95 protein-coding genes, 1 tRNA gene and 2 pseudogenes (2 of these 98 cut by a window edge) are annotated in these 115343 nt (G+C 68.3%); 34 read left to right on the top strand and 64 right to left on the bottom strand.

The genetic code is table 11. The features are described 5' to 3' along the window. Window positions 1-127, top strand: partial view of a DUF5703 family protein gene (locus tag BJY20_RS15590; protein ID WP_343062946.1) — the 3' portion only. The gene continues 80 nt to the left of window position 1, outside the view; 127 of the gene's 207 nt are visible here — the last part of the coding sequence; its start codon lies off the left edge, out of view; it ends in the stop codon at window positions 125-127. 2 nt (window positions 128-129) lie between these two features. Here BJY20_RS15590 and BJY20_RS15585 read toward each other — a convergent pair whose 3' ends face one another. Further along, complete coding sequence (locus BJY20_RS15585; protein ID WP_185992364.1) at window positions 130-1479, bottom strand: M20/M25/M40 family metallo-hydrolase; 1350 nt, start codon at window positions 1477-1479, stop codon at window positions 130-132. Window positions 1480-1522: 43 nt separating this feature from the next. Then, window positions 1523-2305, bottom strand: a complete 783-nt coding sequence (locus BJY20_RS15580; protein ID WP_185992363.1) for an alpha/beta hydrolase family protein — start codon at window positions 2303-2305, stop codon at window positions 1523-1525. 179 nt (window positions 2306-2484) lie between these two features. On the opposite strand from BJY20_RS15580, the gene BJY20_RS15575 reads away from it, so the two are divergent. Beyond that, complete coding sequence (locus BJY20_RS15575) at window positions 2485-2877, top strand: hypothetical protein (protein WP_185992362.1); 393 nt, start codon at window positions 2485-2487, stop codon at window positions 2875-2877. Between the two features lie 216 nt (window positions 2878-3093). Here BJY20_RS15575 and BJY20_RS15570 read toward each other — a convergent pair whose 3' ends face one another. Further along, complete coding sequence (locus tag BJY20_RS15570; RefSeq protein WP_185992361.1) at window positions 3094-4644, bottom strand: class I adenylate-forming enzyme family protein; 1551 nt, start codon at window positions 4642-4644, stop codon at window positions 3094-3096. A gap of 285 nt (window positions 4645-4929) precedes the next feature. Continuing rightward, a complete protein-coding gene (locus tag BJY20_RS15565; RefSeq protein ID WP_185992360.1) occupies window positions 4930-6072 on the bottom strand; it encodes an MFS transporter in 1143 nt (380 codons plus the stop codon). A 179-nt stretch (window positions 6073-6251) separates the two neighbouring features. On the opposite strand from BJY20_RS15565, the gene BJY20_RS15560 reads away from it, so the two are divergent. Then, the gene (locus tag BJY20_RS15560; RefSeq protein ID WP_343062945.1) at window positions 6252-6953 is read left to right on the top strand and encodes a DUF6629 family protein; all 702 of its coding nucleotides are present in this window, start codon (window positions 6252-6254) and stop codon (window positions 6951-6953) included. Window positions 6954-7645: 692 nt separating this feature from the next. Then, window positions 7646-9064, top strand: coding sequence for an RNA-binding domain-containing protein (locus BJY20_RS15555; RefSeq protein ID WP_185992358.1), 1419 nt, complete (start codon window positions 7646-7648; stop codon window positions 9062-9064). Between the two features lie 428 nt (window positions 9065-9492). Here BJY20_RS15555 and BJY20_RS15550 read toward each other — a convergent pair whose 3' ends face one another. The 5 genes from BJY20_RS15550 to BJY20_RS15530 form a co-directional block, all read right to left on the bottom strand. Further along, window positions 9493-10335 (bottom strand): hypothetical protein, encoded by an 843-nt coding sequence (locus BJY20_RS15550; RefSeq protein WP_185992357.1) that lies wholly within the window; start codon window positions 10333-10335, stop codon window positions 9493-9495. 127 nt (window positions 10336-10462) lie between these two features. After that, window positions 10463-11710 (bottom strand): IS256 family transposase, encoded by a 1248-nt coding sequence (locus tag BJY20_RS15545; RefSeq protein WP_185990375.1) that lies wholly within the window; start codon window positions 11708-11710, stop codon window positions 10463-10465. A 116-nt stretch (window positions 11711-11826) separates the two neighbouring features. After that, window positions 11827-13386, bottom strand: a complete 1560-nt coding sequence (locus tag BJY20_RS15540) for a hypothetical protein (protein WP_185992356.1) — start codon at window positions 13384-13386, stop codon at window positions 11827-11829. A 474-nt stretch (window positions 13387-13860) separates the two neighbouring features. Beyond that, window positions 13861-15186 carry an ISL3-like element ISPfr2 family transposase gene (locus BJY20_RS15535; RefSeq protein WP_026138135.1) on the bottom strand — a complete coding sequence of 442 codons (1326 nt, stop codon included), beginning with the start codon at window positions 15184-15186 and terminating at the stop codon, window positions 13861-13863. 922 nt (window positions 15187-16108) lie between these two features. Beyond that, window positions 16109-16420 (bottom strand): putative quinol monooxygenase, encoded by a 312-nt coding sequence (locus tag BJY20_RS15530; protein WP_006247389.1) that lies wholly within the window; start codon window positions 16418-16420, stop codon window positions 16109-16111. Between the two features lie 107 nt (window positions 16421-16527). On the opposite strand from BJY20_RS15530, the gene BJY20_RS15525 reads away from it, so the two are divergent. Further along, window positions 16528-17469 carry a GlxA family transcriptional regulator gene (locus tag BJY20_RS15525; RefSeq protein ID WP_007079305.1) on the top strand — a complete coding sequence of 314 codons (942 nt, stop codon included), beginning with the start codon at window positions 16528-16530 and terminating at the stop codon, window positions 17467-17469. A 592-nt stretch (window positions 17470-18061) separates the two neighbouring features. Here BJY20_RS15525 and BJY20_RS15520 read toward each other — a convergent pair. The 5 genes and pseudogenes from BJY20_RS15520 to BJY20_RS15500 all read right to left on the bottom strand — a co-directional run bounded on the left by BJY20_RS15520 (window position 18062) and on the right by BJY20_RS15500 (window position 24320). Further along, on the bottom strand, window positions 18062-19231 hold the full coding sequence (locus BJY20_RS15520) for a hypothetical protein (protein WP_185992355.1): 1170 nt from the start codon (window positions 19229-19231) through the stop codon (window positions 18062-18064). A gap of 266 nt (window positions 19232-19497) precedes the next feature. After that, window positions 19498-20782 (bottom strand): annotated as a pseudogene (locus BJY20_RS15515) (IS256 family transposase). A gap of 438 nt (window positions 20783-21220) precedes the next feature. Continuing rightward, window positions 21221-21523, bottom strand: coding sequence for an AtuA-related protein (locus tag BJY20_RS15510; RefSeq protein ID WP_185992354.1), 303 nt, complete (start codon window positions 21521-21523; stop codon window positions 21221-21223). After that, complete coding sequence (locus BJY20_RS15505; RefSeq protein ID WP_185992353.1) at window positions 21520-22905, bottom strand: acyclic terpene utilization AtuA family protein; 1386 nt, start codon at window positions 22903-22905, stop codon at window positions 21520-21522. The genes BJY20_RS15510 and BJY20_RS15505 overlap by 4 nt, the downstream gene beginning before the upstream one ends. Beyond that, the gene (locus tag BJY20_RS15500; protein WP_185992352.1) at window positions 22902-24320 is read right to left on the bottom strand and encodes a CitMHS family transporter; all 1419 of its coding nucleotides are present in this window, start codon (window positions 24318-24320) and stop codon (window positions 22902-22904) included. Before BJY20_RS15500 ends, BJY20_RS15505 begins: the two co-directional genes overlap by 4 nt. Window positions 24321-24407: 87 nt before the next feature. Between BJY20_RS15500 and BJY20_RS15495 the strand changes: the two genes are divergently transcribed. The 4 genes and pseudogenes from BJY20_RS15495 to BJY20_RS16625 all read left to right on the top strand — a co-directional run. Next, the gene (locus BJY20_RS15495; RefSeq protein ID WP_185992351.1) at window positions 24408-25331 is read left to right on the top strand and encodes a LysR family transcriptional regulator; all 924 of its coding nucleotides are present in this window, start codon (window positions 24408-24410) and stop codon (window positions 25329-25331) included. 505 nt (window positions 25332-25836) lie between these two features. Next, a complete protein-coding gene (locus BJY20_RS15490; RefSeq protein WP_185992350.1) occupies window positions 25837-27876 on the top strand; it encodes an AAA family ATPase in 2040 nt (679 codons plus the stop codon). Between the two features lie 273 nt (window positions 27877-28149). Then, window positions 28150-28716 (top strand): zinc ribbon domain-containing protein, encoded by a 567-nt coding sequence (locus BJY20_RS15485; RefSeq protein ID WP_185992349.1) that lies wholly within the window; start codon window positions 28150-28152, stop codon window positions 28714-28716. Window positions 28717-29268: 552 nt separating this feature from the next. Further along, window positions 29269-29424: pseudogene (locus BJY20_RS16625) on the top strand (IS3 family transposase); the annotation flags it as partial. Window positions 29425-29610: 186 nt separating this feature from the next. Here BJY20_RS16625 and BJY20_RS15480 read toward each other — a convergent pair. Then, window positions 29611-30858 carry an IS256 family transposase gene (locus tag BJY20_RS15480; RefSeq protein ID WP_185990375.1) on the bottom strand — a complete coding sequence of 416 codons (1248 nt, stop codon included), beginning with the start codon at window positions 30856-30858 and terminating at the stop codon, window positions 29611-29613. Between the two features lie 120 nt (window positions 30859-30978). Next, window positions 30979-31260 (bottom strand): hypothetical protein, encoded by a 282-nt coding sequence (locus tag BJY20_RS15475; protein ID WP_185992348.1) that lies wholly within the window; start codon window positions 31258-31260, stop codon window positions 30979-30981. A gap of 442 nt (window positions 31261-31702) precedes the next feature. On the opposite strand from BJY20_RS15475, the gene BJY20_RS15470 reads away from it, so the two are divergent. Further along, window positions 31703-34237, top strand: coding sequence for a hypothetical protein (locus BJY20_RS15470; RefSeq protein ID WP_185992347.1), 2535 nt, complete (start codon window positions 31703-31705; stop codon window positions 34235-34237). Window positions 34238-34477: 240 nt separating this feature from the next. On the opposite strand, the gene BJY20_RS15465 is transcribed toward BJY20_RS15470, so the two are convergent. From BJY20_RS15465 to BJY20_RS15455, 3 genes are read right to left on the bottom strand one after another with little or no spacing between them, the layout of a single operon-like run. Beyond that, window positions 34478-37516, bottom strand: coding sequence for an HsdR family type I site-specific deoxyribonuclease (locus tag BJY20_RS15465; RefSeq protein ID WP_185992346.1), 3039 nt, complete (start codon window positions 37514-37516; stop codon window positions 34478-34480). Window positions 37517-37522: 6 nt separating this feature from the next. Then, window positions 37523-38707 carry a restriction endonuclease subunit S domain-containing protein gene (locus tag BJY20_RS15460; RefSeq protein WP_185992345.1) on the bottom strand — a complete coding sequence of 395 codons (1185 nt, stop codon included), beginning with the start codon at window positions 38705-38707 and terminating at the stop codon, window positions 37523-37525. After that, the gene (locus tag BJY20_RS15455) at window positions 38700-40184 is read right to left on the bottom strand and encodes a type I restriction-modification system subunit M (RefSeq protein WP_185992344.1); all 1485 of its coding nucleotides are present in this window, start codon (window positions 40182-40184) and stop codon (window positions 38700-38702) included. Before BJY20_RS15455 ends, BJY20_RS15460 begins: the two co-directional genes overlap by 8 nt. A gap of 549 nt (window positions 40185-40733) precedes the next feature. Here BJY20_RS15455 and BJY20_RS15450 point away from each other — a divergent pair. After that, window positions 40734-42674: a hypothetical protein gene (locus BJY20_RS15450; protein WP_185992343.1), complete on the top strand. Its 1941-nt coding sequence runs from the start codon at window positions 40734-40736 to the stop codon at window positions 42672-42674. After that, entirely contained in the window at window positions 42671-44242 is a 1572-nt protein-coding gene (locus tag BJY20_RS16560; RefSeq protein ID WP_185992342.1) for a transposase, read from the top strand. Before BJY20_RS15450 ends, BJY20_RS16560 begins: the two co-directional genes overlap by 4 nt. Before the next feature lie 267 nt (window positions 44243-44509). Here BJY20_RS16560 and BJY20_RS15440 read toward each other — a convergent pair. Beyond that, window positions 44510-44595 (bottom strand) — tRNA-Leu (locus BJY20_RS15440). A 147-nt stretch (window positions 44596-44742) separates the two neighbouring features. Between BJY20_RS15440 and BJY20_RS15435 the strand changes: the two genes are divergently transcribed. Beyond that, window positions 44743-45279 carry a YbhB/YbcL family Raf kinase inhibitor-like protein gene (locus BJY20_RS15435; protein WP_185992341.1) on the top strand — a complete coding sequence of 179 codons (537 nt, stop codon included), beginning with the start codon at window positions 44743-44745 and terminating at the stop codon, window positions 45277-45279. Window positions 45280-45285: 6 nt separating this feature from the next. Here the strand turns inward: BJY20_RS15435 and BJY20_RS15430 are convergent, their stop codons facing one another. The 4 genes from BJY20_RS15430 to BJY20_RS15415 all read right to left on the bottom strand — a co-directional run bounded on the left by BJY20_RS15430 (window position 45286) and on the right by BJY20_RS15415 (window position 48460). Next, the gene (locus BJY20_RS15430; RefSeq protein WP_185992340.1) at window positions 45286-46095 is read right to left on the bottom strand and encodes a TrmH family RNA methyltransferase; all 810 of its coding nucleotides are present in this window, start codon (window positions 46093-46095) and stop codon (window positions 45286-45288) included. Window positions 46096-46104: 9 nt separating this feature from the next. Then, window positions 46105-46830: a TSUP family transporter gene (locus tag BJY20_RS15425; RefSeq protein ID WP_185992339.1), complete on the bottom strand. Its 726-nt coding sequence runs from the start codon at window positions 46828-46830 to the stop codon at window positions 46105-46107. Then, a complete protein-coding gene (locus tag BJY20_RS15420) occupies window positions 46827-47600 on the bottom strand; it encodes a TSUP family transporter (RefSeq protein WP_185992338.1) in 774 nt (257 codons plus the stop codon). The genes BJY20_RS15425 and BJY20_RS15420 overlap by 4 nt, the downstream gene beginning before the upstream one ends. Window positions 47601-47674: 74 nt before the next feature. Further along, window positions 47675-48460, bottom strand: coding sequence for an ABC transporter ATP-binding protein (locus BJY20_RS15415; RefSeq protein ID WP_185992337.1), 786 nt, complete (start codon window positions 48458-48460; stop codon window positions 47675-47677). Between the two features lie 38 nt (window positions 48461-48498). Here BJY20_RS15415 and BJY20_RS15410 point away from each other — a divergent pair, with 38 nt between their 5' ends. Then, window positions 48499-49254, top strand: coding sequence for a hypothetical protein (locus BJY20_RS15410; RefSeq protein WP_185992336.1), 756 nt, complete (start codon window positions 48499-48501; stop codon window positions 49252-49254). Window positions 49255-49261: 7 nt separating this feature from the next. On the opposite strand, the gene glgA is transcribed toward BJY20_RS15410, so the two are convergent. Then, the gene (glgA, locus tag BJY20_RS15405; RefSeq protein WP_185992335.1) at window positions 49262-50458 is read right to left on the bottom strand and encodes a glycogen synthase; all 1197 of its coding nucleotides are present in this window, start codon (window positions 50456-50458) and stop codon (window positions 49262-49264) included. A gap of 106 nt (window positions 50459-50564) precedes the next feature. Between glgA and glgC the strand changes: the two genes are divergently transcribed. Both glgC and serB read left to right on the top strand, forming a co-directional pair. Continuing rightward, window positions 50565-51815, top strand: a complete 1251-nt coding sequence (gene glgC / locus BJY20_RS15400; RefSeq protein WP_185992334.1) for a glucose-1-phosphate adenylyltransferase — start codon at window positions 50565-50567, stop codon at window positions 51813-51815. Window positions 51816-51825: 10 nt separating this feature from the next. Next, window positions 51826-52521, top strand: coding sequence for a phosphoserine phosphatase SerB (serB, locus tag BJY20_RS15395; protein WP_185992333.1), 696 nt, complete (start codon window positions 51826-51828; stop codon window positions 52519-52521). A gap of 84 nt (window positions 52522-52605) precedes the next feature. Here serB and fabI read toward each other — a convergent pair whose 3' ends face one another. Then, window positions 52606-53361 carry an enoyl-ACP reductase FabI gene (gene fabI, locus BJY20_RS15390; protein ID WP_185992332.1) on the bottom strand — a complete coding sequence of 252 codons (756 nt, stop codon included), beginning with the start codon at window positions 53359-53361 and terminating at the stop codon, window positions 52606-52608. Between the two features lie 47 nt (window positions 53362-53408). Further along, a complete protein-coding gene (gene fabG, locus BJY20_RS15385) occupies window positions 53409-54119 on the bottom strand; it encodes a 3-oxoacyl-ACP reductase FabG (RefSeq protein ID WP_185992331.1) in 711 nt (236 codons plus the stop codon). Window positions 54120-54263: 144 nt separating this feature from the next. Between fabG and BJY20_RS15380 the strand changes: the two genes are divergently transcribed. From BJY20_RS15380 to BJY20_RS15370, 3 genes are read left to right on the top strand one after another with little or no spacing between them, the layout of a single operon-like run. Next, complete coding sequence (locus BJY20_RS15380; RefSeq protein WP_343062942.1) at window positions 54264-54545, top strand: DUF3099 domain-containing protein; 282 nt, start codon at window positions 54264-54266, stop codon at window positions 54543-54545. Further along, window positions 54542-54754 (top strand): hypothetical protein, encoded by a 213-nt coding sequence (locus BJY20_RS15375; protein ID WP_185992330.1) that lies wholly within the window; start codon window positions 54542-54544, stop codon window positions 54752-54754. Before BJY20_RS15380 ends, BJY20_RS15375 begins: the two co-directional genes overlap by 4 nt. Then, window positions 54754-55524 (top strand): SURF1 family cytochrome oxidase biogenesis protein, encoded by a 771-nt coding sequence (locus tag BJY20_RS15370; RefSeq protein ID WP_185992329.1) that lies wholly within the window; start codon window positions 54754-54756, stop codon window positions 55522-55524. The genes BJY20_RS15375 and BJY20_RS15370 overlap by 1 nt, the downstream gene beginning before the upstream one ends. Window positions 55525-55528: 4 nt before the next feature. On the opposite strand, the gene BJY20_RS15365 is transcribed toward BJY20_RS15370, so the two are convergent. The 14 genes from BJY20_RS15365 to BJY20_RS15300 form a co-directional block, all read right to left on the bottom strand. Then, entirely contained in the window at window positions 55529-57439 is a 1911-nt protein-coding gene (locus BJY20_RS15365; protein ID WP_185992328.1) for an ABC transporter ATP-binding protein, read from the bottom strand. An 82-nt stretch (window positions 57440-57521) separates the two neighbouring features. After that, window positions 57522-58169 (bottom strand): sirohydrochlorin chelatase, encoded by a 648-nt coding sequence (locus tag BJY20_RS15360; RefSeq protein WP_185992327.1) that lies wholly within the window; start codon window positions 58167-58169, stop codon window positions 57522-57524. A gap of 10 nt (window positions 58170-58179) precedes the next feature. Then, window positions 58180-58917: a phosphoadenylyl-sulfate reductase gene (locus tag BJY20_RS15355; RefSeq protein WP_185992326.1), complete on the bottom strand. Its 738-nt coding sequence runs from the start codon at window positions 58915-58917 to the stop codon at window positions 58180-58182. After that, window positions 58914-60566 (bottom strand): nitrite/sulfite reductase, encoded by a 1653-nt coding sequence (locus tag BJY20_RS15350; protein ID WP_185992657.1) that lies wholly within the window; start codon window positions 60564-60566, stop codon window positions 58914-58916. The genes BJY20_RS15355 and BJY20_RS15350 overlap by 4 nt, the downstream gene beginning before the upstream one ends. Window positions 60567-60661: 95 nt before the next feature. Next, on the bottom strand, window positions 60662-62260 hold the full coding sequence (locus BJY20_RS15345; RefSeq protein ID WP_185992325.1) for an ATP-binding cassette domain-containing protein: 1599 nt from the start codon (window positions 62258-62260) through the stop codon (window positions 60662-60664). A gap of 105 nt (window positions 62261-62365) precedes the next feature. After that, complete coding sequence (locus BJY20_RS15340) at window positions 62366-62929, bottom strand: acVLRF1 family peptidyl-tRNA hydrolase (RefSeq protein ID WP_185992324.1); 564 nt, start codon at window positions 62927-62929, stop codon at window positions 62366-62368. 13 nt (window positions 62930-62942) lie between these two features. Beyond that, the gene (locus BJY20_RS15335) at window positions 62943-63272 is read right to left on the bottom strand and encodes a metal-sulfur cluster assembly factor (protein ID WP_185992323.1); all 330 of its coding nucleotides are present in this window, start codon (window positions 63270-63272) and stop codon (window positions 62943-62945) included. Next, window positions 63269-63739 carry a Fe-S cluster assembly sulfur transfer protein SufU gene (sufU, locus tag BJY20_RS15330; protein WP_185992322.1) on the bottom strand — a complete coding sequence of 157 codons (471 nt, stop codon included), beginning with the start codon at window positions 63737-63739 and terminating at the stop codon, window positions 63269-63271. The genes BJY20_RS15335 and sufU overlap by 4 nt, the downstream gene beginning before the upstream one ends. Continuing rightward, complete coding sequence (locus BJY20_RS15325) at window positions 63739-65019, bottom strand: SufS family cysteine desulfurase (RefSeq protein ID WP_185992321.1); 1281 nt, start codon at window positions 65017-65019, stop codon at window positions 63739-63741. Before BJY20_RS15325 ends, sufU begins: the two co-directional genes overlap by 1 nt. 2 nt (window positions 65020-65021) lie before the next feature. After that, entirely contained in the window at window positions 65022-65801 is a 780-nt protein-coding gene (gene sufC / locus BJY20_RS15320; RefSeq protein WP_185992320.1) for a Fe-S cluster assembly ATPase SufC, read from the bottom strand. A 49-nt stretch (window positions 65802-65850) separates the two neighbouring features. Beyond that, a complete protein-coding gene (locus BJY20_RS15315; RefSeq protein WP_185992319.1) occupies window positions 65851-66201 on the bottom strand; it encodes a non-heme iron oxygenase ferredoxin subunit in 351 nt (116 codons plus the stop codon). Continuing rightward, entirely contained in the window at window positions 66198-67382 is a 1185-nt protein-coding gene (gene sufD, locus BJY20_RS15310; RefSeq protein WP_185992318.1) for a Fe-S cluster assembly protein SufD, read from the bottom strand. Before sufD ends, BJY20_RS15315 begins: the two co-directional genes overlap by 4 nt. Next, window positions 67382-68803: a Fe-S cluster assembly protein SufB gene (gene sufB, locus BJY20_RS15305; protein ID WP_185992317.1), complete on the bottom strand. Its 1422-nt coding sequence runs from the start codon at window positions 68801-68803 to the stop codon at window positions 67382-67384. Before sufB ends, sufD begins: the two co-directional genes overlap by 1 nt. Beyond that, window positions 68800-69525 carry a helix-turn-helix domain-containing protein gene (locus BJY20_RS15300; protein ID WP_185992316.1) on the bottom strand — a complete coding sequence of 242 codons (726 nt, stop codon included), beginning with the start codon at window positions 69523-69525 and terminating at the stop codon, window positions 68800-68802. Before BJY20_RS15300 ends, sufB begins: the two co-directional genes overlap by 4 nt. 87 nt (window positions 69526-69612) lie before the next feature. On the opposite strand from BJY20_RS15300, the gene BJY20_RS15295 reads away from it, so the two are divergent. From BJY20_RS15295 to BJY20_RS15285, 3 genes are read left to right on the top strand one after another with little or no spacing between them, the layout of a single operon-like run. After that, window positions 69613-70323: an ABC transporter ATP-binding protein gene (locus tag BJY20_RS15295; RefSeq protein ID WP_343062940.1), complete on the top strand. Its 711-nt coding sequence runs from the start codon at window positions 69613-69615 to the stop codon at window positions 70321-70323. Next, a complete protein-coding gene (locus tag BJY20_RS15290) occupies window positions 70313-71080 on the top strand; it encodes an ABC transporter permease (RefSeq protein ID WP_185992314.1) in 768 nt (255 codons plus the stop codon). Before BJY20_RS15295 ends, BJY20_RS15290 begins: the two co-directional genes overlap by 11 nt. A gap of 47 nt (window positions 71081-71127) precedes the next feature. Next, entirely contained in the window at window positions 71128-72036 is a 909-nt protein-coding gene (locus BJY20_RS15285) for a COX15/CtaA family protein (protein ID WP_185992313.1), read from the top strand. A gap of 349 nt (window positions 72037-72385) precedes the next feature. Here BJY20_RS15285 and BJY20_RS15280 read toward each other — a convergent pair whose 3' ends face one another. Then, a complete protein-coding gene (locus BJY20_RS15280) occupies window positions 72386-73336 on the bottom strand; it encodes a heme o synthase (protein WP_343062939.1) in 951 nt (316 codons plus the stop codon). Between the two features lie 256 nt (window positions 73337-73592). Between BJY20_RS15280 and tkt the strand changes: the two genes are divergently transcribed. The 6 genes from tkt to pgl are packed head-to-tail and all read left to right on the top strand — an operon-like array spanning window position 73593 to window position 81923. Continuing rightward, on the top strand, window positions 73593-75749 hold the full coding sequence (tkt, locus tag BJY20_RS15275; RefSeq protein WP_425484180.1) for a transketolase: 2157 nt from the start codon (window positions 73593-73595) through the stop codon (window positions 75747-75749). Window positions 75750-75753: 4 nt separating this feature from the next. Further along, the gene (gene tal, locus BJY20_RS15270) at window positions 75754-76884 is read left to right on the top strand and encodes a transaldolase (protein WP_343062937.1); all 1131 of its coding nucleotides are present in this window, start codon (window positions 75754-75756) and stop codon (window positions 76882-76884) included. Further along, a complete protein-coding gene (locus tag BJY20_RS15265) occupies window positions 76881-78527 on the top strand; it encodes a glucose-6-phosphate isomerase (RefSeq protein ID WP_185992310.1) in 1647 nt (548 codons plus the stop codon). Before tal ends, BJY20_RS15265 begins: the two co-directional genes overlap by 4 nt. Next, entirely contained in the window at window positions 78524-80065 is a 1542-nt protein-coding gene (gene zwf, locus BJY20_RS15260) for a glucose-6-phosphate dehydrogenase (RefSeq protein WP_185992309.1), read from the top strand. The genes BJY20_RS15265 and zwf overlap by 4 nt, the downstream gene beginning before the upstream one ends. Further along, the gene (locus BJY20_RS15255; protein WP_221935344.1) at window positions 80050-81180 is read left to right on the top strand and encodes a glucose-6-phosphate dehydrogenase assembly protein OpcA; all 1131 of its coding nucleotides are present in this window, start codon (window positions 80050-80052) and stop codon (window positions 81178-81180) included. Before zwf ends, BJY20_RS15255 begins: the two co-directional genes overlap by 16 nt. 2 nt (window positions 81181-81182) lie before the next feature. Beyond that, the gene (pgl, locus tag BJY20_RS15250; RefSeq protein ID WP_185992308.1) at window positions 81183-81923 is read left to right on the top strand and encodes a 6-phosphogluconolactonase; all 741 of its coding nucleotides are present in this window, start codon (window positions 81183-81185) and stop codon (window positions 81921-81923) included. Here the strand turns inward: pgl and BJY20_RS15245 are convergent. From BJY20_RS15245 to uvrA, 11 genes are all read right to left on the bottom strand, one after another. Beyond that, the gene (locus tag BJY20_RS15245) at window positions 81913-82263 is read right to left on the bottom strand and encodes an RNA polymerase-binding protein RbpA (RefSeq protein ID WP_185992307.1); all 351 of its coding nucleotides are present in this window, start codon (window positions 82261-82263) and stop codon (window positions 81913-81915) included. The two genes, pgl and BJY20_RS15245, sit on opposite strands and share 11 nt — an antisense overlap. A 29-nt stretch (window positions 82264-82292) precedes the next feature. Continuing rightward, entirely contained in the window at window positions 82293-82538 is a 246-nt protein-coding gene (gene secG, locus BJY20_RS15240) for a preprotein translocase subunit SecG (RefSeq protein WP_185992306.1), read from the bottom strand. Window positions 82539-82636: 98 nt separating this feature from the next. Further along, window positions 82637-83428: a triose-phosphate isomerase gene (gene tpiA / locus BJY20_RS15235; RefSeq protein ID WP_185992305.1), complete on the bottom strand. Its 792-nt coding sequence runs from the start codon at window positions 83426-83428 to the stop codon at window positions 82637-82639. Window positions 83429-83430: 2 nt separating this feature from the next. Continuing rightward, window positions 83431-84639, bottom strand: coding sequence for a phosphoglycerate kinase (locus BJY20_RS15230; RefSeq protein WP_185992304.1), 1209 nt, complete (start codon window positions 84637-84639; stop codon window positions 83431-83433). Between the two features lie 43 nt (window positions 84640-84682). After that, window positions 84683-85690, bottom strand: a complete 1008-nt coding sequence (gene gap / locus BJY20_RS15225) for a type I glyceraldehyde-3-phosphate dehydrogenase (protein WP_185992303.1) — start codon at window positions 85688-85690, stop codon at window positions 84683-84685. 95 nt (window positions 85691-85785) lie between these two features. Continuing rightward, entirely contained in the window at window positions 85786-86766 is a 981-nt protein-coding gene (gene whiA, locus BJY20_RS15220) for a DNA-binding protein WhiA (RefSeq protein WP_185992302.1), read from the bottom strand. A 34-nt stretch (window positions 86767-86800) separates the two neighbouring features. After that, window positions 86801-87751 carry a uridine diphosphate-N-acetylglucosamine-binding protein YvcK gene (locus tag BJY20_RS15215; RefSeq protein ID WP_185992301.1) on the bottom strand — a complete coding sequence of 317 codons (951 nt, stop codon included), beginning with the start codon at window positions 87749-87751 and terminating at the stop codon, window positions 86801-86803. A gap of 2 nt (window positions 87752-87753) precedes the next feature. Beyond that, entirely contained in the window at window positions 87754-88671 is a 918-nt protein-coding gene (gene rapZ, locus BJY20_RS15210; RefSeq protein WP_185992300.1) for an RNase adapter RapZ, read from the bottom strand. After that, window positions 88668-90611, bottom strand: a complete 1944-nt coding sequence (uvrC, locus tag BJY20_RS15205; RefSeq protein ID WP_185992299.1) for an excinuclease ABC subunit UvrC — start codon at window positions 90609-90611, stop codon at window positions 88668-88670. Before uvrC ends, rapZ begins: the two co-directional genes overlap by 4 nt. A 3-nt stretch (window positions 90612-90614) precedes the next feature. Beyond that, a complete protein-coding gene (locus BJY20_RS15200) occupies window positions 90615-91001 on the bottom strand; it encodes a Rieske (2Fe-2S) protein (protein ID WP_343062936.1) in 387 nt (128 codons plus the stop codon). A 61-nt stretch (window positions 91002-91062) separates the two neighbouring features. Beyond that, complete coding sequence (gene uvrA, locus BJY20_RS15195; protein ID WP_343062935.1) at window positions 91063-94191, bottom strand: excinuclease ABC subunit UvrA; 3129 nt, start codon at window positions 94189-94191, stop codon at window positions 91063-91065. Window positions 94192-94268: 77 nt separating this feature from the next. Between uvrA and BJY20_RS15190 the strand changes: the two genes are divergently transcribed. Genes BJY20_RS15190 through BJY20_RS15180 form a run of 3 tightly spaced genes read left to right on the top strand, consistent with a single transcriptional unit; the run spans window position 94269 to window position 97634 of the window. Then, the gene (locus BJY20_RS15190; RefSeq protein ID WP_185992298.1) at window positions 94269-96083 is read left to right on the top strand and encodes a glycoside hydrolase family 15 protein; all 1815 of its coding nucleotides are present in this window, start codon (window positions 94269-94271) and stop codon (window positions 96081-96083) included. 1 nt (window position 96084) lies between these two features. Next, window positions 96085-96753, top strand: a complete 669-nt coding sequence (locus BJY20_RS15185) for an MBL fold metallo-hydrolase (protein ID WP_185992297.1) — start codon at window positions 96085-96087, stop codon at window positions 96751-96753. Next, window positions 96747-97634 carry an EamA family transporter gene (locus tag BJY20_RS15180; RefSeq protein ID WP_425484165.1) on the top strand — a complete coding sequence of 296 codons (888 nt, stop codon included), beginning with the start codon at window positions 96747-96749 and terminating at the stop codon, window positions 97632-97634. Before BJY20_RS15185 ends, BJY20_RS15180 begins: the two co-directional genes overlap by 7 nt. Window positions 97635-97652: 18 nt before the next feature. Here the strand turns inward: BJY20_RS15180 and BJY20_RS15175 are convergent, their stop codons facing one another. The 4 genes from BJY20_RS15175 to coaE form a co-directional block, all read right to left on the bottom strand. Continuing rightward, window positions 97653-98639, bottom strand: a complete 987-nt coding sequence (locus tag BJY20_RS15175; RefSeq protein ID WP_185992652.1) for a TerC family protein — start codon at window positions 98637-98639, stop codon at window positions 97653-97655. Between the two features lie 217 nt (window positions 98640-98856). Continuing rightward, window positions 98857-100944, bottom strand: a complete 2088-nt coding sequence (gene uvrB / locus BJY20_RS15170) for an excinuclease ABC subunit UvrB (protein ID WP_185992295.1) — start codon at window positions 100942-100944, stop codon at window positions 98857-98859. Window positions 100945-101028: 84 nt separating this feature from the next. Continuing rightward, a complete protein-coding gene (locus BJY20_RS15165) occupies window positions 101029-101349 on the bottom strand; it encodes a hypothetical protein (RefSeq protein ID WP_185992294.1) in 321 nt (106 codons plus the stop codon). Continuing rightward, a complete protein-coding gene (coaE, locus tag BJY20_RS15160) occupies window positions 101349-102548 on the bottom strand; it encodes a dephospho-CoA kinase (protein WP_185992293.1) in 1200 nt (399 codons plus the stop codon). Before coaE ends, BJY20_RS15165 begins: the two co-directional genes overlap by 1 nt. A gap of 62 nt (window positions 102549-102610) precedes the next feature. Between coaE and BJY20_RS15155 the strand changes: the two genes are divergently transcribed. Further along, complete coding sequence (locus BJY20_RS15155) at window positions 102611-103915, top strand: CNNM domain-containing protein (RefSeq protein ID WP_185992292.1); 1305 nt, start codon at window positions 102611-102613, stop codon at window positions 103913-103915. A 54-nt stretch (window positions 103916-103969) separates the two neighbouring features. Here the strand turns inward: BJY20_RS15155 and rpsA are convergent, their stop codons facing one another. Further along, a complete protein-coding gene (rpsA, locus tag BJY20_RS15150; RefSeq protein ID WP_185992291.1) occupies window positions 103970-105490 on the bottom strand; it encodes a 30S ribosomal protein S1 in 1521 nt (506 codons plus the stop codon). 121 nt (window positions 105491-105611) lie between these two features. Here rpsA and BJY20_RS15145 point away from each other — a divergent pair, with 121 nt between their 5' ends. Further along, window positions 105612-106466: a class I SAM-dependent methyltransferase gene (locus BJY20_RS15145; RefSeq protein WP_185992290.1), complete on the top strand. Its 855-nt coding sequence runs from the start codon at window positions 105612-105614 to the stop codon at window positions 106464-106466. Window positions 106467-106472: 6 nt separating this feature from the next. On the opposite strand, the gene BJY20_RS15140 is transcribed toward BJY20_RS15145, so the two are convergent. The 5 genes from BJY20_RS15140 to BJY20_RS15120 form a co-directional block, all read right to left on the bottom strand. Next, window positions 106473-107468, bottom strand: a complete 996-nt coding sequence (locus BJY20_RS15140) for a UDP-glucuronic acid decarboxylase family protein (protein WP_185992289.1) — start codon at window positions 107466-107468, stop codon at window positions 106473-106475. 10 nt (window positions 107469-107478) lie between these two features. Further along, window positions 107479-108477: a cell envelope lipid trafficking protein PgfA gene (pgfA, locus tag BJY20_RS15135; RefSeq protein ID WP_185992288.1), complete on the bottom strand. Its 999-nt coding sequence runs from the start codon at window positions 108475-108477 to the stop codon at window positions 107479-107481. 107 nt (window positions 108478-108584) lie between these two features. Continuing rightward, window positions 108585-109124 carry a D-glycero-alpha-D-manno-heptose-1,7-bisphosphate 7-phosphatase gene (locus BJY20_RS15130; RefSeq protein ID WP_185992287.1) on the bottom strand — a complete coding sequence of 180 codons (540 nt, stop codon included), beginning with the start codon at window positions 109122-109124 and terminating at the stop codon, window positions 108585-108587. 29 nt (window positions 109125-109153) lie between these two features. Then, a complete protein-coding gene (locus tag BJY20_RS15125; RefSeq protein ID WP_185992286.1) occupies window positions 109154-109765 on the bottom strand; it encodes a D-sedoheptulose-7-phosphate isomerase in 612 nt (203 codons plus the stop codon). Then, window positions 109762-110805: a GHMP family kinase ATP-binding protein gene (locus BJY20_RS15120; protein WP_185992285.1), complete on the bottom strand. Its 1044-nt coding sequence runs from the start codon at window positions 110803-110805 to the stop codon at window positions 109762-109764. Before BJY20_RS15120 ends, BJY20_RS15125 begins: the two co-directional genes overlap by 4 nt. Window positions 110806-110946: 141 nt before the next feature. Between BJY20_RS15120 and BJY20_RS15115 the strand changes: the two genes are divergently transcribed. Then, window positions 110947-112062, top strand: coding sequence for an acyltransferase family protein (locus tag BJY20_RS15115; protein WP_343062934.1), 1116 nt, complete (start codon window positions 110947-110949; stop codon window positions 112060-112062). Here BJY20_RS15115 and BJY20_RS15110 read toward each other — a convergent pair. After that, on the bottom strand, window positions 111953-115343 hold the 3' portion of the coding sequence (locus BJY20_RS15110; RefSeq protein WP_185992283.1) for an alpha-(1->3)-arabinofuranosyltransferase domain-containing protein. 680 nt of this gene lie beyond the right edge of the window; the window shows 3391 of its 4071 coding nt (coding positions 681-4071); its start codon lies beyond the right edge, outside the window — the gene reads right to left on this strand; its stop codon occupies window positions 111953-111955. The genes BJY20_RS15115 and BJY20_RS15110 overlap by 110 nt on opposite strands.

Genomic DNA, 115343 nt, shown 5'->3' with positions numbered 1-115343 from the left:
TGCCGAGTACGGCCACTGGGAGTTGCACCGCAAGGTCGTCTATCTCGGTGGCGTCCAGAAGGCATGGCTGCGCCGCAAGATCATCCGCGTCCCGCGGCCGAGCCACCTGCCCGTCAGGGCGCGCTGACCTCAGCAGTCCTCGATGAGGCGCCAGAGCACTCTCGCGCCGAACTCCAGCGACTCCAGCGGAACACGCTCGTCGATGCCGTGGAACATCGGCGCGAAGTCCAGGTCCGCGGGCAGCCGCAGCGGCGCGAAACCGTAGCCCGTCACGCCGATCGTCGACAGCGCCTTGTTGTCCGTCCCGCCGGAGAGGCAGTACGGCAGGATCGCCACCCCCGGGTCCTCGGCGAGCAGGGCGGATTTCATGCGCTCGACCAGGGCCCCTTCGAAGGGCGACTCGAGCGAGGTGTCCATGTGGCCGATCTCGACGTCGACGTGCTCGCCGGCCAACTCCCTGATCGTTGCCATCAGGTCGTCCTGGTGGCCCGGTAGGAACCGGCAGTCGAGCGCAGCCGTGGCATCCTGCGGGATCACGTTGTGCTTGTACCCGGCGTCGAGCATCGTGATGTTGGCGGTGTCCTGCAGAGCGCCGCGCACGAAGCCGGCGGCAGTACCGATTCGCTCCAACAGCTCCTCGGCGTCCTCGTCGCTGTAGCCGACGCCGGTGACTTCGGACAGCCCGTCGAGCAGGCCACGGACCGAGGCGATGAACTCGCGCGGCCATTTGTGCGCATCGATGCGGGCGATGGCCTCGGCGAGGTGCACGATCGGGTTGTCGCTGGTGGGCACCGACCCGTGGCCTGCGGTGCCCTTGGCCCGCAGGTGCAGCCAGGCGATGCCCTTCTCTGCGGTCTGGAGCAGGTAGGCCCGGCGGGGATCCCCCTTCGCGTCCTCGACGGTCACGCTGTACCCGCCGACCTCGCTGATCGCCTCGGTGACGCCCTCGAAGACCTCGGGGTGCTCCCGGACCATGAACTGGCTGCCGAGCACTCCCCCGGCCTCCTCGTCGGCGAAGAAGACGAAGAGCAGGTCCCGCGGCGGGACGGTGCCGGTGCGCGCGAGGTGTCGCACGCTCGCGAGCATCATCGCGACCATGTCCTTCATGTCCACGGCCCCGCGGCCCCAGAGGCAGCCGTCCGCCTCGACCGCGTCGAAGGGGGGATGCGTCCAGTCCTCGGCGTGGGCCGGGACGACATCCAGGTGCCCGTGGATGCACAGAGCACCGCGGTCGCGGTCGGCGCCGGGGATACGCACGGAGACCGTCGTGCGTCGCTCCTGCGACTCGAAGACCTGCGGCTCCAGCCCCACCTCGCGCAGCAGGCCGACCACGTAGTCGGCGGCCTCCCGCTCGCCGGGCCCGTCCTGCCCGGGGCCGTAGTTGCTCGTGTCGATCTGCAGCAGCTCGCGGCAGATGTCGACGACCTCCTGCTCGGGCGCCGTGGGGGCACCTCCCGCTTGCGGGGGAATCTCACTCATGACCGAAGGCTAGTTGGTGTACTGCCCGGCGTCGCGATCGGCGTCAGTCGACCGCAGGGGTGAAGGTCTCGGGCAGGTAGGGGTCGGCCCACGCGGCGACCAGCTGGGCGACTCGGCGGGAGTCGGCGGCCCGTCGCAGCAAGTGGTCGGCGCCGTCGAGGGCGATGAAGGACTTCGGGTGCCGGGCCGCGCGGAAGATGTTCCTGGCGTTGTCCAGCTCCACGACCTCGTCCTGCGGCGAGTGCATGACCAGCAGCGGGCGTTCGAGGGCGGCTGTCGCGCCCATGGGATTGAACGCCTGCAGGTCGTCGACGAAGGCCTGGGAGACCTTCAGGTGCCGGCCCCCGAGGACGACGTCGGCGCGGCCCTCGCGCTCGACCTCGTCGAGAACCCCCTCGAAGAGATGCGTCACGTGGACCGGGTCGGACGGTGCCCCGACCGTGGCCACGGCGGCCACCTCGGGGATCTGCGGGGCCGCCGGGATCACGGCTGCCCCGCCGAGCGAGTGGCCCACGAGCAGCTGTGGGGCGCCGTGCTCGGAGCGCATCCAGTCAGCGGCGCGGACGATGTCCGAGACGTTGGAGGAGAAGGTGGACCCCGCGAAGCGACCACCGGAGTCCCCGAGCCCGGTGAAGTCGAAACGCAGCACCGCCAGACCTCGCTCGCACAGTTCCCGCGCGACCCGGCGCGTCGCGTGGTGGTTGCGTCCCCCGGTGAAGCAGTGGGCCATCAGGGCGTAGCCCTCGGGCACCTTGTCGGGGCGGTCGAGGGTCCCGACGAGCGTCTCGCCGCCCGTACCCGTGAACGTGATCTCTTCGGCGTGCATGTCCGAAGGATGCCAAAGAGGGTCACAGGTCCGCAGCGAAGTGGCCCAGCGTCTTGGTCGTCCCGGCACCGAACGTGCACCATCTCCACATGTGGTCACGCCCCCGTCGCCGCCGACGACGCCGCGCGGCCGAACCCGGCCCGACCCGCACCCCCGTGCGACTGAGCTCCGAGACTCGGATGACTGCGTCCGTGTCCTGCGAACGCACCTGGTACGTCATCGACATCGTGACGGGCGGCCGTCTCGAGAGCGCCGAGCACGGCCATCCGCTGATCCTGCCGACCGGTCAGGAGGTGACCGTCACCGGCCACGACCGTCCGTGGAGTCTGACGTGGCGCGACCCCCAGCCGGGCCCGGGCACCGTGGACAGCGGCGGGGCGCTGGCACTCAAGGGGTGGATCGACTCCTCGACGACGATCACCCTCAGTCACTTCGTCGTCCTGCCGCAGGGCAGCTCCTGGCGCGCCGTACGCACCCACCAGGAGCTCCTGGACAGGCGCGCCAAGGTCCACGCCCGCGCGTGGGTCGACCGGCTGGCCCGCCATGGGGCCGCCACCGCCGGGAGCGTCTGAACCCTAGGCCGGGCGGCGATGTGGTCAAGCCGCACAACCCGGTGTCCGCGAGACGGGGTCAAGGCCACTGCGGTCAACAACGCAGTCGCCACGCGCGGTGACGTGGCCGGCTGAGTTCTGCACACGGACAGTGGACCACGATTTCGAATACGGAAGTTCTCCCAGTCAATCAACCGTCACAGCGTGGTCGGACCGATGATCCGCGTCTGGGCTCGACTACTGCCCATTGGTTGGTTTGAGGGCTACCTTGCGGATTTTTCCTGCGGGAGTCATCGGCAGTGACTCAACGACCTCGATGCGGCTGGGGACCTTGTACGCGGCTAGGGTGCGCTCACACAGTTCGAGCAACTCCGACGGGTCCACGCTCTTGTCGGAGGCGGGCACGACGAACGCAAGTCCGGTCTCGCCGAAGGTGTCGTCGGGCATGCCAATGACTGCAGACATCTCGACCGTGGGGTGGCTTGCCAAGACATTCTCCACCTCGGCCGGGTAGACGTTGAATCCTCCGCGGACGTACATCTCCTTCTTTCGCGCGACGAGCATCACGTGGCCGTCCTCGGTCATCGAGGCGACATCGCCCGTGCTGAGCCAGCCATCGTCATGGAAGGTGGCGCTGGTCTCGTCGGGCATCTCCCAGTAGCCGGCAGCCACGCAGTCCCCTCGGACTTCGAACTCACCGACCTCGCCGACAGCGAGTGGTTCGCGGTCGTCGTTGACGATGCGGCCCTCGAAGTTGCCGAGCATGATCCCGATCGAGCGTCCGACCATCTCCAACGAGTCGCTGGCGGGAGAGATCGCGCACGCACCGGAAGTCTCCGACAGCCCGTACAGGTTGGCCAGACGTGCGTTGGGGAACGTCGTCTGCACCTGCTTCGCCAGGGAGGGCTCGAGGTTGGCCCCACCAACGACACACAGTCGGACCTCATCGGCCCTGGTGGGGCTTCCGGAGGCAAGGATCATCTTGTACATCGTCGGCACGCCAACGAACATCGAGATGGGGGTTTCCCGCATGGCTCGTCGGACCAGATCGGGGTGGAACCGCGGGAGCAGGGAAAAGCCACCGCCTGCAACGAGAGAGGAGGTGATCGTGCAGGTGACTCCGCCCACGTGGTTGAAGGGCAGCACGCCGAGGATCACGTCCGAGGAGGACTGGTCGAAGCGCTCGACCTGCCCGGCCGCCGAGGCAAGCAGGCTCGCATGCGTGAGAGTCGCGCCCTTTGGCAGGCCGGTCGTTCCCGAGGTGTAGAGGATGATGGCCGGATCGGAAGGCTGAACCTGCTGCTCGGCATTCAGAACGTGATCATTCGCGGTGTCAGCCGCGAGCAGTGATTTCCACTCCGTTTCTTCCTCGCCCAGAAAGACGATCTGCTCGACTGTCGGAATCTCAGGACGCAGGGCCTGGATAAATGGCACGAAGTCGAAGCCAGCGGACTCGGTGTCGCAGACCAACATCCGGGCTCCCGAGTGGCCGAGCATGTAGGTGAACTCACGCTCCCGGTAGGCGACGTTCAGAGTGACCAGGACCGCACCAATCTTGGCGGTCGCCAAGTAGAGGAGAAGCCACTTCGGGGAGTTTGTGGCGGCGATGGCCACACGGTCACCACGACCGATACCCCGTGCCAGAAGACCTGCAGCCACGTGGTCGGACTGAGTGTCCGCGTGCGCGTAGGTCAGCGATTCGCCCTCGAAATACACCAGAACAGCATCGGGAGACTCTTCAACACGCTGGCGCAGAACGGCAGGAACGGTGGACGCGAACCGGGGCATGAATTTCCTCTGCTCGATGTGTCTCGACTGGTGCACAGACTAGGCGCTACGGGGCATGAATCTGCAGGAGAGCGCACTTGCTCTGGCACCAAGTCGAGTTCCCCTGACCTGCGACGCAGTGCCGCGTAGCCTCGCTGGTGTTGCTGCTACGCCCACGCCGGTCGGCTTGAGTCTGCAGTCATCGTTGTCTACGACGGGTGACGGGAGGAGGGCGTCAGAGTTCGACGCGGGGGCACACCACCCGTGTACCCATCCCCAGAATGCTCCGGTGAGCTCGGCTGCGCGCTACCCGACCGCCCGGTCGGTCGTCGTCGCCCACACGGCGACCCAGAAGGCCAATCCGATCCCGACCAAGGCCGTAGCCACAGTTGGGTAGCCCACGCTCGTCCCGATCCACCCTGCGGCCAAAGGGCCGAGGAGGCCGGCGACTCCCCACCCGCTGAAGACCAGTCCGTACGCGGTCCCAAACCGCTCGGAGGGCACGGCATCCGCGACCACCAAGGGCACCAGGACTGAAACTGCGCCGTACTGGGTGCCGAGCACCAGCAGGCCTGCCAACGTTGCGGCAGGGTGTGCGAACACAGCCACGAGGAGCAGGGCGAGGACCAGGACGAGGGCGGTGGCGTGCAGCGTCAGGACGTGACCGACGCGATCGGCGATGGGTCCGGCAAGCAGACGACCCGCGAGGTTCCCGGCATTGAGGAGGACAACCGCGATCACGACGAGGTCCGCAGACCGGGCGAGTCCGCCGGCGTGCCCGAAGGCAATCAGAGCCGGGGCGCTGCCGAGTGCGAACATCGCCCATGCTCCGACGATCGCCCGGCCGTGACCACGAACCGAGCTCTGCATCGTCGACGGGCGCGGTGCGTCCGTGGACCCATCGGTGCCCGGGAGCAGTGCACTGGCTCCTACCAGCAGGACCCCCAGCACCACCGCCAGCGCTGCGAAGGTCGCCGTGCGCCCGATCCGGTCCCACAGCATGTTGACGATTGGGGTGAGGACCACCGCACCGGCGGCATAGGCACTCACCACCAATGCCAAGGCGCTGCCCCGGCGGCCCACGACAGTGGCGGCCACTCGGACCGCAGTCGCGTAGCCGAGACCCGTGGCCAGACCCAGCAACACACCAAAACCGATCACGACCACGGCCACGGCCTGCGCAACCGAGGTCAGCCCCAACCCAGCGACGACCCCGCAGGCCACGAGGAGCGTCAGCGGTCGTGGCGCGATCCGGTCGGCGATCCGACCTCCAGCGAGCACCCCGACGGTGAACGCAGCCAACCCGACGGCATATGCGAGACCGAGTGATCCGGCAGGTACATCGATATCGTCGGAGAGACGATCACTGAATGAACCCCACACGAACAGGGGGCTGACCGCGAGGTCCAGCAGGACCGCCCCAACGATCGCGCGAAACTCTGCAGTCACCAAGGCGACCGTACACGGACTGACGTGTGCACCCGGGATGCCGCCGGTGGGCCCGAGCTCTGGCAGCAGAGCATCGCGATCTGCCACGTGCACGCCCAGCTGCTTCGCGGGGACCGCAGAGTTCGGCTGGTCGGAGGCGTACAGTTCGAAGCCTGCTGATTGTGGGTGCTGCACCTTGGATGAGAGCGGGTGGAATGTGCTTCTCCGTCGAGGCTGACTTGGTGGCGGGCGTGGCGCTGCTGCCCGTCGGCGTCGCAGCCCTGCGCGAGGTGCGGCACCTACGCGAAGTGCCGTTCGCTGCACTGCCGCTGCTGTTCTCGATGCACCAGTTCGTCGAGGTCCTCGTCTGGCTCGGCAATGACGGTGGGGTGTCCTCGTGCGTGCAGTCCACGGCCACCTCCGCCTATGTCCTCTTCGCTCTTCCGGTGCTACCGACGCTGGTGCCGCTCGCAGTCCTGCTGCTCGAGCCTCGTGGGTCGCGGTTGAGAGTGGCGCCGTTCGTCGTTCTGGGTCTCGTCGTGTCGGCCTATCTGTCCGTTGCGGTGCTCGACGGCCCCATTGATGTGGACGTGCGCGCGCACGCGATCGTCTACGGCGTGGATCTCAACCATGGGATCTGGTGGGCCATTCTCTACGTCCTGGCCGTCATCGGTCCGTCGATCCTGTCCGGATACCCATCGATCGTCGCGTTCGGTGTGGTGAATCTCGTGGGCCTATCTGTCGTGGCGACCCTCTACGTATCCGCGTTCGCGTCACTGTGGTGTGTCTTCGCCGCATGCAGCTCCCTACTCGTCCTCGTCCACATGCGCCGACGAAGGCGCCTACCCGATGCCCACCGCCTGCACGGACATCCGCTGCTGCCATCTGATGCCACCGTCTGAGAGTCGGCCCAACCGGTGATGGTCCGCCCAGCATGACGGCTGTCGTCCGGCGGACACACGGAACTGCGCTTGGGCTCCCACACAACAAAACCTCGGTCAGATCGAGACCTGACCGAGGTTTCGTGAACCGAAGCCCACCAGCTTCGTGAACTTCACGTGTTACGTGTGAGGGGTTCACGAAACGCCTGTGGAGCGGGATGCAGAGCCGTCCAGGAAGGCTCCCCCCACCAGGTCTCTGCACTTGCCCCCAAATATCTAGCGTGAGCACAATACTTTAGATGGTGGCCTCGGCCAGTCAGTTGGTGGCCAACCGGCCATTGCCCACCGCCTCTCCGGTGCAGCGATGGCCCCACAGCCTGGGCCGGCCGACCTGGCCGAGCCGTCCCCGCCTCCTCGACCCCGCTGCATCCATGTGTGCGGCGCGAGCGACCTTGGTGGGGCCGGGGCCGCCGTCGCCGAGGCTCCTGATCGGTCACGACCCGGAGACCGCAGACCTCCCCCAGGCCTGCAAATCGAGCTGTACGTGGACGGGCAGGAGTACGTTGTGTCCCGCCGGTTCGGTCTCGTTGCAATCGATGCTTCCACCAGGTCCGGGCGGCTGAGACCGCCGGCGACTTCGCGACCGCACTGGTCCGCCACGTGAGCGTGGCTCTATTGCGTGCAGCACGAGTCTTAGCGGTATGTTCCATGAGGTGGCGACTCCACTGCACGCTGCGCTCGGCGACCTCGATGCTGAGTTGAGCCTTGCTCTCGTTGAGGACGCCTGCGCCCAAGGAACTGCCGAAACGGACCAGCTCGATTGGAAGCGTGACCTGCCCCTTTCTGTAGACAGGGTGAGTGAGGACGTACGCACACAGCAGATGAGGGAACTCGCCAAGGATCTCGCGGCGATGGCCAACGGCCGTGGTGGTCTGCTGGTCTACGGCGTCGCGGAGGATGGCGGCAACCGGGCCAGCGAGATCGTGAGCGTGCCCGATCTTAGCGATGGCACCATGGTGAAGAAGATCCGTCAGGTTGGGTATAACCTGGTCCATCCGCCGGTGCAGATCACATGCCATCACCTCACCGATGGGGAGCGGCACGTGCTTGCAGTGGATGTCGTGGAGAGCGACGACGCACCTCACCTGGTCTCGCCCAAGAAGGGCGGCACCGAGGGTTGGCTCGTCGCGCCCTACCGTTCCGGGCCCGAGACGATGAACATGGTGGAGAAGCAACTTGAGGCCGCATACCGGCAACGGTTCGAGGGTCGTCAGCGCAGGCATCGGCAGTTGCGCGAACTGCACGGGGAACTCGTCACCCGGCACGTCGGTGAACAAGACCTTCGATCCGGCGCAGTGGTGGCGCTAGCCCAACCCATCCAGCCACGCAGTGGGGTCCTCCCTGGCACAGACCCGGATGTCACAGCCTTGCACATAGTCACATCCGCGGCGCATCTTGCCACGAACATCTGCGACGCGCTGAAGCGAGTTTCCCCCTTTCCGCCGGTGCTCGCTCAAGATGTTCGTTACGCGCGGCGATCGCTTCGCCGGCACTGGTTCGCTGCCGAACGAAGAAGGACTCCATCCCCCGCTGTACTTATCGGCCCGTCCGCCAAACTCTCCGTGGAACTGCACGACGACGGCACGGTAGGGATCGTTTGGCGCCGCGGCGAGGTGTACAGCTTCACGCGGAGCACTGAGACGACTATTCCGACCCCGTCGCTGGCCCACGACGACGTGGACGGCGTCACCTTGCTGCTCTTGGCCTTGGTGGAAGCGGTCTCTCGCGAGTTGAACATGGTCAGTGACTACCAGGTTCATGTGTCCATCGAGCCGCGTGCCCCCCTGCATGTAATCCCTGAGGATGGCCGAGCCGATGAGGACTACCAGACGGTGCCTTCGCCGCCACCGCTCGAGTCGGACTTGCGGATGACGAACGGTCCCGCGCGCCGGGCAGCCGACTTCCTCGCCCTGAGCCTGGACATGAGCAGCATGGTCGAACAGCGGTACTCGATGCTGGAAGGATTCTGGCAGTTGCCATTAGGGACTCGGGTCGACCACCCGGCGCGGCTGCTCGCCCAGCGCCTTCTTGGCGGGGCACCGAACCACCCCGTCACCGACCAGCCGATGTGACTGTCGGCGCTCAGCGTCCCCTTCCGACATCGGCGGGGCTCGGCTCACTATTCCCCAGCCCCGCCGTGCGGTGCGCGCCCCAGGCCGTAAGCCCTCTGCAACGACCCCAGCGGTCAACGCACCATTCCGACGATTCCTCACGATTCTGCGACCTTGGTCTGACCAAGGCTTCGTGGTTGCGGGTGACGCCGCCGCAGTTGGCTGTCGTGCCGACAGCAAGTGGGTCGGGCGTGACCCGGCCACCGTATGAAGGACCGGATAAACCGGATAGAGCAGACACTCCTATCCGGAGTTATCCGCTTGACGTTGTCGGCTCCCTATCGTCGTGGCTCTGGTGAGCGTTCACCACTACCCGGGGCTTGGCCGTGGCAGCCCTCCCCAGGCACAAGGCCGCCATCATGCGTGAGGCCGGAGAAAGCTTCCTCACCTCACGCTTGGGCCGCCGTTCTTGCTCGTTCGACCACTGCTGAGTGCAGTGTGATCCAACGCTCTCGTACGCTTGCCTGCGAATCTATCCATTGAACTTGGGCAGACGGCACCGGGTGGCCCATTTCTTCGAGAAGGATCTCTACCGGAATCCACGCTCCGTTGCGGTGGTCAACGGCCAAGGTGGCCTGTCGGGCGAGCTGAAGGAGCTCTTCGGACCCCAGAGCCCAGGCGCGAAGTGCTAGAAAGTGCGCGAGAGCCGAATAGCGGTCGTGGCTTGATATATTTTCTCGTAGTTCTTGCTCCACCTGAGCGCCGATGTGGTTGTCGAAAAGGTTCATCTCGCCCCACACGGCGATCGCCTTACAAACAGCCCCACCGTGACCTGCTGCCTCGGCTTCGTCGCGCACACGGTGTACGTCATTTCCGGTGGCCTGACCGAGTAGGTGCTTGCTTCGCAGCCAACTGCCGGTGAGTTCGACTTGGAAGCGCCGGCTCACGGCTCTGGCTATCCTTCGCTCGTACATTTCGGGGTATCCCGTGTATATGCCCTCGCGGGCACGGACCATGAACTCGACCGTTTCACGCCTTTCTCCGGGCAGTTCCTCTGCCGCGGCGATGGCGTCGCGATGCCGCCGGTCGATCGCCAGGGTTACAGCACGCTGAAGGGAGTAGAGCGCGGGTCGCTCCGCACCCTCCGCGACCAACGTCTCGAACACCCCGAGGGCTTCTTCGGTCCGCCCCAACGTCCGCAGACGGTAGCCGCACCAAACCTGCGCCGACTCGGACACAACCGTTCGGCTCTCGCCCAGTTCCCTCAGCACCTTGATGTTTTCGTTGGACACCGGCTGACCGAGCGCCCGGATGTAAGCAATGAACGCCTGAACTTCCTCGGAGGCGTCGATTGAAGCGGCTGCAGGGAGGTCAAGTCCCCGGTAGTGGTGTAGCGCTGCGTGATCCTTCGGGGTGGGGTTAGGCGGTCAGGGCGGGCATGGTTTCGGCTCCGATCTCGGGGTCGGTGGTGGTGATGAGAGTGACGCGGCAGCGGGCCAGGACGTCGAGGCCGAGGTAGCGCCGTCCTTCGGCCCATTCGTCGGTCTGTTCGGCCAGGACGGCTCCGACCAGACGCACGATGGCGTTGCGGTTGGGGAAGATCCCAACGGAGTCGGTCCGGCGTCGGATCTCGCGGTTGAGGCGCTCCTGGGGGTTGTTCGACCAGATCTGGGTCCACACGTCCTTGGGGAAGGCTGTGAACGCGAGGATGTCCTCCCGCGCGCCGGCGAGGTGCTCGGCCACCTGTGGGAGCTTCTCGTCGACGTACTCGATGAGCCGGTCGAACTGGGCCTGCACGCTGGGTGCGTCGGGCTGGTCATAGACACTGTGCAGCATCGCCTTGACGGCCGGCCACATCGACTTGGGCGTGACGTCCATCAGGTTCGCGGAGTAGTGGGTGCGGCATCGCTGCCACGCGGCGCCGGTCAGGTTCGCCGCGATCGCTTCCTTCAACCCTTGGTGGGCGTCGGAGGTGACCAGACGTACCCCGGTCAGGCCGCGGGCGGTCAGGTCGGCGAAGAACTCGTTCCATGCGGACCCGGTCTCGGAAGTGGCCACGCGCAGTCCGAGGACTTCGCGGTGCCCGTCGGCGTTGACCCCGGTCGCGAGCAGTACCGAGGTGGCGACCACGCGCCCGCCCTCGCGGACCTTCATCGTCAGCGCGTCGGCGGCGACGAAGGTGAACGGTCCCGCCTCGTCAAGGGGGCGGTGGCGGAAGTCCTCGACGATCTGGTCCAGGTCGGCCGCCATCCTGCTGACCTGCGACTTGGACAGGGAGTTGATGCCGAGGGTCTTGACGAGCTTGTCCATGCGGCGGGTGCTGACGCCGGCGAGGTAGCAGTCGGCGACGACGGTGATCATCGCCGACTCGGCCCGCTTGCGGCGCTCGAGCAGCCACTCGGGGAAGTAGCTGCCGGTGCGCAGCTTCGGGATGGCGACGTCGACGGTCCCCACGCGGGTGTCCAGGTCGCGGTGGCGGTACCCGTTGCGCTGCGCCGAGCGGCCCGGTGTGGGGCGGCCGTACTCGGCGCCGACGACGGCGTCGGCGTCCGCGGACAGCAGCGCGTTGATCATCGTCTGCAACAGCGAACGCATCAGATCCGGGCTTGCTTCGGTCAGGGCTTCACTCAGCAGGCCCGCAGGGTCGACAATGTGTGGTGCGGTCATCGTGATGACTCCGTTCGAGGATTCGGTAGAAGGTTGACTCGAAGGATCACACGGTGGCCGCACCTATGCCCTCAGGGGCACCTAGTCTGCCACCGCGCTACACCACTATGCGGGACTCAACTTGCAGGGACGAGCGCGGACAGTCCGCGGGACGTGGGTGAACGCCTAACGCCGACGATCAAGCGTTCGTCCCAAACCCGATTCTCGATTGCGATGTTGATGGCCAAAGCCAGCGCCAGCACAGCCGCCCGATCCTGCCCCTCACGAAGTGCCGTATCGAAGCGATCGAAAGCCTCGTCCAGAGCGAGTCGGGCATGTCTCTCCCAGTCCTGCTCGACCCAACCGCTGTTGACATCGCTACCAGCCTCACGGACGACCGAGCGCAACTCGTCGTGTATCCGGTGTGGGTAGACGGGACTTGCATCCGGCAGAACGATCGATCGCTGGACAAGCCGGCGCACCGTGCCCACGGACACTTGGCCAGCGTGTGCCACTAGCTGTTCATCGAAGTAGGGCAGCAGACAAGCGGCGTTGAACGCTTGTCGCTCATCGTCAGGAAAGCCTCGCATCAGCTTGTTGACAAGTTGCGGAAACTTACCCCCGAGGTCCTCCATCGTCAGGGTCCCGCGTGACGCCCGATTGCGTGCGACTTCCACGATGGCTTCGAGATGCAGTGGCCACCCGCGTGTCAGGTCATACAGGGCCAGTGGGACATCAGGACCGACGCTCGCCCCTACGGATGTGAGGGCGCGTTGCAAGTAATCGAGGGTGTCAGCCTCAGACAGGTTTCCCACCAAATGCTGCCTGGGCTCGCGCTCGCGGGTCCCATCGAGCAGTAAACCCGGCCATGTGGCCGCTCCTCGGCGAACAAGATGGATCTGTTGCTCCTCGTGCCACCTCAGGCTGTCGCGGCCGGTAACCACGAAGAAAAGGTATGGCGAGGCCGACACCAGCCTGTTGAGTGCGGCCTCCCCCGTTGCCTCGTGCGAGACCTGAACGCGCTCGAACGTGTCGACGAAGACCACGATCAGCGGTCGCTCACCTGCGGGCATCCGGTCGATGGCGACGCTCAACATCTCGAGGATCCGCGCACATAGTTCAACGCCCTGCTCAGCGTCACCCGAGTAGCGCTCGCAGTCTTCGACCAGTGATTTGAGCCCGTCGAACTCCCGGAAGGCGGCCCGCGCCCTGCTCCCACTCACAGCCTTCGACACGAGGGTGTGCCCCAGCCCGGTTACCACCGCGGCGCCACCGCCTCCGCCCGCCAAATCGGCTGCCGTTGCGGCATCGGACAGTAGGCCGCTCAAGACATCTTGCACTGAAAGCACTTCTTCGTTCTTATGCCTCAGGATGATCTGCTGGCCAGGTCGAGCTTGCTGAGCAAATGCGACGAACGGCAGGTCGAAGGCGGGCCAGACCTGCCGAACCTGCCTCAGCCCACGCCGCAGGTGCAAGAGCATCCACAAGGGGTCTGCTTGGCCGTGAGAGGAGTTCAGGTCCCACCTAACGGTCGCGCTGACGTCGCCAATAGGCGAAACACCCCAGCTCGGCGGACTCGGACGACCTTCGATCCACTCAGCAAGCTGAAGCGACAACTCGGTCTTGCCTACTCCACCAATGCCGTAGAACATGACGACATTTTGCAACTGATGCCAAGTAATTTCCTCGGCATCCATGCGCCTGCGGTGCTCGCCCAATCCGGCGGCAAATGCTTGGGACTCTCCAGTTCGATTCACGAACGTGAGAGGCGCATCGTGCGAAGGTACGGCTGAGAGTGGCATCGCAATCCTTTCGACCCCGTAGCAACGGCGAAAGCGTTGATCGATTGGGATCAGGAGCCGGCACTGTACTCTGACTCTCCTCCCCCAGATGCTTCTTACCACAGAAAAGATTGCGCTTTTAGCCTCGGACAGGAGCCATCGACGTCCAGCGCACCGCCGTGACTCAGGGCGCTATCCCGTCGACGGGCTTTTCGGGACTCTCCGAGATGTGGCAATCTTGCCCGCGGGATCTGTCGGGCCGACTAATTTCCCAAGTGAGGGATCTCAGAGGATCCGCTTGAGGATCAGACAGCTTCCGGCGTTCACAGTCAACCGACGTGCGGTTCCCAAGGCACACAGGCGATGATTGGGGATGGGGACTTTGGCGGCTCATCCCAATCGGGGGTGTAGAAGTTGGGGTCTGAAGCCGCCGGTCTCGAGCAGGCTTCGGGCGATGTAGTTGGTCAGGTTGCGGAACCCGAGTGCGGAGCCGCGGAGGTGTTCGAGCCGTCCGTTGAGCGCCTCGGTCGGCCCGTTGCTGGTGCCGGGTCGTTCGAAGTAGGCGAGCACGTCAGCGGCTCGCTTCTTCAGGGTCCGGCCCAGGGTGGTGAGCTCGGTGAGCACCTTGGGGACGCCGGCGCTGAGGTCGGTGATCAGCTTCTCCATGAGCTCGCGGCCACGTTGCCGGTCCTCGTGGCGATAGGCGGCGATCATGCGCTGGTAGACACCCCAGGTCGCCTCGACCTCGACGTGAGCGTCATCAACGAACAGCGCGCGTAGCCTGTCGCTCTGCTTGTCGGTGAGCAGGTCCGCGCCGGTGTGCAGCGTGCGCCGCGACTTGTAGAGCGGGTCGTCCCTGAACCCACGGTGCCCGTGGATCGCGAGTTGGACCCGGCGCCGGCACCTGTCGAGGGCGTCACCGGCCAAGCGCACGACGTGGAAGGGATCCATCACCGTGACCGCGTCCGGGATCTCCTCTGCAGCGGCGGTCTTGAACCCGGTGAAGCCGTCCATCGCGACCACCTCGACCGCGTCACGGAAGGCGTCGTCGCGGTCGGCGAGCCAGGTCTTGAACGCCGCCTTCGACCGGCCCTCGACCATGTCCAGCAGCCTTGCTGGGCCGGCGCCATCGCGGACCGGGGTGAGGTCGATGATCACGGTGACGTACTTGTCGCCACGCCTGGTGTGGCGCCAGACGTGCTCATCGACGCCAATGACCTTCACGCCCTCGAACCGCGTGGGGTCGTTGATCAGCAGCCGCTTGCCTTCGGCCAGGACCGCGTTGTTGGCGGTGTCCCACGCGACCCCGAGTCCCTCGGCGACACGGGCGACGGTGAGGTGTGCGACCACGATCCCTTCCAGCGCCCACCGCAGCCCGGTGCGCGAGAGCTTCGCGCGTGGCTCCGCCGCGGCGCTGGTGTCTTGGCGCCACACGTGTCCGCAGTCGGCACAGCGGTAGCGGCGCACTACAACTTCCAGCACGGTCGGTCGCCAGCCCAGCGGCTCGTGGGCCAACCGCCGGATCACGGTGTCACGAGCAGCGCCTTCGCTGCCGCACCGTCGGCACCACTGATCTGGTTCCACCACGCGGCACGCGAGGACCGCACGATCCGGTTCAAGTCGTTGCCCGGTCACGCTCAGACCGAGGCCGTCGAGTCGAGCGAAGGCGGTCAGGTCAGGGCGGCCGAAGCCGGCCGGCGGGGTAGCGTCGGACACGTCGAGGTCTTTCGGATGGATGGCGTAGGAACCTCCGTCGTCGGGAGACCTCGACGTCTATCTGCGGACCGACGCGCCCGGCCGACCTACACCGTCATCTGGGAAGACCCCTGGAACGTCTTCGACGACGACGGGACCGGCTAGGAGGAGGGCGCGGTGAGCTAAAAGAATGGAGCTTGCTCGGCTTCGACGCCGCCGCAAGCTCCGGTGAAACGGTCGGTACTGGTCGGTCGTCGTCGGTCACCACCGGATGGCGGCGCCCCCCACTCTCGGCGTTTGCGCAGGTCAGCGGCTCGTTCGCCCAGTGGGCGCATCAAGCGATAGACGCAAAGCCGACGTGATTAGGTCGTCGGTTCGGTTCTGGTGGTCGCGCGATGCGCTGGCCTCACGGCTCTGCCCGACGTCGCTCTCCTCTGCGACGGACCCCTCGCCGGCTGAGCGCTCGCGGCCGGCATGCTGTCCGTGTGCCGATAGGCCTCGCTCCGCTCGGCAACGCGGCGTGGCGTTGTGTCGCGACCTGGACGTGCGAGGTGTCAACGGTGCGTCGGCGCAGCGATCGTTGTGTGCGCAGCGAGATGTTCCATGCCGCACGGGCGACGCGCACGAACGCAACGCCCCGGAACGCCAACGACCCGTCATCGCTGCGACGCGCAACGCGTCTCCCGTCACGGCAACGGATCGCAACCAAGACCCGCCCACGGCGCCTAGCGGGACGGAGGGCAAGATGACACAGTTGCGCTGCCATGGAACCGCGCTGGCTCTCTCGATGACCACCGGTGAACCAGTGCCGCTCCAGGCTTGCGCCTGGTGTTGCCTGGCCCCCCTCGTGATCGGCCCGTCGGGGATCGTCAACGTGGTGCGGGTGTCGAGGCGGTCGGGTCCGACGGCTCGGCGGGGCGCGATCGTCTCGTGCGTTGGCGGACTACGGGAGCTTGGACGCGAGGACGTCGGCCGCCAGGATCTCGGGTGCTGCGCCGAGGAGGTGCTGGTTGGCCATCAGGGCTGCGACGATGGCGCCGTTGGCGTGGGCGTCGCGAGCGGCCTCGTCGGGGAATGCATCGAAGATCCAAAAGGTGTCGGCGTGGGTTCTAGCCGCGAACCAGACAATCGTTCCCACTTCTTCGTTGGCGAGTGCGACAGCGCCGGCGAGCAGATCGGCGAGCGCGTCGTGCTGTCCATCGGCCGCGACGATCTTGGCGACGAAGGCATACGGAAGTGATGCGGGTGTGGACATGAGGGGTTCTCCTTGAAGTCGGGGTTCTTCGTGGGGCGAGTTCAGCGTATGACGAGCGAGGGCCGATGGGGAGTGGCGTATACGACAGTATTGCTATTGTTCGCGCCATGCGTATCGGACTGATCGCGATCGACGGCTGCTTCGGTTCGGCTGTCGCGTCGGTCATCGACATCGTGCGGGTGGCCGACGGAGCCCGCGGCGATATCGACCCGCGGATCGACCCGATCGAACTCGCCATCCTCGGACCGAAACGGCGAGTGACCACGACGGCATCGATGACCCTGTCGGTTGACCACCCGCTGTCGGAGTCCGGAGAGTTCGACGTGGTCGTCGTCCCTGCGCTTGGAACCCTCACGGCCGCCGCTACCAACGACGCCCTCCAGAGCCGAGATGCTCGTTCGGTCATCGCCTCGCTCGGGCGCCTCGACGACGCGACCACCCGGATCGCCGCGGCGTGCACCGGCGTGTTCGCCGTCGCCGAGACCGGACGGATGCATCATCGGCGGGCGACGACCAGCTGGTTCCTGGGGCCGGAGTTCCTGAAGCGCTATCCGACCGTCGCCCTCGATCTCGACACCATGGTCGTCGTGGACGGGAACCTCGTCACCGCCGGCGCCGCGTTCGCCCACATCGACCTCGCGCTCTCACTCGTGCGATCGATCAGCCCCGACCTGGCCCAACATGTCGCCAAGCTCCTCATCATCGACGAGCGTCCGTCGCAGGCGGCCTTCGTCGCCTACGAACATCTCCGGCACGAGGACCCGATCGTCGTCGAGTTCGAACGCTTCGTGCGCGCCCGCCTGGACGAACCGTTCAACGTCGCCTTCGTCGCGCAGTCGCTCGGCACCAGCCGGCGCACCCTCGAACGACGAGTCCGTGCGGCGCTCAACCTCACTCCGCTCGGCTTCGTCCAACGGCTTCGCATCGAACGAGCTCGGCACCTCTCAGCAACCACGGACCTCACCTCCGCCGAGATCGCGCTACGGGTCGGCTACGCGAACGCCGAGACTCTGCGCTCCCTCCTGCGCAGGGAGCGACGCCGTTCCTGACCTATCGCCATGCCTGTAGCCGGTGTCCTAGCGCCCGGTTGGAACCACCTCTCAGCACGTCGCGTCGACGCTCCTGCGTCGCCCCTGGACGACCCACTCGACACGCCCGCAGCACAGGCCATGTGACGTGCCCCGGCTTCCCGGCCGGTCGGGGTTGGGTGGCTGTGATGTCGCTGCGTTCTCGTCGAGGGGGTCAGCAGACCCGATCAGGGTCGATTGGGATGAGACGCGAAGGCGGTCAGGTCAGGGCGGCCGAGGCCGGCCGGCGGGGTAGCGTCGGTCACGTCGAGGTCTTTCGGATGGATGGCGTAGGAACCTCCATCGTCGGGAGACCTCGACGTCTATCTGCGGACCGACGCGCCCGGCCGACCTACACCCTCATCTGGGAAGAGCCACTTTGGCTGATGGCGCGGCATGACGGGCTGTCCCAGAAGCTGGGTTCACTATTTCTTGGGATGCGTCGCGCGCGGAAGTGAACCGCATCAGCCCTTGGAGCGGAACGCCCTGACGACGCTGCCCTTGGCTAGCGGTTGCGCCACCGCCCGACTGATAATTTCGAGACGCCGTCAGGGGCGCCGCGAGCCATGCCGTATTAGTCCTTCACGCTGACGCCCGTGGCATCGACCCGCATGTCCCCACCTTCGAGAACCTCGACAACCATCTCTTGACGACCCCGGACATCGACCACCTCAGATAACCGGGCTGCCGCACGAAGGCCAAATGCAACATCCGTGACCACCCGCTCGACGGCATGCGACTCGGCCAGCCTCCGTTGGAACGGCGTTGACGTGATCGGCTCGCGAGCGAGCGCTTCCGTGACCTCCAAGAGCCTCTCTTGCCGACGCGCATTCGTCTGCAACCGTCGCTTCAAGGAGTCTTCGAAGGCACCCATATCGGCATCCCCTGACGACAGCTCAGCCTCCGCCGATGCAAGTAGCGCAAATTGACTATCCAGAACCAGAACACGGTAGTAGTCGGCGATCCGTTGGGCGTAACGGCCAGGCTCTTGGTGCAGGTCCCTCATCCCGACCCACTCCTCGAACTCAGAGATCGGTACCCCATCCGGATCCAAGCGGTCCAACTTCCGCGCCTCGTCGATGAGCACGGCCGTCTGCCCGAGCTGAGTGATCCATCGCTCTTCGCGAGCCAATAGCAGCCTCAGTTCACTAGCCGTCGAGTCCAGTCCCAGCGAGCGCGGTGGCGCCACAGATCCCGCAATGGCAGCTTGGCTCTCCTCGATGGTCACCGCCGCTACATCCAGAACTGCGCGGTCCCTGCCATCCGCTCGCTCATTCAGGCGATCGACGCCGTCTTGGATCCGGTCAAGCTTGGCCACCAGTTCCTGTTGCGCCATGTACTCCGCCGCAATAACCACGGCGGCAATCCCCGCACTCGCCGCTACCATCCCAGCCTTCGCCACCGGCAATAGGCGCGCCTGACCCGAGATACCCCTGCCGCCGCTCCGCACCATTCCCCGATATCCACCCCCAATGGCTGGAACGAGCTGGTCCAGGCTGGCACCTGTGGGCAGCTGCACCCGAAAAAGATCACCTGCCCGTGAGTCGGCCACGCTGAGGATCGGTTGCAGCGCTCTGGCCAACGACGACGAGGCCGGGTACAGGATGCCCCTACCTTCGGCCTGCCTGATGCGCTCCACCGTGGCCGCTTTCCCCGCTTCGAGCCACTGCCACGGACCAACGTCGGCGGGCACCTTCGTGGTCGGCACGACGTGAACGACGTGCTCATGCTCCTGCATACCCATAATGACCCCCGTCGAGGTAAGTCCTTACCCTGTCGCAGACAATAGCCGCACACACTGGCACTGGGATACGGCTGCCACGCTTGGTCGTGTCGCAGCGCGATCCGCGGCCACTCGCTCATAGCGTGGCCACGCCCCGCTCCCCCGGGGGGCAAGCTGCTGAGCCATGCCCAGTGTCGTTCGCGACGCCCCCTCTTTCTCCCCCCGTTGAAGGGGCATCGTGCGCTCAGCGGGTGTGTCCGGTGAACGGTGTAACCGGCATCTTCTTGTTAGAGGTTCTCCGCGGCCGGCATGCGGTCGGCGAAGGTGACGGCGAAGGCGTTCAGGGCTGGCTTCCACCGGGTGACCCAGCGTGCCTGCCCGGTGCCCCTGGGGTCCAGTGACCTCGTGACCAAATACAGCGTCTTGAGCGCTGCCTGTTCGGTCGGGAAGTGACCCTTGGCGTTCACCGCCCGCCGGTAGCGCGCGTTCAAAGACTCGATCGCGTTAGTCGAACAGAGCACTCGGCGGATCTCGACGTCATAATCCAGGAACGGGATGAACTGCTCCCACGCGTCGCGCCACAGTCGGGATATCGCCGGGTAGGCCTTGGCCCATTTCTCCTCGAACTCCTCGAACGCGGCCCACGCGGCCTGCGGTGAGGGCGCCGTGTAGATCGGGCGCAGGTCGCGGGCGATGTGGTCCCAGTACTTCTTCGAGGCGTACCGGAACGTGCCTCGGATGAGGTGGATGATGCAGGTCTGGACCGTAGCCAGTGGGAAGACCTGGTTGACCGCGTCCGGCAGGCCCAACAGGGGCGTCGCAGACGATGAAGAACACATCGCCCACGCCGCGGTTCTTGATCTCGGTGAGCACGCTCATCCAGAACTTGGCGCTCTCGCCGTGCCCGGCGGTACCGGCCCACAGCCCGAGCACGTCTCGTCGACCCTGCAGGTCGACGCCGATCGCGGCGTAGAACGGCCGGTTACCGACCTGCCCGTCACGGACCTTGACATGGATCGCGTCGATAAAGATCGCGGCGTACACCGGCAGCAGCGGCCGGGCGCACCACGCCTGCATGTCCTCGAGCACCCGGTCGGTGATCACACTGACCCGATCCTTGGACACCGAAGCGCCGTAGACCTCGGCGAAGTGGGCGCTGATCTCTCCCGTGGTCAGGCCCTTGGCGTACAACGAGAGCACGACCGTGTCCACATCGCCCAAGCGGCGTTGCCGCTTGCGGACGGTCTTCGGCTCGAAGCTGCCCTCGCGGTCACGGGGGACCTCGATGTCGACGGCTCCGACGTTGTCGGTGGTCACCGTCTTCGTGCGGGTGCCGTTGCGGGAATTGCCACTCCCACGACCTTCGACGGCGTGCTTGTCGTACCCGAGGTGATCGTTCATCTCCTCATCGAGACCGGTCTCCAGGACGGTCTTGGTCAACGTCTTCAACAGCCCCTCTGGCCCCGTCAGGTCCTCACCACGAGCACGGGCGGCCTTGACCAGCTCACGCACCGCGGCCTGCTCAGCCTGGGCTGTTTGGGACTTCTGCACGGTCTTCTTCAGCGAGCTCATGCCCGCAAGGTTCTCGGTCATCACGACCCCTTCCCGCCGACCTACGTCGGCGTGTCGGGCCGGTTACACCGTTATCCGGACAGTCCCCGCTCAGCGCATTACACAACGCGGAGAGACATCGCGGCGGAGACGATTGTGCGTCGAGCTCCACTGTTGGACGGTTCACAACTGCCTGACGCATGGAGAAGGGGCGAAGGTAGTCGCGCGGATGCTTGTTCAGATGAGAAACCAGAAGGCCGGTTGATCTCGTAGGGCTCCATGGCCGCGGTCTGGACTCGGGCCCGTTCGGCACGGCCGTCTTGGTGACGACGCGTGCGGCTCCAACAAGACGCTCCTGAGGACGTCAAGCGTGTGCTCAGGCGAGGTGGAGAGTGCCGAGGGGCCCCATATGGGCCGTGCTTCTCGGGTCGTTGTGGGCAGGTGACGGTCGGCTGACGGTCATATCTCGACAGTCAGGAGGTGATAGCTGAGGGTTTTGCCGTGTCCGTCGAGGACGGGTGATCCGGTGACTCCCGCGCCGAGGACTCCGGGGAGGGTGAAGATGAGCGCGGGCAGTTCGGGCAGGCACGAACGCTGGACTGGCCCGGTGACTAAGGGACGGTACGCGCGTGCCACACGCTCTGGGGTCAGCCGCTCGGCCAACTGGTCATACGCCTCTTGGTCCCACGGCACTACGCCAAGGATCAAGTGATCGCCTTTGTCGCCGGCGCGGACGTGGGCGAGTTCGTCTACGCGTGTCATGCTCGGACCTCTCGCATCTGGACGCTCGTTGGTACGAGGTGGCGTGGGATCAGGCAGGAGCGGATGGCCAGCATCGGATGTGCTGAGCGCCGAGCGCCCCCACCTCCTGCAGGACCGTTCGTGTAGAGGGCCTCGACTTCCCACCCGACGGCCTCGGCCTGTTGCTGGTCCGGGACGACGGCTGATACGCGCAGCCGCACCTCGTGGGGGTCTACCGTCTCGCCGAGGCCACGGAAAGCGGCACCGGCTCCGATGTACTCGACCGTGATTGCCTCGGCGTCGAGTCCGTGAACTGTCACGAGGCGCTCTTCGACGATTTCAGCGGCCAGTTGCGCGCGGGCCAGGCTGCGGGGCCCGGCGTAGGTGATCTGCCCTTCGCCGAGCCAGCTGCCGCGGAATCCAAGCGTGACCTTCAGGGTGTCGGTCCGTTCCCGCCCGGTGCCGCCAGTCACGGCCACCTGGTCGTGGCCTGCGTGGTCGAGGCGGACTGTTGTGAAGTCCGCGACCACGTCCGGGGTGATGTATCCCGCTGGGTCCCCCACCTCGTAGAGCAGTTGTTCTGTTGCGGTCCGCGGGGTCAGCGTCCCGCCGGTTCCCTTGAGCTTGCCGAGCACGGCCGCACCGTCGGCGGTCACGTCGGCGAATGGGAAGCCGAGGTCAGCCATTCGAGGTACTGGTTTGGTCACTGGGTCGGCGTAGTAGCCCCCGGTCAACTGCCCGGCACACTCAAGGAGATGGCCGATCACGGTTCCGCGGCCGAGAATCTCTGGGTCGGCGTCGAGGTCCCAGCCATGCGCATGGGCCAGCGGTCCGAGGTAGAGGGACGGGTCGGCCAGTCGACCGCCGATGACCACGTCTGCCCCTAACTCGAGGGCTTCGACGATGGATGCAGCGCCAATGTAGGCGTTGGCGCTCACGAGCTCGCCGTTTTGCTCGGACAGGGGCCGGCCGTTCTCCCACACCACCGGGTCGAGGTCTCGGACGATGTCCATGACGTCATCACCGGTGATCGAGGCGATCCGAACCGGTCGACCAGCTGGGCCGGCAACACGGGTGGCCAGGTCGGCTGTCATGTCCGCGGCCGCGTCCGGGTCGGAGCCGCCGCCATTGGTGACGATGGTCGATCCTTGGTTGACCATTGGGCCGAGTGTGGCTTCGAGTCGTTGTGGCAGGAGCGCGTCGAACGCGACACCCGTGCCCGCGAGACGGCGTGCGTTGGCCTGAGCGATGGTGCGCTCACCGAGCGTCTCGAAGACGAGGTAGTCCAGGGCTCCGTGCTCAGCCAAGGCACGCGCGGGATCGATCCGGTCCCCTGCGAAACCACTGCCTGCCCCGATACGCACGTGCTCACGGTGTGTACCCGACGCGCGCGATGAGCTCATGAGACCCACACCGGGATCGCGGTGGTGATGAAGGCAGTCGCCAGCATGAGCAGGCTCAGCAGCCACGCCCACCCGAACAGGGCTCGGATGTGTCGGCCGATGTCGACTCCGGCAAGGCCCACCAGCAGATAGAACGAGCCAGTCAGCGGGCTGATGGGGAAGCCGACGGTCTCCTGGCCCATCATCGATGCCTGTGCGATGGCCTCCGCGGGGACGCCGTACTGCTCACCGAGCGCGGTCAGGACGGGCATGACCCCGAAGTAGTAGGCGTCGGGCCCGAACAGCAAGCTCAGGGGCACCCCCAGCACCCCGATGATCAGTGGCAGGGCAGGGCCGACGGCTGACGGTACGACACCGGCGGCGCTGGAGGCCATTGCGTCGATCATGCCGCTCTCGCCGAGGATTCCCAGGAAAGCGCCGGCCGCGAGGAGCGTGGTCGCCATGAGCATCGCGCCTGTTGCGTGCGCCTCGATGCGGGTCGTCTGCCGACGCAGACCCGGGTAGTTCACGACGAGCGCGACCACGACGCCGACCAGGAAGATCATCTCCGGCGGGGCGAAGCCTGCGATCAGGGCCGCCAGTACGAGCACGGTCAGTGCCGCGTTGAACCAGAACAATCGCGGTCGACGCAGCTCCTGCTCCTCGTCCGAAAGTTCCAGGGGGTCTCGAGGCTCAACTCCACGCTGGTCATCGGATGACGCGTCACCTGCGGCGGGACCGCTCGTCACGGCGGTTCCGCTACCGCCGCCCGTCAGGCTCATGGCCGGTGTCTGGTTGGGAGCGGTCATGTCGGCACCCAGGCCCAAGCGGCGGTGCTCACGGCGCCCGAGGTACCAGGCGATCGCCAGGGCACCAACGATGCCGACGAGCTGCGATGGGATCAACGGCACCCACAGGTCGTTGGCATCTATGCCGGTCGTGGTCGCGGCTCGGGCCGTCGGCCCGCCCCAGGGCATGATGTTCATCACCCCGGCGCCCATGCCGACACACACGGACAAGGTCAAGCGACTCATCCCGAGACGGTCGTACAACGGCAGCATGGCCGGAATGGTGATCAGGAAGGTGGTCGCGCCCGCTCCGTCCAGGTGCGCCACACATGCGAGAGCCGTAGTGGCCACGGCGATCGTGACCGGAGCATTCCCGGCCCAACCCACGATGCGCCCGATGATCGGGTCGAAGAGCCCGGCATCGCGCATCAAGCCGAAGTAGACGATCGCGAAGACGAACATCGTCGTGACCCCGACCACGCTGCCAAGCCCGGCCCCGATGAACTCGCCCACCTCTCCAATGGAGAACCCGGCAAGCAGAGCAGTGACGACTGGCACGCCGGCGAGTGCGACGACGGCCGTGACCCGGTTCGTCAGGAGCAAGGCGAGGATGATGATGATCGTGGCGTAACCCATGGCGGAGAGCATCGTTGGTCCCTTCTGGAGTGATCCCGACCAGTCTGAGGATCTGCATCAACCCGCGTCTACGATCAATAGCCGATAGATTCATGCATCATGCCGATAGATCTGGCCTTGCATCACCTACGCGCCATCGTGGCGTTGGCCGACCACGGCACCTTCACCGCGGCCGCCGCGGCGCTCCAGGTCGCTCAGTCGTCCCTCAGCAGGTCGATCCAGGAGAGCGAGCGTCGCCTGCGCGTGCCACTGTTTCTGCGGACCACCCGTCGGGTGACCCTCACCCCCGATGGCGAGGCGATCGTTGCCGTCGCCCGCAGCTTGGTTGCGAACGTGGACACCGGACTGGAACACATGGCCGGATACCTTGCCGGGACCAGAGGCAGTTTGCGGATCGCCACACTGCCTTCTCTGGCCGCAACGTTGCTCCCCCCGTTCCTACTCGCCCTCCGCTCGAGCTACCCGACGATGCACATTCACGTCGCGGACAGCCTCAACGAGCAGGTCTGGGCCGCCGTCGGCAAAGGCCGAGCAGACGTGGCCATCACGGCACTCAGCGGCCCGGTACCGCGGGGCTACGAGATCCGGCCATTGGCCGAGGACGACTTCTTCGTCGCAGTTCCTGGCACGCATCCATGGGCAGGCGAGCCTAAATTGCGATGGTCACAGCTCGCTGACGTCCCGCTCGTCTCCTTTTCACCGGCCAGCAGCATCCAACCCCTGGTTCGGCAGGCACTCGACAACCACAGAGCCATTCCCGAGGAAGAAGTAGCCGCCCAGAACATCGGCGCTGTCGGTGGTCTGGTGGCCGGAGGGCTGGGTCTCGGGGTCGTCCCGGGGTTCGTGCTGCCGCTGCTGGATTTCGCCGGACTGACATTTATTCCGCTCCGTCCACGTGTGTCGCGCAAGATCGTGCTGGTGCGCTCCCGCGATCGGCCACTGACGCCTGTCGCGCACGCGTGGGTGGACATCGTCACGGGCCCGCACCGCCCTGACCTGAGAGGCGTCAGGTGGCAAGGGTGAGGAAATTCTGAGTCTTCAACTCCGAAGTGGACGAAGAATCCCCCGGAACACCGGGGGCCCGTGCTTTTCCAAGGCACCCGGATCTTGCGCGACCGGGATGGCGATGGCCTCACCGCATCGAGTCCGCCCAACGCCAGTGGAGGGGCAGTGAACGGACCAGTTCGGCCCACTTATCCCTCAACATGTCGCCGCTCACCTGCTGGGTTGCACACCCGCGCATCGATGACGGGTCGTATTCGACAAGTTCGTCCAGGTCGCAGCCTGGGCGCTGCCTCCGAACGGAACGCGGACACACGATGCTCAGCAACCACGATCCGGTGACGGTGTGATGAGTGGATCGGGGCCGGGAACATTGCCCGGACACTGGCATCATCCTTCGCGCGGGGTCTGTCGTCATGAGGGTTCGGACGATCGGGACCCTTCCGGAGCGCGACCGTGAGTCGGCCGTCGTCACCGGGCGGCTGTGAGCCCAAACGGTCCGAGACCGGGCGATAGGTTGGCACTCATGTCGACGACTCCCATCGGCCTGATCCTCGATTTTCCCGGCCACAAGGAAACGTACGTTCCTTGGAAAAGCGGCACGTACGCCCTCTTCGGGAAGAACGGCATAGGGAAGAGTCGCGTGTTGACCGCGATCAGGCATCTGTTTCAGGGAGGCATGCCCGACGCCAGCAACATGCAGGACAGGTGCTCGCTCATCGTCGAAGCCCATATGCCCGAGCTCCCACCGGCCGCTGCCGAGGGAGACCTCGACGCGCTGGCTAGACAGATTCTGGATTTCGAGCGGCGTTCCGAGTTCAGGAAGAGCTTCTTGGGCAAGTACCTGCAAGTGACAGAGTCGGCCGAGGCCGAATTGGACATGCTGGCCGGTGAGGCGGCCTACGCGAAGCACATCGACGACGAAGTGCGACGCAACTACGGCGGCAGTTGGGAGGAGAGTGCGCAGCTGTGGCAGTGCGTCCTGAAGCAGCGCTACTTCGAGATCCAACGTGTTTACGACACGATCCTGATCCGGCCCTTCTACCTGGAGTCACGCGATCACCCCGAGGTGAGCGCCTACCTCGTCGAAACGGACAAGCGCTCAGACCAAGAAGAGGAGTCCAGCATCCTGTGGTCCCCCCTAACGGTCGGTGCAACGGCCACCGTGGATGACGGGCGACTCTGTACCGCGGTTGTCGGTGAAGGACATTTCCACCGGCTACACGGCTTCGATGTGATGGCTGCCATGGGCCACACGTGCGTGGATCTGCGCGCCGCCCCGGAGCCGAAGGCCGACCTGGTGGGCCGCGCCCTCGCGCAGCTGCTGACAGAGGGGGCCGACTATGACGCGTGGGCCACCCAGCTCGGTCAGGAGGCCACGCGCCAGTTGCGCCTGGCCCTGCAGACGTCGGTGGGGTTGAGGGTTGACGTACCCAGCCATGCCGACCTTCTCGCGGGCAAACGCCTCGAGTGGCTGGCCACAGTGCCGAAATTCGGCAATGTGATGCAGACACGGGACATTCCATTCGAACGTCTGAGCACAGCGGAACGCACGTGGGCGCTGCTGGCCATTCATCGCGCGACGGCTTCTATGGTGGATCAGGGCTGGCAACACAGCACGCTTCTCATCGACGAACCCGAACAAGGTCTGCACCGTGCGGCGGAACACCAGGCCCTTGGTTGGCTCGCGGAGATGGCACAGGGATCAGGCACGTCGATTTGGTGCGCCACGCACAGTCCAACACTGCTAAGCGATGAGCGAGTCGTCCCGGTAGCAATGCGTGAGGAGCTCCGCACGGGTAACCCCATCAGCAGGGTCACGACAATGAAGCTGCTGGGGCCTGCCGAGCGGGAGGAACTGGAGAGCCTGGGGCTGAGCACGACCGACCTGCTCGCCACGCGGCGTGGCTTCCTCCTCGTCGAGGGCGCCCACGACGAGACGGTCTTGTCCGAGCTCATCGGGACCGAACTGGCCGAGCTGAACGTCGAGATTATCCCGATCCGCGGTGCCAGGCACCTGCCTGCTGCAATCGAAGCCCGCACCTTGTTCGACTTCACCGACGCTCTGCTGTTCGCGTTACTGGACGGACTGCCGTCCGAAGGCTTGGACCAGGCGTGGAGCGAAGCAAGGAAGTACGCCGACGATGCGGAGACCGCCCTGCGGGTCTTGACCGAAGGGGTCGAGTGGCCACCGAATGACGAATCCGGATGGATGAAGCAGTGGCTGATGCGCTCCATCGAGCGCGGCCGCGGTCGACACTCCCGCGTCGAACCACTGGGGGTCTCCAGAGCCGACATCATCGAATACCTACCCGTCCAGACCTTCGCACCGGACGCCATATCGTGGGAAGATCTCCGGACCCAGCATGCCAAGCGGCGAGCGATCTCCAAGAACACACCCAAGGACTTCAAGTCTTGGCTCAGCAAGGCGCACCACGCCACCTTCAACACGCAGACGCTGCGCCAAGCCTCCCAGCGCATGGACCACGTCCCGCACGACTTCACACACCTGCTCGACCGAATCGGCGCTGCTCTGCGCGAGTACGAGGCAGATCGCCCGATGTAAACGCATGCTTCACATACGGACGGCTCGCCGACCGTGCTCCCCTTCACTGACAAGAGCGGGTAAATGAGGGGCACTAAGACCGCCTCTGCTGGTGAAGAATCAAAGGCCGGCCGATGGCGGGCGGGTGCTGGAGGTGTAGGCGGTCCTACGGGTGTTGGGACGACTAGCATTGAATATCGATTACCACGATCCTGACATGGTGTAGCAACTGGTCGCACCCGCTGCCACGGTGCTGCTGCACGACGACTCGACATTCTCAGAAGGACCCCTTTCATGCGGCGCGCGCCCTCCCTCCTGCTGCCGATCAGCCCCATCCTGATCTTCCTCGGCATCTTCCTGCTGTTCGCCGCCGGCCGTGCCGATGCCGAAGCAGAGCAGGTGGCTCTCGACAACGTCGGATGCACCATGGGGGAATTGCTGGACATCGAGGGCGATTACAGCGACTGTCCTGACGAGGAGTACGGCGGCTCCGGCGGCAAGAAGTTCTTTGGCTGGACCGCGCTGCTGCTGGGACTGGGTACCGGCGCCGTCGGCGCCGTCCTGGCGGTGCGCACTGGAACGAGTGATGAGCCTTCGTCAACTGACCAGGGCGTCACCGAGTCGGCGAACGCGAGCGCGACCCCCTCCAAGACAACGGACCAGATCAGCAACTCTTCCGCTGGACCGGCAGCCCCCATAACACCTGACTCATCCCCACGCACGGAAGCGATCCCGGAACCATCACCCGTTGTCACCGATATCCCCCGCAGGGCATGCCCCGAATGCGGGGAGATGATCGCGACCACGGCCCGCCTGTGTCGCTACTGCCACAGCAAAATCGATCCCGTATCCAACGCATGAACATCCCGGGAAACTCCAGGAGTCCAACGGCCGGTGTAAACCCGGCCAGCGACCGAAACGGAGTGAAGTCGCCTCGTTTGCGAGCAACACCAGTCCGCGGTGGTGCCCCCGGTTTCTCGTCCGGCTCGATGCGGCGAACACGTGAGGAAATCCGCCACTGCACCTGTGAGGGGTCACCGGGGTCTTCGAAGTAGACGAAGAAGGTTTCTCCGACCACGGGCCATGCCCTGACCTCCCAGATGGGCGCCTCAACCGCATCCCAGGCAAACGGCTGCGAGGTCTCCCCCGGACAGCGGGCGTACGTGGACTGGTCCAAATCCCATACGTGCACAGTCCGCTGCGTGAAGACCAGCCAGCGACCCGTCATGTCCGAGCTGAGGCGCTGCACCCCTCCCGGGTGGTCCTCGTTGGCTTCGATGCCGTCTGAGCTCGCCGTGTCGTTCATGCCCAAGGCCTGCCCTTGGAGTGTGACAACGTTCTTGGGTGCGTGCTACCCACCGACCGCGACAGCCAGTTCCGCAGCCGGGAACAAAGTGCCCGCTCCCAGCCGCCCTCGACCGCCACTCCCGGGCCACTCGACACGAGTTGCGGATTGCGATCGTGAGTTGGATCGAGCGGACCTATCACCGCCGTCGTCGTCAGGACGCGCGTGGGCGATTGTCCCCAGCGCTTACGAGACCCGTCATGACCCCACCAGCCACTCAGGCTACGGGACCAATTGGCACCTGCTCGTGCAGCAGTCCCGACTGGTCGTGCGCTCACCGAACGTGATGCCAAGGACGGGTTCAGCTCAGCGTCCCCCCGGCGGCAGCCGTCACAGAACCAACTCACCGGAACCCGTCTGGGTCAAGTCCCCGGTAGTGGTGTAGCGCTGCGTGATCCTTCGGGGTGGGGTTAGGCGGTCAGGGCGGGCATGGTTTCGGCTCCGATCTCGGGGTCGGTGGTGGTGATGAGAGTGACGCGGCAGCGGGCCAGGACGTCGAGGCCGAGGTAGCGCCGTCCTTCGGCCCATTCGTCGGTCTGTTCGGCCAGGACGGCTCCGACCAGACGCACGATGGCGTTGCGGTTGGGGAAGATCCCAACGGAGTCGGTCCGGCGTCGGATCTCGCGGTTGAGGCGCTCCTGGGGGTTGTTCGACCAGATCTGGGTCCACACGTCCTTGGGGAAGGCTGTGAACGCGAGGATGTCCTCCCGCGCGCCGGCGAGGTGCTCGGCCACCTGTGGGAGCTTCTCGTCGACGTACTCGATGAGCCGGTCGAACTGGGCCTGCACGCTGGGTGCGTCGGGCTGGTCATAGACACTGTGCAGCATCGCCTTGACGGCCGGCCACATCGACTTGGGCGTGACGTCCATCAGGTTCGCGGAGTAGTGGGTGCGGCATCGCTGCCACGCGGCGCCGGTCAGGTTCGCCGCGATCGCTTCCTTCAACCCTTGGTGGGCGTCGGAGGTGACCAGACGTACCCCGGTCAGGCCGCGGGCGGTCAGGTCGGCGAAGAACTCGTTCCATGCGGACCCGGTCTCGGAAGTGGCCACGCGCAGTCCGAGGACTTCGCGGTGCCCGTCGGCGTTGACCCCGGTCGCGAGCAGTACCGAGGTGGCGACCACGCGCCCGCCCTCGCGGACCTTCATCGTCAGCGCGTCGGCGGCGACGAAGGTGAACGGTCCCGCCTCGTCAAGGGGGCGGTGGCGGAAGTCCTCGACGATCTGGTCCAGGTCGGCCGCCATCCTGCTGACCTGCGACTTGGACAGGGAGTTGATGCCGAGGGTCTTGACGAGCTTGTCCATGCGGCGGGTGCTGACGCCGGCGAGGTAGCAGTCGGCGACGACGGTGATCATCGCCGACTCGGCCCGCTTGCGGCGCTCGAGCAGCCACTCGGGGAAGTAGCTGCCGGTGCGCAGCTTCGGGATGGCGACGTCGACGGTCCCCACGCGGGTGTCCAGGTCGCGGTGGCGGTACCCGTTGCGCTGCGCCGAGCGGCCCGGTGTGGGGCGGCCGTACTCGGCGCCGACGACGGCGTCGGCGTCCGCGGACAGCAGCGCGTTGATCATCGTCTGCAACAGCGAACGCATCAGATCCGGGCTTGCTTCGGTCAGGGCTTCACTCAGCAGGCCCGCAGGGTCGACAATGTGTGGTGCGGTCATCGTGATGACTCCGTTCGAGGATTCGGTAGAAGGTTGACTCGAAGGATCACACGGTGGCCGCACCTATGCCCTCAGGGGCACCTAGTCTGCCACCGCGCTACACCACTATGCGGGACTCAACTACTGCACCGCCAACGGGTTCTCCGGTGGGGCGATGTAGACGTAGAACGTTTTGTCCACCACCGGCCACTCCCGTACCTCGACGAGCAACTCCTGGGTGCCGTCCCAGTCGAACGCGTCAGACTCGAACCCCGGCAAGCGCACATAGGCCATCCGGTCCAGGTCCCACAAGTGCACGGCACGCTGAGTGACCACCCGCCAACGCCCGGTCATCTCCGGGCCAAGTCTCTCGACCTCGCTCGCGTGACTTCCGTCGCTGCTCGCCGCGTCCGTAGCATCCATGCACCAAGGCTGTCGCATGCGTGTGACAGCGCCTCGGAGCCGCAGACAGGTCACTCACCAGGGGCTGGACCGGCCCAACCAACAGAACCTCGCGACGGTCCACTCCCAGTGGCCCAGTCCGATCGACGCCCACTACGGTCGCGACGCTGGGAACCCTTGGAACCGTGACTTGTATCGCTCTCAAGGCCGGGCGATCACATACACCAGAGTTGTCAGTGCGCCACCAGACACCTCTCTCATGACCTCGCGCCGAAGCAACCCAATCAAGCACCTCCCCGCGCGGCGACTGCTTGAGGACGCCGTCCTACGCGATTCCCGCTCGTGCCGCGCTCCTCCAAGCCGCGCAGACGTCGATCCAGCCCGGGTCCACGGTGTCACTACGCCGTGGCACAGTACTCAGGTCGGCACACGACATCGTGCACATGCGACAGGGGCATCCTTTATGAATGAAGACCTGCCACACCGGTATCCGATCTTCATCAGGCTCAAACCCGCCTTTGCTGGGGACGGCGAGTTCGACACAGACATGTGGGCGCGACAGCGCGACAGCACACCCGCGCCCTACCGCATCCAACGACAGGGCAAGGACATCCTCCTTCCCTTCTACGACGACGCTGACGACCTCATCGACGTCACCTGGTCCGGCGATGGACAAGCAGACCGATTCATCCGCGACACCCTGCAGGAATACCGCCGCCAGCACCCCGACGCCGGCCCACACGAGGGCGCGCCCGCTCCGGCCATCGCACTGCTGCCCCGCCCCGACAACACCTACAACCCCGACGCCGTCTCCGCAGCCGACCCCAACCGAGATCTCTCCGACGAACAGCGTTACCTCGGCTACCTGCCCGACTCCGACTTGGAAGAGATCGGGTGGACCACGATCCCCACCTTGGCCGACCTCGCCTCCCAATGGGGGGGCCAAGTGCGCTGCTATGGCTGGGTCACCCCCGACTCCATCCTCCTCGACCTGCCGCTGGACAAGGTCCACGCCGCCGCTACAACATTCCTCGCCACCTACGGCATCACGCTGGACCCACTACCCAACCCCCACGAGACCGGTGCAATCCTGGTCGACGCCGCCCTCACCGGCACTACCTGGGACAAGCCACCCCACCCGATCGGCTCCCTAACCCTGACCCCCCGCCGCCAAGGCCTGTCCCTGACCGACGGAGGCAAACCCATCGGGCACCTCAGCAACGACACCCGACTAGCTGTCTTCGACGAACGGCACCGCGAACGAGTCATCGCTGAGCTGGCCATGCAAAATCTGCCTGTCACCCCCATGGCCACCCCACACGCAACCGCCGCCAACGGGCCCATCCCCGCACGCTACGAACTACACCCCAGTGCCTCCACAGGCTGGGTCATCGAAACCACTGCCGACATCCCCACAGAAGCTCTCCCCACACACGGACCCCGCCACAAACGAGGCGAAGAAAACATAATCGCGGCAGTCGCCTACTACGAGCCCGACAAGAAGACCCTGTGGGTCCAAGCCGATCAACTTGTCCCCACCGCCGCCTGCTACGCAGCCCGCGTCGGATTCGAGGTCACCACAGTCCGCATCGCCAAACACCCCTGGGGCCTCAGGACGGAAATCGCCGAACACCGACTCATCCCCTACGAAACCGTCCCTTTCGACACTACCGACGACCCCGGAAGACGCACGCTTCTGTCACATCACCGCACCAGCGTCCCGCCGGAGTCCCTCGCACACCACTACGCATGGGCCGATCACCCCGCCCCCGAGAAGCGCCGCGGCCACCCAAACATCCTCGCCGCCCGCGAACGCCTGGACCGCACACGCACCAAACTCTTCGGCGGCGACCACACCCTCACCGACAACCTCACCGACCCCCTGACCCCTTGCCGCCTGTGCGGCCACCAAGCCGCCACCTTCACCACCCCCACCTGCACCGAACCCGTCACCTATTGCCGCACCTGCATCCTCACCGCCTGCAACGGCCTGGGCACCAATCGCGCCCACACGTCCACAGCAGTCGCCGAAATCGCCACCCTCGAGTTCGGCGGCATCGCAATGCTTCCCGACCAACTCACCACCCTCCACCTCAACCCCGACACCCCCGTGACCCCGGAGGTTCTCGACCGGCTCCTGCTCCTACGGTTCGCCGTGAACCGCGTCCTCCCGTGGACACGAATTCTCACCGCCGCTGGACTGACCCCCAACGGCATCCCCACCGCCCGCGGCACCATCATCCAAGCCCGCGACGGACACCTATGCCTCTCTCTCCAAGAGAAGGCCGTCTGCGAGTTCCTTTACCAGCACGGCATCGCCCACGACCGCGAACCCCACTACCCCACCGACACCGAGGTCAACCCCAACGGCCGATGGCGCGCCGACTGGCAACTCGCCGACGGAACCCTCGTCGAAATGTGGGGCATGCCCAAAGACAAGCAGTACGCCCAACGGATGTACGCCAAACAGCAACTCGCCCGCAAGCGCAACCTGACCGTCCTCGAACTAACTGCAGACGACCTTCCCCGCCTAGCAGACCGCTTCGCACCCTGGATCCCCATCGACCGCACCCCCCAGCGCTGGACACCCCCAGCCACACCAACACCTAAGCCTCGCACCCGCACCCCACGCACCCGCACCCCACGCACCCACACCCCAGGCAAGGTTCACGCCACCAACATCGCCGCAGCCGAGGAACGCCTGGCCCGGGCCGGCCGCGCGCTCGAGCTTCAACGCCACGGCCACACCCGCGCAGAGATCGCCGCCGCCCTCAGCACAACACCCGACACTGTCAAGGTCCTGCTACAAGACGCCCGCTTCTACGAAGACCCCACCAGCAATCCCGAACGCCTTGACCTCGCCTTTGCGGCCATCACCGCTGTCGCTGCGGGCAAGAGCAAGACCGCCTTCCACGCGGAGAGCAACCGGTCCGAGCGTCTTACCTCCCGCGCCTGGCGCGATGCCAACACCCTCGACCGCCAAACCGCACCCGACTAGCTCCAACCACCACGGATGAAACCCGAGACCCGCACCTTGGGGCCGCGGATCGCACCCGGACGAGAGCTTCGGGCGTCAGACCGCATGAAGAGAACTGGGTTGTGGTCGCAGGCAAGTCGGCAGGAAGACTAAAGGATTTGCTCGGTTCGGCCATAAATGACCGCCACCAGATACGTCCCGGCACGATTTGTGCTGCCTGACGCGCTCAGCGTACCCAAGAGAGATGTGGCCGTCGCGTCGTCAGTAATGCTGCTCGATGTAGGCGTATGCCCGTTCGAACAGGTCGCTGTCGCCAGCGAGGGCGTTGTCTTTGAGGGTCTTGCGTAGCGCGAGGCGGACATGCCTCACGGATGCAGGCTTGGCGACCCATCCTTCGTGGCAGACCTCTTTGGCGATGGCGTCGACCTGGTCAACGATGCGCCCGATAAGGACCGGGGTGTCCTGTGGGGCGTACTCCTGGAAGATCTGGGTCAGGGCACCGATGTGCGGGTTAGTCAGCGTCGGAAGCGCATCGAGGCCCTCGCGGCCGGTCTCGTCCTCGACCCGCTCGGCGACCTTCAGGTCCCGTGCGGTGGTCAGCAGGTCCCGTAGCCAGTCGAGAGCCACTTGGGCTTGCCCGATGGCCCGTTCCCGCAGCGCGTCCAACCGCTCGGCCAAGGATGTCCACACCTGGTGGTCCCCGGTCTCTCCGTCGATGCGGGCCTTCAGCCGGGCAGTGATGGAGTCCAAGACCTGCTCGGCCGACTTGTCCTGCACCTCAGGCTGGAGGGACGCGAACGTGGGGTCATCCAGCAGCATCTGGATGGTGCCGGCGTCAGCGACGACGGCTTCCTTGCTGGTCTTGGTCAGAGTGACCGGCCCAATGTGGGCGTGGACCATCTCGAGGGTCTTGGCGCCGAGGCGGTGCCACAGCAGGTCCAGTGCCGCGGAGGATGGCTTGATGTTCTGGTACACCTTCGCCAAGAACCGGTAGGCCTCACGGTGGGTGGCGAGCCGCTCGTGGGGCCAGGCGGCCTCCCAGATACCTTCGAGGACCCCGAAGCGGGCAGCGAATCGGTCACGGGCGGCCTCGTCCGGCAGGCGCTCGTTAGCGGCCTGGAGGACTTCGTAGCCCTCTTTGGTGCGGTCGATGCCGTTGAACAGGTCCAACGCAGATGGCAATTCGGCCTCGAAGACGTCGATGAGACCGTCGAGGTCGATGCTCCGCTTTGCTGCCTCGGGGTCGGCTGGGACCATCGCGCGGGCATACCCGTCACCCAGGCCGACGTAGTCCACCACGAGGCCGTGGGTCTTCGTCTGCCCGGTCTCGGGGTGCTTCCAGGTGCGGTTGGTGCGAGTAATGGTCTGGAACAAGGTGTGCAACTTCAACGGCTTGTCCAGGTAGAGCACGCCCTCGATGGGCGCGTCGAAGCCGGTGCCGAGCTTGGAGGTGACGACCAGGAACTTCAGCGGGTCGCCGAAGGCGCGGAACCTCTCCAGCAGGGCGTTCTCCTGCGCACGGGTCAGCTTGTAGGGCTGCAACTGCTGCTCGTCCTTGGGCTGAACGCTCATCACGACCGCAACCTCGTCCGGCTCGGTCCCGGTCTTGGCCGCGCGGGCCGCCAGCAAGCGGGCCAGTTCGGTTTCGTAGGCCACGCACAAGTCACGGTCGGCGACCACGACCTGGGCCTTCATCCCCAGCGGGTCGATGGTCTCGTAATAATGCTCGACAATGTCGGCGCAGACAGCCTCGATGCGGTCGGGGTTGGAGAAGAACGTGGAGGTGCGTGAGGCCTTGCTGGTCAGGTAGTCACGCGCTTCCTCATCCAGGTCCTCCGCGTCGAGCATCTCGCCGAAGGCGGTGTCCAAGCCCTCCCGGTCGAGCTGGAACTCCACCAAGCGCGCCGTGACGTGGATGGGCACGGTCATCCCGTCGGCGATGGACCGGTCCGAGGTGTAGGAGTGCAGCGTGCGGTTCTCGTCGTCGGGGTGCCCGAACAGGTCATAGGTGTTCTTGTCCAGCGTCGCGATGGGCGTACCGGTCAGGCCGAAGAACGTCGCATTCGGCAGCGCGGCGCGCATCGCCTGCCCCAGCCCACCTTCCTGGGTGCGGTGGGCCTCGTCGATGAGCACGATGACGTTGTCCCGCTCTGACAGCAGGCCCGCGCCGGCGAACTTGTGGACGGTGGTGAAGATCAGGCCACGCCGGTCGCTCGCCAACTGTGCACGCAGCTGGGTGGCGCTCTCCGGGGTGGACAGGACGGACATTCCGGTGGAGCGGAACTGTTTGTAGGTCTGGTCGACGAGCTGCACGCGGTCGGCGACGAGGATGACCGTGGGGTTCTTCAAGGTCTCATCGCGCATCAGTTGCGCCGCCGCGAAGGTCATCGCGAGAGTCTTGCCGGAGCCTTGGGTGTGGTGGATCAGGCCTCGGTTGCGGGAGCCGTCACGCACGCGGTCGAGGATGAGCTTGACCGCCTCGTACTGGGGGTATCGCGCCAGGACCTTGACCAGCACGGGCATGCCGGTGGGCGTGCGGGTGGTCTCGAAGACGCTGAACCCGGACAGGACGTCCAGCAGCGTCCGCGGAGACAGGAGGGTGTCCACCGAGCGTCCGACCCGCTCCCAGCCGTACTCGCCCAGGGGCGCGGTGGAGACGTCCCAGGACTGCCAGTGCTGCAAGGGGGTGCGCACTCCTGCGTAGCGCAGGTCCTTGCCTTCGGTAGCGAAGGTGAGGATGCTCGGCGCGAAGAAGGGCGCGTGGTTGGACTCGTAGTGGTCGTGGATGTCCTTGGCGGCGTGGAACCAGGAGACGCCGTGGGTGGCGGAGTCCTTGGTCTCGCCGACGGCGACGGGGATGCCGTTGACCCACAGGACGATGTCGAAGCGGGACTTGTGTCCGCCAGCGCCGAAGGTGACCTCGTCGGAGACGATGTAGGTGTTGCGGGACAGGTCGTGGAAGTCGACCAGGTGGACCGGTTCGCTGCGGTTGCGTCCGCGGAAGTCGTGGTTGCGCAGGCCCCGCAGCCAGCTGGTCACGCGCTGGTTGGTCTCGACGAGCCCGTCCTCGCCGGCGGACAGCGTCAAGGTGCGCAACTGGTTGAGCAGCTGTGGTGCCTGCTCGGGGTGGTCTTGGGCGCCGGTGTTGAGGCGCTCGATGGCGTCAAGGATGCCGAGTTCGAGGAAGACGTCCTCATGCTCACGGCTGAGGTCTTTGCCTGGGATGTGTGTCCAGCCGGCCTTCTTGAGGCGGTCGAGAACGAAGGCTTGGGTCGTCGTTGACTCGTTCAGTTTCCCCACGGCATCTCACCCTGCCAGCAGCTTGTCGTAGGACTCCGGAATCTCGTGCTCACCCGAGAGCAGCGCTGTGAGCAGGTTGGCGCGGACGGCCGAAAGGCCGTCTCGAGTTCTCTCTGCTGCCGTGACGACTGAGAAGACCGCTCGCAACTGTTCCACGACGCGCAACTGCACGTCTATCGGCGGCAGCAGCAGTGGGATGGCGTTGAGGCTCTCCTTGTTCAAGGTCTTGCCCATCACTGCCCTCGACCCGAGCGAGTCCCAGTCAACGCGGGCGAGACTGTGTTGCAGAAACTCTTGGTCGACGCCCTCGCGGGGGCGCACCCACGCGATCGCCTCGTTAGGAAACACGTCTGTCGCTGGTACGGCTGTACGGCCAAGACTGAGCTTGAAGCTCAGCAGCAGTGAACCAGCGGGCACCCGCTTGGCCACCCCCTCACGCTCGGCTTCTTCGGTTACGCCTTCTGTACATTCCCGAACCCGCGGGTCCTTCAAGGAGGCGATGGTGCAGAAGGGTCGCTCCGTCGTGTCTTTCGTCCAGTAGCTTGGCTGGTTTCGGGGCGGCGTGCGGCCGATGCTGCGGTCGGCCACCTCCCCGAAGGTCGTGGGCACCCAGAGTTCATCGCCAACCATCGACTCATCACGCAACCGGACGAGTGCCTCATGAGCCGAGTTGGCCACTTGCGCTGCGGCCGCGATGGCACGGTCAAGCGACCCGACCAGGTTCACGATGCGCCGTTGGGCGGCAGGTCCGGGGTAGCTGACCCGGACGGTAAGCAAATCCTGAGGATTGAGGCGCTCTCGCCGCCCTCCCACTCCCTTCGACTGTGCTGCAAGCCCTGACCACAACGATGGATGTTGCGTCAAGAGGTGCAGGTACTCCGGGAGCACGGTCTTCAAGCAGGTGTAGGTGGGGAACTCAGGTGATGCGAACGCAGGTGCGCTGCCCGCTGGAACGACGGTGATGGCTCCTTCGAACGCCTTCAACTTGCTGTAGATGAGTTGGTAGGGCCGAACAACGTTGAGCTCCTTGTATTTGGTCGTGCTTGTCGTGACGGCGTCTCGGTGAAGAAGCCCCCGGCCGAAGCCGAAGACCCCCACGAGGGGGTACTCACTGCCCTCTTCCACCCGCACCTTCGTGATGTCCAGTTCGACAAGGTCTGCAAGGGTCCCGCGGCGCCAGCCTTCACGCATCGAAGCCTGCCGCCTTCAATTTCCGGTCCAGCTCGACCTCGGCGGAGCGGAGAGCCGAGCGGGCGTCGCGGTACGCGGCCAGGGCAGCCTCAACGTCAACCTCGGCGGCCCGCTCCGTCTGGATGTAGCGACCGATGTTCAGGTCGAACCCGTTCTCCTCGACCTCACTGACGTCGACCAGGCGCAGGTGCAGCCCGTCCTCGCCATCGACGTCGACGCCCTGCTTGTAGGCGGTGTCGATGACCTCAACATCGGCGTCAGAGAGGGTGTTCTGATTCTTGCCAGTCTGGAACCGGGCGGAGGCGTCCACGAAGAGGACCTTCCCGGATCGCTCCGGAGCCTTCTGCGCGCGGAAGATGAGCAGACAGACGGGGATGGAGGTGGAGTAGAAGAGGTTGTTCGGTAGGCCGATGACCGCTTCGAGGAGGTCCTTCTCGAGCAGGCACTGCCGGATGGCGCCTTCCTTGCCGCCGCGGAACAGCACGCCGTGCGGCATGACGACCCCGACTCGGCCGCCGTCGGGATTCATTGTGGCAATCATGTGCTGGATCCACGCGTAGTCGCCGTTCTTCGCCGGCGGGACGCCGCAGAAGGCGCGCCCGTAGGGGTCGTTGGCCCAGTCCCCTGCTCCCCAGTTCTGCAGGCTGAAGGGTGGGTTGGCGATAGTGACGTCGAGCTTGCGCAGCGTGGCGCCCTCGAGGAGCTTCGGTTCACGGAAGGTGTCGCCGCGCACGATGGTGAAGTCCTCGAGCCCGTGCAGGTAGAGGTTCATCTTCGCGATGGCGGCGGTGGTCAGGTTCACTTCCTGCCCGTACAGGGTCAGCGTCCGCGGGTCCCCGCCACCGGTGCGCACGGCGTTGACGGTCTCCACGAGCATCCCCGCAGAACCGCAGGCGGGGTCACCGACGGTCTCGCCCGGCTGCGGGTCGAGGAGACGCACGAGCAGGTGGACGACGTGGCGTGGGGTGAAGAACTCCCCGGCCTTCTTCCCTGAGGCTTCGGCGAACTCGCGCAGCAGGTACTCGTAGGCAGAGCCGAGCATGTCCCCTTCGACGTGCGCGGGGTCGAGCTGGACTTCATGGAAGGTGTCTAGCAGCGCGACCAAGGCGTTCTCGGGCAGGCGCTCCTTGTTGGCCCAGTTCACGTCGCCGAAGACCCCGACGAGGTCGGGGTTTGCTTGCTGGAGGCGGTGGAGGGAGGTGGCGAGCTTCGCGCCGATGTTCATGGCGGTCTCGCGCACGTCCTGCCAGGAGGCGCCGGCGGGGACGGCGAAGGGCTGGTAGTCGGCCTCGATGTCGTCGGTGAGGTCATCGCCCCAGTCCTCGACGGCGCGGGCGTGGTGGAAGTCGTGGTTGTCGCAGATCCATTTGAAGAACATCACCGGGAAGACGTAGGCCTTGAAGTCGCCCGGGTCCACGGGGCCGCGCAGCGCGTTCGCTGCCCGCCAAAGCGTGGCCTCCAGTTGCTGCTGGGTCATCTGCGTGGCTGTGCCAGCCTTGATCGTCACCGTGTTGCCTCTCCCCGTATGTAGTGGGATCACCGTACCGACCCAACTTTTGGCTAGCGCCCCCAGCGGCGTTGCACCTGACCAGATGACGAGCCGCAGTTCTCAGGCCGGCGGGTGCCTCGTCGGGGCAGCGTTGGCCAGGCGGATATCCGTGTGGCGGAGCAGCCGCTCGGCCCCCACTACTGTCAAATGTAGGCGAGGTGACAGCCAAGCTGGGGCCGGCAACCGGCGCGTCACCGTCGTGCATAGGGGGATTGCCGGTGGAGTGGCCGAGCCGGACGAGTGAGGGGGAATCACTCCCACGCCCAGAAGGCACGTCCCATGCTCACTGCACTCCAGCTCCCCATCCGCTTCGATCAGAACGTCCGTCTAGTCCCCCTCCCCACAGACTCGAACACTGCGTTGGAGGCCGTCCCCGGGCAGGTGCTGTGGGCCGACCTGTCAGCGACCGCGACTCCAGATCTGACGGCGGTACGCGCCGCGGGCAGGCACAGCAGGGTGATGGCAATGGTGCCGGCCATGCCTCTCGCAGCGTGGTGGGCCACCAACATCCCGGCTGCAGCACGGGTCGACTTCGTACGGGGCCGGCTCACCACCATCCGTGGACAGTGGATGCCATGGCTGTGCGCGGTCGTCACCTACAGTCCCGAAGGTCCCCAGATGGACGGACCCGTGACCGGCATGGTGACGGCCGCACGGCACCGCCGACGCCCGTCAAGCACCCCAGCAGCAGTCATCGCGCAATACTTCACTCAGAGTCTGCCTCCCGAGGTCTTCGCCATCGCGGAACCCTCCCTGAAGGCGTTCGTGTCGGGCTTGGAGCCTGCTACCGACACGCAGGCACGCTCGTACCTCTCGGCGCTGTCGGTCTTCTTGGCCAGCCCCGCGATCTGGGATCGTGTCTCCTCTCCGGACTTTCGCACGCTGCTGACTGGTGCGGCGATCGTCGCCGCGACTGACACCCTCGCCATGCTTCCGCAGTCCCGTCGCGCTACCCGCGAGACGCTGCGATCGGTGGCTCGTCGAGCCGACCTCCTGCCGCGACGCGACGGCACCGCTGGGCCGAAAGTTCCCTACGCCGACCGGTTCCTCGCTGCTGGGGTCATGGCTCCCTATCCGACCACCGCGCTCCTTCAGGCGCACACGCTGCGCACCGGCTGCTCTACCCTCAAGCTGCCGCTGGGCCGTACAATCGCCGATCTCAAGCGAACGCGAACGATTGACACACTCCCGCTGGGGACCGTCACATCCTGCGACGTCATCTTCCAGTTGGCGAACTCCACCCTGCCGAAGATGACGCCAGTGCCGACCGATCCCCCAGCGTCGAAGCCGACGCGCATGACCCGCAAGGAGCGTTTGGCGCGCAACCGCCGTGCCGATGCGCTCTCCATTGCGCTGCGCGCTCAGGCCCTCAACCCCGCGATTGCCCCGATCGACACCAGCGGCATGGACCCAGCGGTCGTCGCCAAGTGCCACGAGTATCTCCCCACTGTCCCGGAGTGCCTGGACCCGTGGATGCTCAACCGGGACGTCGCGATCCGACTCCTGCTGGGAGTCAAGGCACCCAACCTCAAGGGAGTGGGCTCCTACGGCGGTCAGCTTGCGCGCTTCATCGCGTGGTTCCACACCTGGGAAGGCCGCCCCGGTACGGAGACCAACACCCCGATCACCTACGACGAACTGATCCAGCCGTGGGTACCAGACTCCTTCGGTCGCTACGCAAACATCACCCCCGAAAGCGTGGCCACGTATCGTTCCGCCGTCCGCCGGGCCCTCGACTCCCTGCAGCCCCCCACGGTCACCGCCACGAAGGTCGCTTACCGCGCCGGGTCCGCTCCCTACCCGCCGGAGAAGATCGAGCGGCTCATCTTCCTCGCCGAGAACCAAGGCACCCCAGCACGTCGCACTGCGCTAGGAGTAGCCGTGGCCATGGGTGCCGGGGCTGGGCTGGGCGCTACTGACCTGAAGAACCTCACCCCGTCACACATCACCACTCGGGACGTCGACGGCACCCCCACGACATTCGTGACCGTGCCACGTGACGGGCGCACCGTGCCCGTGCGTCACCGCTTCGTCCCCCTGCTCAACTTGGCCCTTGCCGGGCACGCGCAACGAGGCAAGGGCAACGACGACCTACTGCTGGGCAAGTCACCCAAGCGCAACAACGCAGTAGGACACCTGACCAAGAACGTGTCCACGGCCACCGGGGACCCGATCGAGATCGACCAGACCCGCCTGCGCAACAGTTGGATCGTCGCCGGCATGTGCGCTGCTGTCTCCGTCGCCGATCTCATGGCGGCCGCCGGGATCACCACCCCACGCACCCTCGAGCTACTTCTGCCCTACTGCCCTCCTCCTAACGTTGACTCGGTCGCCGAAGTGCTGGCAGACCTGGCCGACGTGCCCACAGGAACCGGGCGACTTTCCAATCGTGGCGGCAAGCGCGGAGTCCGGCGGTGACCTACATCAGTCGCTCCGAGTTCGACCGCGCCGTCCTGCATGTCCGCGGCACCGGAGTACCTGCCACGCTCGAAGCGAAACTGGCCAGCCCGATGGGCGGACGGCCCCGGGACTTGTCTGTCGAGGTCCTCTTCGCGGGCATGCTGCTCTCGAGCACGCACAAGAAGAACCTGCTGCACACCAGCATCTACTCCGTGTTGGCCGGGCTTGCAGGCAACGTACGTCGGCACTATGGGATCGAGCACCTCAAGGTCTGGCAGGTGCGCTACCTCATCAGTGCCATCACAGACCTGTACGAGAACACACCTCTTCGTCGCCCTGAGATGTCCACCACCGAACGTTTTCGTCGTCGAAACCAATTGCAGGAACTCGTCGATTCCCTGGTCGGCCACACGATCAAGGACGTGCCCTCAACGGGCAGCTACGCCATCGACAACACCGCGATCGACACCACGGCTCGCCTACGAGGCCGCCGAAAAGACTTCAACCAGCACGTCACCACCATTCACGCCAAGAAGCCACTGCACGACGTCGACGCTCGCACGGGGTACCGCACCGAGACGTACGCCAACCGCACCCACTGGGTCTACGGCTACCAGATGGGAGCCTTATCCCGGGTCGCGCCCGAGGATGCACCGGGGTCGGTCCCCCACCTCATCGACCGCATCTTCCTCGTACCCGGTAACGAAGCCGGCCTCCCCGAAACGGTGGAAGCCTTGGACTCGCTCAGAGAGTCCGGTGCACCGGTGCGCGAAGTGCTCGTAGACAAGGGGTACTCACAGGCCGCCTTCGATGACTTCAGCGGGCCCATGCACGAGCGCAACATTGACATCGTCATGGACCTCAAGAAGGACCAACACACGGTCGTACCGAACGACGATATCGGCTACCTCATCCTGGACGGCCAAGCCTTCTGCCCGACCCTGCCGCCCCGACTCCGGAACCTGCACCTGGTTGAGGACCTCACTGCCAAGAACCCTGAGGGGCGCACCCACATCACTGCGGAAGAACAGCAAGCTTGGGATGAGCGCGCAGCGGCACGTAAGGAGTTCATGCAACTCATCGCTGAGCGAAACACCTACCGGCTCGAGAGCAAGGGGCCCGCCCGTAACCGCAAAGGCATTAGATACGTCTGCCCAGTCACCACCGGTCGTCTCGACGTCTCGACACACCCGGCACCCCACCTCCGCAAGGAGTGCTGCAGGAAGTCCATCACAATCCCGTTCTCGGTTCATGGAAAGCTCCGGCAGAAGCACGTGTGGGGAACCCGAGAGTGGTTCAGGTCCTACGCTCGCCGCACCGCTGTCGAGCGCTTCTTCGGCAACATCAAGGGACTGACCGGGATCATGCGCGCTGGATGGACTCTTCAGGTTGGCCTCGTCAAGTTGCAGTTGATGACCGCCATCACCGTAATGGCCCACAACCTCAAGACCCTGCTGAGATGGACCAAGGCGCACGGCGCCAACGGCAGCTTCATCGCAGCTATCGAAGTTGCCGAAGTCGAGATCATTGACCCCAGTCCGGGCATCGACCCCGCAAGCCTGCCGGAGCATCTCCAGCCTGCCTGATCCGCCCCAGGACGCACCCTGGGGCTAACACAGCGAACAATCCAATAGCTTCACCCACGACCCCGGAGGCCCGCATGCCTCGCGGGTCACACGTCGTACACCTGCGACACCAACTCAAGCCTCGTCCACACCGGATGGGGCTCTTCTCGTTCTATTTCCCCGCGGGTACCGACCAGACCCCCGAGATTCGACGAAACCTCGGTCAGATTTCGATCTGGCCGAGGTTTCGTGAACCGAAGCCCACAAGTTTCGTGAACTCCTCACGTGTGTCCGAGGGGGGACTTGAACCCCCATGTCCTAATACGGACACTAGCACCTCAAGCTAGCGCGTCTGCCAATTCCGCCACCCGGACGAGTGGTGCTGACCGGTGGTGGGGTCACCGGGGCAACGACGTGAAACTTTACACGGCGATCCGCCGGGGATGAAATCCGGGGCCGAGCGCGGGCAGACCCCCGGCCTCTCCTCGACCGACTCGGACGAACCTCCTAGGGTCGAGAGCATGGACTTCACGCGACCGACCGCACCAGCCCCCTACGAGATGCTCCCCGCCACGGCCACCTTCGAGGTCACCAGCGAGGACTTCACCGACGGCGCGAGCCTGCCGGACGCGCAGATCGCCGCCGGCGGCAACCGCAGCCCCCAGCTGTCGTGGTCAGGCGCTCCGGAGGGCACCAAGAGCTTCGCTGTCTCGTGCTTCGACCCGGACGCCCCGACCCCGGCAGGCTTCTGGCACTGGACCGTGGTCGACCTGCCGGCGGACACCACCTCGCTCCCGGCGGGTGCCGGCGCCGAGGGTGGCGCAGGCCTCCCCCAGGGTGCCTTCATGACCACGACGGACAACGGCACGCAGGACTTCGGCGGGGCAGCCCCGCCGGAGGGCGACATGGTCCACCGCTACGTCTTCGCCGTGCACGCGCTGGACACCGAGCCGGGTGGCCTGGGCATCGACGGCAGCGTCAGTTGCACGGTGGCGGCCTTCACCTACCTCGGCCACACGCTCGGCCGGGCAGTCATCACGGGGACGTACCAGGCCTGACCTGCGTCAGCGCACCCGCAACTCCCACGCGGCCACGGCCCCCGCCGCCGCGACGTTGAGCGAGTCGACGACCCCGGTCATCGGGATCGTCACGGTCAGGTCGACGCGGCCGAGGGTGCGACGGGCCAGGCCGTCGCCCTCGGTCCCCAGGACGAGCGCCAGTCGCTCGGGCGGATCGGCCGAGAGCTCGTCGAGCCCGATCGCGTCGGGTGCCAGCGCCAGCGCCGCGACCGTGAAGCCTGCCGCGCGCAGGTGCTCGACACCGTCGGGCCAGGCCTCGATCCGCGTCCACGGGACCTGGAAGACCGTGCCCATGGACACCCTGATGGCGCGCCGGTAGAGCGGGTCGGCGCACCGCGGTGTCACGAGCACCGCATCGGTGCCCAGAGCGGCGGCCGAACGGAAGACGGCGCCGACATTGGTGTGGTCGACGACGTCCTCGATGACCAGGACGCGTCGCGCGCCGTCGAGCACCTCGACGAGCGAAGGGAGTTGCGGCCGGTGCATCGACGCCAGCGCCCCGCGGTGGAGGTTGTACCCGGTGATCCCCTCGATGACCTCCGCCGTCCCGGTGTAGACCGGGACCCCCTTCGCCTCGGCCTCCTCGACGATGTCGGCGAGGTCGACCAACCACCGCTCACCCATGAGGAAGGCACGCGGCTCGTGGCCGGTGGCCAGGGCGCGGCGGATGACCTTCTCGCTCTCGGCGAGGTAGAGGCCGCCGGCCGGTTCGAGGAGACGGCGCATCCGCACGTCGGTGAGGCCGACGAAGTCGCGCAGACGCTCGTCGCCGGGGTCGGTGATGGTGATCGGCACGGGAGCAGGCTAGAGCAGCGTGCGGGTGATGACGCCGAGGCTGGCCACGACGCAGAAGGTGAGCACGACCCGTCGCAGGACCCTGGCGTCCAGTCGTGAGCGCACCGGACCGGCAGCCAGGTGCCCAGCGACGACGAAGGGCCACCACGTCAGCCCGGCCTGCAGCTGCTCGGTGCTGACCTGCCCGGCCAGGGCCAGACCCACGAGGCTGACGCCGGTGCCTCCGATGAAGAACACAGCCAGGGTGGAGCGCAGCCGGTGCGGGGGCTCGTGCTGCATCGCCAGGGCCATGAAGGGCCCACCGATCGAGGCGGCCGTGCCGGACACACCGCTGATCGCGCCGGCAGCCAGCATGCTGCCCCGGGTGGGACGCACATCCACGGCCCGCACCGAGACGGCCACCGTGATCAGGATGAGCACCCCGACGATCAAGGCGATGGCATCGGCCGAGGTCGCGGCCACGATCAGCACGCCGAAGGGCGTGGCGAGCAATCGGGCCACCAACGACCACCCAAGGGGACGCCAACTCACCTCGCGGGGTCCGCTGGCGAGCTGCACGCACGGCAGGAAGATCGCGCAGACCATCAGCGACACCGGCATCAGCTGCGGCTCGACCACGACGATCACGGGCGCCGAGACGACCGCGATACCGAAGCCGATGGAGGACTGGACGAAGGCCCCGAGCCCGACGGCCAGGCCGAGGGCGAGAATGGTCGGGTCGAGCCAGGCGGTCACGGGAAGAGGACGAACTTGACCAGGCCGACCACGCCGACGACGACGATCACGGCGCGCAGGGCATTGGGGTGCAGTCGGCGGCCGAATCGGGCGCCAAGGCCGCCACCGATGATCGCGCCGATGGCGACCAGTCCGGCGATCCGCCAGTCGACGAGGTCGGGCTCGACGATGATGAAGACGAGGGACGAGACGGCGTTGGCGATCGTGGCCAGGACGTTCTTCAGCCCGTTGAGCGCCTGGAGACGCTCGGTCGACAGCGCCGAGAGCAGACCGATGAGGATGACGCCCTGGGCCGCACCGAAGTAGCCGCCGTAGACACCAGCGAGCAAGACACCCGCCATGAGGGCCACCACGCGCCACGCGGGGATCTCCGCGCCCTCCCGGTGTCGGCGCTTTGACCACGCCGACAGCCGCGGGCCGAGGACCACCAGCAGGATGCCCAGGGCGATGAGTGCGGGCACGATGGCGGCGAAGGCCGCTGCCGGCAGAACGAGCAGGAGCAGTGCGCCGATGATCGCGCCGATGATCGACATCGGGACCAGTTGGAGGACCTTGCGACCCAGGCCCTTCATCTCCGGCAGGTATCCGATGGTGCCGCTGATCCCACCGGCGACCAGACCGATCGAGTTGGAGATGTTCGCCGTGAGCGGCGGCACACCCAGCACGAGCAGTGTCGGGAAGGTCACGAGCGTTCCCGACCCGACGAGGGTGTTGATCCCGCCGGCCCACAGGGCAGCGAGGACCACCGCACCGATCTCCAGCCAGGACACCCGGTCACCCTAGACGGCGCCGGGCACGGGCGCGGACCGGGTTCGGTGGACGGCCCGGCGAGTGATCCGGCAGGTCAGACCCGCGCGCGGGAGGACCAGCGCTGCCCGTGCTGCTCCAGCGCGAGGTCGAGGCCGAAGGTCTCGGAGAGGTTGGCCTCGGTCAGCGTCAGCTCGATCGGCCCCTGGGCCACGACGTGTCCCTCGCGCAGCAGCAGCACGTCGGTGAAGTTCGGCGGAATCTCTTCCACGTGGTGGGTCACCATGACCACGGCAGGGGCCTCGAGGTCGGCGGCGATCTCGCCGAGTCGGCCGACGAGGTCCTCGCGACCGCCGAGGTCCAGCCCGGCCGTGGGCTCGTCGAGGAGCATCAGCTCCGGATCGGTCATCAGGGCCCGCGCGATCTGCACCCGCTTGCGCTCACCCTCCGAGAGGGTCCCGAAGGCGCGCTGGCCCAGGTGGGCGACCCCGAGCGCGTCGAGCAGATCTCGGGCCCGCCCGTGGTCGAGGTCCTCATAGGTCTCCCGCCACCGACCCACAACCCCCCAGGACGCGGTGACGACGACGTCCTCGACCTTCTCCCCGTTCGGGATCCGCTCTGCGAGCACTGCCGAGGACAGGCCGATCCGCGGGCGCAGGTCGAAGACGTCGACGGCGCCGAGGACCTCGCCGAGGATGCCGACGACCCCGCTCGTGGGGTGCATGCGGGCGGCGGCAAGCTGCAGGAGCGTGGTCTTCCCGGCACCGTTGGGGCCGAGGACCACCCAGCGCTGCCCCTCCTCGACCTCCCAGTCGACGTCATCGAGCAGCGTGGTGTCGCCGCGCACCACGGTGGCACCGGCGAGGGCGAGGACATCACTCATGCCCCCGACCCTAACCGCCGGTCCCTATCATCGGTGAGATGCACGAACTGCCTGCCTCCGTCCGTGTCGCCCTGTGGTCCACCCATGCCTGGGCCGCGGACACGGGAGTTCCCGGTGCCCTCGCTCGGGCGCTGCCGGACGTCGGTCAAACGCAGGACCTGCAGGAGCAGCTGCGACTGTGGCGCGACCTCGGCGAAGCGGCCGTGCTCGTCGCCCTCCCCGGTCCCGGCCACACAGCCGGCCTGCCCCGGTGCGGTCCCGTCGCCACCCAGGCGGCGGTCGAGGCGGGCGAGGCCCTCTTCGTCCCGGGCCTGGGCGGGATGCTCGTCCCGGAGCACTCGTCATACGGCTCGGCGGGCGCCACCGCCCACCGGATCGACTGGGTCGCCCACGACTGCGACCCGGTCCCGGTCCACCGGATCGAGGCGCTCGACCACTCCCAGCTCGAGCGTCACCTGCGCCGGCGCCTGCTCGCCGCCGTCGACGACCTCGAGGACATCGGCGGTCGCCCCTGGTCGAGCGATCTCGCCCACGACCTCGTCGACGACCGACTCGGGGCCGACTGGGCACTGCCGCCGCAGCTACCCGACCGGGCGCGCCGGGTCATCGGGATGGCCGCGACCCTCTCGGTCGCCGCAACGGTCGGCCTGGAGAACTCCGGCACGCTCTCCGCTGCCCACGAGCACACGAGGGCGAGCGCCCTGCGCGCTCTGCACCGCGATGCAGAGGAGGCACTCGCCGAGGCGACGAATGCCGCCTGCGCCACCCTCGCCGGCTGGGTGCCCGCGCGGTGACGGGCCGTCAGGAGTCGCTGAGCACGCCGGCGTAGACCTCCATGGTCCGCTCGCCGATGCTGGCCCACGAGAACTGCTCCACGGCGCGCTCGCGCCCTGCCGCACCTCGTGCGGCGGCACGCCGGGGATCCGTCAGCGCGTCGGTGAGGGCCTGCGCCAGGTCGCGCTCGAAGCGCGCCCGGTCGACGGGGAGGCCCGTCCCGTCCTGCACCTGCTCGATCGGCACCAACCACCCGGTGTCGCCGTCGACGACGACCTCGGGGATCCCGCCGGTGGCAGTGGCGACGACGGGCAGTCCGCACGCCATGGCCTCGAGGTTGACGATGCCCAGCGGCTCGTAGACGGACGGGCAGGCGAAGACCGTGGCCGAGGTGAGCAGGGCGATGACCTCGTGACGGGGCAGCATCTGCGGGATCCACACGACCCCGTCACGCTGCCGGTGCAGCTGCGCGATGAGCGCCTCGACCTCGGCGAGCAGCTCCGGGGTGTCCGGCGCCCCCGCGCACAGGACGAGTTGGACGTCCGCGGGCAGGTCCTTGGCCGCTCGCAGCAGGTGGGGCAGGCCCTTCTGCCGGGTGATCCTCCCGACGAAGACCACCGCCGGCCGGTCCGGGTCGACCCCGTGCCGACGCACGACGTCAAGGTCCTCACCCGGCTGCCACAGCTGCGAGTCGATCCCGTTGTGCACCACGTGCACCCGTGACGGGTCGACGTCGGGGTAGCTGCGCAGGATGTCCGCACGCATCCCCGCACTGACCGCGATGACCGCAGCCGCCCCCTCGTAGGCGGTGCGCTCCACCCACGAGGAGAGGCGGTACCCACCGCCGAGCTGCTCGGCCTTCCAGGGCCGCAACGGCTCGAGGCTGTGCGCGGAGACGATGTGCGGCAGGCCGTGCAGGAGCGAGGCGGTGTGGCCGGCGAAGTTGGCGTACCAGGTGTGGCTGTGCACCAGGTCCGCACCCTCGCAGTCCGCAGCCATCGCGAGGTCGACACCCATCGTCGTCAGCGCGGGGTTCGCCCCGGCCAGGGTGTCCGGCTCGAGGTAGGCGGTCGTCCCCCCTTCGTCCCGGGGGTCGCCGAAGCAGCGCACGCGCACGTCCGTGTCACCACGCTCGCGCAGCGCCCGGCTCAGCTCTGCCACGTGGACCCCGGCACCGCCGTAGATCGCCGGGGGGTATTCCTTGGTCAGGATGTCGACGCGCACCCGCCCAGCGTAGGCCGCGACCGACTACATTCGTCAGCAGAACGAAGGCGCCGCCCTTGGGTCCCGGGGTGGTGCGAGCGCCAGGGAGCCACGAAGGGAGTGCCCGATGCCCGGTGGAAAGCAACCGAAGGTCCTCGCCATCGTCCTCGCCGGCGGTGAGGGCAAGCGGCTGATGCCGCTCACGGCCGACCGAGCGAAGCCGGCGGTCCCCTTCGGCGGGATCTACCGCCTCGTGGACTTCGCCCTGAGCAACGTCGTCAACTCCGGCTACGCGAAGATCATCGTCCTCACCCAGTACAAGTCGCACAGCCTCGACCGGCACGTCAGCCAGGCCTGGCGTCTGGCCTCGCCACTGGGCCACTACGTCGCCCCGGTGCCGGCACAGCAGCGCCGCGGCAAGAGCTGGTACATGGGCAGCGCGGATGCGATCTACCAGTCCTTCAACGCGATCGTCGACGAGCGTCCCGACCTCGTCGTCGTGGTCGGCGCCGACCACGTCTACCGGATGGACTTCTCCCAGATGGTCGCCCAGCACCTGCAGACGGGCGCCGACTGCACCGTCGCCGCGATCCGCCAACCGATCGGCACGGCCGACCAGTTCGGTGTCATGGAGGTCGGGCAGGACGCGCGGCGCATCACCGCCTTCCGGGAGAAGCCGAGCGATCCGCAGGGCCTACCCGATGCCCCGCACGAGGTCTTCGCATCGATGGGCAACTACGTCTTCACCACCGAGGCGCTGATGGACGCCATCCGAGCCGATGCGGCGTCCTGCGACAGCTCGCACGACATGGGCGGCGACATCGTGCCCTCCTTCGTGTCCACGGGTAGTGCCTATGCCTACGACTTCGCCGACAACACCGTCCCCGGGTCCAACGAGCGCGACCGCGGCTACTGGCGGGACGTGGGCACGATGGACAGCTACTTCGACGCGCACATGGATCTGACCTCGATCCTGCCGGTGTTCAACCTCTACAACTACGACTGGCCGATCAACACCCATCAGGGTGCCTATCCCCCGGCGAAATTCGTCCACGCGGACGGTGAACGTGCCGGCGGTGCGACCAACTCGATCGTCTCCCCCGGCGTCGTCGTCTCCGGCGGGCACGTGGACAACTCGGTCCTCTCCCCCGGCGTCTTCGTGCACTCCTACAGCCGGGTCAGCGACAGCGTGCTCCTCGACGGTGTCGACATCGGTCGGCACGCCGAGCTGGACCGGGTCATCGTCGACAAGGGGGTGTCGGTGCCCGCGGGGATGCGGCTGGGCGTCGACCACGACGAGGACCGAGTGCGTGGCCTGCACGTGACTGCATCAGGGATCACAGTGGTGGGCAAGGGACACGTCTTCGACGAGACCTAGACTTGCCGACATGTGTGCACTTCCCGGCGAGGGCCCGATCCTCGTCGTCCTGGACGTCGACTCCACCCTCATCCAGGACGAGGTCATCGAGCTGATCGCCGACCACGCAGGCACCCGCGAGGAGGTCGCGGCCGTCACCGAGGCCGCCATGCGCGGCGAGCTCGATTTCACGGGGAGCCTGCACGCCCGGGTCGCGACCCTGGCGGGCCTGCCGGTGCAGGTCCTCGAGCAGGTCCGTGCCGCAGTGCGCCTCACCCCCGGTGCCCGCACCCTGGTCACGACGCTGACCGAGGCCGGTCACGTCGTGGGGATCGTCAGCGGGGGCTTCATCGAGGTCGTCGGCCCGCTCGCTGAACAGCTGGGCATCGAGACCCTGCGCGCCAACGCCCTCGAGGTCGTCGACGGCCACCTCACCGGGGCCGTGCTCGGTGAGGTCGTCGACCCGGGCACCAAGGCCGATTTCCTCACCCGCCTCGCCGCCGCCGCGGGCGTCGACATGGACCGCACGGTCGCGGTCGGCGACGGCGCGAACGACCTGCAGATGATGGCCGCCGCGCAGCTGGGTGTCGCCTTCTGCGCCAAGCACACCGTGCGTGAGTACGCCGACGTCGCCATCGACGAGCGCGACCTGCGGCATGTCCTCGACCTGCTTGGGATAGAACCCGTGCCGCAGGGTGACGACGAAGGCGGCCACCCGCTGAGGTGACGAATTGGTCGGAGCGAGAGGGATGGTGGCTCTGCTCGGGCCGTGGCTTCGAGGCTCCTTCGTCGCGCCTCAGCCAGCGTGGGCTCAGAGACCCATCGCGTGCACGCCGCCATCGACGTGCAGGATCTCGCCCGTCGTCGCGGGGAACCAGTCGGAGAGCAGCATGGTGCACGCCTTGGCGGTGGGCACCGGGTCGCCGACGTCCCAGCCGAGCGGCGCGCGGTCGTCCCAGTTCTCCTCGAACTGCTCGAAGCCCGGGATCGACTTCGCGGCAGTGGTCTTGATCGGGCCGGCGGCGACGAGGTTGCAACGCACGCCCTTCGGACCCAGGTCCCGGGCGAGGTAGCGGTTGGTCGACTCGAAGGCCGCCTTGGCCACGCCCATCCAGTCGTAGACCGGCCACGCGTAGGACGCGTCGAAGGTCAGGCCGACGACTGACCCGCCATCTGCCATCCGCGGCAGCGCGGCGACGGCGAGGGCCTTGAGGGAGAAGGCCGAGACGTGGATCGCGGTCGAGACGTCCTCCCAGCCGGCCTCGAGGAAGTTGAAGGCACCCTCGGGCGCGAAGCCGATCGAGTGCAGGACCCCGTCGAGCGTCTCGGCATGCTCACCGATGCGGTCGGCCAGGGCGGCGAGGTCCTCCTCGTTGGTGACGTCGAGCTCGACGACCGGCGCCTGGACCGGGAGGCGCTTGGCGATGGTCCTGGTGATCTTGCTGGTGCGCCCGAAGCTGGTGAGGATGACCCGGGCACCCTGCTCCTGCGCGAGCTTGGCGACGTGGAAGGCGATGGAGGACTCCATGAGGACGCCCGTGATGAGGAAGGTCTTGCCGGTCAGCATCTGCTGCCTTTCGTCAGGTGGGTGTGTTGTGGCGAGCGGTGGCCCATTCAGTGCCCCATACCCAGACCGCCGTCGACGGGGATGACGGCCCCCGAGACGTAGCCGGCGTCGTCGGAGGCGAGGAAGGAGACCGCACCGGCGACCTCGTCGGCCTGCCCGTATCGCTTGGCCGGGATGGCGGCCTGGTACTCGGAGCGGGTCTTCTCGGGCAGCTCTGCCGTCATGTCGGTCTCGATGAAGCCCGGCGCGACGACGTTGGCCGTGATGCCCCGCGCACCGAGCTCGCGCGTCATCGACCGGGCGATCCCGACCAGACCCGACTTCGATGCCGCGTAGTTCGCCTGGCCCGGTGAGCCGTAGAGCCCGACCACGCTCGAGAGCAGGATGACCCTCCCGAAGCGCGCCTTGACCATGGCGGTCGAGGCGCGGCGCACGCAGCGGAAGGTGCCGTGCAGGTTGGTGTCGACGACCGAGGAGAAGTCGTCGTCGGACATGCGCATCAGCAGGGTGTCCTTGGTGATCCCCGCGTTGGCGACGAGCACCTCGACGTCGCCTCCGAGCCGCTCCTTGGCCTCGGCGAAGGCCGAGTCCACCGAGTCGCTGTCGGTGATCTCGCAGGACACGACCTGCAGGCCGTCGACGGGTTCGCCGGACCGGGAGGTCACGACGACCTGATGCCCGTCGGACTGCATCCGTCGGGCAATGGCCTCGCCGATCCCCCGGTTGCCCCCGGTCACGAGCACGCGGCGTGCTGTCATCGCCTCTCCTCACGTCGATCTTCTGCTGGACGGATGTGGGTCACATCACCACGGGAATGACGCTAGAGCACTACCGGCCGGTAGACCCAAACGAACCCCGGGGCCACGGGGGCGCGCGCAGGGTCCGGGCGTATCCTCGAAGACGTGCAACACTCCATCGTCCCGTCGGTCACGACCGCTCCGGTCACGCTCCAGGAGGAGCAGTCCGGACGGATGCGGCAGTACCTGTGGACGATGGCCCTGCGGACCGCCTGCTTCATCGGCGCCTACTTCTTCGAGGGATGGCTGCGCTGGACCTGCGTCGCCCTCGCGGTGGTGCTCCCGTATGTCGCCGTCGTGCTCGTCAACGCCGTCCGGCCGCGGGGCGTCAACGCGATCGACACCCCCGCCGGGCAGCACGAGCACAAGCAGCTGGGGTCACGATGAACGAGGACCTGGTGTGCAGCCGCAAGGCGTGCCGGGAGACCGCCACCCGCGCGGTGCTGTGGCGCAACCCCCGCATCCACGACGAGTCCCGCCAGAAGGTGTGGCTCGCCTGCGACGAGCACGAGCACGTGCTGCGCGACCACCTGTCCGTCCGCGGCTTCCCGGTCCGGACCTGCGGGATCGACGAGATCCCGGCTGACGCCGGCTGATGCTGCGCCTGCTGTGGACCCCGAGATGGCTCGGGTGGCTCGCCCTCGCCGTCCTGGCCGCCCTGGTGTGCACGTGGCTCGGTCAGTGGCAGTGGTCCCGGTACGAGGACAAGGCCGCCCGGGCCGACCGGATCGAGGCCCACTACGGGGCCGATCCCGTGCCCGTCACCGACGTGCTCACCGAGCAGTCGCTGCCCACCGAACGCCAGTGGACGAAGGTCACGGCCACCGGCGAGTACCTGCCCGAGGAGCAGCTGCTCGTGCGCAACCGCCCGCTCGAGGGCACCTACGGGTACGAGGTGCTCGTCCCCCTTCGCCTGGCTGACGGTCAGCGGCTGGTGGTCGACCGGGGCTGGGTGATCAACAGTCCGAAGGGGGCCGACGTCGCCCCCGAGGTCCCGCCACCGCCGCAGGGTACGGTCACGGTCACCGGCTGGGCGTTGCCGAGTGAGCCGGACCTGGGGCGGGACATGCCCGCCGGGCAGATCGCCAGCGTCCACCTGCCAGAGGTCGCCCAGCGGGTCGGTGGGCCGGTCCTGGGCGGATACGTCTCCTTGGAGTCCGAGGATCCGTCGGTGACCCGTCCCGCGCCGCTTGAGGTGCCGGACACCGGCACCGGACCGCACATGGCCTACGCCATCCAGTGGTGGCTCGTCGGCCCGGCCGCCTTCATCTTCTACGGCATGGCGCTGCGCCGGGAGGCGGAGTCGGACACGGGCCGGGCCCCCCGCGAGAAGAAGGTGCGCATCTGGGACGAGGAGGACGGCTGATCCGTCAGCCGATCTCGATGCTGTCCTGCTCCGGCGCCATCGAGGTGGCGACCGGCCCGTCGTACTGCGTCGCGTAGAGCGTCGCGTAGAGGCCGCCCTGCGCGAGGAGGTGCTGGTGGGTCCCCCGCTCGACGACCCGTCCCTGGTCGACGACGAGGATCTGGTCTGCCGCGCGGATCGTCGACAGCCGGTGGGCGATGACGATCGCGGTGCGCCCCTCGAGCGCGGAGTCCAGGGCGCGCTGGACGGCCATCTCCGACTCGCTGTCCAGGTGGGCGGTCGCCTCATCGAGGATGAGCACGCCCGGGGACTTCAGCAGCAGTCGCGCGATGGCGAAGCGCTGCTTCTCCCCACCGGAGAGACGGTGCCCACGATCGCCGACGACGGTGTCGAGCCCGGACGGTAGTGCCGCGACGAGCGGGAGGACCTGGGCGGCGTCGAGTGCAGCCATCATCTCCTCCTCGGTGGCATCGGGTCGGGCATAGGCGAGGTTGCTGCGGATGGTGTCGTGGAAGAGGTGCGCCTCCTGGGTGACCATGCCGACGGTGTCCCCGACGGACTCGAGCGTCGCGTCCTGCAGGTCCACTCCCCCGATGCGCACGGCGCCGCTGGTCGGGTCGTAGAAGCGGGTGACCAGCGAGGTGATGGTGCTCTTGCCGGCGCCGCTCGGGCCCACGAGCGCGATGAGCTGTCCGGGTTCCGCCCGCAGGTCCACGCCCCGCAGGACCGGCTCGCCGCCACCGCGGTCCCCCGTCCTGCCGCCATCGAGGGAGAGCAGCGAGATCTCATCGGCCCCGGGGTAGGTGAAGTGCACGTCGTCCAGCTCCACCGACAGTGCCTCGCCCTGCGGGAGGGGCCGGGCGTCTGGCTTCTCGGTGATGCTCGAGGGCATGTCGAGCAGCTCGAAGAGGCGGGCGAAGGAGACGAGCGTGGTGAGGATGTCGACGTGGACGTTGGAGATCGCGGTCAGCGGCCCGTAGAGACGTGCCAGCAGGGCGGCCAGCGCCAGCAGCGTCCCGACGGTCATCGTGCCCTCGACCGCCATGATGCCGCCGAAGCCGTAGACCATCGCGGTCGCCAGCGAGGCCAGCGCGGTGATGGTGACGAAGAAGACGGCCCGGTTGACGGCGATCCGCACGCCGATGTCCCGCACCCGCGCGGCGCGCAGGTCGTACTCGGCCACCTCGCGCGAGGGTCGACCGAAGATCTTCACCAGCAGGGCCCCGGCGACGTTGAAGCGCTCGGTCATCTGGGTGCCCAGCTCGGCGTTGAGGTTCATCTGCTCGCCGGAGAGGGACGCCAGCCGCCGCCCCATCAGCTTGGCGGGGAGGATGAAGAAGGGGACGAGCACCAGGGCGGCGAGCGTCAGCTGCCAGGAGAGGGAGAACATCGCGACGAGGATGAGGACGAGCGAGATGACGTTGCTCACCACGGAGGAGAGCACCGTGGTGAAGGCCTGCTGCGCGCCGATGACGTCGTTGTTGAGCCGACTGACCAGTGCGCCGGTCTGGGCCCGGGTGAAGAAGGCGATCGGTTGGTGCAGGACGTGCTCGAAGACCTCGGTGCGCATGTGGTGGATCAGGCCCTCGCCGATGCGCGCCGAGAGCCAGCGTTGCACGAGTGTGGTCACGGCCTCGACGATCGCGATGGCGGCGACGAGCAGCGAGAGGGTGATGACCACCTGACGGTCCTCGGGGATCACCCCGTCGTCGATGAGACGCTGCAGCAGCAGCGGGACGGCGACGACCGTGACAGATCCTAGCGAGACCAGGACGAGGAAGGCGAGGATCGTGCGCGTGAACGGCTTCGCGTAGCGCAGCACCCGACGGGCGGTGCCCGGCGGCAGCGGGGTCGAGGTCACCTCGTCCCCGCGGCTCATGGAGCGCATGAGACCCCACGCGTTGTTCATCGACATCCTTCTGCGTCCTCCTGCCGTCGGCTGCTCCCGAGAGGGTCAACCGTGGGCGGGCGTGGGAGATTCCCCCGGTGCCTTGTGCTCAGGTCAGGACGCGCTGCAGGACGAGGTCGGCGACCGCCCGGGTTTCGGCCAGCCCACCCCGGACGAAGGGGGATCCCCCTTCGTCGGCGTAGGCGGCCACCTTGTCGTGGAGGACGCCCTCGGCGAGGACGAGCGGCACCACGGTGCGACCGACCGCCGCACCCAGCCGGGGCGCATTGAGGGTGGTCGTCGCCCACGTGGGGCGGGCGCCGGTGGCGACGAGGCGGGACAGGCTCGCCGCCGCCTCACCGGAGCTGGATCCTCCGGCGACGAGCAGGGTCGGCGCCCCCGGGTCGTGCCCTGCCCCCCGGATGCGCTCCTCGACCGCGGCCAGCAGCAGGTCGTGCCCACCCAGCGCTGCCGCCGAACGGACGCTCGCACCGAGGGAGGCGAGGTGGCGGGCAGCCGCCGGGACATCGACCCGTGCGTGGAACGCCGGCGTGATGAGCATCGGCACGAGGGTCACCTGACCCGAGAGCCACCGTCCCAGCTCGGCCGGGCTCGGAGCGTCGTGCTCGATGTAGGCGAGCACGGTCGGGCCGTGACCGGCCGCGAGGAGAGGGCCGCAGACACGCTCGCGCAGCCGCTCGAGGGCGCGTGCGTGCCGGGCGTCCGGAGAGCCGTGGGCGAGCAGGACGGTGGTCATGCCTGCCCGCTCACGTGTGCAACCCGCACTCCGTCTTGTCCTGCCCCGACCAGCGACCGGAGCGCGGGTCCTCGCCCTCGGCGACCGGCCGGGTGCACGGGGCGCACCCGATCGAGGTGTAGCCACTGCGGCGAAGGGGGTTCAGGAGAACCGCCTCCTGCGTGGCGAAGCGCTCGACGTCGTCGTGGCTCCACCCCGCGAGGGGGTTGATCTTGACCATCCCGCGCCGCTCGTCCCAGCCCACGACATCGATGTCGGTCCGCGTCGGCGCGTCCTCACGGCGCATGCCGGTCACCCACGCGTCCCGGTCGGCCAGGGCACGGTTGAGCGGCTCGACCTTGCGCATGGCACAGCAGAGGTTCGGGTCCCGGTCGTGCAGGTTCGGCCCGTGCTCGGCGTCCTGCTCGCTGACGCTGAGCCGCGGCAGGATCGTGCGGATGCGCAGGGGCAGCATCGCGTCCATCGCGTCGCGGGTCCCCAACGTCTCGACGAAGTGGTACCCGGTGTCGAGGAAGAACACGTCCGTGTCGGTCAGCGTCGTACCGACGAGGTGGACGAGGACCTCGTCACCCATCGAGCTGGCGACGGTCAGGCCGGCGCCGAAGGCCCCATCCGCCCATGTGAGCGCACGACGAGCCAGTTCCACCCTCCCCTCGTAGGTGCCCGACAGCTCGTCCGCCAGGTCGCCGAGAAGAGATGTGCCCTGCGCGGCGAGATGCCGCAGGTCGGTGGGCGCCGTCGTGCTCACCGCAGGTCGTCCTCGTCGGCCCGGCGTGCCCAGGTGTGGAAGGACTCCCCGGGCTCGCGCTGGTCGAGGTAGGTCCGGGCGAGCCGCTCGATGTAGTCCGGCAGGTCGTCGGCGGCGACCTTCAGCGCGCGGGTCTTGCGGCCCAGCTCTGAGTCCTCGGCCAGAGACCCACCCAGGATCACCTGGAAGACCTCCCGGAACGACCCGTCGGCCAGCTTCTCGAGCATGCCCTTCAGGCCGACGTCCCCGACCTGGCTGCGCGCGCAGGCATTGGGGCATCCGTTGATGTGGATGCTGAAGGGGATGTCGATGTGCGGAAGACGCTTCTCCAGCTCCTCGACGGTCCAGCGCGCGCGGTTCTTGGTGTCGGTGAGGGCGAGCTTGCAGTACTCCAGACCGGTGCAGGCGAGGACGTTGCGACGCCACTCGCTCGGCAAGGCCTCGAGACCGATCTCCTTCAGGTCCGCCACGAGGCGCTCCGCCCGGTCGGGCGGGACGTCGAGGACGAGGATCTTCTGGTGTGGGGTGAGGCGCACGCGCTCGCTCCCGACACCCTCGGCCAGATCGGCGAGGGCCTCGAGACCGTCCGCGCCGATGCGGCCCCCGATGGTCGTCGTGCCGACCCAGACGTTGCCGTCCTTCTGCTCGTGGACGCCCACGTGGTCGCGGCGGGTACCGGCCGGCACGCTCGCAGCGGGCCCGTCCTGGAGTCGATGACCCAGGTACTCGGTCTCGAGCACCTCGCGGAACGTCGAGGGGCCCCAGGACTGGACGAGGAACTTCAGCCGGGCCTTGTTGCGCAGCCGGCGGAAGCCGTGGTCGCGGAAGATCGAGGTGACCCCGTGCCAGACCCGGGGGACGTCCTCGAGCGGCACCCAGACGCCCAGTCGCTCGGCGAGGATCGGCTTGACCGACAACCCCCCACCGACCCAGACGTCGAAACCCGGGCCGAGTTCGGGGTGGACGACGCCGACGAAGGAGATGTCGTTGATCTCGTGGGCGACGTCGTGGCGGGGCGAGCCGGAGATCGCGGTCTTGTACTTGCGCGGCAGGTTGGAGAAGTCGGGGTGGCCGATCCAGCGGCGACGGATCTCCGCCACGGCCGGGGTGCCGTCGATGATCTCGTCCTTCTCGATCCCCGCGACGGGCGAGACGAGCATCCCCCGCGGGCAGTCACCGCAGGCCTCGGTCGTGATCATCCCGACGGTCTCCAGCCGCTCCCAGATGGTGGGCACGTCCTCGATCTGCACGTTGTGCAGCTGGACGTTCTGCCGGTTGGTCACGTCCGCGCTGCCGAGGGCGAAGTCCCGGCTGATCCTCGCGACGACGCGCACCTGCTCGGTGCTCAGCTTCCCGCCGTCGGTGCGGATGCGCATCATGAACCGGCTGTCGCCGACGTCGTCCTCGCCGGTGTGCGTCCCGTCGAGGCCGGGTTTGCGCTGCGTGTACAGGCCCATCCAGCGGAATCGACCGGTGAGGTCGTCGTGGGGGATCGAGTCGAAACCCTGCTGGGCGTAGATGTCGATGATCCGCTGGCGGACGTTGAGGGCGTCATCCTCCTGCTTGAACGCCTCGTTGTGGTTCAACGGGGTCCGGTCGCCGTCGGCCCAGGCGCCGGTGGCCTTGGTGCGGGTGGGTCGGGTCGTCACAGTCACATGACGCACCCTACGGTGCTACTTATGCATTGCATAACCTTTGGTTATGACGTCTCACTCCGTGAATGGTGAGGTGACCCTGCCCGGGCTCAGGCCAAGGTCACCAGGTCGCGGTAGTCGGCATTCCAGAAGTCCTCGATGCCGTCCGGCAACAGCAGGATCCGCTCCGGCTCCAACGAGTCGACCGCCCCCTCGTCGTGGGTGACGAGCACGACGGCGCCCTTGAACGTCGACAGGGCACCGAGGATCTCCTCACGGCTGGCCGGGTCGAGGTTGTTCGTCGGCTCGTCGAGCAGCAGGACGTTGGCGCTGGAGACGACGAGCAGGGCGAGCGACAGGCGGGTCTTCTCCCCGCCCGAGAGCACCCCAGCCGGCTTGTCGACGTCGTCGCCGGAGAAGAGGAACGACCCGAGGACCTTGCGCACCTCGGTCTCACCGAGGTCCGGAGCGGCCGACTTCATGTTGGCCAGTACGGACCGGTCGACGTCGAGGTTCTCGTGCTCCTGCGCGTAGTAGCCGACCTTGAGCCCGTGGCCCGGCTCGACCTGACCGGTGTCCGGCGCATCCACCCCGGCGAGCATCCGCAGCAGGGTCGTCTTGCCGGCACCGTTGAGGCCGAGCACGACGACCTTGCTCCCCCGGTCGATCGCCAGGTCGACGTCGGTGAAGATCTCCAGGCTCCCGTAGGAGCGGGACAGGCCGGAGGCGCGAAGGGGGGTCCGCCCGCACGGGGCCGGGTCCGGGAAGCGCAGCTTGGCGACCTTGTCGCTGACCCGCTCCCCCTCGACCCCCGCGAGCATCTTCTCGGCACGCTTGATCATCTGCTGCGCGGCGGCGGCCTTCGTTGCCTTGGCGCGCATCTTGTCCGCCTGCTCCAGCAGGGCGCCGGCCTTCTTCTGCGCGTTCTGCAGCTCACGCTTGCGACGGCGCTCGTCGGTCTCACGCTGCTGCAGGTAGTTCTTCCACCCCATGTTGTAGATGTCCAGCTCGCACCGATTGGCATCGAGGTGGAAGACCCGGTTGACGACCACCTCGAGGAGCTCGACGTCGTGGCTGATGATGACCAGCCCGCCCTTGTAGTTCTTCAGGTGCTCGCGCAGCCACGCGATGGAGTCGGCGTCCAGGTGGTTCGTCGGCTCGTCGAGCAGCAGGGTCTCGTTGCCGGAGAAGAGGATCCGGGCCAACTCCACCCGCCGCCGCTGACCACCGGAGAGCGTCTCGAGGGTCTGGTCGAGGCGGTCCTCGTCGATGCCCAGGGCCGAGGCCATGCTCGCTGCCTCCGACTCGGCCGCGTAGCCGCCGACGGCCTCGAACTCCTCCTGCAGCCGGGCGAAGCGCGCCATCGCCCGCTCCTGGGTCTGGGGGTCCGCACTCGCCATCCGCCTCTCTGCGGTACGACGGTCGGTGACGATCTGATCCAGGCCCCGGGCGGAGAGGATCCGCTCACGCGCCGTGACACTCAGGTCGCCCGTGCGCGGGTCCTGGGGCAGGTAGCCGATGCCACCACCGGAGCTGACCTCGCCCGACGCCGCCTGGCCCTGGCCGGCGAGCACCTTCGTCAGGGTCGTCTTGCCGGCACCGTTGCGCCCGACCAGACCGACCCGGTCGCCCGGCGCGACACGGAAGGTCGCGCCCTCGAGAAGGATCCGGGAGCCCGCGCGCAGCTCGATCCCGGTTGCTGTGATCACGGGTGGTTCTCCTGCAGATGTCGAAGGGGGTGCGGCGCCAAGTGTAGGTCGCGCACCATCGCGTTCCCGCATCCGTGCGCATCGCCGCGGGCCGGGACCCGATGGCTACTCGTCGTCGAGCGTCAAGCGCACGGCCCGGGCCCGTCTCGCGGCATCCTTCAGCACGGACAGACGCGGGTCGGGCAGATTCCACAGGGTGCGTCGTTCGAGGTCGCGCAGGTGGGCCAGCCGCGGGTCGGTCAGCACCTGCTCAGCCAGCTTGCGATCCCCACCGAGCACGAGGGCGTCCACACGCCCCGGCGGCAGGTGCTTGCACGCGAGCTCGGCCACCGTGGTGACGACCGAGTCGGCCTGGTTGCCCCGTCGGCGGCTGTAGCGCTGCTGGCTCCAGCCACCCGCCTTCGTGCGCGACTGGACGTACCGGGTGCCGCACTTGTGCGAGGTGAGCTCACCCCCTTCGTCGACACCGACGGCATGACCGCCACGACGCACGAGGACGAGGCCGATCCGCTCGTGCTCGAAGGTCTCCCCCACCGCACGGGTGCCGTCACCGCCGACGAGCAGCACACGGCCCGGCTCGACGGCGGAGGTGACGCCGTCGTGCCGGGCCGCGAAGCCGTCGACCCACTTCTCGAGGCGATGGGCATCGACCTCGATGATGCGGGTCATCGGGTGTGGCTGATCAGATGTTGAAGCCGAGGGCTCGCAGCTGCTCGCGGCCGTCGTCGGTGATCTTGTCCGGACCCCACGGCGGCATCCAGATCCAGTTGATCCGCATACCCGCGACCAGGTCGGTCAGGACAGAGTCGACCTGATCCTCGATGACGTCCTGCAAGGGGCAGGCGGCAGACGTGAGGGTCATGTCGACGACTGCGTGGTTCTGCGGGTCGACGGTGATGCCGTAGACGAGGCCGAGATCGACGACGTTGATGCCGAGCTCGGGGTCGACGACGTCACGCAGCGCTTCTTCGACGTCTGCGACATTTGTCGGGGTCGGTGCCTGGGCAGTCATGCGCTCTCTCCTTGGGATTCTGTTGCGACGTCGACGCCTGCCTGGACCAGGGCGTCGGTGAGGGCCAACCAGCCTAGCAGCGCGCACTTCACGCGAGCCGGGTACTGCGCGACGCCGGCCAGGGCGACGCCGTCGCCGATGACCTCCTCGTCGCCGCTGTCCTGGCCGCGACTGGTGAGCATCTGCCGCATCGCGGCGTGGATCTCCATGGCGTCGGTGATCGTCTCACCGGTCAGCTCGTCGGCGAGGATCGAGGTGCTCGCCATCGAGATCGAGCAGCCCATCGCCTCGTAGGAGATGTCGGTGATCGTCGCGCCCGGTCCGGTGCCGTCGAGGTGCACCCGCAGGGTGACCTCGTCGCCGCAGGTCGGGTTGACGTGGTTCACCTCGGCCTGGTGCCCCTCGCGCAAGCCGTGTCCGACCTGGCGCTTCGAGTGGTCGAGGATCAGCTCCTGGTAGAGGTCCATCAGGCAGCCCCCCGGTCCACGCCGAAGATGCCGGGCACGGTGTCGAGGGCGTCCACGAGGGCGTCGATCTCGTCCGGGGTGTTGTAGACGGCCATCGAGGCGCGCGTGGTGGCCGCGACCTTGTAGGCGCGGTGCAGCGGCCAGGCGCAGTGGTGACCGACGCGCACGGCCACGCCGTGGTCGTCGAGGACCTGGCCGACGTCGTGCGCGTGCACGCCGTCGACGACGAAGCTGACCGCGGCGCCCCGGTGGACGGTGTCCGCAGGCCCGATGAGGCGGACCCAGTCACGGGCTGCGATCGCCTCCAGCAGCCGGGCCGTGAGGGCCTGCTCGTGGGCGGCGATGCGCTCGACGCCGATCTCGCGCATCCAGCGCACGGCAGCGCCCAGACCGATGGCCTGGCTGGTCATCGGCACACCGGCCTCGAATCGGGTCGGTGGGGCCATGTACGTGCTGCCCTCCATCCGCACGATCTCGATCATCGAGCCGCCGGTGAGGAAGGCCGGCATCTGGTCGAGCAGGTCGTAGCGGCCCCACAGGACCCCGATGCCACTCGGTCCGTACATCTTGTGGCCCGAGAAGGCCATCAGATCCACGCCGAGCTCGGTGACGTCCACCGGTAGGTGGGGCACCGACTGGCAGGCGTCCAGGACCGTGATCGCGCCGACGGACTTCGCCGCTGCGACGAAGCGGGAGACATCACTGATGGCGCCGAGCACGTTGGAGGCGTGGGTGAAGGCCATCACCTTGGTGCGCTCGGTGACCATGCCCTCGAGTTGGTCCATGTCGAGACGGCCGTCCTCGGTGACCCCGATCCAACGCAGGGTCGCGCCGGTGCGACGGCACAACTCCTGCCACGGCACCAGGTTGGCGTGGTGCTCCGCCTCGGTGATGAGGATCTCGTCCCCCTCACCGACGCGAAGGGGGGACCCCACCAGCGCGTTGGAGAAGGCGTAGGCCGCCAGGTTCAGCGCCTCGGTGGCGTTCTTGGTGAAGACGACCTCGCGCTCGGCGGCACCGATGAAGGCGGCGATGTCCGCACGCGCCTGCTCGTAGGCCTCGGTGGCCTCCTCGGAGAGCGCGTGGGCACCGCGGTGCGGCGCGGAGTTGGCGGTGATGAGGAACTCGCGCTCGGCGTCCAGCACCGCCAGCGGCTTCTGCGAGGTCGCCCCCGAGTCCAGGTAGACCAGCGGCTTGCCCCCGCGCACGCTGCGCCCGAGGATCGGGAACTGGTCGCGCAGGGCCGCCAGCTCGGTGTCGGGGATCAGCTGCTCGGTCATCATCACGCCCCGGTGAACGCGGCGGGCTCCCCCGTCGGGACGTAGCGGTCGTAACCCTCGGCCTCGAGCTGGTCAGCGAGCTCCGCTCCGCCCTGGTCGGCGATGCGGCCGTCGACGAAGACGTGCACCCGGTCAGGCTTGATGTAGCGCAGGATCCGCGTGTAGTGGGTGATGAGCAGGACACCGGAGTCGGTGTTGCCCTGCACCCGGTTGACCCCCTCGGAGACGACGCGCAGGGCATCGACGTCCAAGCCGGAGTCCGTCTCGTCGAGGACGGCGAACTTCGGCTTCAGCAGCTCCATCTGGAGGATCTCGTGGCGCTTCTTCTCGCCACCGGAGAAGCCCTCGTTGACGTTGCGGTCGGCGAACGTGGAGTCCATGCGCAGCTCGTCCATGGTCGAGCGCACGTCCTTGACCCAGTGGCGCAGCTTCGGCGCCTCGCCCTCGATGGCGGTCTTGGCGGTGCGCAGGAAGTTGCTCACCGTGACGCCGGGAACCTCGACGGGGTACTGCATCGCGAGGAAGAGCCCTGCGCGGGCGCGCTCGTCGACGCTCATCGACAGCACGTCCTCGCCATCGAGGGTGATCGACCCGGAGGTGACCGTGTACTTGGGGTGACCCGCGATGGAGTAAGCGAGGGTCGATTTGCCGGAGCCGTTCGGCCCCATGATCGCGTGCGTCTCACCGGACTTCAGGGTCAGCGTGACGCCCTTGAGGATCTCCTTGGAGCCCTCCTCGGTGTCGACGCTGACGTGCAGGTCCGTGATCTCGAGCGTTGCCATGTCTGTTCGTCCTTCGTATGTGGAAATAAGTGTGGTGGGCCGGCGACCGTCAGACCGTGCGGGGCGCCTCGTCGGACAGCGCGACGAATACCTCGCCATCGGTGACTCGCGTGGTGTGCACGACCACGGGGACCGTGGCCGGGAGGCTGGTCGGCTTGCCGGACACGAGGTTGAAGCGCGAGCCATGCAACCAGCACTCGATCTCGCAACCCTCGACGTCGCCCTCGGACAGCGACACGCGACCATGCGTGCACTCGTCGTCGATGCAGTGCACGCTGCCGTCCTCGGCGTGGATCATCGAGACGATCCGTCCCTGGATCTCCGCCTTGGCAGCGCCCACGTCCGGCAGCTCGTCGAGCCGGCAGACGCGGACGAAGTCGGCCTCGGTCGCGGTGCTCATGCCATCGCCCCAGAACTCGCCTCGAGCTCCTCGTCGATGGCCGCCATGACCTTCTCGCTGATCTCCTCGTCGCCGATGCGCTGGACGATGCTGTTGAAGAAGCCGCGCACGACGAGACGACGGGCCAGCTCCTGCGGGATGCCGCGGGACTGCAGGTAGAACAGCTGCTGGTCGTCGAAGCGGCCGGTCGTCGAGGCGTGACCGGCACCGACGATCTCGCCGGTCTCGATCTCGAGGTTGGGCACCGAGTCCGCCCGCGCCCCATCGGTGAGGATGAGGTTGCGGTTGAGCTCGTAGGTGTCGGTCCCCTCCGCAGCAGCCCGGATGAGCACGTCGCCCACCCAGACCGTCTGCGCCGTCTCGCCCTGCAGCGCGCCCTTGTACTCGACGTTGCTGCGGCAGTGCGGCGCCTCGTGGTCGACGAAGAGGCGGTGCTCCAGGTGCTGCCCGGCGTCCGCGAAGTACACGCCCAGCCCCTCGAAGGATCCACCGGGGCCGGTGTAGCTCGCGTTGGTGTTCAGCCGCACGATTCCGCCACCGATGGAGATCGCGATGTGCCGCGCCGAGGCGTCCCGGCCGACGACGACGTCGTGCTGGGCGAGGTGGTGGGTGTCGTCCTGCCAGTCCTGCAGCGTGACGAGCGTGACCTTCGAGGAGTCCCCGGCGATCACGGTGACCAGCTCGTTGTAGTCGCTCGAGCCGGTGTGGCTGAGCACGATCGTCGCCGAGGAGAACGCGCCGACGCGCACGACGAGGTGACCGTTCACGATCTGCCGCTCGGTGCCGTCCAGGGAGATGCGCACCGGTTCGGTGAGCTCGTGCTCCTTCGGCACGTCGACGAGGGAGATGCCCCCACCGTGGGCCGCCGCCAAGGCCGCCGGCCGGTCGATCGGCTTGGGCAGCGCGTCTCGTCCCAGCTCCTCCACGGACGTCGTGGTGAGCGTGACGCCCTCCGGCAGGTGCGTGGTCCACTCGAGCGTGGCGCCGCTGGCCTCGTCCGCCAGGAGGTTCGTCAGGCGACTGATCGGGGTGAACCGCCAGTCCTCCTCACGGCCCTGCGGCATCGGGAATTCGGCAACCTCCCACGAGCGGGTCCGTTCGCCACGGGAGGCGTCCGGGACCATGGTCTCGCCGGAGTGGGTGTGAGCCTGTCGGCTCGAAGTGTCAGCCAGCAGGCTCATCAGCCAACGGCTCCTTCCATCTGGAGTTCAATGAGGCGGTTCAGCTCGAGGGCGTACTCCATCGGGAGCTCCTTCGCGATCGGCTCGACGAAGCCGCGCACGATCATCGCCATCGCCTCCTCCTCGTTCATCCCGCGGGACATGAGGTAGAAGAGCTGGTCTGCGGAGACCTTCGACACGGTCGCCTCGTGGCCCATCTGCACGTCGTCCTCGCGGACGTCGACGTAGGGGTAGGTGTCCGAGCGGCTGATCGTGTCGACGAGCAGCGCATCGCAGACGACGTTCGACTTGGAGTTGGTCGCCCCCTCGAGCACCTGCACCAGGCCCCGGTAGGAGCTGCGGCCGCCACCGCGGGCAACGGACTTGGAGATGATCGAGCTGGAGGTGTTCGGTGCGGCGTGGACCATCTTCGCGCCCGCGTCCTGGTGCTGGCCCTCGCCGGCCAGGGCGACCGAGAGGGTCTCACCCTTGGCGTACTCGCCCATGAGGAAGCAGGCGGGGTACTTCATCGTCACCTTGGAGCCGATGTTGCCATCGATCCACTCCATGGTGCCGCCCTCCTCGACCGTGGTGCGCTTGGTCACGAGGTTGTACACGTTGTTCGACCAGTTCTGGATGGTCGTGTAGCGCACGCGGGCGTTCTTCTTCACCACGATCTCGACCACGGCGCTGTGCAGGGATGCGGTCGTGTAGATCGGCGCGGTGCAACCCTCGACGTAGTGCACGGAGGAGCCCTCGTCCGCGATGATCAGCGTGCGCTCGAACTGGCCCATGTTCTCGGTGTTGATCCGGAAGTAGGCCTGCAGCGGGATGTCCACGTGGACGCCCGGCGGCACGTAGATGAAGGAGCCACCTGACCAGACGGCGGTGTTCAGCGCCGAGAACTTGTTGTCACCGGCCGGGATGACGGTGCCGAAGTACTCCCGGAAGAGGTCCTCGTGCTCGCGCAGGCCGGAGTCGGTGTCGACGAAGATGACACCCTTCTCCTCCAGGTCCTCACGGATCTGGTGGTAGACGACCTCCGACTCGTACTGGGCGGCGACGCCCGCGACGAGCCGCTGCTTCTCCGCCTCGGGGATGCCGAGCTTGTCGTAGGTGTTGCGGATGTCCTCCGGCAACTCCTCCCAGGAGCTGGCCTGGTTCTCGGTGGACTTCACGAAGTACTTGATGTTCTGGAAGTCGATGCCGGTGAGGTCACTGCCCCAGCTGGGCATCGGCTTCTTGTCGAACAGGCGCAGGGACTTCAACCGCAGGTCGCGCATCCACTTCGGCTCGCTCTTGCGGTCGCTGATGTCGAGCACGACCTCTTCGTTGAGGCCTCGCTTGGCCGCCTCACCGGCCGCGTCGCTGTCGGACCAGCCGTACTCGTAGCGGCCGATGTCCTTGAGCCCTGGGTTCAGCTCTTCGATGTTGGTGCTCATCGGTTGGCCCTCTCTTTGTGGGATCGCGCCCCCGGCGTGGGGACGAAGGTGGTGCAGACGTGATGACCCTGGGCCAGTGTGGCCAGGCGTTGGACATGGACTCCGAGAAGGCGGCTGAAGGCGTCGGTCTCCGCCTCGCACAACTCGGGGAACTCCGTGGCGACGTGTCGGACCGGGCAGTGGCCCTGGCACAACTGGACACCGACGCTGCTGTCCTCGCCGACCGGACGGGCGCTGGCAGCGTATCCCTCGAGGCCCAAGGCCTCAACGAGCGCCAGTGTGCGTGCGTGCGGATCGCTGCCCGCGGCGTCGAGCCGGTCCCGGACACGCGCCTCCAGGCCGGCGACCCGCTCGTCGGCGAAGGCACGAACGGCGTCCTCGCCGCCCTGCTCACGCAGGAAGCGCATCACCTCGGTGGCCAGCTCGTCGTACTCGGAGGGAAGGTGGTCGTGCCCCAGATCGGCCACGACCCACTCCCGGGCAGGACGTCCGCGGCCACGCTTGCCCCGGTGCGGCGCCCGGCTGGTGACCGAGGAGTCCTCGGCCAGCAGGTCGAGGTGGCGACGCACTCCGGTGGCCGTCAGGCCGAGATGGATGGCGATGTCGGCTGCGGTGATCGGGCCGTGCTCGCTGATCACCGCGAGCACGCGATCGCGGGTGCTGGCATCACGGGTATCGACGTCGCCCTGCGACGTCGAGAGATCCCGCGGTGAATTAAGCACACACCCATGTTACGTAATTCTTCGCCGGTGACAACAAAGGCACCCCTAACCACGAGACGGCCGCGGGGTTGCCTAGACTTGCCCACCGTGACTCGAGCCGTTGTCGTGGAGGACCTGCGCCGCGTCTTCGGTGATGTCATCGCCGTCGACGGGGCCACCTGGGGCGCCGACACGGGCCAGATCACCTGCGTGCTCGGCCCCAACGGCGCCGGCAAGACCACCACGATCGAGTGCCTCGAGGGCCTCCTGCGGCCCGACTCCGGTACCTGCCGCGTCCTCGGCGCGAACCCGTGGCGAGCCGATGCGGCCCACCGTGCCCGCGTCGGCGTCATGCTCCAGGACGGCGGGCTCCCGCAGAGCGTGAGCGCCCGACGCCTGCTGACCCACCTCGCGCGCCTGCACGTCACCAACCGTGCGGCCGAGCTGATCGAGCGCCTGGACATCACCCCCTTCGCCAGCACACCCATCCGGCGACTCAGTGGCGGCCAGAGGCAGCGGGTCGCACTGGCCGCCGCCCTCGTCGGCGGGCCCCGGGTCGCCTTCCTCGACGAGCCGACGGCCGGGCTCGACCCGCACGCACGGCTGGAGGTGTGGGACCTGCTGGGAGAGGAGGCCGACGCCGGCGTCGGGCTCGTGGTGACCACGCACAGCTTCGAGGAGGCCGAGCGTCTCGCGGCGCGGGTCGTCATCCTCGACCGTGGCCGCGTCGTCGCCGACGGCACACCGGAGCAGATCTCCGGCGGGGGCCGTCTCGAGGACGCCTACTTCTCGCTCACCGGAGGAACCCGTGACCGCTGAGGCCGCGACCCACGTCCCCGCACCCGCTCCTCGACCGCGCCGGGTGGCAGCCCAGGCTCGCTTCGAGGCCGGGATACTCGCGCGCAACGGCGAGCAGCTGCTCGTCTCCCTCGTCCTGCCGGCGCTGGCTCTCGTGGCCCTCGTCGCGAGCTCGTACCCGGATCTGGCCACGCCGCGGATCGCCGTGGTGGCGCCCGGTGTCCTCGCCCTGGCCGTCGTGTCCACAGCATTCACCGGGCAGGCGATCCAGACCGCCTTCGACCGCCGCTACGGCGTGCTGCGGATGCTCGCGACCACCCCCGTGGGCACCGACGGACTCCTCGCCGGGAAGGCCCTGGCCATCTGCGCCGTCGCTGCCGTCCAGCTCGTGGTGCTCGGCCTGGTGGCTGCCGTCATGGGCTGGCGGCCCGACCTCGTGGGACTGCTCCTCGCCCCGGTGACGGCGGCGCTCGGGGTGTGGGTCTTCGTCGCCCTGGCACTCCTGGTGGCCGGCGCCATGCGGGCCGAGGCCGTCCTCGCGGTCGCCAACCTCGTGTGGGTGCTCCTCGCCGGCGTGGGCGGCCTGCTGCTGCCCGCCGAGACGCTCGGCAGCAAGGCCGCCGTGATCGTGCAGTGGCTGCCTTCGGCAGCCCTCGGTGACGCCTTCCGTGAGCAGCTGGCACACGGGAGCGTGCCGTTCCTGCCCTGGCTGGTCCTGCTCGTGTGGGGCGCCGGCCTGAGCCTGCTCGTGATGCGCACCTTCCGCTGGCGCGAGTGACCGCACCCGACGACCGGTCCGGACGGGGGGCGACATACCGTAATGGGGTGTCCGAGTACTCCGCTGCTGCACGCACGTGGCTGCCCCGCCTGCTCCTGATCAACCTGGTCGTCGAGGTCGGCATCGTCCTGACCGGCGGCCTCGTCCGGCTCACCGGCTCCGGGCTCGGGTGCCCCACCTGGCCCCAGTGCGTCCCGGGGTCCTACGTGCCCACCGTCGAGCAGGCGGAGGGCATCCACAAGTTCATCGAGTTCGGCAACCGCACCCTCACCGGCGTCGTGGGCATCGCCGCCCTCGTGCTGCTCATCGCGCTGTACCGCTGGGCGCGTGACCGTCCGGAGCTGATCCTCGGCACGTGGGTCGTCCTCGGCGGCGTCGCGGCGCAGGCGATCGTCGGCGGCATCACGGTGCGCACCGGCCTCAACCCGTGGATCGTCGGCTTCCACTTCCTCTGCTCCATGGCCATCATCGGCACCTCGGCATGGCTGCTGTGGCGCTATCGGCAGAGCGCCGGACCGACCCGGTCGCTACTGCATCCCCTGGTCGAGCGCACCACCTGGCTGCTGTGCACCGTGGCTGTCGTCGTCCTCGTGCTCGGCACCCTCGTCACGGGCTCCGGGCCCCACTCCGGCGACGCGGACACCCCGGCTCGCACGGGCTTCGACCCCCGCACGATCTCCTGGCTGCACGCCGACGCCGTCATGCTCTTCATCGGCCTCGTCGTCGCCGTCTGGTTGGGCGCGAAGCTCACCGAGCGAGGGCCGGGTCCCGCCCGCGCCTGGGCGGTGGTTCTCGCCGTCACCCTCGCCCAGGGCCTGGTCGGCTACGTGCAGTACCTGACGAAGCTGCCCGAGGTCCTCGTCCTGGCCCACATGTTCGGCGCGGCCGCGCTCGTCGTCGTCATCGCCCGCGCGATCGTCCTCTCCCGCACGCCGGGTCCCCTGCCGGCCGACTGACCAACAGGCCACGAGATCTCATCGCATCCGGGCGTCCCGTCCCCCGGGGATGGCCTGGATCTCTCGATGTGGCCGGGATATCTGGCGCTGGCCGCGACACAACGCGGCCCGATCAGGATGTTCCGGCCACCACAGGCAACGCGGCCCGACCAGGGTGCCCCGGCCTCCGCGAGGTGACCCGGCCGTGGGTAACCCCGGGAGCGGACGAAGGGAGGGGGTGGGCCGACTCAGGCCACAGTCCGGACCCGGAGAACACAGGTGCAGCGGAAGACCGAGGAGTCCGGACTGTGCGCCAAGGCCCGCGCGCTCCCTTCGCCCGCGGACCTGGAGCAGGACCGCCGGGCTGGACTCAGGCCAGACCGGGCAGCGGCAGGTGCAGCAGCGGGTCGATGGCCACGCCGAGGAAGAGCAGCGTGACGTAGGTGATCGAGAAGTGGAACAGCCGCATCGGCTTGAGCACCTGCTGGTTGGCCCCCTTGCGGGCCGCCGACATCAGCCGGTGGGCCTCGGCGACGAAGAGGCCGCCCGAGAGCAGCGCGGCACCGAGGTAGATCCAGCCCATGTCGGCCACGGGGACGAGCGCGAGCGAGGTGAGGACCATCAGCCAGGAGTAGGCGACGATCTGCTTGGCCACGGTCGTCTGCTCCTGGACCACGGGGGCCATGGGCACACCGGCGGCGGAGTAGTCGTCGGTGAAGCGCATGGACAGCGGCCAGTAGTGCGGCGGCGTCCAGAAGAAGATCACGAGGAAGAGGATGATCGCGGGCCACTGCACGGAGTTGGTCACCGCGGACCATCCGATGAGGGTCGGCATGCAGCCGGCGATACCACCCCAGACGATGTTCTGCGCCGTGCGGCGCTTGAGGACCATCGTGTAGCCGACGGCGTAGAGCAGGATCGCCCCGAGCGACAGGGCGGCGGAGAGCCAGTTGACGAGCAGTCCCAGCCAGAGGGTGGAGACGAGGGTGAGGACGAGACCGAAGATCATCGCCCCGCGTGGCGTGGCCTCACCGGTGACGAGGGGCCGGCCCTGGGTGCGACCCATCTTGGCGTCGATGTCACGGTCGTAGACCATGTTGAAGGTGTTGGCCGCCCCGGCGCTGAGGGATCCGCCGACGAGGGTGAGGACGATCAGGCCCAGCGAGGGGACGCCACGCTGGGCGAGGAACATCACCGGAACCGTCGTGACGAGAAGCAGCTCGATGATCCGAGGCTTCGTCAGCGCGACGTACGCACGCACGGTGCGACGCCACGGGCGGGTCGCCGGCGACAGGTCGCGCGTCGACTCGAGAGTGCTCACGGACTGCCTTTGCCGAAGGGGGTGGGACATGGTCGCGCAGGGCGCCGACCGTGTCCACACTCTACCCGTGTCGAAACAGCCTCCGAGCCCGCCCCCGGACGGCGTGGCATGCGCGCGCAATCCCACTAGTGTGGGAGGTGAGCACCCACCGATCTGCAGAGAAAGGTCCTCCGTGAGCACGGACACCGACACCTCCCCCACGGCCCCCGCCAAGAAGCCGGCCGGCACTGCGACTCCGGCGGGAACCACCCGCACCGTGGCCTCGGCGAATCCCGATGGCCCGGCAGGGACGTCCTCGCGCTCCGGCGACCTCCCGCGTCCGGTCGCGACCAAGGCAGGGTGGAGCGACCTGGACGTCCGTGCGGTCGACACGGGGCGGGTCCTGGCAGCGGACGCGGTGCAGAAGTGCGGCAGCGGTCACCCCGGTACCGCGATGAGCCTCTCCCCCGTCGCCTACCTGCTCTACCAGCAGGTGATGACGCACGACCCGAGCGACCCGACGTGGCTGGGCCGCGACCGCTTCGTGCTGTCCGTGGGCCACTCCTCGCTCACCCAGTACATCCAGCTCTTCCTCTCCGGCTACGGCATGGAGCTCAGCGATCTCGAGGCGCTGCGGACCTGGGGGTCGCTCACCCCCGGCCACCCCGAGGTGCACCACACCCCGGGTGTCGAGATCACCACCGGACCGCTCGGCTCCGGATTCGCCTCTGCGGTCGGCATGGCGATGGCCCAGCGCCGCCAGCGGGGCATGTTCGACCCGGACGCCCCGGCGGGCGCGTCTCCCTTCGACCACACCGTCTGGTGCGTGGCCTCCGACGGTGACCTGCAGGAGGGTGTCTCGTCCGAGGGCAGCTCGCTGGCCGGCCACCAGGAGCTGGGAAACCTCAACGTCATCTACGACGCCAACCAGATCTCCATCGAGGACGACACCGACATCGCCTTCAGCGAGGACGTCGGTGCCCGATACCGCGCCTACGGGTGGCACGTCATCGACGTCGACTGGCGCAAGACCGGTGACGGCTCGGCCTACGTCGAGGACATCGACGAACTCCTGGCAGCCTGCACGGCGGCGAAGGAGAACACTTCCGCGCCCACGATGATCGTGCTGCACACGATCATCGGTTGGCCCGCGCCGACCAAGCAGGACACCGGCGCAGCCCACGGCGCAGCGCTCGGCGAGGACGAGGTCGCCGGAATCAAGGAACGGCTCGGCTTCGACCCGCAGCAGCACTTCGCCGTCGAGGAGACCGTGCTCGAGCACACCCGCTCGGTGATCACCCGCGGGCAGAACGCCCACACGCAGTGGGACGAGCGGATGACGGCCTGGCGCCGGGACAACCCCGAGCGTGCAGCGCTGCTCGACCGCGTCGTGGACGCCCGGGTCCCCGAGGGCCTGGACGAGGCCCTGCCGACCTTCGAGGCTGACGAGAAGGGCATGGCCACCCGAAAGGCCTCCGGCGAGGTCCTGACCGCGCTCGCCGACGTCATGCCCGAGCTGTGGGGTGGCTCCGCCGACCTCGCCGGCTCGAACAACACCACGATGGACGGCCAGCCCTCCTTCGTGCCCAAGGGCAAGCAGACGGACACCTGGTCCGGCAACGAGTACGGCCGCACCCTGCACTTCGGCATCCGTGAGAACGGCATGGGCATGGCGATGAACGGCATCGCGCTGGAGGGACTGACCCGTGTCTACGGCGGCACCTTCCTCACCTTCTCCGACTACATGCGCCCGGCCGTGCGCCTCGCGGCCCTCCAGCAGCTGCCGGTGACGTACGTGTGGACGCACGACTCGATCGGCCTGGGCGAGGACGGCCCCACCCACCAGCCGATCGAGCACCTGGCCGCCCTGCGCGCCATACCGGGTCTGGACGTCGTCCGCCCGGGCGACGCGAACGAGGTCAGCGTCTGCTGGGGCCAGGTCCTGAAGAACACCTCCACCGCGGCGCTGGCCCTCTCCCGACAGGGCACCCCGACGATCGACCGCGACGAGTTCGCTCCCGCCGCGGGCGCGGCCAAGGGCGCCTACGTCCTGGCCGAGTCCAGCACCAAGGTGCCCGAGGTGATCCTCGTGGCCACCGGCACCGAGGTCGCCGTCGCCATGGCGGCCCGCGCCACGCTCGAGGAGGCCGGCACCGGCACCCGCGTGGTGTCCATGCCGTGCCGTGAGTGGTTCGACCAGCAGCCGAGGGCCTATCGCGAGGAGGTCCTGCCGCCCACGGTCCGGGCGCGCGTCTCCGTCGAGGCCGCGACCCCCTTCGGCTGGCGCGAGGTCGTCGGTGATGCCGGCGAGAGCGTGAGCATCGACCACTTCGGTGCCTCCGCCGACCAGGCGACCCTCTACGAGAAGTTCGACATCACTCCCGCGGCCGTCGTCACCGCAGCCAAGGCCTCCATCACCAACGCAAAGGGATGATCTCGTGAGCACAATCCCCACCAAGCCCGCCTCCGTACAGGCCCTCGCGGACGCCGGTGTCTCCGTCTGGCTGGACGACCTCAGCCGAGAGATGCTGCGCTCGGGCGGCCTGCAGGAGCGCATCGACAGCAAGGGCATCGTCGGTGTCACCACGAACCCGTCCATCTTCCAGGCGGCACTGGCCGACGGAGAGGCCTACGACGAGCAGGTCAATGCCCTCGCCGCCGAGGGCAAGGACGTCGACGAGGTCGTCTTCGCCCTGACCACCGACGACGTGCGGGATGCCTGCGACGTGTTCCGGCCGCTCCACGAAGCCACCGACGGCGTCGACGGCCGCGTCTCCATCGAGGTTGACCCGCGGCTGGCCCACGACGCCCCGCGGACCGTCACGATGGCGCGACAGCTGGCCGAGGCCGTCGACCGGCCGCAGGTCTTCATCAAGATCCCGGCGACCGAGGCCGGGCTGCCGGCCATCACCGAGACCCTCGCTGCGGGCATCAGCGTCAACGTCACGCTGATCTTCAGCCTCGAGCGCTACCGCGCGGTGATGAATGCCTTCATCGAGGGCCTCGAGCAGGCCCTCGCAGCGGGACGGGACCTGTCGACGATCCACTCCGTCGCATCCTTCTTCGTCTCCCGGGTCGACTCGGAGGTCGACGGCCGGCTCGAGCAGATCGGTACCGACGAGGCCCTCGCCCTGCGCGGCAAGGCCGGCGTGGCCAATGCCCGGCTGGCGTACCAGGCCTACGAGGAGGTCTTCGCCACGCCCCGGTGGCAGCGCCTCGAGGACGAAGGGGGGCGCCGCCAGCGTCCGCTGTGGGCCTCCACCGGGGTGAAGAACCCGGACTACCCGGACACGATGTACGTCACCGAGCTCGTGGCGGCCAACACCGTCAACACCATGCCGGAGAAGACGTTGGACGCGACGATCGACCACGCCACAGTCACCGGCGACACCATCACCGGCTCCTACGCTGATGCCCGGGAGGCCCTGGACGCGCTCGCGGGTCTGGGCATCAACTACACCGACGTCACCGACACGCTCGAGTCCGAGGGCGTCGAGAAGTTCGACAAGGCCTGGGAGGAACTGCTCGACGGCGTGCGCGCCGAGCTCGGCAAGGCGGCCACACGGTGACCAGCCTGGCCGTCCTCGCCTCCGGCGCCGCCGCCGACGCGGTGGGCGGCCATGTCCCCGGCCTGGTGTCGGACAGGGTGGCCAGCCGTCTGTTCGAGCGTGATGCCACCCTCTGGGGCGAGGAGGCCCGGGATGAGGCAGCCAAGCGCCTGTCCTGGGTCGGCCTCGGCCGCACCTCCCGGCACCTCGTCGGCGAGATCAGCGCGCTGCGCGAGACGCTGCGCGAGCAGGGCGTTGACCGGATCGTGCTGTGCGGCATGGGCGGCAGCTCGCTCGCGCCCGAGGTCATCTGCGCCACCGCCGGTGTCCCACTGACCGTGCTGGACTCCAGTCACCCGGACGTCGTGCGTGCGGCGGCCATCGACCTGGCCCGCACGGCCGTCGTCGTCTCCAGCAAGTCCGGCTCCACCGTGGAGACCGACAGCCAGCGACGCGTCTTCGAGCAGGCCTTCGCCGACGCGGGCATCGACGCCGCCTCCCGGATCGTCGTCGTGACCGACCCGGGCAGCCCGCTCGAGGAGGATGCCCGACGCAAGGGCCAGCGGGTCGTCACCGCCGACCCGGACGTCGGTGGACGCTACTCCGCCCTGACCGCCTTCGGCCTGATCCCCTCGGGGCTGGCCGGTGTCGACGTCGAGGCACTGCTCGACGACGCCGAGGCCGTCACCGACCTGCTCGCCGAGGACGACGAGGCCAACCCCGGCCTGCGCCTCGCCGCGGCCATCGCAGGCACTCGTCCGTTGCGCGACAAGCTCTACCTCGTCGACCACGGGACGAGCGCCCGTGGCCTGGGTGACTGGATCGAGCAGCTGGTCGCCGAGTCCACGGGCAAGCAGCAGCGCGGTCTCCTCCCCGTCGTCCTCGAAGACCCCGGACGGACCCCGCTGCCGGCCGATGCCACCCTCTGTCGGCTCGTCGAGGTCGGCGAGGAAGACCGTCCGGGGGGCTCCGCCCCCCGCGTGCTCCCCGCGACCTCGCCAACCTCCACCCTGGACGTCGGCGGCTCGCTGGGGGCCCAGTTCCTGCTGTGGGAGGTTGCCACCGCGGTGGCCGGGCGACTGCTCGGGATCAACCCCTTCGACCAACCCGACGTCGAGAGCGCCAAGCAGGCCGCCCGCGACCGGATGTCCGGGTCCGACACGGCCGCGACTGCCGTTGACGCCGTGGACGGCCCGGTCGAGATCAGTCACCTCGGTGGCGACTGGCTCGGCGGGGCGACCACGACCGAGACGGCCCTGCAGGCCCTGCTCGCACAGCTCGACGACGAGCACGGGTACGTCGCCGTCATGGCCTACCTCGACCGGGAGGCCGACGCCCCCTTCGCCGAGGCGGTGGACGCACTGGCCGCCCGCGTGCAGCGACCGACCACCCTCGGGTGGGGACCGCGCTTCCTGCACTCGACGGGGCAGTACCACAAGGGCGGCCCCCGCACCGGCGTCTACCTGCAGATCACCGACACACCCGCCCAGGACCTGCCCGTCCCCGGGCGTGACTTCACGCTCGGGGAGTTCATCAGCGCCCAGGCCGGCGGCGATGCCGCCGTGCTGGCCGATCACGGACGACCGGTCCTCGTGCTGCATCTGGCCGACCACGACCGCGGGCTGACCCTGGTCGGCGACGCGCTGCGAGGTGGCCGCGCGTGAGCCCCGCCCGCGTCACCCCTGAGACCAACCCGCTGCGGGACCCACGGGACAAGCGCCTGCCACGCATCGCCGGCCCCTGCAGCCTGGTCCTCTTCGGGGTCACCGGGGACCTGGCCCGCAAGAAGCTGCTCCCGGCGATCTACGACCTGGCCAACCGTGGTCTGCTGCCACCGGGCTTCTCGCTCGTCGGCTTCGCCCGCCGCGACTGGGCCGACCAGGACTTCGGCAAGGTCGTCTATGAAGCCGTCCGGGAGCACTCTCGCACCCCCTTCCGCGAAGAGGTCTGGCGCTCGCTCTCCGAGGGATTCCGCTTCGTCCCCGGGGTCTTCGACGACGACGCGGCCTTCGATCTGCTCGCCAAGACGGTCCGCGAGCTCGACGACGAGCGCGGTACCGGCGGCAACCACGCCTTCTACCTGTCCATCCCGCCGGACTACTTCTCCATCGTCTGCGAGCAGCTCCAGCGCAGCGGTCTGGCCACTGCGGAAGACGACTCCTGGCGGCGCGTGGTCATCGAGAAGCCCTTCGGCCACGATCTGGAGAGCGCACAGGAGCTCAACGGGATCGTCGAAGCGGTCTTCCCACCCGACGCGATCTTCCGCATCGACCACTACCTGGGCAAGGAGACCGTCCAGAACCTGCTCGCGCTGCGCTTCGCCAACCAGATGTTCGAGCCGGTGTGGAACAGCCACTACGTCGACCACGTGCAGATCACGATGGCCGAGGACATCGGCATCGGTGGCCGCGCGGGGTACTACGACGACGTCGGGGCGGCACGGGACGTCATCCAGAACCACCTGCTGCAGCTACTGGCCCTCACCGCGATGGAGGAGCCCACGAGCTTCGCCGCGGGGGCGCTGCGGATGGAGAAGGAGAAGATCCTCGCGGCCGTCCGGGTCCCGGACGACCTCGGCGTGGCCACCGTCCGCGGCCAGTACACGTCCGGCTGGCAGGGCGGTGAGAAGGTCGCGGGCTACCGTCAGGAGAAGGGTGTTGCGGACGGATCGACCACCGAGACCTACGCGGCCATGCGGCTGGACATCGAGACCCGCCGGTGGGCCGGCGTCCCGTTCTACCTGCGGACCGGCAAGCGGCTCGGCCGGAGGGTCACCGAGATCGCCGTCGTCTTCAGGCGCGCCCCGCACCTGCCCTTCACGGACACCGAGACCGAGGAACTCGGCCAGAACGCCGTGGTCATCCGCGTCCAACCGGACGAGGGCGTGACCATGCGCTTCGGCGCCAAGGTCCCGGGCAACCAGATGGAGGTGCGGGACGTGACGATGGACTTCGGCTACGGCCGCGCCTTCACCGAGTCCAGCCCCGAGGCGTACGAACGGTTGATCCTCGACGTGCTGCTCGGCGACCCCCCGCTCTTCCCCCGCCACGAGGAGGTCGAGCTCTCCTGGCGGATCCTCGACCCGATCGAGCAGTTCTGGAGGAGACAGGGCACCGTCGAGGAGTATCCCGCCGGCACCTGGGGGCCGGTGGCCGCCGACACGATGATGCAGCGGGATGGACGCACTTGGAGGATGCCGTGATCGTCGACCTGCCCAGCGCGAGCACCGGACTGGTGGCCCAGCGGCTGATCGAAATCCGCGAGGACGTGGGGGCGATGGCCCTCAGCCGGGTGCTCACGCTCGTCCTCGTCGTCCCGGAGGAGGACGCGGAGGAGGCGCTGGCCGTGGCCAACACGGCCAGCCACCAGCACCCTGCTCGGATCGTGTGCGTCATCCTGGCCAATGCCCGCGGCAAGGCGCGGCTGGATGCGCAGATCCGGGTGGGCGGCGACGCCGGCGCCTCGGAGGTCATCGTCCTGCGCCTGTACGGGGCGCTCGTCAAGCATGCCCGCAGCGTCGTCACACCGTTGGTCCTGCCCGACTCCCCCGTCGTCGCCTGGTGGCCCACCGAGGCGCCCAAGGACCCCGGCGCGGACCCGGTCGGTGCGATGGCCCAGCGACGCATCACCGACAGCGCCGCGGCCACCTCGATCGCCGCCACGGTCAAGCGTCTGGCGCGCTGCTACACCCCCGGCGACACCGATCTGGCGTGGAGCCGGATCACCCTCTGGCGGGGCCTGCTCGCCACGACCCTGGACCGGGCCCCCTTCGAGCCGGTCACCGCAGCCACCGTCGTCGGCGCGCAGGACTCGCCGTCGGCAGACCTGCTGGCCGGGTGGCTCCGGCACCGGCTGAAGTGCCCCGTCTCCCTCGTCCGTTCGCGCACGGGTACCGGGGTCGTCAGCGTCCGTCTGCAGCGCGACTCCGGCCCCATCGACCTGGTCCGTCCGCTCCGGGGGGCCACCGCCACCCTCGACCAACCGGGCCAGCCACGACGGGCCATCGCCCTCGCCCCCCGGTCGGATGCCGAGTGTCTCGCCGACGAGCTGCGCCGGCTCGACGCGGACGAGGTGTACGAGGACGCCCTGACCAAGGGCCTGCCCCAGGTCACGCGACGCAGGATGACGATGACCGAGGCCGTCGATGAGGACCTCGTCCCCTCCCCGAGCGATGCCCGACGCACTGCCGAGCGCCTCGCCGAGGAGTCCAGGGGCGCCATCCGCAGCGCCATGGTCGACGCCGCACCCGAGGCCGCCGGCACGAGTACCGATGCCGTCCGGAACGCCGTCCGCGACCGGCTCGAGGACCAGGAGTGACCATGACCGCACCGCTGCTCGTCGTCCACCCCGGCCCCAGCCGGTTGATCACCTTGACCAGCGGGCGCCTGCTCACGGCCGTGCAGGATGCCATCGCCGCCCGGGGCGAGGCGCACGTCGCCCTCACCGGCGGCTCCATGGGTTCGGCGGTCGTCGCGGCACTGACGGACCACCCGGCCAACGACGCCGTGGACTGGTCACGGGTCCACTTCTGGTGGGGGGACGAGAGGTACCTCCCGGCGGGGGATCCCGACCGCAACGACACCCAGAACGACGATGCCGGCCTGCGCTCGCTCACCACCACCTCCGAGAAGGTCCACCGGGTCCTCGGGCCCGACGACGTCGACTCGGCAGAGGAGGCCGCCAGGCGTTACGAGGAGGAGTTGCGCACCCACGGCAACGGCACCTTCGACGTCGTCCTGCTCGGCGTCGGCCCCGACGGCCACGTCGCCTCACTCTTCCCGGGCCACCCGATGCAGCAGGACACCTCCGGCATCGCCGTAGCGGTCCACGACTCCCCCAAGCCTCCGCCGACACGAGTGACGCTCACGGCGCAGTGCCTGTCCAGGTCGCGGCAGGTGTGGTTCATCGTCTCCGGGCAGGACAAGGCCGGAGCCGTGGCGAAGGGGGTGGCCGATGCACCTGCCGAGCAGAGCAGCACGGTCCTGGTCCGCGGTCAGGAACGCACGGTCTGGCTCGTCGACGAGGCGGCGGCCTCGGGAGTGGGGCCGGTCAGCGGATGAGGCCGCGGTCGCGCAGCTCGCCGAGGCGCTCCTCGAGGATGGCCTCGCCCTCGGAGTCGGAGCGGCGCTCCTTCACGTAGGCCAGATGGGTCTTGTAGACCTCGGCGGTCGGCGCCGCCGGGGGGTTCTCCTTGTCGCGACCAGCGGGGAGGCCGCAGCGCTTGCACACCCACTCGGCCGGGATCTCCACGCCCTCGTCGACGGAGAAGGACGGAGTCATCTCGTGGCCGTTGGCGCACCAGTAGGAGACAAAGCTGCGGTCAGCGGCCTCGCCACGCTCCGCCTCACCCATCGGGCCGGCACCGATACGGCTGCCGCGGATTGCGTTACCACCTGCCATGAGGATCTCCTACGTGATCGGGACGGGGATCAGGCGTCGAAACGGTCGACGAGTCCGAGGCCGACGATCGAGGTGAACCACACCAGACCGATGACGACCGTGAAGCGAGTCAGGTTGCGCTCCGCGACCGACGAGCTGCCCAACGAGGCCGACATGCCGCCACCGAACATGTCGGAGAGGCCACCGCCCTTGCCCTTGTGCATGAGGATGAGCAGGATTTGGATCAGGCCGGTGATCACGAGGATCACCTGGAGTCCGATGCGGACGGCATTCACTCGATCAGGTCCTTGTCGGTCGGCACGGTCGGCTTGGTTCGGGCAGGTACCCGAGAGGGCACCCACGTCAGGATACCTCCCCGCTCACCCTGTCGGTGTCAGGCGGTCAGGTGCTGCTGGTAGCGACAGATCGAGGCGAAGTCCTCGGCCTGGAGGGAGGCTCCGCCGACGAGCGCGCCGTCGACATCGGCACCGGCCATGATGGAGGCGATGTTGCCGGGCTTGACCGATCCGCCGTAGATGATCCGGACCGCCTCTGCGGTCTCGGTGGAGTAGAGCTGCGCGAGCGTGGCGCGGATGGCCGCGCACACCTCCTGCGCGTCCTCGGGCGTCGCGACCTCGCCGGTGCCGATCGCCCAGACCGGCTCGTAGGCGATGACGACGCGTGCAGCCTGCTCCGGCGTGATGCCGGCGAGGCTGCCCTCGACCTGGCCCACGACGTGGGCGACGTGCTCGCCGGCGCCACGGACCTCCAGGCCCTCGCCGACGCAGACGATGGGCACGATTCCGTGGCGGAAGGCGGCCGCCGCCTTGCTCGCGACGACCTCGTCGGTCTCACCGTGGCCGTCGCGTCGCTCGCTGTGGCCCACCACTGCATAGCTGCAGCCGAGCTTGGCGAGGAAGGCGCCCGAGATGTCGCCGGTGTGCGCGCCGGAGTCGTGCGGGCTGAGGTCCTGGGCGCCGTAGCCCATGAGCAACCGGTCACCCTCGACGAGCGTCTGCACGGAGCGCAGGTCGGTGAACGGTGGCACGACGACCACCTCGACAGCACCGTAGTCGTGCTTGCCGTCACGCAGGGTCCAGTCGAGCTTCTGCACCAGGTGGGTGCCCTGGAGGTGGTCGAGGTTCATCTTCCAGTTGCCCGCCATCAGCGGCTTGCGGCTGGTCATGATCAGTTCTCCTGCTGCTCGAAGACGGACAGACCCGGCAGGTCCTTGCCCTCGAGGTACTCGAGGCTGGCACCACCACCGGTGCTGATGTGACTGAAATCGTCGTCGGCGAAACCGAGCTGACGCACGGCAGCGGCGGAGTCGCCACCGCCGACGACGGTGAGGGCACCGGCCCTGGTCACGTCGGCCAGGGCCCGGGCGACGGACTGGGTGCCGGCAGCGAAGGGCTCCATCTCGAAGGCACCCATCGGGCCGTTCCAGAAGACGGTGCGGCAGTCCAGGAGTTTTTCGGCGAAGAGGCGACCGGAGCGCGGGCCGATGTCCAGCCCCATCCGGTCGGCGGGGATCGCGTCGGCTGCCACGACCTCGTGGTCGGCGTCCGCGGCGAAATCGGTGGCCGCGACGACGTCGGTGGGCAGCACGATCTCGACACCGTCGCGCTCGGCCCGCTCGAGATACCCGCGCACGACGTCGAGTTGGTCCTCCTCGAGGAGGCTCCTGCCCACCTCGTACCCCTGGGCCCTGAGGAAGGTGAAGACCATGCCGCCGCCGATGAGCAGACGATCGGCGGTGGCCAGGAGGTTGTCGATGACGCCGAGCTTGTCACTGACCTTGGCACCACCGAGAACGACCGCGTAGGGCCGCGTCGGGTCGCTCGTCAGACGACGCAGCACCTCGACCTCGGTCTGGACGAGCCCGCCGACAGCGGCCGGCAGCCGGGTCGCGATGTCGTAGACGGAGGCCTGGGCACGGTGCACGACACCGAAGCCGTCGGACACGTAGGCATCGGCGAGAGAGGCAAGAGCATTGGCGAAGGCCCTTCGCTCGCCCTCGTCCTTGCTCGTCTCCCCCGCGTTGAAGCGAAGGTTCTCCAGCACCGCGACCCGGCCCTCGTCCAGGTCCGCGACGCTCTGGCGGGCGGAGTCGCCGACGGTGTCGGTGGCGAAGGCCACCGGCGCACCGAGCAGCTCGCCCAGTCGCGCGGCGACCGGGGCGAGTGAGAAGCGCGGGTCCGGCTCCCCCTTCGGCCGACCGAGGTGGGCGCACACGATGACACGCGCACCCGCGTCGGCCAGACGGGTGATCGTCGGCAGTGAGGCCCTGATCCGTCCGTCATCGGTGATCGTCTCCCCGTCCAGCGGGACGTTGAGGTCGGACCGGACGAGGACGCGCCGGCCGCGCAGGTCGCCGAGGTCAGCGATGGTCTTCACGGATGCCTTTCTTGCCGTCGATCTTCTGCTGAACGGGTGCGGCTCACAAGGATGAGCCGACGAGGTCGACCAGGTCGACGAGGCGGTTGGAGTAGCCCCACTCGTTGTCGTACCAGCCGACCACCTTGACCTGGTTGCCGATCACCCGGGTCATGCCCGCGTCGAAGATACAGCTTGCCGGGTCGGTCTCGATGTCCGTGGAGACGATCGGCTCCTCGGTGTAGGTGACCAAACCCCGCATCGGCCCCTCTGCAGCGACCGCACGCATGATCCCGTTGACCTCCTCGACGGAGGTCTCGCGGCCGGCCTCGAAGGTCAGGTCCGTCGCGGAACCGGTGGGGACCGGCACGCGGAAGGCGAAACCGTCCAGCTTGCCCTTCAGCTCCGGCAGGACCAGCGCGACCGCCTTGGCGGCGCCGGTGGTCGTCGGCACGATGTTCAGCGCAGCGGCCCTGGCCCGACGCAGATCCTTGTGCGGACCGTCCTGCAGGTTCTGGTCGGCGGTGTAGGCGTGGATCGTGGTCATCAGGCCCTTGGTGATGCCCAGACCGTCGTTGAGCGCCTTGGCCATCGGGGCCAAGCAGTTCGTCGTGCAGGACGCGTTGGAGATGATCGTGTGCTTGTCCGCGTCGTACTCGCCGTCGTTGACGCCCATCACGACGGTCAGGTCCTCGTTCTTGGCCGGCGCGGAGATGATGACCTTCTTCGCGCCCGCGTCGACGTGCGCCCTCGCCGCGGTCGCATCGGTGAAGAGGCCGGTGGACTCCACGACGACGTCCACGCCGAGGTCCCCCCAGGGCAGCCGCGAGGGGTCCTTCTCGGCGAAGGACCTGATCAGCGAACCGTCGACCTCGATGCCACCCTCGACGACCTTCACCTCACCGCCGAACCGACCGAGTACCGAGTCGTACTTGAGCAGGTGCGCCTGGGTGGCGTCGTCACCCAGGTCGTTGAAGGCCACGACCTCCATGTCGGCCCCGGATGCCTTGAGGGCGCGGAAGAAGTTGCGGCCGATGCGGCCGAACCCGTTGATGCCAACTCGTACTGTCACGGTGGTGCCTCCCGGGAGTGGTTCCACTGACGGCCGCGGGTCGCGGCTTCGCTCCACCCTATGCCTGCCGGTGCCCGACGGGCCCGGGTGGGCACTCAGCCGTCGAGCATGTCCGACGTGAGGGAGGCCTCGGTACCGGGGATCCCCTGGTCGTCCGCACGCTTGTCCGCCATGGCCAGCAACCGGCGGATGCGGCCGGCGACGGCGTCCTTGGTCATCGGGGGCTCGGCCCGCTGGCCGAGCTCCTCCAAGGAGGCCTCCTTGTGCTGCAGCCGCAGCTGGCCGGCCTCGCGCAGGTGGTCCGGGATCTCCTCACCGAGGATCTCCATCGCGCGCTGGACGCGGGCTCCGGCGGCGACCGCGGCCCGGGCCGAGCGGCGCAGGTTGGCGTCGTCGAAGTTGGCCAGGCGGTTGGCCGTGGCCCGCACCTCGCGGCGCATGCGCCGCTCCTCCCAGGCCAGCACCGCGTCATGGGCGCCGAGCCGGGTCAACATGGCGCCGATGGCGTCGCCGTCACGGATGACGACCCGGTCGACCCCGCGGACCTCACGTGCCTTGGACGGGATCCCCAGACGGCGAGCGGCACCCACGAGGGCGAGCCCGGCCTCGGGGCCGGGACAGGTGATCTCGAGGGACGAGCTGCGCCCGGGCTCCGTCAGCGAGCCGTGCGCGAGGAAGGCCCCCCGCCACGCGGCCTCGGCATCGCAGACCGCGCCACCGACCACACGGGGCGGCAGCCCCCGCACGGGCCGGCCCTCGGCGTCGACGAGGCCGGTCTGTCGGGCCAGCGCCTGGCCGTCCCTGCTCACGCGGACGATGTACCGACTCCCCCGGCGCAGGCCACCGGCAGCCAGCTGCATGATCTCGGTCTCGTAGCCGTAGAGCTCGATGATGTCCTTGCGCACCCGGCGGGCCGCGCTGGCGGTGTCGAGCTCGGCCTCGACGACGATCTGCCGACCGACCTTGTGCAGCCCGCCGGCGAAGCGGAGCACGCTGGCGACCTCGGCCTTCCGGCAGCAGGTCCGGGTGACCTGGCACCTGCTCAGCTCATCCTTGACCTTGTCGGTCATCGCCATGGGGTCCGTCCTTCCGGGGTGGTGGCCAGCACGTTCACGAGAGGATGTCACGATAGGCCGCCGCGAGCCGTAATGCGTCATGGCGGTCGGTGTGCAGTGCCTGCGACAGCGGTGCCACCACGAGCTGCGCACCGAGGGTCTCGCACGCGGCGGACAGTCGACTCGCGTCCTCGACGGTGGTGGGGTCGGCGAGGACGACATCCACCACCAGCTCCGGTGCGGCCTCGTGCAACGTCTCGATGTGCCGGGTGGCGGAGAAGCCGCGCGTCTCTGCGGTGTCCATGTCGAGGTTGAGGGTGAGCACCTTGCGAGCCGGGGCCTCGGCCAGCGCGGTGCGCAGGTCGGGGACGAGCAGGTGGGTGAGGACCGAGGTGTACCAGGAGCCCGGCCCCAGGATGATGTGGTCCGCCTCGCGCACCGCCGCCAGCGACTCGGGCTGTGCCGGCGGTGCCTGCGGCTCGAGGCAGATCGACTCCACCAGGCCCCGGGTCTTCGCGATGGCCACCTGACCGACCACGGCCTGCGTGGCCGAGGGGTCGGCTGCGTCGAGGCCGCTGACCTGCGCGCGCAGCTCGAGCGGCACCGCCGCCATGGGCAGTACCCTGCCGCGGGCACTGAGCAGTCGACCCACGAGGTCGAGACCCATCACCGGGTCGTCGTGCAGCTGCCACAGCGCGACGATGAGCAGGTTGCCCAGGGCGTGCCCGGCGAGGTCCCCATCACCGGTGAAACGGTGCTGGAGGACGTCGCTCCAGGTCTGCCCCCACTCGTTGTCGTCGCACAGCGCGGTCAGCGCCATCCGCAGGTCGCCGGGGGGCAGCACACCGAAGTCGTCCCGCAGGCGGCCGGAGGACCCTCCGTTGTCGGCGACGGTGACGATGGCTGTCACCTGCTCGCAGACGAGGCGAAGGGCGGACAGCGAGGCCGCGAGGCCGTGGCCACCCCCGAGGGCAACCACCTTGGACGAACGAAGGAGGTCCGACACACTCACTCCTGGCCCAGGTCACGGTGGACCACGAAGGTCGCGATCTCCTTCGACCCGAGGCGGGAGGCGAGGGCCTCGGCCATGGCCACGGACCGGTGCTTGCCACCGGTGCACCCGACGGCGAGGGTGACGTACCGCCGGTTCTCCCGGAGGTAGCCCGCGATCACCGGGGTGAGCATGGTCTCGACACCGTCGAGGAACTCCTGCGCCCCGGGCTGGGAGAGCACGTACTCGGCGACCTGGGTCTCCCGCCCCGTGAACGCGCGCAGCTCGGGGACCCAGAACGGGTTGGGCAGGAAGCGCATGTCCAGGACGAAGTCGGCGTCGAGCGGGACCCCGTACTTGAACCCGAAGGACAGGACGGCCAGTCGCAACCGCTCGGAGGTCTCGTCGTGGAAGATCGGGCTGATCTTGCGCCCGAGCTGGTGGACGTTCAGCCCCGAGGTGTCGACGACCATCTCGGCGCTCGCCCGGATGTCCGACAGGACCTCGCGCTCGCGCTGGATGGCATCCAGCAGGCGCCCCGTGCCCTGCAGGGGGTGGGGACGACGCACGCTCTCGAAACGACGCACGAGCGCCTCGTTGGTCGCGTCGAGGAACATCAGGTGCGTGCGCCAGCCGTGCTCGCGCAGCCGCTGCAGCGAGCTGGTCAGCGTCTCGAAGCCCTGCGCGCGCACATCGAGGGCGATGCCGATGCGTACGGGGCCCTTGCGGTGGCTCTCGTCGTCCACCCGGGACTCCGCCAGGCGCAGCAGGTCGCCGAGGAGCATCACGGGCAGGTTGTCGATGACGTACCAGCCGTGATCCTCCATGACCTTGCCGACCGTCGAGCGGCCGGCTCCGCTCATGCCGGTGACCACGATGACCTCCGGGCTCGGGTCCTCGGCGTCTCGCTCGGGGACGGCAGCAGACTGGCTCATCCTGGTTCTCCTTCGTCGAGCACCTCGCCGGTGGTGAGGTTCACGGCGGGCGTGGACTGCGTCGTGGCCAACTCTGCCGCAATACGTTCGGCAAGTGCAGGTCCGATCCCCGGGGTCTGCGCCAGGTCCTCCGCGCCGGCGGCACGGATGCGCTTCACCGAGCCGTACCGGGCCAGCAGAGCCTTGCGTCGGGTCTCCCCCAGACCGGGGACCCCGTCGAGCGCGCTCCTGGTCATCGACTTGCTGCGGCGCTCCCGGTGGAAGGTGTTGGCGAACCGGTGGGCCTCGTCGCGCAGGCGTTGCAGGAGGAAGAGCGCCTCGCTGGTGCGCGGCAGGATCACCGGATGGTCGTCACCGGGGACCCAGACCTCCTCGAGGCGCTTGGCCAGCCCGACCAGGGCGACGTCCACGATCCCCAGCTCGTCCAGGACCCGCTGCGCGGCCGCCACCTGGGGGGCTCCCCCGTCGACGACGACGAGGTTGGGCGGGTAGGCGAAACGGCGGGCCTCGGTCGGCTGATCTGCGTCCTGGCTCGTGTCCTCGGCGTCGCGGTCCTTGACGTACCGGGCGAAACGACGTGTGAGCACCTCGTGCATGGACGCCGTGTCGTCCGTGCGGCCGTCGACGTCCCCCCGGACGATGAAGCGTCGGTACTCGCTCTTGCGGGCGACCCCGTCCTCGAAGACGACCATCGATCCCACGACATCGCTGCCCTGGACGTGGGCGATGTCGTAGCCCTCGATCCGCAACGGCGCGTCGTCGAGCCCGAGTGCCTCCTGCAGCTCCTGCAGCGCCTGGCTGCGCGCCGTCAGGTCCCCGGCGCGGGCCACCTTGTGCCGAGCCAGCGACTGGACGGCGTTGCGCTCGACCGTGGCCATCAGGGCCCGCTTGTCGCCCCGCTGGGGCACTCGCAGGGTGACGCGGCTCCCCCTTCGCTCCCCCAGCCAGGCCGCCACGTCCTCGCCCTGCGCCGGGAGGACCGGCACCAGGACCTCGCGCGGCACCTCCTCGCCGCCGTACACCTGCTGCAGCAGGTGCTCCACGAGCTCCGGGAGGTCCTGCGCATCCTTCTCGGCGACCCACCCGCGCTGGCCGCGGATCCGTCCGCCCCGGACGTGGAAGACCTGGATGGCGACTTCGAGCTCGTCGTCGGCCAGGGCGAAGACGTCCGCGTCGGTCCCGTCGGGCAGGACGACCGCGGACTTCTCCAGCGCCTTGGTCAGGGCGGTGACGTCGTCACGCAGACGGGCCGCCTGCTCGAAGTCGAGCTCGGCGGCGGCGGCCTTCATCTCGCGCTCGAGGCGACGCACGAAACGATCGGTACCCCCGGCGAGGAAGTCGCACAACTCGTCGGCCAGGGCCCGGTGGTCCTCGGGGCTGATCCACCCGACGCACGGCGCGGAGCACTTGTCGATGTAGGCGAGCAGGCACGGTCGTCCGGATTGCTGGGCCCGGTTGAAGACCCCCTTGCTGCAGGTGCGGACGGGGAAGACCCGCAGCAGCAGGTCAAGGGTCTCGCGGATGGCCCAGGCATGGGTGTACGGGCCGAAGTAGCGGGTGCCCTTGCGCTTGGCACCCCGCATCACCTGGGCGCGGGGGAAATCCTCCCCCATCGTCACCGCCAGGTAGGGATAGGACTTGTCGTCCCGGTACTTGACGTTGAACCGGGGGTCGTACTCCTTGATCCAGGAGTACTCGAGCTGGAGGGCCTCGACCTCGTTGGCCACGACCGTCCACTCGACGCTCGCGCCGGTGCGCACCATGCGCTGGGTTCGCGGGTGCAGCGCGGAGATGTCCTGGAAGTACGAGGACAGCCGGGCGCGCAGCGACTTCGCCTTGCCGACGTAGATGACCCGACCGTGCTCGTCGCGAAATCGATAGACGCCCGAGTCGGTCGGGATGGACCCGGGCGCGGGTCGGTAGGTCGACGGATCTGCCACTGCCTACTCCCGGGAGACGACCACGTCGTCGTCCTCGACGGTCACCGTGCGCTCGTCGAGCCCCTCGGTGGCCGGGCCCTGGGTCATGTCACCGGACTGCGGGTCGAACTCGCTGCCGTGGCACGGACAGATGATCGCGCGCGTGGTGACCTCGCTGACGGTGCACCCCTGGTGGGGGCAGCGCGCGTCGAAGGCCTTGTACTCGCCCGCGCTCGGTTGGGTGACGACGACTCCGTCCATGACGAGGCCACCCCCCTCGGGCACGTCCGCGACCGGGATGCGCACCGGCTGTGACGAATCGACCTGCTCGGTGCTGCCGCCGCAGGCGGCGAGCGGGACCGCGGCGCCTGCGGCCGCCACGGCCATGACCTGACGTCGTGTCGTCGTCACATCGAGCTCCATCTGCCGGGAACGGGTACAGCCTGATCCTGTCACTGCTGGCTGAACATCCTCAGCCTGCCTTCTTGGCCCGTCTGGCCGCCGCACTCGCGGCGCTGGAGACCCCGGGCTTCTTCGCGGCCGGGGCCCGTGTCGAGGCCGTCCTCGCGGCGGTCGGCTCGGCCGCCGCCGTGGCCTTCCGGGTGGCGGCGGCCTTCTTCGTCGACTTCTTCGCGTTCTTCTTCTTGCCCGCCCCCTTCGCCGGGGTGGCAGGCTCGTCCTCGACGAGCTCACCGATGACCGGGACGGTGTCCGACTTCGCCAGGACGGGCGCGAGGAACTGCCCGGTGTACGAGTCCGAGCCGGCAGCCACGCCTTCGGGGGTCCCGGTGGCGACCACCCGGCCGCCGCCATCACCACCCTCGGGACCCAGGTCGATGACCCAGTCGGCGCTCTTGACGACATCCAGGTTGTGCTCGATGACCAGGACGGTGTTGCCCTTGTCCACCAGGCCCTGGAGGACGAGCAGGAGCTTGCGGATGTCCTCGAAGTGCAAACCGGTGGTCGGCTCGTCGAGCACGTAGACGGTGCGGCCGTTGGACCGCTTCTGCAGCTCCGACGCGAGCTTGACGCGCTGCGCCTCACCGCCGGAGAGCGTCGTGGCGGGTTGACCGAGGCGGACGTAACCCAGACCGACCGCGTTGAGGGTCTTCATGTGGCGCGCGATCGCCGGGACGGCGGCGAAGAAGTCCTCCGCCTCCTCGATCGGCATGTCGAGCACCTCGGCGATGTTCTTGCCCTTGAAGTGCACCTCCAGCGTCTCGCGGTTGTAGCGGGCGCCGTGGCACACCTCGCACGGGACGTACACGTCGGGCAGGAAGTTCATCTCGATCTTCAACGTCCCGTCGCCGGAGCACGCGTCGCACCGACCGCCCTTGACGTTGAAGGAGAAGCGGCCGGGCTGGTAGCCACGCACCTTTGCCTCGCTCGTCTCGGCGAAGAGCCGACGCACGTGGTCGAAGACCCCCGTGTAGGTCGCCGGATTCGACCGCGGTGTCCGACCGATGGGGCTCTGGTCGACGTGGACGACCTTGTCGAGGTGCTCGAGACCGGTGACGGTCTTGTGCCGACCGGGTACCTGCCGGGCACCGTTGAGCTTGTTGGCCAGCACGCGGTAGAGGATGTCGTTGACGAGCGTGGACTTGCCCGAGCCGGACACACCGGTGATCGCGATGAAGTTCCCGAGCGGGAAGCACACGTCGATGTCGTGCAGGTTGTGCTCGCGTGCACCCCGCACGCTCAGCTCCCGACCGGGCCGCTGCGGACGACGAGACGTCGGCAGCGGGATCTCCAGGTCGCCGGAAAGATAGCGCCCGGTCGCCGAGCGCTCGTTGGTCAGCAGTTGCGACAGCGGCCCCGAGTGCACGACGTCACCACCGTGCTCGCCCGCACCGGGGCCGATGTCGACGACCCAGTCGGACGAGGCGATCGTGTCCTCGTCGTGCTCCACGACGATGAGCGTGTTGCCCAGATCGCGCAGGCGGGTGAGGGTCTCGATGAGGCGGTGGTTGTCCCGCTGGTGCAGGCCGATGCTCGGCTCGTCGAGGACGTAGAGGACACCGACGAGACCGGAGCCGATCTGGGTGGCCAGTCGGATCCGCTGGGCCTCACCGCCGGAGAGCGTCCCGGCGGCACGCGAGAGCGAGAGGTACTCCAGACCGACATCGAGGAGGAAGCCGAGCCGGGCGTCGATCTCCTTGATCACCTGCTCGGCGATCTGCAGCTCACGGTCGGTGAAGTCCACGGTGCCCAGGAAGCCGGCGGCCCGGGCGATGGACATCGACGAGACGTCGGCGATGCTGTACCCCCCGACGAGGACGGCCAAGGACTCGGGCTTCAAACGGGTCCCGTTGCACGTCGGGCACGGGATCTCGCGCATGTAGCCCTCGTAGCGCTCTCGGCTCCAGTCCGACTCGGTCTCCGCGTGCCGACGCTTGACGAAGGAGACGGCCCCCTCGAAGCCCGTGCTGTAGGCACGCTCCCTCCCGAAGCGGTTGCGGTAGCGCACGTGCACCTTGTGCTTGTGTCCGTGCAGCAGGGCCGTCCGCGCCCGCTCCGGCAGCGCCCGCCACGGGGTGTCCATGTCGAAGCTGAGGTCGTCACCGAGCGCGGCCATCGTCCGCTGGAAGTACTGCGCCGACTGGGTCCCCTTGGCCCAGGGAGCGATGGCTCCCTCACCGAGGCTCAGGTCGTCGTCCGGGACGATGAGTTCCGAGTCGACCTCCAGCTCCGTACCCAGACCGGTGCAGACCGGGCAGGCGCCGAAGGGGGAGTTGAAGGAGAACGAGCGCGGCTCGATCTCGTCGATATCCAGGGGGTGGTCGTTGGGGCAGGCCATCGTCTCCGAGTAGCGCCGCTGACGCTGCGGGTCCTCCTCCGCCAGGTCGACGAAGTCGACGACGACGACGCCCCCGGCCAGGCCCAGTGCGGTCTCGACCGAGTCGGTCAGGCGCTGCTTGTTGGCCCGGTCCTCGGCCCCCTTCGCCACGAGCCGGTCCACGACCACGTCGATGGTGTGCTTGACCTGCTTCTCCAGCGTCGGTGGCTCCGAGAGCGAGACGACCTCGCCGTCGACGAGGGCGCGGCTGTACCCCTTCGCCCGCAGCTCGGCGAAGAGGTCGACGAACTCCCCCTTGCGCGCCCGCACCACGGGGGCGAGCACCTGGAAGCGGGTTCGCTCCGGCAGCTCGAGCAACCGGTCGACGATCTGCTGCGGGCTCTGCCGGGTGATGCGCTCGCCGCAGACGGGGCAGTGCGGGCGACCGACGCGGGCGAAGAGCAGACGGAGGTAGTCGTGGACCTCGGTGATCGTGCCGACGGTCGAGCGGGGGTTGCGATTCGTCGACTTCTGGTCGATCGACACCGCCGGTGACAGGCCCTCGATGAAGTCGACGTCGGGTTTGTCCATCTGCCCGAGGAACTGACGGGCGTAAGCGGACAGCGACTCGACGTACCGACGCTGGCCCTCGGCGAAGATGGTGTCGAAGGCGAGCGAGGACTTGCCCGACCCGGACAGGCCGGTGAAGACCACGAGCGAGTCCCGTGGGATGTCGATGTGGATGTTCTTGAGATTGTGCTCGCGAGCCCCCTGGACGACGATCCGGTCGTGCAGTCGGGAACCAGCGGCCTTGGCAACAGTCACCCTCCCCACCTTAGGTGCCCCCACCGACAGTCCACCTCCCCCTCCGCCCGCGGGCGGGAGCGCCTAGCCTGTGGAGGATGAGCACCCCCATCGAGGACTACGCAGCCGTCGGCGACACGGAGACCGCCGCCCTCATCTCACGCAAGGGCTCGGTGGACTGGCTGTGCCTCCCGCGCTTCGACTCGGCCTCCTGCTTCACGGCCCTCCTGGGCACGCGCGAGCACGGACGGTGGCTCATCGGCACCGTGGACGAGGCCACGACCACGCGCTCCTACCGCGACGACACCTTCATCCTCGAGACCGAGCACCGCACGGCCACGGGGCTCGTCCGTGTGACGGACGTCATGCCGCTGAGCGACGGCCGCGCGGACCTGATCCGAGTCGTCGAGGGGCTGGAGGGCGAGGTCGAGATGGAGCACGAGTGGATCGTGCGGACCAACTACGGGCTGATCCGCCCGTGGGTCGCCCACTCCGCCGGTCACGAGCGCGACGAGGACGTCATCACCGCCATCGCCGGCAACGACATGCTCGTCCTGCGCGGCTCGCGGCTCCCGCACGCCGACCACGGACACCACTACGACCGGTGGACCGTCCGCGCCGGCGAGCACTACAACTTCTCGACCACGTGGTTCGCCTCGTACAAACCGATCCCGCCACCGCTGGACATCCGGGCCCGGATCACCGCGACGCACGAGCGCTCGCAGGCATGGGCAGCGCGCTGCACCTACGAGGGGCCGTACCGCGAGGCCGTCGTCCGCTCGCTGTTGACCCTGCGGTTGCTCACCGACACCCGTCGCGGCGGCATCGTCGCCGCAGCCACCACGAGCCTGCCGGAGGACTTCGGGGGCGTGCGCAACTGGGACTACCGCTACTGCTGGCTGCGGGACGCGTCGCTCGCGCTCGAGTCGCTCCTGAAGTCCGGGTACGTGGGCGCCACCAAGCTCTGGCGGGACTGGCTGGTCCGGGCCATCGCCGGTGACCCGGCGGACATGCAGATCATGTACGCGGTCGACGGTGGCCGGGAGCTGCCCGAGCGCGAGCTCGACCACTTGCCCGGGTACGCGGACTCGCGGCCCGTCCGGGTCGGAAACGGAGCCGTCGACCAGCGGCAGACCGACGTCCTGGGAGAGGTCATGATCGCCCTGGAGGACGCGCGGGCACAGGGGCTGGCGGAGTCGCCGCAGTCCTGGGCCATCCAGCGAGCAATGGTCGACGAGCTGGCCCGGCACTGGCAGGAGCGCGACCACGGCCTCTGGGAGATGCGCGGCCCCAAGCAGCACTTCACCCACTCGCGGGTCATGGTGTGGGCAGCCTTCGACCGGGCGATCCGTGGCGTGGAGATCCACGGCTACGAGGGTGACGTCGAGCTGTGGCGCGATCTTCGTGACCGGGTACGCGCCGACATCCTCGACAGGGGCTGGAACGAGGCAAGGCAAACCTTCACCCAGCACTACGAGACGGACGAGGTCGACGCCTCGCTGCTCCAGATCCCCATGGTCGGGTTCCTGCCCCCGCAGGACCCCCGGGTGCTCGGCACCATCGCGGCGATCGAGCACGACCTCATGCGGGACGGTTTCCTGCTGCGGTACCGCACGGAGAGCGGGGTCGACGGCCTCACCGGGGACGAGCACCCCTTCCTCGCCTGTTCGTGGTGGCTCGTGAGCGCCTACGCGCTCACCGGTCAGCTGGACAAGGGACACGGGCTCATGCGGCGCCTGGTCGCCCTGCTCAACGACGTCGGCCTCATCGCCGAGGAGTACGACGTCGCCGGTGGGCGCCAGGTCGGCAACTTCCCCCAGGCCTTCAGCCACCTCACCCTCATCGGCGCCGCATACGCACTGCGGGATGCCGAGGACCCCACCCACCCCAGCCACCCCGTGGAGGACCACTGACATGACCACCACCTACGACCCCGACGTCCAGCCCGCAGGCCCGGTGGCGGTACGCACGCTCCCCGCGCTGACGATCCGCAAGATGTCCGTCTCGCAGATGCACAACAACGTCTACCTGCTCACGTGCGCCAGCACTGGTGAGCAGTTGCTCATCGACGCCGCGGACGAGGCCGACCGGATCAACGAGCTCATCGCCACCGGAGGTGCCGGGCTCTCCCACCTGGTGACCACTCACCAGCACTGGGACCACGTGCGCGCCCTGACCGAGATCAGCCGCGACCACACACCTCAGATGTACGCCGGGGAGGACGACGCGCCGGCCCTGCCCGTGCGCCCCGACCACCGGCTGCGCCACGGCGACACCATCCGCTTCGGTGACGTGCTCCTGGACGTCATCCACCTGCGTGGGCACACCCCCGGCTCGGTGGCCCTGGCCTACGACGACCCGGAGGGGCACGTCCACCTCTTCACCGGCGACAGCCTCTTCCCCGGTGGCGTCGGGGCCACCGACCGGCCCGGTCAGAGCTTCGAGTCGCTCTACGTCGACGTGACCGACCGCGTCTTCGACGTCTACGACGACGACACGTGGGTCTACCCCGGTCACGGCGGCGACACCACGCTCGGCGCGGAGCGACCGCACCTGCAGGAGTGGCGAGAGCGCGGGTGGTGACGACACCACGGTTCGTCCCGGCACCTCTCCTCGTCCTGGGCGCCGTGGTCTCCGTCCAGTTCGGCGGAGCGCTCGCGGCCACCCTCGTGCCCCAGATCGGCGCCGCCGGCTCCGTGGTTCTGCGCCTTGGTTTCGCCACCGCCGTCCTGCTGGCCGTTGCGCGTCCACGCTGGCGCGGGCACAGCGCCCGCGCGTGGCTGACCGTCGTGGCCTTCGGAGTGGCGATGGGGCTGATGAACTTCGCCTTCTACGGGTCGCTCGCGCACCTGCCCATCGGCGTGGCCGTCACCATCGAGTTCACCGGCCCGCTCACCCTGGCCGCCGTCCTCTCCCGTCGTCCGCGGGACCTGCTTGCAGTCGCCGCAGCCGCCATCGGCGTCCTGCTCATCTCGCAGGCGCTCAGCGTCCCACTGGCCGAGCTCGAGGGGACCGGGATCCTCCTCGCGCTCCTCGCAGGCGTCTGCTGGGCCGGCTACATCATCTTCTCCGGTCGGGCGGGTGCCGAGTTTCCTGCGCTCGAGGGCCTGGCGCTGGCCATGGTCGTCGCCATGCTCGTCGTGCTCCCCTTCGGCCTCTGGGACGTCACCGTGCACGGGACGAGCGCCTGGACCGGTGCTGTCGTCCTCACCGGCCTCGGAGTCGCCATCCTGTCCTCGGTCCTGCCGTACTCGCTCGAGCTGCTCGCCCTGCGGCGGCTTCCGGCGAAGGTCTTCGGCATCCTGCTCAGCCTCGAGCCGGCGGTCGCCGCCCTCGCCGGTCTCGTCGTGCTCGGGCAACGACTGGACCCGGTCCAGCTCGGCGGGATGGTCCTCGTCGTCCTGGCAAGCACGATGGTCCTCGGCCTCGGCGCCCGCAGCGAGCGGGAGCCGTCGGCCACCTGAGGACCAGGCGAAGGAAGGTCAGTTGCCGGAGCGGGCCCTGGCCTGCTCGTCCTTCTTCGTCTTGCGCAGGCTGGCGATCGTCGTGACGCCGAGGATGACGACGATGGCACCGAGGGAGACACCGATCGGGATCTCCGGGACCGAGAGCGACTCCCCACCGTTGATGAACGGCACATCGTTCTCGTGGAGGGCGTGCAGGATCAGCTTGACGCCGATGAAGGCGAGCAGCACGGACAGACCGACGGTGAGGTAGACCAGCTTCTTCAGCAGGCCGCCGATGAGGAAGTACAGCTGACGCAGACCCATCAGCGCGAACAGATTGGCCGTCAGCACGATGTACGGCTCCTGGGTCAACCCGTAGACCGCCGGGATGGAGTCGAACGCGAAGAGCAGGTCGGTCATGCCCAGGGCGAAGACCGCGATGAACATCGGGGTGACGACCAGCTTCGCGTTCTTCTTCGTCAGCAGCTTCGAGGACCACTCCGTCGTGCTGGGCAGGGCCTTCTGCATCCAGGTGACGACCCGGTTCTCCTCGTACTCGTCCTCTGTGTCGCCCTCGGTGGCCAGCTTGATCGCGGTGTAGATGAGGAAGGCACCGAAGATGTAGAAGACCCAGGAGAACTGGTTGATCGCCGCGGCACCGAGGAAGATGAAGATCGTGCGCAGGACGATCGCGATGATGATCCCCCACAGCAGGGCCGTCTGCTGGTACTTCTGCGGCACCCCGAACTTCGCCATGATCAGCAGGAAGATGAACAGGTTGTCGATGGAGAGCGAGTACTCCGTCAACCATCCTGCGAAGAACTCCGTCCCTCGGGCAGGACCGGCCATGAACCACATCCCGACGCCGAAGAGGACGGCCGCCGTGATGTAGACGCCCAGGACGACGGAGACCTCACGGGTGGAGGGGACGTGGGGGTTGCGGGCCACCCAGATGACGTCGAAGACGAGGATGACCGCGGCCACGCCGAGCGTGAGGAGCCAGGCCCAGGTGGGCACGACCATCGTGCCGCCGCTGATGATCGTCGGCTGTAGTGCGGAGAACGTTGACAATGGTTACCTTCCGGACAGAGAAATCACGCCCGGAGGTCTCTCCCACCCATGGGCCGCTGCCCCGGGACGGTGAGGACCGACCGTGATGACGAGGCTGACGCTCGGGGATACTCCCCTCCGACTCCACCATGTTTGCACATCAGGGGCACTCGAGCGCACCCACGGCGCATCAGCGTGTGGCTGCCGTCATCTGGCGCAGCTCCTTCTTCAGGTCACCAATCTCGTCCCGCAGCCGGGCGGCGAGCTCGAAGTGCAGGTCCGTGGCCGCCTGGTGCATCTGGTCGGTCAGCTCCTGGATGAGACGAGCCAGCTCGGTCGCCGGAAGGTCACGCTCACGGCCCTCCGCCGGCGCGCTCGACGCCGAGCGGGTCGACTTGCCGCGCGACTGGGCACGGGCGGAGCCGAGCAACTCGTCGGTATCGGCGTCCTCGCGCTGCAGCATGTCGGTGATGTCCGCGATCCGCTTGCGCAACGGCTGCGGGTCCAGACCGCGCTCCCGGTTGTAGGCGATTTGCTTCTCCCGACGACGGTTGGTCTCGTCGAGTGCCTCCTGCATCGACGGCGTGACCTTGTCGGCGTACATGTGCACCTGGCCGGAGACGTTGCGGGCCGCGCGACCGATCGTCTGGATCAGCGAGCGCGCGCTGCGCAGGAAACCCTCCTTGTCGGCGTCCAGGATGCTCACCAGGGACACCTCGGGCAAGTCCAGGCCCTCGCGCAGCAGGTTGATGCCGACGAGCACGTCGTACTCCCCCAGCCGCAACTCCCGCAGCAGCTCCACCCGGCGCAGGGTGTCGATGTCCGAGTGGAGATAGCGCACCCGCACCCCTCTGTCCAGCAGATAGTCGGTGAGGTCCTCGGCCATCTTCTTCGTCAGCGTCGTCACGAGCACGCGCTCATCACGCTCCGCCCGCTCCCGGATCTCGTGCAGGAGGTCGTCGATCTGCCCCTTGGTCGGCTTCAGAACCACCTCCGGGTCGATGAGTCCGGTCGGACGGATCACCTGCTCGACATGGCCGTCGGACTTGGCCATCTCGTAGTCCCCGGGCGTCGCCGAGAGGTAGACGGTCTGGCCGATGCGCTCGAGGAACTCCTCCCACGTCAGCGGCCGGTTGTCCATGGCGCTCGGCAGGCGGAACCCGTGCTCGACCAGGGTGCGCTTGCGGGAGGCGTCGCCCTCGTACATCGCCCCGATCTGGGGCACTGTCTGGTGGGACTCGTCGATGACGAGCAGGAAGTCCTCGGGGAAGTAGTCCAGGAGGCAGTTGGGCGCGCTGCCCGGCTCGCGGCCGTCGATGTGCATCGAGTAGTTCTCGATGCCGGCGCAGGAGCCGATCTGACGCATCATCTCGATGTCGTAGGTGGTGCGCATGCGCAGTCGCTGGGCCTCGAGCATCTTGCCCTGCCGCTCCAGGTCCTCCAGCCGCGTCGCCAGCTCGGTCTCGATCCCGTGGACCGCTCGCTCCATCCGCTCCGGACCGGCGACGTAGTGCGTCGCCGGGAAGATGTGGATCTCGCTCTCCTCGCGCACGACCTCACCGGTGAGCGGGTGCAGGGTGTGGATCCGCTCGATCTCGTCGCCGAAGAACTCGATGCGCACCGCGAGCTCCTCGTACATCGGGATGATCTCGACGGTGTCGCCACGTACCCGGAAGGTCCCACGGGTGAAGGCCAGGTCGTTGCGGGTGTATTGCATCGTCACGAACTGGCGCAGCAGGTCGTCACGCTCGATCTCCTCCCCGATCTTCAGGGTCACCATCCGGTCCACGTACTCCTGCGGGGTCCCCAGGCCGTAGATGCAGGACACCGAGGCCACGACGACCACGTCGCGACGGGTGAGCAGGCTGTTGGTCGCCGAGTGGCGTAGACGCTCGACCTCCTCGTTGACCGATGAGTCCTTCTCGATGTAGGTGTCGCTCTGTGGGACGTAGGCCTCGGGTTGGAAGTAGTCGTAGTAACTGACGAAGTACTCGACGGCATTGTTGGGCAGCAGATCACGGAACTCGTTGGCCAGTTGCGCCGCCAGCGTCTTGTTCGGGGCCATGACCAGCGTCGGCCGCTGGACCTCCTCGATGAGCCACGCCGTCGTCGCCGACTTGCCGGTACCCGTGGCGCCGAGCAGGACGATGTCCTCCTCCCCCGCCCTGACCCGGCCCGCGAGATCGGCGATGGCGGTGGGCTGGTCGCCGGCGGGCTCGAACTCCGAGACGACCTCGAAGGGAGCCACCGTGCGTTGCAGGTCGGTTACGGGGCGCATGGTCCTCACGGTATGTCAGGGGTGTGACAGGGCAGTCACCTCACCCAACGCCGATCACGGCCGTGCGGATTCCGCCGGTCCCGCTCAGGCCCGGTCCGACCGGACCGTACGCCAGTGACGGCCCGGCCCCCTTCGCAGTGTCCACCTACCCAGATGGGCGATCGCCCCCAGGTCACGGGCCATGAGCCGCACCGCCTCCTCGGCGACGTCGTCCTCGCGGACGTCGCGGCTCGCGGCGACGAGGAAACGCAGGTGCAGCTGCGGCTGACCCCGCACGATCTCCACGGAGCGGTCCTCGACCACGTGCGTGCGCGCCATCAGCTCCTCGGCCCGCGGCAGGACGGTCGGCGGCTCCACCCCCGCAGGCACGCCGTGCACATCGAGGGCGACCCGGTAGGAGGGCATCAGGAGCCGCCGCGCGGTGGCGTCCACCCGGTCGCGCGCGCCCAGGTCCCGACCCGTGGGTGGACGGCGTCGAACCACGGCTCCTTGGCCTCGGCGTACTCCCCACGCGGGAGACCGAGCGCCGCGAGACGCTCCTTCTCGGCGCGGTAGTCCGCGCGGACGTCGGGCTCCGCACGAAGCCAGTCGCGGAAGAGCAGCGCCCAGCGCCATCCCGGGGAGCCGATCTCCCGCACGTGCAGGTGGATCGGGACGGCCGGGTCGCACCCCCGGTGGTACCGCTTGGGCCAGGGCTGCCCGTCCTTCGGGCTGTCCCGGGTGATGTCCTCCCGTCGTGGCCAGCCACCGTCGGCCATGGCGGCCATGAACTCTGTGCTGTCGGCGACCTTGAGGGACTCGACCCCGACCTGCAGGTCGATGATCGGCTTGGCGTACATCGGCACCGACGTGGAGCCGATGTGGTCGACGGTGATGGCGAGGTCACCGAGTCGGTGGCGCAGGCGGGCGACCTCGCGCGCGGCCATGTCCGCCCAGACGGGATCGGGTTCGGTGAGGACGAGCTCCTCGGGAGCAGTCACCGGACGCATCGCGGCAAGGTTGTCCGCGAAGGGGGCCAGCCGCTTCTCCCAGAGCCGGTCGACCGCCGCCAGGAGTGCCTCGGGGGTGCCGTTGTTGTCCAACAGCACGTCGGCGACGGCACGCCGCTGCTCGTCGCTCGCCTGTGCCGCCACCCGCGAGCGGGCCTCGTCCTCCGGTGTCCCGCGCAGCTCGACGAGCCGACGCACTCGCTCCTCCTCGGCGGTGTCGACGACGACGACGAGGTGGTACTCCCCGGCCATCTCCTTCTCGACGAGCAGGGGCATGTCGTGGACCGCGACCCGGGCCCCCTGGGCCTGCGCAGCGGCGAGTTGCTGCGCCGTCCGCTCCCAGATCGCCGGGTGGGTGATCCCCTCGAGCGCCGCCAGCGCGTCCGGGTCCCCGAAGACCACGCGGCCCAGCGCCGGACGGTCCAGTGCCCCCTTCGCGTCGAAGACCTCGTTGCCGAAGCGATCCCGGATCAGCTCCAGCGCCGGCTCCCCCGGCTCGACCACCTCCCGGGCGATGAGGTCGGCGTCCACGACGACCGCTCCGAGCTCGGCCAAGCGCCTCGAGACGGTCGACTTGCCGGAACCGATCCCACCGGTGAGGCCCACGCGCAGCATGCCGGCGATCCTAGCCGCGCTCGATCCGCGACAGGTGCGCGCCTCGTGGGTAGCGTCGACGCGTGGACTCCCAGACACTCGTCAACCTCCTGCTCGTCATGGTCTTCGTTCTCGTCGGTGGCGTGTTCGCCGCCACGGAGATGGCCATCGTGACCCTGCGCGAGGGGCAGGTCCGTGCCCTCGAGGAGGGGGGTGAGCGCGGGCAGCGGCTCGCCGGCCTGGTGCGCAACCCCAACCAGTTCCTCTCCGCCGTGCAGATCGGCGTGACCGTGGCCGGCTTCTTCTCCTCGGCCTATGGTGGCTCGACGATCGCCCCGGACCTCGTGCCGGGTCTCGTCGCAGTGGGCGTTCCCGAGGCTGCCGCTGCCACCCTCGCCCTCGTGGCGATGACCCTGCTGATCGCCTACCTCTCGCTCGTCTTCGGCGAGCTGGTGCCCAAACGTCTGGCCATGCAGAACAACCTGGCCTTCACCCGGGTCCTCGGGAGGCCGCTGCAGCTCTTCGCCACAGTGGTCCGGCCGGTCATCTGGTTGCTCTCGGCCTCCACCAACGCCGTCGTCCGGCTCGTCGGTGGCAACTCCTCGGCGTCGGAGGAGGAGATGACCCCGGAGGAGATCCGTGACCTCATCGAGGGCCACCAGGGACTGCGTCCCTACCCCCGGCGCATCCTCACTGACGTCTTCCGGGCCGGCGAGCGTTCGCTGACCCGCGTGATGCGCCCGCGCACGGACGTGCAGTTCCTCGAGGCGGACCTCACGCTCGACCAGGCCCTGGAGCACGTGCGTGACCTCCCCCACTCGCGCTTCCCCGTCACGGGCACGGACGTCGATGACGTGGTCGGCTTCGTGCACATCCGCGACCTGCTTCTGCCGCCGTCGACACGGGAGGACACCACCCGTGTCCGGGATCTCGCCCGGACCATCCTCGCGCTGCCCGACAGCCTCGAGGTCCTCCCGGCGCTCTCCCGCCTCCGGTCCGAGCAGCAGCCCCTCGCACTCGTCGTCGACGAGTACGGCGGCACCAGCGGGCTGGTCACCACGGAGGACCTCGTCGAGGAGTTCGTCGGTGAGATCTATGACGAGCACGACACGGGCTCCGACCCGGAGGACGCGACCCGCCGCAGCGGGGAGAGCCTCGTCGTGGACGGGTCGCTCAACGTCGAGGAGTTGTCCGACCTGATCGGTGCCGACGTCTCCGACGAGGACGTGGACACGGCCGGCGGTCTCGTCATGTCGCGACTCGGCCGCTTGGCCAGGGCGGGTGACGTCGTGGAAGTCGCCGGGCAGCGCCTGGAGGTCCTCTCTGTCGACGGCCGTCGTGTGGCTCGCCTGCGGGTCACTGCCGTCGAGGGACCACCCCGCCCATGACGAAGGGGGCGTCGCACCATTGGTGCGACGCCCCCTTCGTGGGGTGCTGTCGGGTCAGTTGCCCGTGAGCTTCTCCCGAAGCGCGGCCAGCGCCTCGTCCGAGGCCAGCGTGCCCTCGTTGGTCGGCGCGGCGGGGGCCGCTGCGCCGGCGCTGCTCGGGGCGGGAGTGCTGCTGGTGCTACTGCTGCTGCTGTCGGAGCTGTACGAGGTGGTCGCGACGTCGTCGCCACCCTCGGCGGCAGCGGCGTCGTCGGCCGCGGCCTTCTCCATCTGGGCGCGGTGCGCCTCCCAGCGGGCGTGCGCGTCGGCGTACTGCTTCTCCCACGCCTCACGCTGCGCCTCGTAGCCCTCGAGCCACTCATTGGTCTCGGAGTCGAAGCCCTCGGGGTACTTGTAGTTCCCCTGCTCGTCGTACTCCGCGGCCATGCCGTAGAGGGTCGGGTCGAACTCGGTGAGGTTGGCGCCGTCCTCGTTGGCCTGCTTCAGGCTCAGCGAGATGCGGCGACGCTCGAGGTCGATGTCGATGACCTTGACGAAGATCTCCTGACCGACGTTGACGACCTGCTCGGGCAGCTCGACGTGGCGCTCGGCCAGCTCGGAGATGTGGACCAGGCCCTCGATGCCGTCCTCGACACGCACGAACGCACCGAAGGGGACGAGCTTGGTGACCTTGCCCGGGACGACCTGACCGATCGCGTGGGTCCGGGCGAAGTGCTGCCACGGGTCCTCCTGCGTCGCCTTGAGCGACAGGGAGACGCGCTCGCGGTCCATGTCGACGTCCAGGACCTCGACCGTGACCTCGTCGCCGACCTCGACGACCTCGGACGGGTGGTCGATGTGCTTCCAGGACAGCTCGGAGACGTGGACGAGACCGTCGACGCCACCCAGGTCCACGAAGGCACCGAAGTTGACGATCGAGGAGACGACGCCCGTGCGGACCTGGCCCTTCTGCAGTTCCTTGAGGAAGGTGGTGCGCACCTCGGACTGCGTCTGCTCCAGCCACGCACGCCGCGAGAGCACGACGTTGTTGCGGTTCTTGTCGAGCTCGATGATCTTGGCCTCGATCTCCTTGCCGACGTACGGCTGGAGATCGCGGACGCGGCGCATCTCCACCAGGGAGGCGGGAAGGAAGCCACGCAGGCCGATGTCGAGGATGAGACCACCCTTGACGACCTCGATGACGGTGCCGGTGACGACGCCGTCCTCTTCCTTGATCTTCTCGATGGTGCCCCAGGCACGCTCGTACTGAGCGCGCTTCTTGGACAGGATCAGGCGACCTTCCTTGTCCTCCTTCTGGAGGACGAGGGCCTCGACCTCGTCGCCGACGGCGACGATCTCGGCGGGGTCGACATCGTGCTTGATGGACAGCTCGCGCGAGGGGATGACGCCCTCGGTCTTGTAGCCGATGTCGAGGAGCACCTCGTCGCGGTCGACCTTGACGATGTGGCCCTCGACGATGTCGCCATCGTTGAAGTCCTTGATCGTGGCGTCGATGGCGGCGAGAAGATCTTCCTCAGAGCCGATGTCGTTGACGGCGATCTGAGGGGCGGTCGTGTCGACCGTGCTGGCAGTCATGTAGTAGGAACTCCGATTGTGGACAATTGATCGTACGGACAGATGGACACACAAAAGTGCCTTCTCATGCTAGTCGTCGCCGGCCGTGTGGGCAAAACCCGATCCGGGCTACGGTCCGTGCATGAGTGATGGCTGGTCGGACGGGTGGAGTGATGGGTGGTCGGGCGGGACGAGCGCGGTAGCACGCCGCGAGAGCGGTCACGGCGAGACGGTGGCCGCAAACCGCTCCTGGTGGGACAGCGAGGCCGGGGACTACCTCCGTGAGCACGGCGACTTCCTCGGCGATGCCGAGCTGGTCTGGGGCCCCGAGGGGTGGACGGAGTCGCAGCTGTGCGTCCTCGGCCCACCGGGGGTCCTCCGCGGCGCGGATGTCCTCGAGTTCGGTGGTGGCGCTGCGCAGGGTGGTCGGTGGTGCGCCGCCCAGGGTGCACGAGTGGTCTCCAGCGACCTGTCGGGCGGCATGCTGCGCACCGCGCGACAGGTCGACGCGCGCTCCCCCGGTCCCGCGCCGGAACTCCTCCAGGCGGATGCCACGCGGCTGGGGCTGGCGGATGCCAGCTTCGACATCGTCTTCTCCGCCTACGGGGCGACTCCCTTCGTCGCGGACAGTGCCGGGCTCATGGCCGAGTTGGCCCGTGTCCTGCGGCCCGGGGGGACACTCGCCTTCTCCACCTCGCACCCGATCCGCTGGGCCTTCCCCGACGTGCCGGGGCCGGCCGGACTGACGGCCACGGCCTCCTACTTCGACGAGACCCCCTACGTCGAGGACGAGGGGGATCGTGCCAGTTATGTCGAGCACCACAGGACGATGGGCCACCGGATCGCCGAGATCATCGACGCCGGACTGGTGCTGCGCGCGGTGCTCGAGCCGGAGTGGCCCGCCGACAACTCGCAGGTCTGGGGAGGGTGGTCACCGCTGCGTGGCCAGCACTTCCCCGGGACGGCGATCTTCGTCGCCACGTGTCCCGACGGATGAGTCCGCTCAGGTGACGTCGAGGATGTGCGTCGTCCGCTGCGCATCCAGCGGCGGCTGCGGGAAGTGCGACATCTGTGACTGCGACCGGAACCAGTCGATCGTGCACCGCAGCGCAGTCTCGATGTCCACCTCCGGCCGCCACCCGAGCAGTTGCCGGGCCAAGGTCGTGTCGGGCTGACGGACCGTCGGGTCGTCGACGGGGCGCGGGATGTACTCGATCGTCGAGGAGGATCCGACCAGCTCGATGATCCACGCCGCCAGGTCACGCATGGAGATCTCGTGCGGGTTGCCGATGTTGACCGGCCCCGGGTGGTCGCTGTCGGCCAACGCCAGGATCCCGGCGACGAGGTCGTCGACGAAGCAGATCGAGCGGGTCTGCGACCCGTCACCGGCCACGGTCACCGGGTCGCCGACGAGCGACTGCCGGATGAAGTTGGGGATCGCACGCCCGTCGTTGGGCCGCATCCGCGGACCGAAGGTGTTGAATATCCGCACGATGCCGGTGCTGATCCCGTGCGTGTTGCGGTGGGCCAGGGTCATCGCCTCACCGAAGCGCTTCGCCTCGTCGTAGACACCGCGCGGCCCCACCGGATTGACGTGCCCCCAATAGCTCTCCGGCTGCGGATGCACCTGCGGGTCGCCGTAGACCTCGGACGTCGAGGCGAGGACGAAGCGGGCCCCCTTCTCGCGGGCGAGGGAAAGGGCGTGCATCGTGCCGATCGAGCCGACCTCGAGGGTCTCGATCGGCAGCTGCAGGTAGTCCACCGGACTCGCCGGTGAGGCGAAGTGGAGGATCAGGTCGACATCACCCTCGACGCGAACGTCCGCGGTGACGTCGACCTGACGCAGTTCGAAGTGCGGATCGTCGCGCAGGTGCGCGACGTTCTTCGGATCACCGGTGACGAAGTTGTCGAGGGCGATGACCTCGTCGCCACGTGCGAGCAGTCGCTCACAGAGGTGGGAGCCGAGGAACCCCGCGCCACCGGTGACGACTGCACGCATACTCGTGGCCTCAGCCGCGGTCGCCGAAGACCGGGTCACCACGGTCGTCGGCCTGGACCGGCACCTCGGTGTTCTTGCGTCGACCGATGATGACGGACATGACCAGACCGGCGAGCAGCAGGACGAGCCCGATGACGGTGAAGATGACCGGCAGGGTGTTCTTCACCAGCGCCAGCTGCGAGGACTTCGACTTGTAGTCCTCGACATTCGTGTCCACCGTCTTCTGGGTGAAGCTCGACGTGGTCGTCAGGGCGTTGACGGTCTCACCGTCGTGACGGAATTCCTGGTGCTGGTCCTCGACGCGGTCGATGATGACACCCGTGACGGGGTCGACCCAGAAGGTGCGCTCGTTGGAGTAGAAGCGGTCTGCCTCGACGCCGGGCGCCGAGGGCGCTCCGCCGAACAGCGAGCCAGGCAGCTCCATCGTCGTGTACTTGGTGAGCGGGACCTCGCTGGTGAACTTGTACAGATCCATGCCCTGGAGCGTCTCCTCACCCTCGTACGTCACGGGGAAGGCCTTGCCCACGGTTGCGTCCCACCACTGGTAGGTGTCGACGGCCTTGGTGTCGAAGGGGAACTTCACCAGCAGTCCCTCACGCTCGACCTCTTCGCCGTTCTCGGACTCACCACAGCAGTTGATCGCCTCGGCGGTGTGCCGGTCGAAGACCATGACCGACGTGCTGCCGGCCATCGGCATGTTGTCGCCGTTGTTGTCACTGACCTGGCCCATGTTCCACACCGCGACGTCGCGGCCGGTCTCCTCGGACGCGGCCTCGGATGCCTCGGGGTCACCGATGATGCGGGCGGTCGTGGTCAGCTCTCCCGAGCCCGGCTTGACGTTGTCGGCGTCGAAGAAGGTCGCGTCAGGATCCTGGATGACCGACGTCGTGTTCTGGTCGGTCGGGACGACCGCCAGGTTCGGGTAGGCATAGAACCGGAAGAGCAGTCCCATGGTGAGGATGAATGCACCGACGCCCATGATGATCGCCGGCAGCAGAAACTTGCGCACGAGAGAAACCCTCCTTGGCCTGAACAACTTACCGGACGGTAGCACCTCTCCGGCCGCGGTTCGTTCCGTGGACAGCGTAGAGGACGTGGCGTTCGCCACTGTTGACATCAGGACGGCTCGCCACCCGCAGAATCCGGCCCGAGAATCCGGGCGACACCTGCGGCGATACCGACAGCGCCACCGACGCGGAGCGTCCGCATCCCAAGACGTGCGGCCGGCTCGAGGTCGGCGGGCATGTCCCCGATCATCAGGCACCTGTCCGGGCTCGCCCAGGGAGCCCGAGCAAGCGCAGCACGGAAGAGTCCGTCCAGCGGCTTGCGGCACCCGCACTCCCCCTCCCGGTGGGGGCACACCGCGATGGCGTCGAGGCGCCCGCCACCGAGCGCCAGCTCCTCGGCGAGACGCGCGTGCACGCAGGCGAGGTCCGCACCGGTCATCCGGCCCCGCGCGATGCCCCGCTGGTTCGTCACCAGGACGGTGCGACACCCGGACGCGGTGATCCGCCCGACGGCACGCTCGGAGCCCGGCAGCATGACCAGGTCCTCCGGTGAGGTGACGTACCCGTCCTCGACCCGGACGTTGAGCGTCCCGTCCCGGTCGAGCAGGACGAGGTCGAAGGGGGCCCCGGGCCCGGCGGGGTCGATCACCGCCGGACCGAACCACCACGGCTGCGGGGTCAGCCCTGCTCCTGCATCGCGTGGTCGACGGCCTCGCACCAGGAGTGCGCCCACAGCATGTGGACCTCCTGGATCCGTGGCGTCTCCCGTGAGGGAACGGCGAGGAGGTGGTCGGCGAGGTCCACCCGGCCGGCCCCCTTCTCCCCCGTCATCAGGATCGTGCCCAGACCTCGCGAACGTGCCTCCGCCAGGGCGGCGATGATGTTGGGGCTCGCACCCGAGGTGGACATCGCGAGGAGGACGTCACCCGGCCGGCCGAAGGCCTGCACCCCGCGCACGAAGACCTCGTCGAAGCCGTAGTCGTTGCCGATCGCGGTCAGCGAGGCGGGCGACTCCGCCAGGCTGATGGCCGGCAGCGGGTGGCGGTCGACGACGCACTTGCCCAGGAACTCGGCAGCGATGTGGCTGGAGATCGCGGCACTGCCCCCGTTGCCGGCGACGAGGAGCGTGTGCCCGGCAGCCAGTGCGGCCAGCACCGAACCGCCCGCCGCCCGGGCGCGCTCGCGCAGGTCCGGTTGCGCGACCTGTGCCGCCAATTCACCCCACGCCGCGATCCCGGCGTCGAGCCGGGTCGCGAGGATGTCGGGTCCCGTGCTGTCCTGCATGGTCATTGCTGGCCCTTCCACGTGGTCACGCCGTGCTTGGTGAAAGTGAACTCGGAGACCGTCAGACCCAGATCGATCAAGGCGTCGGCGACGACGTGCCGTCGCTCGAACTCGCAGACGAAGATCAGGTGGCCACCGCCGCCGGCGCCGGTCACCTTGCCGCCGAGCGCACCGCTGCGCAGGGCGAGGTCGACCGCGTCGCTGATCAGCGGGGTGGTGATGCGCGAGGACATCCGTTGCTTCTCGCGCCACGCCTCCCCCAACAGGTGCCCGAGCTCGTCGACCTGCCCGCGCAGCAGCGCCACCCGCATGGCATCCGCGAGGTCCCGCTGGGCACGCAGGCCGGCCACGGCATCGAGATTGCCGGTCTCGTACCGCGAGACCTGGTCCTCGATGATGTGGTCGCTGACCCGGGTGCGCCCCGTGTAGGCGAGGAGCATGTTGTGCTCCAGCTCGTGCACGGTGTCCGACCGCACGCGCAGGGGGTTGACGACGACCCGGCCGTCGGTGCGGAACTCCATGAAGTTGAAGCCACCGAAGGCGGCCGCGTACTGGTCCTGGGAGCCGCCGGGGATGGCAAGGTCCTCACGCTCCAGGCGGTAGGCGAGCTCGGCGATCTCGTACGGACCCAGATCGAGGCCGCAGTGTCGGGCGACGAGGTCGATGACGGCAACCATCACGGCACTCGAGCTGCCCAGCCCCGACCCCGGGGGTGCATTGGTGTGGAGGAAGAGGTCGAAGCCGTCCGAGGCCATGGCTCCCTCGAGTGCCATGATGCGGGCGATCGCCGCCTTCGGCAGATCCAGATCACCGTCGAGCTCGAGCGGAGCGCCCACGTCGTAGCCGATCGAGGTGCCGTAGTCGTGCGATTCGACGGTGATGTGGCCGTCATCGCGCGGGCGCAGGGTCGCGTAGGCGTAGCTGCCGATCGTCGCGCTGAGGACCGCGCCTCCTTCGCGCTGGGGGAAGGGGGCCACGTCCGAGCCGCCACCGGCGAAGCTGACCCGAAGGGGCGCGCGGGCACGCAGTACCGGGCGCACGGTCATGGATCTCCCTCTCATGCAGCACAATCGACTTGATACCGAATAGTAGGTGACGACATCGACGCACACTCGCAAGCCCGGCCACGCATACTCGGCCTCGACCTGCTCCGGGCGGTCGCGGCCTGGCTCGTGCTGCTGTCCCACGTGGCGTTCTGGACCGGCAAGAGCAGTGCGGGTGTCATCGGCGGGCTCGCCGCCCGTGGCGAGCTCGGGGTGGCGATCTTCTTCGCCCTGTCGGCGTTCCTGCTGTCCGCCCCCTTCGTCCGACGGGCCATCGGGCAGCCGGCCCGGTGGTCGCTCGGCACCTACCTGGTACGCCGGGCGGCACGGATCATGCCTGCCTACCTGTTCGCCCTCGTCGGGGTCGTGACCGCAGCAGCCGTGCTCGGTGGTGCTGCCGCGGACGTGCTCGACGTCCGGACCGTGCTCGTCCACCTCGTCGTCGGCCAGGGGTGGACGGGGCGCACCTTCCAGTCATTCACCCAGACGTGGAGCCTGACGACCGAGGTCACGTTCTACCTGATCCTGCCCGTGGTCGCTCTCCTGCTGGCCCGTCCGACGCGCGGCGCCACCCCCACCGCGACGGCCCACCGACTGCTCGTGGCCTGCGGCGTCGTCGCCGTCGTCGGACTGGTCGGCCAGGGGGCCATCGACCTGCTGCCGAGCCCCGACGACGCGGGCGTGCTGGCCACGTCGGCCGCCGGGCACGCCGCGTGGTTCGCCCTGGGAGCGGCGCTCACGGTCGTCATCGAGGCGGAGCACGCGGGCCATCCCGTCTCCCGACGCCCCTGGCTGGAGGCGCTGCGCACCAGTCCGGGCACCCTCGTCGTCCTGGCCGGCGTCCTGTGGTTGGTGGCGTCGACCGACGTGGCCGGTCCCCGTGGGTTGGAGCCGGCGAACGGGCTCGAGTCGGTCGCCGCCGAAGTGCTCTACGGCCTGGTCGCCGGGTGCCTCCTGCTCGCCGCGACGACCCGCGGCCTGACCGAGCTGCTCACCGACTCGCCCGCGGCCGGCCCGGCACGATGGCTCGGTGACATCTCCTACGCCGTCTTCCTCTGGCACGTCGTCGTGATCCAGGTGAGCTTCGCCGTGCTCGACCTACAGCTCTTCGCCGCCCCCTTCGGCCTCACCCTCGTGCTGACCACGGTGGTCAGCGTGGGTCTGGCCCACCTTTCGTGGAGCCTGCTGGAGCGTCCGGTGCTGGCCCTGGCCCACCGACGCCGGTACGCACCAGTGCCGCAGCCAGCACCCCGAGCGTGAAGGTCCCCAGACCCTGCGCCAGCCAGGCACCGGTCGACTGACGCTCGGCCACCCCGAGGACCGAGAGTCCCACCCCGGCCCCGGCGAGGACGAGCGCCACCGCCAACGAGCGGAACCGCAAGGGGACCAACGCCCCCAGGACGGCGGCGAGCAGACCCAGCGGGCCGGCCACGAGGAGTCCGACGGCCGCCGCCGTCAGGACAGCGATGACGATCGGGGCGCGCCCGCCACCCGCGTCCGGCGTGGACGCACCAGTCTCGATCATCCCCGGGACGGCACGCTCGGACATCCCTGCGACATCAGCAGCAGGGGCCCGGCGTCGGCGCTGGTGCAGGATCAGCTCGAGGACGCCCCACAGCAGGAGCAGCCCCGCCACGACGGCGCCGACGGCCAGGGCCACGCGGTGCGAGCGGTTGGGGGTGAAGTCGACGCTGACGGTGGTGGCCGCCCCCTCCGGCACGACGAAGGCCTGGCGCCACCCGTCCACGGAGACGGGACGCAGGGTCTCGCCGTCCGTCGTGACGGCCCGCCAGCCCTCGTTCGCGCCCTGGGTGAGCACGAGAAGCGACCGCTGCCCCGACCCGACGTCGAAGGTCCAGCTGCCGGCGTGCTCACGGTGGCTGGTCACGGCCCGGGTCCGGGTCACCTCCGGGGTGGTCCAGCCCTGGGGAACCAGTGCGACCCGCTCGGCCACGAGTCCGGGGACGGCGACCGCGGTGACCGTCCCGTCGCCGGCCGGCAGGTCCCCGCACGGTGTGGCCGCCACCGATCCGCCCGCTATCAGGTCACGGCGCGATGCGTCGAGCGCGAGCCCGACCCGACCGTCCTGCCGACCGACGGCACCGGCCTGCCCGCAGTCGAGCCGAACCTGCTCCTGTGGCCCGTCGATCCCGGCCACGGCCACCTCCGGCGCCGACCACGCGGCGCGACCGGGTGGGCGGGCGAAGGTCAGCGTGAGGTGCTGCGTCCGCTGTCTCGGGATCGTCAACGTGGTGCCGCCGGGCAGGACGTACCGCTCGGAGTCCGTGGCCACGGTGACGCCACCGACGGCCCGGTCGAGTCGGATCGTCCCGACCTCCTGCTCGGTCCCGAAGTCAATGGCCAGGGCTGGGTCGCTCACCCCGGACGACGGGGTCCAGCGCGTGTCCGGGTCCCCGTCGAGGGCGGCGACCGGCCAGCGCTCCAGGTCGGCGGACGAGGTGAAGCCGTCCGGGAGGGTACTGCCGTGCAGTCCCCACGGGGCTGCGACCAGGTCCTGCCCGGCCGCACCGGGACTGATGCGCACGCTCGCGGAGATCCGGCTCACCGGCAGGGCCCCGACGCGCCGGACGAGGTTGCTCGGGTCCTCTCCCGCGGTCAGGTCCGCGCCGGCCCGCGGGTCGCGGCTGAACAGCACCGGGCCGCTGCCGTCGGGCAGCGTCAGGCCCGTCCCGAGGTCCGGTCCCCCCTCGAGATCCACCTCCCGGACCCCCATGGGCCGCGCGTGGTCACCGTCTGCCCCCGGCTGCGTCCTCAGGTCGATGGTGACCTCCTCGCGCTCGGAACCGTCGAGGGGGACGTGCCAGGTCATCGAGTCCTGGGGCCTGCTCCCCCGCTCACCGTCCACGGAGACGGACACGAGGGGGCCGAGGTCGCCTCCCCATGCCTCGTGGACGAGGACCCCCCGGGGGGAGGCCGTCTCGTCCAGGTGGAGCGTGATCTGCTGCGTCGCTCCACCGTCGCCGCTGACCCACGCCGTCGCCGGGTCCCCGTCGACCAGCGCCGCGGACCCCTCCCCCGCACTTCGCCGGACCGAGGCGAAGGGGGAGGCTGCGCTGGAGCTGGTGGTGATCCCGGAGAGCCCGGACCAGAAGCGGGTCGTCCAGCCCGGCCCCGGGCCCCGGCCATCGGCCGGAGACGCCGTCAACGCCCGGCTGCCCACGGTCGTCGGCCGGGGGTCTCCGGCCGGGAGGGTCTGGCCATGGCCGAGTGCCGGTGGGCGACCGGAGTTGAGCGCCTGCCAGCGCAGGGTGTCCGTACGCACCTGCGCCGGGTGGTCGGCGCTGGGCTGGCGCATCACCGACCGGGGGTCCAGCAGGTCCGCCGCGACGAGTGGGAACCACCCCTCGGGGGCGGCCGCAGCGGTGACCACGGCGTCGGTCGGCACCATCGTCACGGGTGAGGCAGGCTCCTCGAGACGCCAGATGCTGATCTCCTCGCGACCCTCACCGTGGGACCACGTGCGGCTGAAGCCCGGCGACGCCGCGAGGGTCGCGGCGACCCGGCCCGGGTCCACGGCCGCGAGGTCCTGACTCAACCCACCGCGCACGACCACCCGGGAGATCCCCAGCCGGCGCAGGCCGGCAGCCAGCTCCGGCTGGCTGCGTCCGGTGGCCGTGAGCGCGTCCACGTGGTCGAGCACGCGGGTCGCTCCGGGGTGCCCCAGTGGTGCGGCGGCCCGGACGAGGACCGGAGACGCCGCCAGCGCGCGCAGCGGTTCGTCGGTGACCCGCCCCCAGGTGAAGTCGGCCGTGCGGGCACCCGGCAGGACGAGCGTGGTGCCGCCGTCCTTCTGGGCCAAGGCATCGACCCGCTCGGCCGTTCGGGTCCAGGTCGCCGGGATCCCCTCCACGGCCCAGGCGTCCCCCACACGGCCCAACCACACCGGCGAGAGGGCGCCGACGAGGGCGAGCACGGTGGTGACCACCACGACCTGCCGGCCCATCGGCCCTGCTCCCCGCTCGATCCGCGTCGCCCAGTGGGCCAGCATGCCCACACCGACGGCGACGGGCAAACGCACGAGCAGGTCGGCCTTGTGCACGTTGCGGAAGGGGGCGAGCGGACCGTCCAGGAGGTGCTGGACCGGTTCGGCGAGGAGCCCCGAGGCCGCACCCGTGCGACCCATGGTCATGGCGACGGTGCCGACCAGGACCAGCAGGAGGGCCCACCGCGTCAGGTGGGCGCCGCTCCCTTCGTCCTCGGTGGTGACCGGCTCGGCCCGCCGCCGCAGGAGACCGGCCAGCCCCAGCCCGGCGAGTACCGTCGTGGCGATGATCGCGGTGACCGACTGCGCCAGGACCCACCCACTCTGCCAGGTCGGGTGGTCGCCGCCGGTGAGGATGAAGGCGATCCAGTGCTCGGTCCCCCGCAGGACGTTGGTCACCGAGGCCACCGCGGTCGTCATCGAGGCTACCTCGATGTGGTCGAGGAAGGGATAGGAGTAGCGCCCGAGAACGACGAGGGGACCGAGCCACCACAGCGCCCCCAGAACGGTCGCCGGCAGCCACCAGGCCAGGGCGCGG

Source organism: Janibacter cremeus, assembly GCF_013409205.1.
In the GTDB taxonomy this organism is placed as follows: Bacteria; Actinomycetota; Actinomycetes; order Actinomycetales; family Dermatophilaceae; genus Janibacter; species Janibacter cremeus.
The sequence above is the reverse complement of the archived record's forward strand: the minus strand, read 5'-3'. Positions and strand labels throughout refer to the sequence as shown.

Excerpts from the sequence above, each read along its gene's own strand:
- BJY20_RS15585 (WP_185992364.1), bottom strand. The coding sequence starts at position 1,479 with ATGAGTGAGATTCCCCCGCAAGCGGGAGGTGCCCCCACGGCGCCCGAG.
- BJY20_RS15580 (WP_185992363.1), bottom strand. The coding sequence starts at position 2,305 with ATGCACGCCGAAGAGATCACGTTCACGGGTACGGGCGGCGAGACGCTC.
- BJY20_RS15575 (WP_185992362.1), top strand. The coding sequence starts at position 2,485 with ATGACTGCGTCCGTGTCCTGCGAACGCACCTGGTACGTCATCGACATC.
- BJY20_RS15570 (WP_185992361.1), bottom strand. The coding sequence starts at position 4,644 with ATGCCCCGGTTCGCGTCCACCGTTCCTGCCGTTCTGCGCCAGCGTGTT.
- BJY20_RS15560 (WP_343062945.1), top strand. The coding sequence starts at position 6,252 with ATGAGAGCGGGTGGAATGTGCTTCTCCGTCGAGGCTGACTTGGTGGCG.
- BJY20_RS15545 (WP_185990375.1), bottom strand. The coding sequence starts at position 11,710 with ATGACCGCACCACACATTGTCGACCCTGCGGGCCTGCTGAGTGAAGCC.
- BJY20_RS15540 (WP_185992356.1), bottom strand. The coding sequence starts at position 13,386 with ATGGATGCCGAGGAAATTACTTGGCATCAGTTGCAAAATGTCGTCATG.
- BJY20_RS15530 (WP_006247389.1), bottom strand. The coding sequence starts at position 16,420 with ATGTCCACACCCGCATCACTTCCGTATGCCTTCGTCGCCAAGATCGTC.
- BJY20_RS15525 (WP_007079305.1), top strand. The coding sequence starts at position 16,528 with ATGCGTATCGGACTGATCGCGATCGACGGCTGCTTCGGTTCGGCTGTC.
- BJY20_RS15520 (WP_185992355.1), bottom strand. The coding sequence starts at position 19,231 with ATGGGTATGCAGGAGCATGAGCACGTCGTTCACGTCGTGCCGACCACG.
- BJY20_RS15510 (WP_185992354.1), bottom strand. The coding sequence starts at position 21,523 with ATGACACGCGTAGACGAACTCGCCCACGTCCGCGCCGGCGACAAAGGC.
- BJY20_RS15505 (WP_185992353.1), bottom strand. The coding sequence starts at position 22,905 with ATGAGCTCATCGCGCGCGTCGGGTACACACCGTGAGCACGTGCGTATC.
- BJY20_RS15500 (WP_185992352.1), bottom strand. The coding sequence starts at position 24,320 with ATGCTCTCCGCCATGGGTTACGCCACGATCATCATCATCCTCGCCTTG.
- BJY20_RS15495 (WP_185992351.1), top strand. The coding sequence starts at position 24,408 with ATGCCGATAGATCTGGCCTTGCATCACCTACGCGCCATCGTGGCGTTG.
- BJY20_RS15490 (WP_185992350.1), top strand. The coding sequence starts at position 25,837 with ATGTCGACGACTCCCATCGGCCTGATCCTCGATTTTCCCGGCCACAAG.
- BJY20_RS15485 (WP_185992349.1), top strand. The coding sequence starts at position 28,150 with ATGCGGCGCGCGCCCTCCCTCCTGCTGCCGATCAGCCCCATCCTGATC.
- BJY20_RS15480 (WP_185990375.1), bottom strand. The coding sequence starts at position 30,858 with ATGACCGCACCACACATTGTCGACCCTGCGGGCCTGCTGAGTGAAGCC.
- BJY20_RS15475 (WP_185992348.1), bottom strand. The coding sequence starts at position 31,260 with ATGGATGCTACGGACGCGGCGAGCAGCGACGGAAGTCACGCGAGCGAG.
- BJY20_RS15470 (WP_185992347.1), top strand. The coding sequence starts at position 31,703 with ATGAATGAAGACCTGCCACACCGGTATCCGATCTTCATCAGGCTCAAA.
- BJY20_RS15460 (WP_185992345.1), bottom strand. The coding sequence starts at position 38,707 with ATGCGTGAAGGCTGGCGCCGCGGGACCCTTGCAGACCTTGTCGAACTG.
- BJY20_RS15455 (WP_185992344.1), bottom strand. The coding sequence starts at position 40,184 with ATGACCCAGCAGCAACTGGAGGCCACGCTTTGGCGGGCAGCGAACGCG.
- BJY20_RS15450 (WP_185992343.1), top strand. The coding sequence starts at position 40,734 with ATGCCTCTCGCAGCGTGGTGGGCCACCAACATCCCGGCTGCAGCACGG.
- BJY20_RS15435 (WP_185992341.1), top strand. The coding sequence starts at position 44,743 with ATGGACTTCACGCGACCGACCGCACCAGCCCCCTACGAGATGCTCCCC.
- BJY20_RS15415 (WP_185992337.1), bottom strand. The coding sequence starts at position 48,460 with ATGAGTGATGTCCTCGCCCTCGCCGGTGCCACCGTGGTGCGCGGCGAC.
- BJY20_RS15410 (WP_185992336.1), top strand. The coding sequence starts at position 48,499 with ATGCACGAACTGCCTGCCTCCGTCCGTGTCGCCCTGTGGTCCACCCAT.
- glgC (WP_185992334.1), top strand. The coding sequence starts at position 50,565 with ATGCCCGGTGGAAAGCAACCGAAGGTCCTCGCCATCGTCCTCGCCGGC.
- serB (WP_185992333.1), top strand. The coding sequence starts at position 51,826 with ATGTGTGCACTTCCCGGCGAGGGCCCGATCCTCGTCGTCCTGGACGTC.
- fabI (WP_185992332.1), bottom strand. The coding sequence starts at position 53,361 with ATGCTGACCGGCAAGACCTTCCTCATCACGGGCGTCCTCATGGAGTCC.
- fabG (WP_185992331.1), bottom strand. The coding sequence starts at position 54,119 with ATGACAGCACGCCGCGTGCTCGTGACCGGGGGCAACCGGGGGATCGGC.
- BJY20_RS15375 (WP_185992330.1), top strand. The coding sequence starts at position 54,542 with ATGAACGAGGACCTGGTGTGCAGCCGCAAGGCGTGCCGGGAGACCGCC.
- BJY20_RS15370 (WP_185992329.1), top strand. The coding sequence starts at position 54,754 with ATGCTGCGCCTGCTGTGGACCCCGAGATGGCTCGGGTGGCTCGCCCTC.
- BJY20_RS15365 (WP_185992328.1), bottom strand. The coding sequence starts at position 57,439 with ATGTCGATGAACAACGCGTGGGGTCTCATGCGCTCCATGAGCCGCGGG.
- BJY20_RS15360 (WP_185992327.1), bottom strand. The coding sequence starts at position 58,169 with ATGACCACCGTCCTGCTCGCCCACGGCTCTCCGGACGCCCGGCACGCA.
- BJY20_RS15340 (WP_185992324.1), bottom strand. The coding sequence starts at position 62,929 with ATGACCCGCATCATCGAGGTCGATGCCCATCGCCTCGAGAAGTGGGTC.
- BJY20_RS15335 (WP_185992323.1), bottom strand. The coding sequence starts at position 63,272 with ATGACTGCCCAGGCACCGACCCCGACAAATGTCGCAGACGTCGAAGAA.
- sufU (WP_185992322.1), bottom strand. The coding sequence starts at position 63,739 with ATGGACCTCTACCAGGAGCTGATCCTCGACCACTCGAAGCGCCAGGTC.
- BJY20_RS15325 (WP_185992321.1), bottom strand. The coding sequence starts at position 65,019 with ATGACCGAGCAGCTGATCCCCGACACCGAGCTGGCGGCCCTGCGCGAC.
- sufC (WP_185992320.1), bottom strand. The coding sequence starts at position 65,801 with ATGGCAACGCTCGAGATCACGGACCTGCACGTCAGCGTCGACACCGAG.
- BJY20_RS15315 (WP_185992319.1), bottom strand. The coding sequence starts at position 66,201 with ATGAGCACCGCGACCGAGGCCGACTTCGTCCGCGTCTGCCGGCTCGAC.
- sufD (WP_185992318.1), bottom strand. The coding sequence starts at position 67,382 with ATGAGCCTGCTGGCTGACACTTCGAGCCGACAGGCTCACACCCACTCC.
- sufB (WP_185992317.1), bottom strand. The coding sequence starts at position 68,803 with ATGAGCACCAACATCGAAGAGCTGAACCCAGGGCTCAAGGACATCGGC.
- pgl (WP_185992308.1), top strand. The coding sequence starts at position 81,183 with ATGACCGCACCGCTGCTCGTCGTCCACCCCGGCCCCAGCCGGTTGATC.
- BJY20_RS15245 (WP_185992307.1), bottom strand. The coding sequence starts at position 82,263 with ATGGCAGGTGGTAACGCAATCCGCGGCAGCCGTATCGGTGCCGGCCCG.
- tpiA (WP_185992305.1), bottom strand. The coding sequence starts at position 83,428 with ATGACCAGCCGCAAGCCGCTGATGGCGGGCAACTGGAAGATGAACCTC.
- whiA (WP_185992302.1), bottom strand. The coding sequence starts at position 86,766 with ATGGCGATGACCGACAAGGTCAAGGATGAGCTGAGCAGGTGCCAGGTC.
- rapZ (WP_185992300.1), bottom strand. The coding sequence starts at position 88,671 with ATGAGCCAGTCTGCTGCCGTCCCCGAGCGAGACGCCGAGGACCCGAGC.
- BJY20_RS15190 (WP_185992298.1), top strand. The coding sequence starts at position 94,269 with ATGAGCACCCCCATCGAGGACTACGCAGCCGTCGGCGACACGGAGACC.
- BJY20_RS15185 (WP_185992297.1), top strand. The coding sequence starts at position 96,085 with ATGACCACCACCTACGACCCCGACGTCCAGCCCGCAGGCCCGGTGGCG.
- BJY20_RS15175 (WP_185992652.1), bottom strand. The coding sequence starts at position 98,639 with ATGGTCGTGCCCACCTGGGCCTGGCTCCTCACGCTCGGCGTGGCCGCG.
- uvrB (WP_185992295.1), bottom strand. The coding sequence starts at position 100,944 with ATGCGCCCCGTAACCGACCTGCAACGCACGGTGGCTCCCTTCGAGGTC.
- BJY20_RS15165 (WP_185992294.1), bottom strand. The coding sequence starts at position 101,349 with ATGCCCTCCTACCGGGTCGCCCTCGATGTGCACGGCGTGCCTGCGGGG.
- coaE (WP_185992293.1), bottom strand. The coding sequence starts at position 102,548 with ATGCTGCGCGTGGGCCTCACCGGTGGGATCGGTTCCGGCAAGTCGACC.
- rpsA (WP_185992291.1), bottom strand. The coding sequence starts at position 105,490 with ATGACTGCCAGCACGGTCGACACGACCGCCCCTCAGATCGCCGTCAAC.
- BJY20_RS15145 (WP_185992290.1), top strand. The coding sequence starts at position 105,612 with ATGAGTGATGGCTGGTCGGACGGGTGGAGTGATGGGTGGTCGGGCGGG.
- BJY20_RS15140 (WP_185992289.1), bottom strand. The coding sequence starts at position 107,468 with ATGCGTGCAGTCGTCACCGGTGGCGCGGGGTTCCTCGGCTCCCACCTC.
- BJY20_RS15125 (WP_185992286.1), bottom strand. The coding sequence starts at position 109,765 with ATGACCATGCAGGACAGCACGGGACCCGACATCCTCGCGACCCGGCTC.
- BJY20_RS15120 (WP_185992285.1), bottom strand. The coding sequence starts at position 110,805 with ATGACCGTGCGCCCGGTACTGCGTGCCCGCGCGCCCCTTCGGGTCAGC.